This is a genomic window from Amaricoccus tamworthensis (assembly GCF_049800875.1).
Lineage (GTDB): Bacteria > Pseudomonadota > Alphaproteobacteria > Rhodobacterales > Rhodobacteraceae > Amaricoccus > Amaricoccus tamworthensis.
Genome location: NZ_JBNAFV010000016.1, coordinates 1 through 112,126, shown reverse-complemented (window position 1 = coordinate 112,126; position 112,126 = coordinate 1). Strand labels below are relative to the sequence as shown.

The 112,126-nt window shown below is 62.6% G+C and carries 94 protein-coding genes, 1 tRNA gene and 1 pseudogene; 45 read left to right on the top strand and 51 right to left on the bottom strand.

Going from position 1 to position 112,126, the window contains the following annotated elements; genetic code table 11:
- Window positions 1-16 precede the first annotated feature (16 nt).
- The 4 genes from tnpC (ACP15P_RS19245) to ACP15P_RS19230 all read right to left on the bottom strand — a co-directional run bounded on the left by tnpC (ACP15P_RS19245) (window position 17) and on the right by ACP15P_RS19230 (window position 3,513).
- Complete coding sequence (tnpC, locus tag ACP15P_RS19245) at window positions 17-1,531, bottom strand: IS66 family transposase (RefSeq protein WP_424928841.1); 1,515 nt, start codon at window positions 1,529-1,531, stop codon at window positions 17-19.
- A 52-nt stretch (window positions 1,532-1,583) separates the two neighbouring features.
- The gene (gene tnpB / locus ACP15P_RS19240) at window positions 1,584-1,937 is read right to left on the bottom strand and encodes an IS66 family insertion sequence element accessory protein TnpB (protein ID WP_424928840.1); all 354 of its coding nucleotides are present in this window, start codon (window positions 1,935-1,937) and stop codon (window positions 1,584-1,586) included.
- On the bottom strand, window positions 1,934-2,317 hold the full coding sequence (gene tnpA, locus ACP15P_RS19235; protein WP_424928839.1) for an IS66-like element accessory protein TnpA: 384 nt from the start codon (window positions 2,315-2,317) through the stop codon (window positions 1,934-1,936). Before tnpA (ACP15P_RS19235) ends, tnpB (ACP15P_RS19240) begins: the two co-directional genes overlap by 4 nt.
- Window positions 2,318-2,385: 68 nt before the next feature.
- Window positions 2,386-3,513 (bottom strand): S1C family serine protease, encoded by a 1,128-nt coding sequence (locus tag ACP15P_RS19230; RefSeq protein ID WP_424930105.1) that lies wholly within the window; start codon window positions 3,511-3,513, stop codon window positions 2,386-2,388.
- A gap of 189 nt (window positions 3,514-3,702) precedes the next feature.
- Here ACP15P_RS19230 and ACP15P_RS19225 point away from each other — a divergent pair, with 189 nt between their 5' ends.
- Entirely contained in the window at window positions 3,703-3,939 is a 237-nt protein-coding gene (locus ACP15P_RS19225) for a hypothetical protein (RefSeq protein WP_424930104.1), read from the top strand.
- A 60-nt stretch (window positions 3,940-3,999) separates the two neighbouring features.
- On the opposite strand, the gene ACP15P_RS19220 is transcribed toward ACP15P_RS19225, so the two are convergent.
- Window positions 4,000-5,181: an MFS transporter gene (locus ACP15P_RS19220; protein ID WP_424930103.1), complete on the bottom strand. Its 1,182-nt coding sequence runs from the start codon at window positions 5,179-5,181 to the stop codon at window positions 4,000-4,002.
- Between the two features lie 221 nt (window positions 5,182-5,402).
- Here ACP15P_RS19220 and ACP15P_RS19215 point away from each other — a divergent pair, with 221 nt between their 5' ends.
- The 4 genes from ACP15P_RS19215 to ACP15P_RS19200 all read left to right on the top strand — a co-directional run bounded on the left by ACP15P_RS19215 (window position 5,403) and on the right by ACP15P_RS19200 (window position 7,840).
- Window positions 5,403-6,452, top strand: a complete 1,050-nt coding sequence (locus ACP15P_RS19215; protein ID WP_424930102.1) for a Gfo/Idh/MocA family protein — start codon at window positions 5,403-5,405, stop codon at window positions 6,450-6,452.
- 183 nt (window positions 6,453-6,635) lie between these two features.
- Complete coding sequence (locus tag ACP15P_RS19210) at window positions 6,636-6,848, top strand: DUF1127 domain-containing protein (protein ID WP_424930101.1); 213 nt, start codon at window positions 6,636-6,638, stop codon at window positions 6,846-6,848.
- Between the two features lie 296 nt (window positions 6,849-7,144).
- Window positions 7,145-7,414, top strand: a complete 270-nt coding sequence (locus ACP15P_RS19205; protein ID WP_424930100.1) for a YrhK family protein — start codon at window positions 7,145-7,147, stop codon at window positions 7,412-7,414.
- Window positions 7,415-7,627: 213 nt separating this feature from the next.
- On the top strand, window positions 7,628-7,840 hold the full coding sequence (locus tag ACP15P_RS19200) for a DUF1127 domain-containing protein (RefSeq protein ID WP_424930099.1): 213 nt from the start codon (window positions 7,628-7,630) through the stop codon (window positions 7,838-7,840).
- Window positions 7,841-7,945: 105 nt separating this feature from the next.
- Here ACP15P_RS19200 and ACP15P_RS19195 read toward each other — a convergent pair whose 3' ends face one another.
- On the bottom strand, window positions 7,946-12,211 hold the full coding sequence (locus ACP15P_RS19195; RefSeq protein ID WP_424930098.1) for a hypothetical protein: 4,266 nt from the start codon (window positions 12,209-12,211) through the stop codon (window positions 7,946-7,948).
- Window positions 12,212-12,489: 278 nt separating this feature from the next.
- On the opposite strand from ACP15P_RS19195, the gene ACP15P_RS19190 reads away from it, so the two are divergent.
- From ACP15P_RS19190 to ACP15P_RS19180, 3 genes are all read left to right on the top strand, one after another.
- Window positions 12,490-13,272, top strand: a complete 783-nt coding sequence (locus ACP15P_RS19190; protein WP_424930097.1) for a hypothetical protein — start codon at window positions 12,490-12,492, stop codon at window positions 13,270-13,272.
- A gap of 128 nt (window positions 13,273-13,400) precedes the next feature.
- Window positions 13,401-13,580 (top strand): hypothetical protein, encoded by a 180-nt coding sequence (locus ACP15P_RS19185; RefSeq protein WP_424930096.1) that lies wholly within the window; start codon window positions 13,401-13,403, stop codon window positions 13,578-13,580.
- Window positions 13,577-13,870, top strand: coding sequence for a type II toxin-antitoxin system RelE/ParE family toxin (locus ACP15P_RS19180; RefSeq protein ID WP_424930095.1), 294 nt, complete (start codon window positions 13,577-13,579; stop codon window positions 13,868-13,870). Before ACP15P_RS19185 ends, ACP15P_RS19180 begins: the two co-directional genes overlap by 4 nt.
- Before the next feature lie 27 nt (window positions 13,871-13,897).
- Here ACP15P_RS19180 and ACP15P_RS19175 read toward each other — a convergent pair whose 3' ends face one another.
- The 3 genes from ACP15P_RS19175 to ACP15P_RS19165 form a co-directional block, all read right to left on the bottom strand.
- A complete protein-coding gene (locus tag ACP15P_RS19175; protein ID WP_424930094.1) occupies window positions 13,898-14,389 on the bottom strand; it encodes an Hcp family type VI secretion system effector in 492 nt (163 codons plus the stop codon).
- An 80-nt stretch (window positions 14,390-14,469) separates the two neighbouring features.
- Window positions 14,470-15,783 (bottom strand): glycosyltransferase family 4 protein, encoded by a 1,314-nt coding sequence (locus tag ACP15P_RS19170; RefSeq protein ID WP_424930093.1) that lies wholly within the window; start codon window positions 15,781-15,783, stop codon window positions 14,470-14,472.
- The gene (locus ACP15P_RS19165) at window positions 15,764-17,083 is read right to left on the bottom strand and encodes a nucleotide sugar dehydrogenase (protein WP_424930092.1); all 1,320 of its coding nucleotides are present in this window, start codon (window positions 17,081-17,083) and stop codon (window positions 15,764-15,766) included. Before ACP15P_RS19165 ends, ACP15P_RS19170 begins: the two co-directional genes overlap by 20 nt.
- Window positions 17,084-17,246: 163 nt before the next feature.
- Between ACP15P_RS19165 and ACP15P_RS19160 the strand changes: the two genes are divergently transcribed.
- On the top strand, window positions 17,247-18,680 hold the full coding sequence (locus ACP15P_RS19160; protein WP_424930091.1) for a mannose-1-phosphate guanylyltransferase/mannose-6-phosphate isomerase: 1,434 nt from the start codon (window positions 17,247-17,249) through the stop codon (window positions 18,678-18,680).
- Between the two features lie 218 nt (window positions 18,681-18,898).
- On the opposite strand, the gene ACP15P_RS19155 is transcribed toward ACP15P_RS19160, so the two are convergent.
- Window positions 18,899-20,104: a calcium-binding protein gene (locus tag ACP15P_RS19155; RefSeq protein WP_424930090.1), complete on the bottom strand. Its 1,206-nt coding sequence runs from the start codon at window positions 20,102-20,104 to the stop codon at window positions 18,899-18,901.
- Between the two features lie 260 nt (window positions 20,105-20,364).
- The gene (locus tag ACP15P_RS19150; protein ID WP_424930089.1) at window positions 20,365-22,074 is read right to left on the bottom strand and encodes a tetratricopeptide repeat protein; all 1,710 of its coding nucleotides are present in this window, start codon (window positions 22,072-22,074) and stop codon (window positions 20,365-20,367) included.
- Between the two features lie 354 nt (window positions 22,075-22,428).
- Between ACP15P_RS19150 and ACP15P_RS19145 the strand changes: the two genes are divergently transcribed.
- The 4 genes from ACP15P_RS19145 to ACP15P_RS19130 all read left to right on the top strand — a co-directional run bounded on the left by ACP15P_RS19145 (window position 22,429) and on the right by ACP15P_RS19130 (window position 25,482).
- Window positions 22,429-23,250 (top strand): hypothetical protein, encoded by an 822-nt coding sequence (locus ACP15P_RS19145; RefSeq protein WP_424930088.1) that lies wholly within the window; start codon window positions 22,429-22,431, stop codon window positions 23,248-23,250.
- Window positions 23,251-23,263: 13 nt separating this feature from the next.
- Window positions 23,264-23,869 carry a hypothetical protein gene (locus ACP15P_RS19140; RefSeq protein WP_424930087.1) on the top strand — a complete coding sequence of 202 codons (606 nt, stop codon included), beginning with the start codon at window positions 23,264-23,266 and terminating at the stop codon, window positions 23,867-23,869.
- A gap of 120 nt (window positions 23,870-23,989) precedes the next feature.
- On the top strand, window positions 23,990-24,844 hold the full coding sequence (locus tag ACP15P_RS19135; RefSeq protein WP_424930086.1) for a class I SAM-dependent methyltransferase: 855 nt from the start codon (window positions 23,990-23,992) through the stop codon (window positions 24,842-24,844).
- Between the two features lie 29 nt (window positions 24,845-24,873).
- Window positions 24,874-25,482 carry a DNA-3-methyladenine glycosylase I gene (locus tag ACP15P_RS19130; RefSeq protein WP_424930085.1) on the top strand — a complete coding sequence of 203 codons (609 nt, stop codon included), beginning with the start codon at window positions 24,874-24,876 and terminating at the stop codon, window positions 25,480-25,482.
- A 240-nt stretch (window positions 25,483-25,722) separates the two neighbouring features.
- Here ACP15P_RS19130 and ACP15P_RS19125 read toward each other — a convergent pair whose 3' ends face one another.
- From ACP15P_RS19125 to ACP15P_RS19115, 3 genes are all read right to left on the bottom strand, one after another.
- On the bottom strand, window positions 25,723-28,158 hold the full coding sequence (locus ACP15P_RS19125; protein WP_424930084.1) for a tetratricopeptide repeat protein: 2,436 nt from the start codon (window positions 28,156-28,158) through the stop codon (window positions 25,723-25,725).
- Between the two features lie 311 nt (window positions 28,159-28,469).
- Complete coding sequence (locus ACP15P_RS19120) at window positions 28,470-29,465, bottom strand: sulfotransferase family protein (RefSeq protein ID WP_424930083.1); 996 nt, start codon at window positions 29,463-29,465, stop codon at window positions 28,470-28,472.
- 363 nt (window positions 29,466-29,828) lie between these two features.
- Window positions 29,829-31,901: a bacterial transcriptional activator domain-containing protein gene (locus ACP15P_RS19115; protein WP_424930082.1), complete on the bottom strand. Its 2,073-nt coding sequence runs from the start codon at window positions 31,899-31,901 to the stop codon at window positions 29,829-29,831.
- Window positions 31,902-32,201: 300 nt separating this feature from the next.
- Here ACP15P_RS19115 and ACP15P_RS19110 point away from each other — a divergent pair, with 300 nt between their 5' ends.
- Complete coding sequence (locus ACP15P_RS19110) at window positions 32,202-32,465, top strand: spike base protein, RCAP_Rcc01079 family (protein ID WP_424930081.1); 264 nt, start codon at window positions 32,202-32,204, stop codon at window positions 32,463-32,465.
- 160 nt (window positions 32,466-32,625) lie between these two features.
- Window positions 32,626-36,729 carry a VPS10 domain-containing protein gene (locus ACP15P_RS19105; protein ID WP_424930080.1) on the top strand — a complete coding sequence of 1,368 codons (4,104 nt, stop codon included), beginning with the start codon at window positions 32,626-32,628 and terminating at the stop codon, window positions 36,727-36,729.
- Window positions 36,730-36,807: 78 nt separating this feature from the next.
- On the opposite strand, the gene ACP15P_RS19100 is transcribed toward ACP15P_RS19105, so the two are convergent.
- A complete protein-coding gene (locus tag ACP15P_RS19100; protein ID WP_424930079.1) occupies window positions 36,808-37,464 on the bottom strand; it encodes an ABC transporter ATP-binding protein in 657 nt (218 codons plus the stop codon).
- Between the two features lie 46 nt (window positions 37,465-37,510).
- Entirely contained in the window at window positions 37,511-38,830 is a 1,320-nt protein-coding gene (locus tag ACP15P_RS19095) for a KpsE/RkpR family capsule polysaccharide export protein (RefSeq protein WP_424930078.1), read from the bottom strand.
- A gap of 148 nt (window positions 38,831-38,978) precedes the next feature.
- Between ACP15P_RS19095 and ACP15P_RS19090 the strand changes: the two genes are divergently transcribed.
- The 3 genes from ACP15P_RS19090 to ACP15P_RS19080 all read left to right on the top strand — a co-directional run bounded on the left by ACP15P_RS19090 (window position 38,979) and on the right by ACP15P_RS19080 (window position 42,592).
- Entirely contained in the window at window positions 38,979-39,782 is an 804-nt protein-coding gene (locus ACP15P_RS19090) for an ABC transporter permease (RefSeq protein WP_424930077.1), read from the top strand.
- Entirely contained in the window at window positions 39,779-40,549 is a 771-nt protein-coding gene (locus ACP15P_RS19085) for a glycosyltransferase family 2 protein (RefSeq protein ID WP_424930076.1), read from the top strand. The genes ACP15P_RS19090 and ACP15P_RS19085 overlap by 4 nt, the downstream gene beginning before the upstream one ends.
- A 636-nt stretch (window positions 40,550-41,185) precedes the next feature.
- On the top strand, window positions 41,186-42,592 hold the full coding sequence (locus ACP15P_RS19080; RefSeq protein WP_424930075.1) for an ATP-binding protein: 1,407 nt from the start codon (window positions 41,186-41,188) through the stop codon (window positions 42,590-42,592).
- On the opposite strand, the gene ACP15P_RS19075 is transcribed toward ACP15P_RS19080, so the two are convergent.
- The 3 genes from ACP15P_RS19075 to ACP15P_RS19065 form a co-directional block, all read right to left on the bottom strand.
- A complete protein-coding gene (locus ACP15P_RS19075; RefSeq protein ID WP_424930074.1) occupies window positions 42,533-43,651 on the bottom strand; it encodes an NAD(P)/FAD-dependent oxidoreductase in 1,119 nt (372 codons plus the stop codon). The genes ACP15P_RS19080 and ACP15P_RS19075 overlap by 60 nt on opposite strands.
- Window positions 43,652-43,730: 79 nt before the next feature.
- A complete protein-coding gene (locus tag ACP15P_RS19070; RefSeq protein ID WP_424930073.1) occupies window positions 43,731-44,600 on the bottom strand; it encodes a hypothetical protein in 870 nt (289 codons plus the stop codon).
- 284 nt (window positions 44,601-44,884) lie between these two features.
- On the bottom strand, window positions 44,885-46,183 hold the full coding sequence (locus ACP15P_RS19065; protein ID WP_424930072.1) for an NAD(P)H-dependent oxidoreductase: 1,299 nt from the start codon (window positions 46,181-46,183) through the stop codon (window positions 44,885-44,887).
- A 96-nt stretch (window positions 46,184-46,279) separates the two neighbouring features.
- Here ACP15P_RS19065 and rfbC point away from each other — a divergent pair, with 96 nt between their 5' ends.
- The 3 genes from rfbC (at window position 46,280) to ACP15P_RS19050 (ending at window position 50,741) form a co-directional block, all read left to right on the top strand.
- Window positions 46,280-46,828, top strand: coding sequence for a dTDP-4-dehydrorhamnose 3,5-epimerase (gene rfbC / locus ACP15P_RS19060; protein ID WP_424930071.1), 549 nt, complete (start codon window positions 46,280-46,282; stop codon window positions 46,826-46,828).
- A 288-nt stretch (window positions 46,829-47,116) separates the two neighbouring features.
- Window positions 47,117-50,038, top strand: coding sequence for a CRTAC1 family protein (locus ACP15P_RS19055; protein ID WP_424930070.1), 2,922 nt, complete (start codon window positions 47,117-47,119; stop codon window positions 50,036-50,038).
- Window positions 50,039-50,258: 220 nt separating this feature from the next.
- Window positions 50,259-50,741, top strand: a complete 483-nt coding sequence (locus tag ACP15P_RS19050) for a hypothetical protein (protein ID WP_424930069.1) — start codon at window positions 50,259-50,261, stop codon at window positions 50,739-50,741.
- 65 nt (window positions 50,742-50,806) lie between these two features.
- Here the strand turns inward: ACP15P_RS19050 and ACP15P_RS19045 are convergent, their stop codons facing one another.
- The 3 genes from ACP15P_RS19045 to ACP15P_RS19035 form a co-directional block, all read right to left on the bottom strand.
- A complete protein-coding gene (locus ACP15P_RS19045; protein ID WP_424930068.1) occupies window positions 50,807-51,844 on the bottom strand; it encodes an NAD-dependent epimerase/dehydratase family protein in 1,038 nt (345 codons plus the stop codon).
- Window positions 51,845-51,972: 128 nt separating this feature from the next.
- Complete coding sequence (gene rfbF, locus ACP15P_RS19040; RefSeq protein ID WP_424930067.1) at window positions 51,973-52,746, bottom strand: glucose-1-phosphate cytidylyltransferase; 774 nt, start codon at window positions 52,744-52,746, stop codon at window positions 51,973-51,975.
- Between the two features lie 92 nt (window positions 52,747-52,838).
- On the bottom strand, window positions 52,839-53,984 hold the full coding sequence (locus tag ACP15P_RS19035) for a glycosyltransferase family protein (protein WP_424930066.1): 1,146 nt from the start codon (window positions 53,982-53,984) through the stop codon (window positions 52,839-52,841).
- Between the two features lie 403 nt (window positions 53,985-54,387).
- Between ACP15P_RS19035 and ACP15P_RS19030 the strand changes: the two genes are divergently transcribed.
- Both ACP15P_RS19030 and ACP15P_RS19025 read left to right on the top strand, forming a co-directional pair.
- Window positions 54,388-55,878, top strand: a complete 1,491-nt coding sequence (locus ACP15P_RS19030) for an O-antigen ligase family protein (RefSeq protein ID WP_424930065.1) — start codon at window positions 54,388-54,390, stop codon at window positions 55,876-55,878.
- 132 nt (window positions 55,879-56,010) lie between these two features.
- Window positions 56,011-57,822 carry an ABC transporter ATP-binding protein gene (locus tag ACP15P_RS19025; RefSeq protein ID WP_424930064.1) on the top strand — a complete coding sequence of 604 codons (1,812 nt, stop codon included), beginning with the start codon at window positions 56,011-56,013 and terminating at the stop codon, window positions 57,820-57,822.
- A gap of 41 nt (window positions 57,823-57,863) precedes the next feature.
- Here ACP15P_RS19025 and ACP15P_RS19020 read toward each other — a convergent pair whose 3' ends face one another.
- Together ACP15P_RS19020 and ACP15P_RS19015 are read right to left on the bottom strand one after the other, a co-directional pair.
- Window positions 57,864-58,358 carry a BLUF domain-containing protein gene (locus tag ACP15P_RS19020; protein ID WP_424930063.1) on the bottom strand — a complete coding sequence of 165 codons (495 nt, stop codon included), beginning with the start codon at window positions 58,356-58,358 and terminating at the stop codon, window positions 57,864-57,866.
- Window positions 58,359-58,575: 217 nt separating this feature from the next.
- On the bottom strand, window positions 58,576-59,967 hold the full coding sequence (locus tag ACP15P_RS19015; protein ID WP_424930062.1) for a calcium-binding protein: 1,392 nt from the start codon (window positions 59,965-59,967) through the stop codon (window positions 58,576-58,578).
- A 444-nt stretch (window positions 59,968-60,411) separates the two neighbouring features.
- Here ACP15P_RS19015 and ACP15P_RS19010 point away from each other — a divergent pair, with 444 nt between their 5' ends.
- The 5 genes from ACP15P_RS19010 (at window position 60,412) to ACP15P_RS18990 (ending at window position 65,326) form a co-directional block, all read left to right on the top strand.
- Window positions 60,412-60,999, top strand: coding sequence for a polysaccharide biosynthesis/export family protein (locus ACP15P_RS19010; RefSeq protein WP_424930061.1), 588 nt, complete (start codon window positions 60,412-60,414; stop codon window positions 60,997-60,999).
- A gap of 11 nt (window positions 61,000-61,010) precedes the next feature.
- Complete coding sequence (locus tag ACP15P_RS19005; RefSeq protein ID WP_424930060.1) at window positions 61,011-62,456, top strand: hypothetical protein; 1,446 nt, start codon at window positions 61,011-61,013, stop codon at window positions 62,454-62,456.
- Between the two features lie 351 nt (window positions 62,457-62,807).
- Window positions 62,808-63,596, top strand: a complete 789-nt coding sequence (locus ACP15P_RS19000) for a WecB/TagA/CpsF family glycosyltransferase (protein WP_424930059.1) — start codon at window positions 62,808-62,810, stop codon at window positions 63,594-63,596.
- Window positions 63,593-64,510: a sulfotransferase domain-containing protein gene (locus ACP15P_RS18995; RefSeq protein ID WP_424930058.1), complete on the top strand. Its 918-nt coding sequence runs from the start codon at window positions 63,593-63,595 to the stop codon at window positions 64,508-64,510. Before ACP15P_RS19000 ends, ACP15P_RS18995 begins: the two co-directional genes overlap by 4 nt.
- Window positions 64,511-64,549: 39 nt before the next feature.
- Complete coding sequence (locus ACP15P_RS18990; RefSeq protein WP_424930057.1) at window positions 64,550-65,326, top strand: sulfotransferase family 2 domain-containing protein; 777 nt, start codon at window positions 64,550-64,552, stop codon at window positions 65,324-65,326.
- A gap of 6 nt (window positions 65,327-65,332) precedes the next feature.
- Here ACP15P_RS18990 and ACP15P_RS18985 read toward each other — a convergent pair whose 3' ends face one another.
- The 3 genes from ACP15P_RS18985 to ACP15P_RS18975 form a co-directional block, all read right to left on the bottom strand.
- Window positions 65,333-66,052 (bottom strand): anti-sigma factor, encoded by a 720-nt coding sequence (locus ACP15P_RS18985; protein WP_424930056.1) that lies wholly within the window; start codon window positions 66,050-66,052, stop codon window positions 65,333-65,335.
- A complete protein-coding gene (locus ACP15P_RS18980) occupies window positions 66,049-66,579 on the bottom strand; it encodes a sigma-70 family RNA polymerase sigma factor (RefSeq protein WP_424930055.1) in 531 nt (176 codons plus the stop codon). The genes ACP15P_RS18985 and ACP15P_RS18980 overlap by 4 nt, the downstream gene beginning before the upstream one ends.
- Window positions 66,580-66,771: 192 nt before the next feature.
- Complete coding sequence (locus tag ACP15P_RS18975) at window positions 66,772-67,572, bottom strand: DUF4394 domain-containing protein (RefSeq protein WP_424930054.1); 801 nt, start codon at window positions 67,570-67,572, stop codon at window positions 66,772-66,774.
- A gap of 325 nt (window positions 67,573-67,897) precedes the next feature.
- On the opposite strand from ACP15P_RS18975, the gene xrtD reads away from it, so the two are divergent.
- The 3 genes from xrtD (at window position 67,898) to ACP15P_RS18960 (ending at window position 71,586) form a co-directional block, all read left to right on the top strand.
- The gene (gene xrtD, locus ACP15P_RS18970) at window positions 67,898-69,502 is read left to right on the top strand and encodes a VPLPA-CTERM-specific exosortase XrtD (RefSeq protein ID WP_424930053.1); all 1,605 of its coding nucleotides are present in this window, start codon (window positions 67,898-67,900) and stop codon (window positions 69,500-69,502) included.
- Between the two features lie 10 nt (window positions 69,503-69,512).
- The gene (locus ACP15P_RS18965) at window positions 69,513-70,466 is read left to right on the top strand and encodes a glycosyltransferase family 2 protein (RefSeq protein WP_424930052.1); all 954 of its coding nucleotides are present in this window, start codon (window positions 69,513-69,515) and stop codon (window positions 70,464-70,466) included.
- Between the two features lie 166 nt (window positions 70,467-70,632).
- On the top strand, window positions 70,633-71,586 hold the full coding sequence (locus ACP15P_RS18960; RefSeq protein ID WP_424930051.1) for a UDP-glucuronic acid decarboxylase family protein: 954 nt from the start codon (window positions 70,633-70,635) through the stop codon (window positions 71,584-71,586).
- A 33-nt stretch (window positions 71,587-71,619) separates the two neighbouring features.
- Here ACP15P_RS18960 and ACP15P_RS18955 read toward each other — a convergent pair whose 3' ends face one another.
- Complete coding sequence (locus ACP15P_RS18955; RefSeq protein ID WP_424930050.1) at window positions 71,620-72,204, bottom strand: TetR/AcrR family transcriptional regulator; 585 nt, start codon at window positions 72,202-72,204, stop codon at window positions 71,620-71,622.
- A 74-nt stretch (window positions 72,205-72,278) separates the two neighbouring features.
- Here ACP15P_RS18955 and ACP15P_RS18950 point away from each other — a divergent pair, with 74 nt between their 5' ends.
- On the top strand, window positions 72,279-72,908 hold the full coding sequence (locus tag ACP15P_RS18950) for an NAD(P)-dependent oxidoreductase (RefSeq protein ID WP_424930049.1): 630 nt from the start codon (window positions 72,279-72,281) through the stop codon (window positions 72,906-72,908).
- Window positions 72,909-72,997: 89 nt separating this feature from the next.
- Here the strand turns inward: ACP15P_RS18950 and ACP15P_RS18945 are convergent, their stop codons facing one another.
- From ACP15P_RS18945 to ACP15P_RS18905, 9 genes are all read right to left on the bottom strand, one after another.
- On the bottom strand, window positions 72,998-73,438 hold the full coding sequence (locus ACP15P_RS18945) for a hypothetical protein (protein ID WP_424930048.1): 441 nt from the start codon (window positions 73,436-73,438) through the stop codon (window positions 72,998-73,000).
- Between the two features lie 241 nt (window positions 73,439-73,679).
- Window positions 73,680-74,591 carry a sulfotransferase family protein gene (locus ACP15P_RS18940; RefSeq protein ID WP_424930047.1) on the bottom strand — a complete coding sequence of 304 codons (912 nt, stop codon included), beginning with the start codon at window positions 74,589-74,591 and terminating at the stop codon, window positions 73,680-73,682.
- An 88-nt stretch (window positions 74,592-74,679) separates the two neighbouring features.
- On the bottom strand, window positions 74,680-75,399 hold the full coding sequence (locus ACP15P_RS18935) for a sulfotransferase family 2 domain-containing protein (RefSeq protein WP_424930046.1): 720 nt from the start codon (window positions 75,397-75,399) through the stop codon (window positions 74,680-74,682).
- A gap of 102 nt (window positions 75,400-75,501) precedes the next feature.
- Complete coding sequence (locus ACP15P_RS18930; protein ID WP_424930045.1) at window positions 75,502-77,064, bottom strand: GMC oxidoreductase; 1,563 nt, start codon at window positions 77,062-77,064, stop codon at window positions 75,502-75,504.
- Window positions 77,065-77,184: 120 nt separating this feature from the next.
- Window positions 77,185-77,352 carry a hypothetical protein gene (locus ACP15P_RS18925; protein WP_424930044.1) on the bottom strand — a complete coding sequence of 56 codons (168 nt, stop codon included), beginning with the start codon at window positions 77,350-77,352 and terminating at the stop codon, window positions 77,185-77,187.
- Between the two features lie 64 nt (window positions 77,353-77,416).
- The gene (locus ACP15P_RS18920) at window positions 77,417-78,970 is read right to left on the bottom strand and encodes a GMC oxidoreductase (RefSeq protein WP_424930043.1); all 1,554 of its coding nucleotides are present in this window, start codon (window positions 78,968-78,970) and stop codon (window positions 77,417-77,419) included.
- Between the two features lie 76 nt (window positions 78,971-79,046).
- A complete protein-coding gene (locus ACP15P_RS18915) occupies window positions 79,047-79,889 on the bottom strand; it encodes a CpsD/CapB family tyrosine-protein kinase (protein ID WP_424930042.1) in 843 nt (280 codons plus the stop codon).
- Between the two features lie 41 nt (window positions 79,890-79,930).
- Window positions 79,931-81,535, bottom strand: coding sequence for a GumC family protein (locus ACP15P_RS18910; RefSeq protein ID WP_424930041.1), 1,605 nt, complete (start codon window positions 81,533-81,535; stop codon window positions 79,931-79,933).
- Between the two features lie 76 nt (window positions 81,536-81,611).
- On the bottom strand, window positions 81,612-82,457 hold the full coding sequence (locus ACP15P_RS18905; protein ID WP_424930040.1) for an ExeA family protein: 846 nt from the start codon (window positions 82,455-82,457) through the stop codon (window positions 81,612-81,614).
- A gap of 338 nt (window positions 82,458-82,795) precedes the next feature.
- On the opposite strand from ACP15P_RS18905, the gene ACP15P_RS18900 reads away from it, so the two are divergent.
- Complete coding sequence (locus ACP15P_RS18900) at window positions 82,796-83,719, top strand: helix-turn-helix domain-containing protein (protein WP_424930039.1); 924 nt, start codon at window positions 82,796-82,798, stop codon at window positions 83,717-83,719.
- A 13-nt stretch (window positions 83,720-83,732) separates the two neighbouring features.
- Here the strand turns inward: ACP15P_RS18900 and ACP15P_RS18895 are convergent, their stop codons facing one another.
- Complete coding sequence (locus ACP15P_RS18895) at window positions 83,733-84,554, bottom strand: MauE/DoxX family redox-associated membrane protein (RefSeq protein ID WP_424930038.1); 822 nt, start codon at window positions 84,552-84,554, stop codon at window positions 83,733-83,735.
- A 325-nt stretch (window positions 84,555-84,879) separates the two neighbouring features.
- On the opposite strand from ACP15P_RS18895, the gene adh reads away from it, so the two are divergent.
- From adh to ACP15P_RS18880, 3 genes are all read left to right on the top strand, one after another.
- Window positions 84,880-86,400 (top strand): aldehyde dehydrogenase, encoded by a 1,521-nt coding sequence (gene adh / locus ACP15P_RS18890; protein WP_424930037.1) that lies wholly within the window; start codon window positions 84,880-84,882, stop codon window positions 86,398-86,400.
- A gap of 12 nt (window positions 86,401-86,412) precedes the next feature.
- The gene (gene adhP, locus ACP15P_RS18885; RefSeq protein WP_424930036.1) at window positions 86,413-87,447 is read left to right on the top strand and encodes an alcohol dehydrogenase AdhP; all 1,035 of its coding nucleotides are present in this window, start codon (window positions 86,413-86,415) and stop codon (window positions 87,445-87,447) included.
- Window positions 87,448-87,560: 113 nt separating this feature from the next.
- Window positions 87,561-88,625: a hypothetical protein gene (locus ACP15P_RS18880; protein ID WP_424930035.1), complete on the top strand. Its 1,065-nt coding sequence runs from the start codon at window positions 87,561-87,563 to the stop codon at window positions 88,623-88,625.
- Window positions 88,626-88,757: 132 nt separating this feature from the next.
- Here the strand turns inward: ACP15P_RS18880 and ACP15P_RS18875 are convergent, their stop codons facing one another.
- On the bottom strand, window positions 88,758-88,910 hold the full coding sequence (locus tag ACP15P_RS18875) for a hypothetical protein (protein WP_424930034.1): 153 nt from the start codon (window positions 88,908-88,910) through the stop codon (window positions 88,758-88,760).
- Window positions 88,911-89,199: 289 nt separating this feature from the next.
- Window positions 89,200-90,132, bottom strand: a complete 933-nt coding sequence (locus ACP15P_RS18870) for a glycosyltransferase family 2 protein (protein WP_424930033.1) — start codon at window positions 90,130-90,132, stop codon at window positions 89,200-89,202.
- Between the two features lie 569 nt (window positions 90,133-90,701).
- Between ACP15P_RS18870 and ACP15P_RS18865 the strand changes: the two genes are divergently transcribed.
- Both ACP15P_RS18865 and ACP15P_RS18860 read left to right on the top strand, forming a co-directional pair.
- On the top strand, window positions 90,702-91,430 hold the full coding sequence (locus ACP15P_RS18865) for a sugar transferase (RefSeq protein ID WP_424930032.1): 729 nt from the start codon (window positions 90,702-90,704) through the stop codon (window positions 91,428-91,430).
- Window positions 91,431-91,634: 204 nt separating this feature from the next.
- Complete coding sequence (locus ACP15P_RS18860; protein ID WP_424930031.1) at window positions 91,635-92,030, top strand: VPLPA-CTERM sorting domain-containing protein; 396 nt, start codon at window positions 91,635-91,637, stop codon at window positions 92,028-92,030.
- Window positions 92,031-92,070: 40 nt separating this feature from the next.
- Here ACP15P_RS18860 and ACP15P_RS18855 read toward each other — a convergent pair whose 3' ends face one another.
- Complete coding sequence (locus ACP15P_RS18855; protein WP_424930030.1) at window positions 92,071-92,949, bottom strand: alpha/beta hydrolase fold domain-containing protein; 879 nt, start codon at window positions 92,947-92,949, stop codon at window positions 92,071-92,073.
- A gap of 211 nt (window positions 92,950-93,160) precedes the next feature.
- Between ACP15P_RS18855 and ACP15P_RS18850 the strand changes: the two genes are divergently transcribed.
- Window positions 93,161-93,562, top strand: coding sequence for a VPLPA-CTERM sorting domain-containing protein (locus tag ACP15P_RS18850; RefSeq protein WP_424930029.1), 402 nt, complete (start codon window positions 93,161-93,163; stop codon window positions 93,560-93,562).
- A gap of 81 nt (window positions 93,563-93,643) precedes the next feature.
- Here ACP15P_RS18850 and ACP15P_RS18845 read toward each other — a convergent pair.
- The 4 genes and pseudogenes from ACP15P_RS18845 to ACP15P_RS18830 form a co-directional block, all read right to left on the bottom strand.
- Window positions 93,644-95,142, bottom strand: a pseudogene (locus ACP15P_RS18845) (phosphomannomutase/phosphoglucomutase).
- A 224-nt stretch (window positions 95,143-95,366) separates the two neighbouring features.
- Window positions 95,367-96,650, bottom strand: coding sequence for a right-handed parallel beta-helix repeat-containing protein (locus ACP15P_RS18840; RefSeq protein WP_424930028.1), 1,284 nt, complete (start codon window positions 96,648-96,650; stop codon window positions 95,367-95,369).
- Window positions 96,651-97,409: 759 nt separating this feature from the next.
- Entirely contained in the window at window positions 97,410-98,402 is a 993-nt protein-coding gene (locus tag ACP15P_RS18835) for a ParB/RepB/Spo0J family partition protein (protein ID WP_424930027.1), read from the bottom strand.
- Window positions 98,402-99,814 carry an AAA family ATPase gene (locus ACP15P_RS18830; RefSeq protein ID WP_424930026.1) on the bottom strand — a complete coding sequence of 471 codons (1,413 nt, stop codon included), beginning with the start codon at window positions 99,812-99,814 and terminating at the stop codon, window positions 98,402-98,404. The genes ACP15P_RS18835 and ACP15P_RS18830 overlap by 1 nt, the downstream gene beginning before the upstream one ends.
- Window positions 99,815-100,235: 421 nt before the next feature.
- Between ACP15P_RS18830 and ACP15P_RS18825 the strand changes: the two genes are divergently transcribed.
- Both ACP15P_RS18825 and ACP15P_RS18820 read left to right on the top strand, forming a co-directional pair.
- On the top strand, window positions 100,236-101,261 hold the full coding sequence (locus ACP15P_RS18825; RefSeq protein WP_424930025.1) for a replication initiator protein A: 1,026 nt from the start codon (window positions 100,236-100,238) through the stop codon (window positions 101,259-101,261).
- Window positions 101,262-101,419: 158 nt separating this feature from the next.
- Window positions 101,420-102,097 (top strand): outer membrane protein, encoded by a 678-nt coding sequence (locus tag ACP15P_RS18820; RefSeq protein ID WP_424930024.1) that lies wholly within the window; start codon window positions 101,420-101,422, stop codon window positions 102,095-102,097.
- A gap of 19 nt (window positions 102,098-102,116) precedes the next feature.
- On the opposite strand, the gene ACP15P_RS18815 is transcribed toward ACP15P_RS18820, so the two are convergent.
- Window positions 102,117-103,010, bottom strand: coding sequence for a hypothetical protein (locus ACP15P_RS18815; RefSeq protein ID WP_424930023.1), 894 nt, complete (start codon window positions 103,008-103,010; stop codon window positions 102,117-102,119).
- A 341-nt stretch (window positions 103,011-103,351) separates the two neighbouring features.
- Here ACP15P_RS18815 and ACP15P_RS18810 point away from each other — a divergent pair, with 341 nt between their 5' ends.
- Window positions 103,352-104,731, top strand: coding sequence for an APC family permease (locus tag ACP15P_RS18810; RefSeq protein ID WP_424930022.1), 1,380 nt, complete (start codon window positions 103,352-103,354; stop codon window positions 104,729-104,731).
- 139 nt (window positions 104,732-104,870) lie between these two features.
- Here ACP15P_RS18810 and ACP15P_RS18805 read toward each other — a convergent pair.
- Window positions 104,871-104,960: transfer RNA gene (locus tag ACP15P_RS18805), tRNA-Ser, on the bottom strand.
- 599 nt (window positions 104,961-105,559) lie between these two features.
- On the opposite strand from ACP15P_RS18805, the gene ACP15P_RS18800 reads away from it, so the two are divergent.
- Complete coding sequence (locus ACP15P_RS18800) at window positions 105,560-106,801, top strand: right-handed parallel beta-helix repeat-containing protein (RefSeq protein WP_424930021.1); 1,242 nt, start codon at window positions 105,560-105,562, stop codon at window positions 106,799-106,801.
- A 94-nt stretch (window positions 106,802-106,895) separates the two neighbouring features.
- Here ACP15P_RS18800 and ACP15P_RS18795 read toward each other — a convergent pair whose 3' ends face one another.
- Entirely contained in the window at window positions 106,896-107,270 is a 375-nt protein-coding gene (locus ACP15P_RS18795) for a DnaJ family domain-containing protein (protein WP_424930020.1), read from the bottom strand.
- A gap of 86 nt (window positions 107,271-107,356) precedes the next feature.
- On the opposite strand from ACP15P_RS18795, the gene ACP15P_RS18790 reads away from it, so the two are divergent.
- Together ACP15P_RS18790 and ACP15P_RS18785 are read left to right on the top strand one after the other, a co-directional pair.
- Window positions 107,357-108,652: a UDP-N-acetylglucosamine 1-carboxyvinyltransferase gene (locus tag ACP15P_RS18790; protein ID WP_424930019.1), complete on the top strand. Its 1,296-nt coding sequence runs from the start codon at window positions 107,357-107,359 to the stop codon at window positions 108,650-108,652.
- A 513-nt stretch (window positions 108,653-109,165) separates the two neighbouring features.
- A complete protein-coding gene (locus ACP15P_RS18785; RefSeq protein ID WP_424930018.1) occupies window positions 109,166-109,600 on the top strand; it encodes a type II toxin-antitoxin system death-on-curing family toxin in 435 nt (144 codons plus the stop codon).
- Window positions 109,601-109,716: 116 nt separating this feature from the next.
- Here ACP15P_RS18785 and tnpC (ACP15P_RS18780) read toward each other — a convergent pair whose 3' ends face one another.
- The 3 genes from tnpC (ACP15P_RS18780) to tnpA (ACP15P_RS18770) are packed head-to-tail and all read right to left on the bottom strand — an operon-like array spanning window position 109,717 to window position 112,017.
- Entirely contained in the window at window positions 109,717-111,231 is a 1,515-nt protein-coding gene (gene tnpC, locus ACP15P_RS18780; protein ID WP_424928841.1) for an IS66 family transposase, read from the bottom strand.
- Between the two features lie 52 nt (window positions 111,232-111,283).
- A complete protein-coding gene (gene tnpB / locus ACP15P_RS18775) occupies window positions 111,284-111,637 on the bottom strand; it encodes an IS66 family insertion sequence element accessory protein TnpB (RefSeq protein WP_424928840.1) in 354 nt (117 codons plus the stop codon).
- Complete coding sequence (gene tnpA, locus ACP15P_RS18770) at window positions 111,634-112,017, bottom strand: IS66-like element accessory protein TnpA (RefSeq protein WP_424928839.1); 384 nt, start codon at window positions 112,015-112,017, stop codon at window positions 111,634-111,636. The genes tnpB (ACP15P_RS18775) and tnpA (ACP15P_RS18770) overlap by 4 nt, the downstream gene beginning before the upstream one ends.
- Window positions 112,018-112,126: the final 109 nt, after the last annotated feature.

Genomic DNA, 112,126 nt, shown 5'->3' with positions numbered 1-112,126 from the left:
GTAAGCGAAGTCCTGATCACACCTTCGGTTGATGGTTCCACGGCAGCAGTGCTTTGATGTTGGCCTGTCGGTGGCCGTTCACAATTGCGGTGAGGGTTTCGGTCAGCCAGGCGTGGGGATCGACGGCGTTGAGTTTGCAGGTCTCGATAAGGGACGCCATGATTGCCCAGTTTTGTGCTCCGGCATCATGACCCGCGAAGAGTGCGTTTTTCCTGTTTAGAGCGATGGGGCGGATTGTTCGCTCCACGGGGTTCGAGTCCATCTCGATGCGCCCGTCGGTCAGAAACAGGCAGAGGCCGTCCCAGTATTTGGCGATGTATTTCAGGGCTTCTCCAAGGGGCGATTTGGCTGACACCCGCGCACGGTTTGCCGTGAGCCATGTCCCGAATGCCTCAAGGGCGGGTTTGGAGCGCTCCTGTCTTGCAGCCAACCGCCTGGCGGGGCTTTCGCCGCGGACCTCTTTCTCGATCCTGTAGAGGGCGGTAATCTGTCGCAAACCCTCATCGGCGATCGGTGTGGTTCCAGTCCGGGCAACCTCGTGGAGCTTCCGCCTCGCATGCGCCCAGCAGTAGGCCAGCTGAATACCCTGTGACGGCCGCCTGATCAGCCGGTTGTAGCCGGCATACCCGTCAACCTGCAGAATGCCGCGGAAGTCCTGCAGTATCTGATCCGCATACTGGCCGGATCGTCCGGGCGCGTAAGTGAACGTGACACCGGGCGGATCATCTCCACCCCACGCCCGGTCGTCGCGGGCCAGCGCCCAGAAGTATCCGGTTTTCGTCTTTCCCCGGCCAGGATCAAGAACAGGGGCTCTGGTCTCATCCATGAACAGCTTCGGCGATTTTTTCAGGTCGGAGATCAGGGCATCAAAAACGGGTCGCAGCTCGAATGCCGCGCGACCAACCCAGTCAGCCAGTGTGGAGCGGTCAAGTTCAATCCCCTGACGTCCGTAGATCTGCGCCTGCCGGTACAGGGGCAGATGATCCGCGTATTTGCTGACGATCACATGGGCAATGGTGGCTTCGGTTGGCATGCCGCCCGGGATCAGGTGTGCCGGTGCGGCGGCCTGGACGATACCGTCCTCACAGGAACGGCAGGCATATTTCGGGCGTCGGGTCACAATCAGCCGGAACCGTGCCGGCACAATGTCCAGACGTTCACTCACGTCTTCGCCAATAACATGGCGTTCGGTACCGCAACGACAGATCGTGCTGTCCGGCTCGACCACCTCCTCAATGCGCGGCAGGTGTTTGGGCAGCGCCCCCCGGTTGGTTGCGCGCGGCTTTGAGGTCCGGGTTTGCGCACCCGCTGGATCAGCCTCACGTTCGGCTTCCACCTCAGCAATACCGGTCTCAAGATCTTCGAGGGCCAGTTCAAACTGGTCAGGATCGGATTTTTCGGATCTTCGTCCGAACAGGGCCTGTCTGAGGGATGCAACCAGAGTTTCCAGACGGTCATTCCGTTCACTCTGCGCCACGATCATGGCCTTGAGCGCATCCACGTCATCCGGAAGATCAGCCGTCGAAATCATGATCCCGGACTACCAAAACCAGTGCCCGGGGACCAGGGTAAAGGATGGTTTTTTACTCTGCCGCAGTCGGTGGACGGGCCGACAGGGCCTTCACTTTCCGCCAGTCCAGACCGCAGAACAGGGCCTCAAACTGCGCGTGGCTAAGTGACATCAGACCGTTTCGAACCGCAGGCCACGTGAAAGTCGTCTCCTCCAGCCGCTTGTACGTCATAACCAGTCCCGTCCCATCCCAGTAGAGCAGCTTCAGACGGTCCGCACGTTTCGAGCGGAACACAAAAACGGTTCCGGTGAACGGCTCCTTATGCAGTTCATTTTTTACCAGAGCCGCCAGTCCATTGTGGCCCTTGCGGAAATCCACCGGCTTCGTCGCCACAACAATCCGAACCCGTTGTGATGGGAAGATCATCCGGACCCGGACAGGGCACGAACAATCCCCGCTATCCGCTCGGGAGATGTATCAGCCCCCAGACGAACCGTGACATCGCCACAGAGGATCTCAACCGCATCACTGGACGCGGCGGGAGCCGGCGCGGTCACAGGCTCAACCACCAACGACGCAAACTCAAACTCCGCTCCGGCCAGATCCGGAACCGCCAGCCTGCCTTCCTTCGCCAGCCGACGCCACGCCGACAAATGATTTGGCAGCAGTTCGTGCCGCCGCGCCACTTCATTGACGGTAACACCCGGCACCAGTGTTTCGGCGACCACACGGCCCTTATAGGCATCAGACCAGCGCCGTTTCCCGGAAGGACCGACCATGACATCCATACGGCCAGTATCCTCCATATGGAGCGATATATCTCCTACCAACCCAGCCTCCAATTCCAATCTATACTCGGAAACGGACTCGCAGATCAGGAAGCCTTCAGGAAGGTGGGATCAAAACACCGCTTACACCCCGCCGTCCCCAGCACCACCTTAACCTTCACCTCACGCCCCTCCCGCAGGAGCCTGAGCGGCACCTCATCGCCTGCCTCATGGGCGTCCAACGCGGCCTGAAGGTCGGCCCCGTCCGCAATGGCCCGACCGTCCAGACCCTGGATCACGTCGCCGGGCAGGATCGCGCCGCCCGGACCCTGCGTGGCCGGGCGCAGGCCCGCGCGTTCCGCGGGGCTGCCCGGATCAACCCCCAGAACGGGAACACCCTCGATGCCGTTCCTGCGCGCCAGGGCCGTGACCCGCGGATCATACCGCACCCCCAGCACCGGCGGGTGGTAGACCCCGTGCGCGATCAGCTGCGGCACCACCCGCGCGACCGTGTCCACCGGCACGGCAAAGCCGATCCCGGCACTTGAGCCGGAGGGGCTGAAAATCGCCGTGTTCACGCCAATCAGCCGCCCTGACGAGTCAATCAGCGGCCCGCCGGAATTGCCCGGATTGATCGCGGCATCGGTCTGAATGAGCCCCTCGATGCGCCCGCCCTCCCGGGTCGGGATCTCCCGCTCCAGAGCCGAGACAATGCCCGTGGTCAGCGTCCAGTCGAGCCCGAACGGATTGCCGATGGCCAGCACGCTTTGTCCCACCCGAAGATCCACGCTGCGTCCGGGGCGCAGGGGCGGGGGTGCGTCCTCGCCAATATCGATTTTCAGAACGGCCAGATCATGCATCGGCGCCGTGCCCGCCAGACGTGCGGGAAACACCCGCCCGTCCGACAGCCGCACCTCCGCCGCCGCGGCCCCGCGGATCACATGGGCGTTGGTGACGATATGGCCCTGATCATCCCAGAAAAACCCCGAGCCGCTCCCCTGGGGCACCATCCGCACCTCCCGCCGCCAAGGGTCGGAGACCCGCGCCTCCGTGGTGATCGACACCACCGAATCCCGCGAGGCCTCAAAAAGCGCTATCAGCGTCCTCTCCGGTGCCAGCAGCTCCGGCAGCGTCTCCGCCCGGCCCGGACCGGCCCCGGCCAGCAGAAGACCACAGACAAACACCGCCATCACGGGCGCAAAACGGAAACGGGCCACCGGATCACCTTTTCCCACAGCAAAATCACCTGCCGAAAAAATGGGATCATTTCCGCCGCCCGGCAAGTCCAGGGGGTGCCCGGCCATGCTCGAACGATCCATCAATTCCTGTGATGTGTATCAGCAAATAAATTCGTTTCAGTTATGTCGCGCGCATCCCTATGTGGAGTGCTCAACATCGAACTCCATAAAGAAATGGAAACTGAAATGACCACTGCAGACTTTACCCTCCCCGCCGCCGGGCGCGAAGCCGGCGTTCTTGGAACTACCGCAATGTGGGTCGCCGTGCTGATCCTGGCCCTGACCGTTGGCTACAACGCCTCCATCACCGCCCTGGCACCGGCCCAGGCCCTCTCCGTTGAGAGCACCGGCACGACCACCGCCCCGCAGATCGAGGACTGGCACGGCAACGTCCGCCGCTCCGGCCCCGACTACCGCTACTGATTGTCCGACCGGTTGTCCGCGTGGCCCTCTCCTGGGCCGGACGCGGACCCCGGCCGGGTCTCAAAGCCCCGCTTTGCGCCGGCGTGCGGCCAGCCACAGATGCACCGCAACGGCACAGAGATAACAGCCCGCCACCGCCAGGATCATGCCGCCAAACCCGCCGGCGGCCAGCATTATCAGCAGAAACGGCGTGCCCAGCGTGTTCCCCAGATTACCCATTTGCGCCACCGCCCCGTTGGCGAGCGCCTGATCCCCGGTCTCCCGGTTCAGCTCCGGCACGGCCGCGAAACTCGCCCCCTGCACCAGCCCCAGCGCCCCGAACAGGGCCACGCCGGTCACCGCCACCGGCAGGCCCGTCGCAGGCAGCAGAATTAGCACCGCCGAGAGCCCAAATCCCGCCAGAATGATCCAGGTCGCCGGCATCACCCGCAACAGCGCCGACACCCCAAACAGCGACACCACAATACTGGCCAGCGGCATCACCCCCACGGTCAGCGCCCGCGCGCTTTCCGGGATCATCTCCGGCAGGATCGTGAGCAGCGACACAAACGTCATGGTGTAGAAAAACCAGCCAAGTGCGGGGGCCGACATCGCGGGCGAGGCATAGGCCCGCAGATGCTGCCGCCACACGCCCGCCAGTGTCAGCGGGGCAGGGGCGGGGCCCGACCGGACCGGTTCGCGAAACCCCAGCGCCACCAGACCCGCCACCCCGGCCATCCAGGCCGCGTGCACCTGAAACAGCGCGGCGGGACCATGGACCTCCACAAAGGGCAGGCCGATCCAGGCCACCACGGCAAAGGCCACGCCAAAAAACGTCCCCCACAGGGTCATTGCCACGCCCCGGTATCCCTCCGGCGCAACCCGCGCCATCATGGTGGGGGCGGCGACCACGATCACCAGATGGGCGCAGCCCTCGATCACCCGGCTCACCAGCATCGCGGAAAACCCCGGCAGGGTGGACTGCCAGAGCGACACCACAGCCCCGAGCAGAAGCGCCGCCACAAGCGGCCGCCGGAACCCCACCCGTACCAGGATCACCCCCGCCGTCATGCCAAAAACAATGCCAAGACTGCTCAGAAGCGACACCAGCAGGCCAAGTTCGGGCCCGACCCCGGGATAAAGCGCGCGGATATCGGCAAAAATCACGCTGATCTTGGCAAACTGCGCCGCCGCCCCCAGCCCGGCGAGCCAGAGCAGCAGGATCTGAAACAGGGCATGCAGGGGGCGGTCCGTGCGGGTCATGGACAGGCTCTGTGGCGTTTGACGAATGACCTGATAACTCCCTCATTTCGCAATGCGTTGAAATCCCTGATTTCAGGCCGCGTTGGGGGATGCGGGTCTTTCGCATAACGCTCCAGCGCGGAGCGGTCCGAAATGCGGGGCCGACCCACTCCCCCGGGCTGGTCTCCAGGCCGGATTTGTCGGATACGGAAGGCTGACACGGGGGTAGGGAGCGACGGGACATGGATAAACCGGTGGAAAACGCACGGATGGGGGTCGCGCTGGTCGGGGCGGGCATGATCGCAAAAACCCATGTTGCGGCCCTGTCCGCGGCTGGGGATGTGGCGCGGCTGCACGCGGTCGTCTCCCGCAGGCCGGAGCGCGCGCATTACCTTAAGGAATACTGCCACGGTGTGGAGCCCGTCTTTACCGATGACCTCACCGGGATCGTGAATGATCCCGCCATCCAGATGGTGATCGTCGCCACGCCGCCCAGCGTGCGGAACGAGCTCATCAGCGCCCTTGCGGTGGCGGGCAAGCACGTGCTGCTCGAAAAACCCGTGGGCCGCACCACGGAGGAGGCCGTGGAGGTCGTCGAAATTTGCGAGCGGGCGGGCGTGACCCTGGGGGTTCTGTTTCAGCACCGGGTCCGCGCCCCGGCGGTGGCCGCAAAACGGATCGTGGAGAGCGGGGAGCTTGGCAGGCTCGGTCTTGTCGAGATCGCGGTGCCGCTCTGGCGCGACCAGTCCTATTATGACGAGCCGGGCCGGGGCACCTATGCCCGCGATGGCGGCGGCGTGATGATCACCAACGGCATCCACTCCCTCGACCTCGCGCTCAGCCTCACCGGCCCGGTGACCCGCGTTCAGGCCATGACCGCCACCACGCCGCTGCACCGCATGGAGGCGGAGGATTTCGCCCTTGCGGGCCTGACTTTCGCCAATGGCGCGTCCGGATCCTTCGTGGCCAGCACCGCCATGTATCCCCACCGCACCGAGGTCATCACCCTGCATTTCGAAAAGGGCTCACTGCGGATGGATAAGGATACGCTTGTCCTCAGCCGTCGCGACGGCACCAGTGAGGAGGTCGCCCGCACCGCCCCTGGTCCGGAAGAGGGTATTCTCTCGAGCCGTTATGACTGGCACCAGGCCGTGATCGAGGATTTCATCGATGCCGTCCGGACGGGGCGCAAACCCCTGGTCACCGGGCGCGAGGCCCTGGTGTCCCACCGGCTGATCGGAGCCATTGAAACCTCCTCCCGCACGGGCCGCCCGGTGGACCTCCCGGCCTGACCGGGGCCTTTTCAGACCTGCATTCCCTGCATGGCGGGTTTTCGATCCCGTCAGTTGTGCCGCGCTGCAACATGACTATCTTCAGGGTCATGAATGACGGGGACGCAAACGGCGTTTTCGGAGTTTCAGGATGTAAGGCGGCACGGAACGGGTTCGTGCCGAAAGGTCGAAAGGACCGTAGTAATGGCATATGTAGCAGCACCGGATAACAGCGTATCCCTCTCCGGAACCTTTGGTGGTTTTCTCGCAAACCTGCGCAAAAGCGTAACCGACGCGATGACGTTCCACCGCACCCTCACCGAGCTCCAGGCCCTCAGCGCCCGTGAGCTGGACGATCTTGGTCTGACCGGCAGCGACCTGCGCCGCGTCGCCCATGACAGCGTCTACGGCGCCTGAGCGCGCTTCGGGCCGGGGCTTCCCCCCGGCTGACGGTTTAAAGGAATTCGACCGGGCCCCGTGCCCGGTCTTTTGTTTTTGGGGCGGAAAAACGCGCCCCGCGGCCCCGTCATTTCACTGTTTCGCTGAAGATGTTTTCGATTCAGCTTCCCCCCAAAACGCCCTAGTCATGGGCCACGGCGACAGGCAAACCCGTTGGAGCGGGGCGGTCCTGCCCGGGGCCTTCGGGCCTTCGCCGCGGAAATAACGACCGCAGGGGGCAAAGCCGCCCTGTCCAGGTCCGGCAGGAGAATGACATGACGCTGTTTCACCCCGACAACCGCAACCGCAGCCCCGAGCACAAGCGGATCTACGCGTTTTACGAGATCCTCTACACGATCAACGATTTCGGCGCGGCGGTGCTGTTCGTGGTCGGTTCGGTCCTGTTTTTTAACGAGGACACGACCCGGGCCGGGACCTGGCTCTTCCTGGTCGGGTCGATCATGTTTGGCCTGCGCCCGGCGATCAAACTGGCGCGGGAACTGAAATACCTCAAAATGGGCGATTACGAAAAACTGGCCGACTGACCGGCCGGCCGCTCACGTGAACGTGTTCGGCCAGGCCCCTCCAAAGACCTGCATTTTTCGCATGGCGGGTCTTCGATCCCGTCAGTTGTGCCGCGCTGCAACATGACTATCTTCCTGGTCATGGAAGGCGGGAACGCAAGGGGCGTTTCCGGAATACCAGGATGTAATCGGCGCGGAACGGGTTCGTGCCGGAAGGTCGAAAGGACCGTAGTAATGGCATATGTAGCAGCACCGGATAACAGCGTATCACTCTCCGGAATCTTTGGTGGTTTCATCGCAAACCTGCGCAGGAGCGTTGCCGACGCGATGACCTATAACGCGACCCTCAATGAGCTCCAGGCCCTGAGCGCCCGTGAGCTGGACGATCTGGGACTGACCGGCAGCGATCTGCGCCGCGTCGCCCGTGAAAGCGTCTACGGCGCCTGAGGCGCGCGCACCCCGGACAGGGTTTTCGGACCCGCACATGAGAATTCGACCGGGCCCCGCGCCCGGTCTTTTGTTTTTGGGGCGGGCACTTCAGGCCCGCCGCGCCTATTTCCGGTGCAGGGAAACGAGCTGGGGCATGTCCCAGACATCGTCATCGAGGCTGAGCGGCTTTGCCGCCGGTTTGGCCTCCTCTGATGTGTCCTGCGCCGCGGTTTCAGCGGGCTTTTCCGGCTCCGCCGCAGCGGCGGCCGGGGCCGCGCCGGTCTCCGCCTGGTCGTCGGGGGTGTCCGCGGAGGTGTCAGTGATCGCGGCGGTGGCCGCGTCCTTTTTCCCCTTTGAACCGATCGCGTCGGCCACCTGCTGGGCGAGTTTCGCGCCGTCGCCCTGGTGTTCCAGGGTCTGCATCAGCACGGACTGCGCGGCGGAGAGCCGGGGCAGGGTGCTTTCCAGCAGCGACAGCCGGTTGGCGAACAGTTCCGTATGCTCGGCCGCGGCACGGGCCGCGATCATCTGGGTGGCGATGGCCTGGGCCTGGGCGCGGGCCTCGTCGGCCTCCGGATCCCAGGGGTTCTCCTCCAGCTTGCCAAGCCGCTGCTCGACCGGGGTGAGCTTGGCCAGAACCGCGTCGATATCCGCGCGGCTGTCGGCATAGAACTTCTGCAGCTGTTCGGTCAGGTCGTCGTAGCGGCTGGTGTCCTGGGCCATCAGGCGCAGTTTTTCCAGACGCTCGCTGACCACCTCGTCGCGGGCATTGAACGCCTCGACCTGGGCCGTCAGACCGGTCTCCATCTGGCCGAGTTTCTCCTCGAGCGGGGCCAGGCGTGCAAAAACCGTCTCCACGCTCGCGTCCTTCTCGGCACTGATCCGCGCCAGTTCCCCGTTGATTTCCGCGAACGGATCGACCTCCGGGTTCTCAAGTGCCGCCAGCCGCTCGCCGGTACGCTGTTCGGCGGCCACATGGGCCTCCTTGAGCGCCTTGAGTCGGTCGCCGAACCATTTCAGCACCGCCTTGGGATCGCGGGCGACCATTTCCTGCTCCAGCGCGCCGAGTTTTTCCTCCAGCGGCGCCAGGCGTGCGAACACCGTCTCCACGGTGGCGTCCTTCTGGGCGTAAAGCCTTGTGAGCTGTTCGGAGATCTCCGCAAACGGGCTCTCGCCTGGGTTCTCCAGGTCGTCGAGACGGGCGTTGATGCCGGTCTCCGCCGTCTCATGGGCGCGGCGCATGGCGTCAAAACGGATCTCATGGGCGGTGCGGACCTGGTCAAGGGCCATGGCCTGGGTCTCACGCAGGGATTCGATCCCGGCCTCATTGGCCTCACGGACCGATCTGAGCCCCGTCTCCCCGGCCTCGCGCACCGAGCGGATGCCCGCCTCATGGGTCTCGCGCATTTCCGTCAGGCGCTCGTCCACGCGCTCAAGTCCCGCGGTCTGTTCGCGGCGCACGGCCTCAAGCCCGGCCTCACCGGCCTCGCGCACCGAGCGGATGCCCGCCTCATGGGTCTCGCGCATTTCCGTCAGGCGCTCATCCACACGCTCCAGTCCCGCCGCCTGTTCGCGGCGCACGGACTCGAGTCCGGCCTCATGGGCCTCGCGCACCGCCAGCAGCCGCTCGCCAAACTGGTCGAGCGCCGCACGGGGATCGCGCCCGTCGAGTTCCATGCGCAGATCGGAGAGTTTCTCCTCCAAGGGCGCGAGGCGCGCAAACACGGCCTCCACGGTGGCGTCCTTCTGGGCATAAAGCCGGGTAAGCTGTTCGGAGATTTCCGCAAACGGGCTGTCGCCTGGATTTTCCAGCGCCTCAAGCCGGGCCTTGATGTCGCCGGCCACGGCGGCATTGGTCTCGCGCATCGCCTCAAACCGCGCGTCCTGGGCCTCGCGTACGGTCTCAAGCCCGGTCTCATACGTCTCCTTCATGGCCAGAAGCCGTCCGGCGAAATGGTCGAGCATCGCCTTGGGATCGCGGGAGATCATCTCCTCCTCAAGCGTATCGAGCTTGGCCTCCAGCGGCGCGAGCCGCGCAAACACGGCCTCCACGGTGGTGTCCTTCTGGGCGTAAAGCCGCGTGAGCTGTTCGGAGATTTCCGCAAACGGGCTGTCGGCGGGGTTTTCCAGCGCACCGAGCCGTTCCTTCACGTCCCGCGCCGTCTGGGCATGGGTTTCGCGAATGGCCTCGATGCGGGTGTCCTGGGCCTGACGCATGGAGGCAAGACCCGCCTCCTGGGAGCGTTTGAGCGCCTCGAGCGCCGTGTCCTGGTTCTCCCGGACCGCCGCAAGACCGGCCTCCCAGGCCTCCTTCATGGTATCAAGCCGCTCGGAGAAATGATCGAGCGCCGCTTCCGGATCGCGGGCGCGCATGCCCCGCTCCAGATCGGCCAGTTTCTTCTCCAGCGGGCCAAGGCGCTCCAGAATGGTGCCGGTGGTGGCGTCCTTCTGGGCATAGAGCCGGGTCAGCTGGGCCGAGATTTCCGAGAACGGGCTCTCGCCAGGATTTTCCAGCGCCTCAAGCCGCGACTTGATGTCGCCGGCGACGGCCGCATTGGTTTCGCGCATGGCGTCGAGGCGGCTGTCGGAGGCGGATTTGACCGCCTCAAACCCGGCCTCCTGGGCCTTGCGGATGGCGATGAACCCGGCCTCATAGGCCTCCTTCATGGCATCAAGCCGCCCGGCGAAATGATCCAGCGCCACCTGCGGGTCGCGCGAATGCAGGTCCTGCTCCAGTTCCACCAGCTTCTTCTCGAGCGGGGCCAGGCGCGTGAACACCGCCTCCATGGTGGTGTCCTTCTGGGAATAAAGCCGGGTGAGCTGTTCTGAGATTTCCGCAAACGGGCTCTCGCCAGGGGTTTCCAGGGCCGCAATGCGCCCGCGCAGTTCCTCGGCGGCGGCCGCATGGGCCTCCTTCATGGCCGCAAAGCGCTCGTTGAACCGCTCGAGCATCTTCTGCGGGTCGCGGGTCGCCATGTCCTGCTCAAGCCGCGCCAGGCGGTCGGCGGTGTTTTTCGCGTGCTCCTCCCGCTGGGCATGGATGCGCTCAAGCCGTTCACCCAGATCCGAAATGGATCCGGTCTCCCGGCGCAGGGCGCCCAGTTCGCTGCGGGTCTCGCCATGGGCTTCCGCAAGCCGCGAGATCGAGCCGCGCAGCCGGTCCTCGGCGGCGGTGCCGGCAACCGACAGCGCCTCAATACGCGTATTAAGATCATTGAGGTTGGCCTGCGGATCCATGTCCGTCAGCGCGACCTCAATTTCCTGGAGTTTCGTCTCCAGCGGAATGAGCCGCGACAGCACGGTCTCCACGGCGGTGTCCTTCTGGGCATAGAGCCGGGTGAGCTGGCTGGAGATCTCCGCAAACGGGCTCTCGCCGGGTTTTTCCAGCCCGTCGAGACGCTCGCGAATGCGCGCCTCCGCCGCGGCATGGGATTCCTTCAGCGCGTCGAGACGGCGCGACATCTGGTCGAGCGCGGCCTCGGGACCACGGGCGGCCACGGTCTGCTCCAGCGCCTCAATGCGCTCCAGCATGGCCACGGACATCGCATCCTTGCGGGTGTGGATCTGCTCCAGACGGCCCGCGATTTCCGCGGCCGATCCGGTCTCGGATTTCAGCCCGGCCAGACGCGCCTGCAGATCGCCATTGGCTTTCTGCAGCTCCGCCATCTGCTCCTCCATCCGCGACAGGGTCTCCCGGGCGGGGGCGCGGCCCTCAAGCTCGCTCAGGCGGTTCTCGAACGGGGCAAGCCGCGTCAGAACCGCGGCCAGACCGTCATCCTTCTGGGCATAAAGGCGGGTAAGCTGTTCGGATATCTCCGAGAAGGGGTTCTCGCCCCCGGCGGATTCCAGCGCGCGGATGCGGGCCTCGAGGGCGGCGGCCTCGGCCGACTGGGACGAGCGGACCCGGTCGATCCGGTCCACCAGCGCGTCCAGCATCTCCCGCGATTCCACCAGTTCGCCGATTTCCTCAAGACTGCGCAGCCGTCCGCGCAGCTGTTCCAGACCGGCAAGCGCGGCCTCAAAGGTGGTGTTCTTGTCACGGATCACGGCCACCAGCTGACCGGCCATGGTGCGCAGCTTCTCATCCGGGGCCCGGGCCTCCTCGGCCATGGCCTCCATCTTCGCCACCAGCTCCTCATGGGCCTTCTCAAGCGCGGCGAGACGGGCCATGCCCTTGCCCTCCTGGGCCGGGGCCTGGGCTGCGGGCAGGCTGGCGGGCATGGGAACGGGTGCCTGGGGGGCGGTGTGCTGATGGGGGGTCTGCACGACCGCGGTGCCGGATTTCAGGGCGGCCATCCTGCTGCGGCGGGCCCAGGCCCATGCCGGCAAAAACAGGGCCGCACCACCGAGCATGACACCCGCTGCCGCACCAAAATCAAGCATATCCATCTCGTGACGCCCCGGTCATTAACCATAAACTCTCGGGCCCCATACCTGGGCGGAAATGGTTAGGGTGCAGTTAATATCTAAAGGTATTCCTTAATTGAAGAAATCCCGCCCGGCCCCCCTGGCGGCGACCCGTCCGGAGCCCGGATTTCCCGCCCCCGCGGCTGCGTCATTTCCGTCACGGGCGTTTACCAAACCGCCGGAAAACATTGAATCCAAATTGACATAAAACAACCGCAGGTATAAACAAATGCTCAGGGGTAAGAGGGGTTTTGCCTGACATGACTAGTATTCGTGCTTATGTGCGCGGCGCCGTTGCGGCTGCCGTACTGTTTTCCGCTTCGACCGCAGGTGCGGTTGGTGTTTCACTTGACCTTCAGAAATTCGAACGGTCCGACCTGGTAAGTGCCCAGGGCGCCATGAGGAATTTTGTGCAGGGTCACAGCATTTCGAATCTCCACTACGAGAATTTCGAATCGAACAACGCCTGGAACGGCTCGTTCGGAACCACCAATCCGAAGAACACCGGCGTCGGTAATTTCAAGGCCTACGGGGCCACCGGTTCGGGTCACTCCGTCGTGGGTGACGGCGCCAGCCTGGCCGTGCGCAATGACGCCGCCATGCCGTGGGGCCGCTATCACGCCAACACGCCCAACCAGTCGATCGTTGGCGGCAACTGGCTCGACAGCAATGACAACCAGGGCATCAAATGGCGCATTAAGGACAAGGGCGAGTTCAACGCCATTTCCTTCTTCGTGGTTGATGCGGCCGATGTTGGCGGCAAGTTCTCCATCAAGGTGGGCGACAAAAAGTTCTCCAACCTGGCCGGTAACACGCGTCTGTCCAACGGTAATATCCACTATGTGACCATCATGCTGGACGAGGCCGTGGACGACCTGACCATCAAAATGGGCCACAACCGCAACAATGACGGCTTCGGCATCGATGGTGTCATGGTGGCCAAGGTGGCTCCCGTGCCGCTGCCGCCCGCCGCAGCCCTGCTGTTCACCGGCGTCGCAGCCCTCGCGGGCATCCGCTACCGCCGCAAATCCGCCAAAGCCTGATCCCCACCGGATCAGCCGGGCCCTGCGCCCGGGGGTAAGCAAAAACAAAGCCCTGACGGAAACCCTCCGTCAGGGCTTTTTTCAGGCGCTGATTGCAAAATCGGACTTTTTGGGACTAGACTGCCGTTATGAACATGCGCCCGCGAACAGATGAACTCGAGAAATGGCTGACCATCGATCCCGATGAGCGTCCCGGACCTGGTCATGAGGCGCATGTGCGGGAACAGATTGCCATTGGCAAAGCCCAGATCGCGGCGGGGAAGGGGATTACGGCGGAAGATATCCGCAAGGAATTCGGCCTTGAATGAGGCTGATATATTCCCCGCTCAGTCGCGATAATCTCCGCGATATCGAACGCTGGCTTGTTTACCGCAACGCATCCGCTGCGGTGCGGGTGATTGATCACATTCTGACCGTTGCGGAGATGCTGACCGAGCACCCGTTCCTGGGGCGCGTTTACCAGGATGACACCCGCCGTTTGGCCGTGCCACGGTATCCCTACTGCATCTACTATGCCGTTGATGAGGCCAAGGGGATCGTGAGCATCGAAACCATCCTTCACACCAGCCGCATGCCCCCGGTGTTCCGGGAGAGCTGATCCATCCGGCTGAAACCAGTCGCCCCCCTAAACCCCCGCCATAATGTCATACTCAATCTCATGCTCCTCCCCGGGGCCGCGGCCGTCGCGGGGGCGGCTGTAGAGCATGCCGATCCGTTCAAAGGACAGGGACACCGTCTCATCCGCGTCCCGTTCCCCGTCCGGGCCGGTGCGGCCGGTATCCATGTCAAAGCCCGTCACCACCACATTGCGCAGCGTCACGGTCAGATGCTCATGGGCGGCCCCGCCGGTTTCCCGGCGCAGGGTCACCACCATTTCCGGAAACGATTTGCCCTCCAGACAGGCCAGCGCCAGATAGACGCTCGCCGCATCCGTGCGCTTGTGGCAGGTCAGCCTGTCCACCATGGGCCGCGACCGCGTTCTGCCCCGCCCGGTCTGCGCCGGCGTTGTCTGGGCCACGGCCCAGGTCATGCGGTAAATGTCGATGTCGCCCTCATGCCCGCGGTCGAGCGCCTCGCCCCCGATACCGGGAATTTTCAGCCATCCGGTCAGTGCCATGCCATGTCCTCCCCTGCCGGACCCCTCCGGTCCAGGGCACAGTGTAGCACGGAGGCGGGTATGCGGGGAGGGTGGAGCCCTCAGTCGGACCCGGAACCGGTGGCCGCGGAGACCTGACGGGGGGAGGGCGCGCGCACGGCCCGGCCCATCTTGGTGAAAATACGCTCATAGGCCGCGAGCAGGGGCGGGATCGAATGCTCCCAGGACAGATGGTCGAGGATGCGCCGGTGGCCCAGCTCGCCCATGCGCTCCCGCGCCTCCGGATCATCGAGCAGTTCGACGATTTTCTCAGCGAAATCAACGGGATCGTTCTTTTTCGCGTAGAGCGAGGCCTCGCCCGCCGAAATCCGCCCCTCGCGCAGGTCAAACTGCACCACCGGCTTCTTCAGCGCCATGTATTCAAGGATCTTGTTCATGGTCGACAGATCGTTCATCGGCGTGGCCCGGTCAGGATTCACGCAGATATCGGCCGTGTTGAGCATGTCGAGCAGCACGTCATTGGGCGCGCGCCCGGTGAAGGTGAAGAACCGCTCAAGGCCGCGTTCGCGGACCAGATCCTCGATCTCCGAGCGCTGCGGCCCGTCGCCCACAATGCCAAAATGCACGTCCCCACGCCCCATCGGGCCCGTCAGATGTTCGGCCGCCTCCACCAGAAGGTCGAGCCCCTCCTGCTGGCCGATCACGCCCACATAGCCGATCAGGTGTTTCGCGCCCTTGCGCAGCTCCGGTTTCGGCTCCTGGATGCGCATGTTGTCGATCTTCGGCCCGGAGCGGACCACAAACACGTCGCCCGGCGCCTTGCCGCCGCGGCTGCGCGCGATGTCGGCATAGGAATCATTCGTTGCGATGGACACGGAGGCGGTGCGGAAATTCAGCCACTCGAACAGAACCATCGCCCGCCACAATGGCCCGCGCTTGCCGAATTTGGTCTCGTAAAGCTCGGGACAGATGTCGTGATGGTCAAACAGATAGCGCACGCCAAAGGGCCGCAGGGTCCAGGCGATGAGGAAAATCAGGTCCGGCGGGTTGCAGCCATGCAGAACGTCCACGCCCCGCTCCCGGCGGACCCGGTGCGCCAGACGCAGCTCGCTCCACAGCGCGCTGCCATATTCACGGATGTACTGCATGAGGCCGGTCTCGCCCTCCTCGCGCAGTTTGTGGCGGTAGACATGCACCCCGTCGATCAGCTCGTAGGGCGCCTCATAGCCCTTGCCCGTGGGACAGATCACCGAAACCGAATAGCCCGCGGCCACCAGGGTGGTGGCCTCCGACCAGACCCGGCGGTCAAAGGGCACGGGCAGGTTTTCCACGACGATCAGAACCCGCCGTCCGGCGCCGGGTCCGTTTGCGTCCAGGCCGTCCCGACCTGTTTCGCTACCAGTTGATGCCATCATACCGGTCCCCCAGGGCCTCCGCGAGCGCGGGGATGCGTACAAGGTCGATCAGTGTCTGTCCAGGGCGCATCAGGTCGGGCAGGCGCTCGAATTCCCGCGCGCCATTGCCCACCACGATCAGATCCCCATGGGCCACCACCGCCTCCAGATCATCGGAAAGAATATCCGCAATATGCGGGATGACCTGCTCGATATAGGCCCTGTTCGCCCCGACCAGACGGGCCAGATGCACGTTGCGGTCATAAATCGCCAGATCGACCCCCTTGCCGATCAGCCGCTCCACCAGGGCCACCTGCGGGCTTTCGCGCAGATCGTCGGTGTCGGATTTGAAACTGATGCCCAGAAACGCCACCCTGCGGCAGCCCGCCTCCAAAACCCGCTCCAGGGCCCGGTCAACCTGTTCCATGTTGGTGGGGATCAGCGAATTGAGCAGAGGCAGCCCCAGATCGAGCTGCTGTCCCGCATGGGTCAGCGCGCGTACGTCCTTGGGCAGGCAGGAGCCGCCAAAGGCAAATCCTGGTTTGAGGTAGTTCGTGGAAATGTTCAGCTTGGTATCCTGGCAGAAAATATCCATCACCTCCCAGCTGTCCACATCAACCGCCTTGGCGATATTTCCGATCTCGTTGGCGAAGGCGACCTTGACCGCATGCCAGGCGTTGTCGGCGTATTTCACCATCTCCGCCACGTCCGGGGCCGTGACGATCTTCGGGCCGGGCAGATCGGCATAAATTCCCATCAGCGTTTCGCCCACATCCGCCTCATCACATCCCACCACGGTCTTGGGCGGGTTGTCGTAATCATAAATCGCCGTCGCCTCGCGCAGAAACTCCGGGTTGTTGGCCACCTGCAGACGGCCATCCCCCGCTTTCAGCCCGGAGGCGCCCTCGAGGGCGGGAATGATCAGCCCGCGCAGGGTGCCCGGCGTGACCGTGGAGCGGATCACAACCAGATGCGGCGTGGATTTTGCGGCAATGGCCGCCCCGATCTCCACGCAGACCCGCTCGATGGCCGAGGTGTCCAGGCTGCCGTTGCGCCGCGACGGCGTGCCCACACAGACAAAACTCACATCCGAGGCGGCAATAGCCTCTCCGGCGTCGGATGTCGCGCGCAGACGTCCCGCGGCAACCCCGGCGGCGACCATGTCGCCAACGCCGTCCTCAACAATTGGACTCAATCCCTGATTTACAGGATCGACCTTTTCGGGAAGAAGATCAACTCCGGTGACCTCATGCCCGTCGCGGGCGAGACACGCGGCCGAAACGATACCAACATAACCAAGCCCAAATACGGAAATTTTCACTTCAGGTACTCTACTCACTCATCAGGGCCATGACGGCCGTCGGTTCGGATCGGTTATTCAGTTCGTTGTGGCATGACCCGTCCCACGAGCATAGTGTATATCCCGTTGAAGAACCAGGGGGCAGACCCCGGTTCGCCGTATTTTGTATAAGGAGTGGTAAACGATGTCACAGACGATTACCCCGGTTATCCTGTGTGGGGGGTCCGGAACCCGCCTTTGGCCGCTTTCGAGGGCGAGTTATCCCAAGCAGTTTAGCCGAATTTTGGGGGAAATGAGTCTGTTTCAGGCCTCCGTCGCCCGATTCCCCGAGCCGGAATTCGCCGCCCCCGTCATCGTTACGGGCTCGGATTTCCGCTTTATCGCCACCGAGCAGCTCGCCGGCATCGGCCGCGCGCCTGGTGCGGTGCTGATCGAGCCGGAGGGCCGCAACACCGCGCCCGCGGTTCTCGCCGCCGCCATGCATGTGGCCAAGACCGATCCGGAGGGCTTTCTGCTCATCTGCGCCTCCGATCACGCCATGTCCGATGCGGAAGGCTTCCAGCAGGCCGTCCGGGCCGGGGTTCAGGCCGCCGATGGTGGCGATCTGGTGACCTTCGGCATCAAGCCGGACCGTCCCGAGACCGGCTACGGCTATCTCGAGCTGGAAAACGCCCCGGACATGGAGGCCGCCCCCGCGCCGCACAAACTGGCACGCTTCGTGGAAAAACCCGATGCGGCCACGGCGGAGACCATGCTGGCCGGCGGACGTCATCTGTGGAACAGCGGCATTTTCCTCTTCTCCATCCCCGTGATCATCGAGGCGTTCGAGCGGCTCCAGCCCGAACTGACCGCCGCGGTGCGCGTGGCCGTGGACCAGGCCGAGACCGACCTGTCCTTCCTGCGCCTCGATCCCAAAGCCTGGGAGCGCAGCCCGGACATCTCCATCGACTACGCCATTATGGAGAAATCCGAAAACCTCTCCGTGGTGCCCTATGCCGGCCACTGGTCCGATCTCGGCTCCTGGGACAGCATCGCGCTGGAAATGGGTCAGGACGAAAACGGCGTGGCCCTTTATGGTGACGCCCATGCCATCGACTGCGAGGACACGCTTCTGCGCGCCGAGAGCGACGACCAGACGCTTGTGGGGATCGGACTGAAAAACATCGCCGCCATCGCCATGCATGACGCCGTGCTCGTCACCGACATGACCGACGGCCAGCGGGTCAAGGAGGCCGTGCAGGTCCTCAAGTCCAAAGGCTCCGCCAAAGCCACCGACTTTCCGCGCTTCCACCGCCCCTGGGGCTGGTACGAGACGCTCTCTCTGGGTCCGCGTTTCCAGGTCAAGCGCATCATGGTCCATCCCGGCGGGCAGCTGTCGCTGCAGTCCCATGTCCACCGCTCCGAGCACTGGGTGGTTGTTGAGGGGGCCGCGCGCGTCACCGTGGGCGAGGAGGTCAAGCTCCTGTCGGAAAACCAGTCCGTCTACATCCCGCTCGGCGCCGTCCACCGCCTGGAAAACCCCGGCAAGGTCGACCTTCACCTCATCGAGGTCCAGTCCGGTCCATATCTCGGCGAGGACGACATCATCCGCTACGAGGACGTCTACGCGCGGACGTGAGGGGGCAGGGGCGGTCGCCTGTGAAAGCGCCGCCCAACATTTCCGCCCTTCCCCTGAGGGCATCGCGGACCTCGGGTGGCGCAATAGCGCCTCCCGTCGTGCCGGAGGCACGCCGGTATTCATTGGCACGCCTCTGGCGTGACGGGGAGGTCGGCGCTGGCACGGCGGGGTTTCACCCCTCTGTTCCGTGCCGGGGCCAGGCTCCAGCCGCCCACGCCTCAGAGATAAAAATCGGTCCGGTTCCAGTCGCCGGCGGTGGTGGCGCCGTCATGGATGGTCATGTTGATCTCAACATCCGAGTCGATCCGGCCGTAAAGCCGCGTGTCGCCGCCGACCTCCTGAACCCAGAGCGCCCCGTCGCCCTTGAAATAGCCGTCCCAGAAACTCTGCTCACCATAAAAGGTGAAGGCGTCGTCATCCCCGCCAGCAATCGCGTCAATGCTGCGCAGGTCGATCCGGTCCCCGGTATGCCAGCCGCCCGCGCCCTCAAAATCCATGACCGTGCTGCCGCTGGTCTCGGACGCCGTGTCGAAATCGAACACGTCCTCGCCGCTGCCGCCCCACATCTCATCGGCGCCCTCACCGCCGCGCACGGTGTCGTCGCCGGCCCCGCCATGGACCAGGTCGTCGCCGTCACCGCCGCCAACGAAATCATCGCCGCTCTCACCACGTACGGTATCATTGCCGCGCCCGCCGCGCAGATGGTCATCGCCGGAATAGCCGTAGACCGTGTCGTTGCCATCCCCCCCGTTGACCGTGTCATTCCCGCTCCAGCCATCGAGGTTGTCGTCCCCGGCGCCGCCATAAACGAGATCGTCGCCGCCCCAGGCCTGCACGGTGTCATCGCCGTCGCCCACGCGGATCTCATTGGCGCCGTCGGTTCCCTCGATGTCGTCATCCCCGTCGCCGGTCATGACATTCTCGAAATTGATGAAGCTCTCGGGCGACCAGTTGGTGACACCGGTGGCGAGGCTGATCTCATAGTTGCCGTTCCAGTGCGTGGCGTCGAGCGTGTCATTGCCCGCGCCCCCGTCGAGCGTCTCGTTCGCACCGTTGCCCGCATGGATCACGTCATCGCCCGACCCGCCCCGGTAGAGACCCGCGCCGCTGGAGACGATCACGTCATTGCCGCCGCCGCCATGGACGTTGTTGGTGCCGAGATCCGCCTCGATCGTGTCATTGCCGCCCCCCCCGCGGACGTAATCATCGCCCCGGCCACCCCGGATGAAGTCGTGACCGCTGCCCCCGAACATGCGGTCATTGTCATTGCCGCCATACATCTCATCCCGGCCCGAGCCGCCATACATCGTGTCCTGACCGGCCCGGCCGCGCATGAGGTCATTGCCGCCCCGCCCGCTGATCCGGTCATCGTTACCGGTGCCGTTCAGGGTGTTGTTGCCACTGTTGCCATTGATCACCGCCATCGAAACTCTCCTTACCCCTTACAAACCGCGCCATGTAAAAACCGGCCGTGCACGGGCACGCCAGGAGCGCATTTTCTGAAATGGACCGCGGCAGACCCCCGTCAGCGCGGTTACACCCTGTTAACCACGGTCCCGCCCCCGCCGTCCGTGAGGTATTTCATGGACAAATCCCGTTTGCCCCCGGGGCCGGGCGGAGCAAACGCCCGCAAACGCTCCCCCGGCACGGAACAGCGGGACGCCAGGCCCCGGCAATGGCCCCCTCAACCGCGTCCCTCCAGCGCCTTGCGCAGTTCCTCCTCCGCCACCGCAATGAGCCTCTCATCCACCGGCCGCAGAATACCCGCCTCCCGCATCGCCCCCAGCCGCGCCACCACCTCCCGCCAGTGCGCCACCGCGTTCTCGGAATCAGCCAGCGCCAGCTTTGCGTGTGAAACCACCACATCCCGCGCCCAGTCCGCATTCGAGGGGTCGTCCCGCGCCAGCCGCTCCCGGATCTCCATGGCTTCCGTGTACGCTTCGAGCGCGCCCGCGAGGTTCCCCTGGTCGCTGCGCACGTCGCCGATTTTGTTGAGGCTGACGGAGAGGTCACGGGCGTTCGCGGCACTGGAGGGATCGACCCGGGCCAGCCGCTCCGCGATCTCCATGCCTTGCGTGTAGGCCTCGAGCGCGCCGGCCAGGTTCCCCTGGGCGCTGCGCACGTCGCCGATCCTGTCGAGGCTGACGGAGAAGTTACGGGCGTTCGCGGCACTGGAGGGATCGGCCTCCACCCGCTGCTTCGCAACATCAAGTGCCGCCTGAAAGGCGGCCACAGCCTCTGCCGTATCGCCCGCCACGATCAGAAGATCACCTTGGACCAGGGAAGCCAGCATCCGCTCCCGACTCCTTTCCGGCCACAGGGCGGCGGCCTCGCCGTAATGCGCCGCGGCCCCCGGCCGGTCGAGACGGGCGGCGGCGGCGCTGGCCAGCGTTTCCGCGATCCGCGCCCGTGTCCCGTCCTCTTCGCGTCGCCGCCTTTCCTCCTTCTCCCGCCGTGCATCCTCCCGCGCCCGGCGCGCCGCAATCCCCGCCTCATAAATCCGCCTGACCTCGCGGAGTTCCGTTTCCGCCTCCGCCAGCTCGACCATGTCCTCCCGCTCCAGCGCCGCCTGCGCCGCCTCCAGATGCGGCAGAATGTCCGGCACCTCGTTCGACAGCCCCTTCAGGTCGTCAATCTCGGTGCGCATGGTGAAAAAGTTTTTGTTGATCTCAAACAGGGCGGCCTCAAGCTGGTCGTCGGGAATCTCCCGATCGAGGATCGTTCGCGCAAACCCCAGCGACTGCGCCCGGGTCGGATCGGGACGGTTGGCCTTGCGCTCAAGTCGTTCGATCGCGTCCGCCATATCATTCAACAGCTTAAGTGTAGTTTCCGCGTGCTCGACCAGGATCCCGAGGGCCAGACCCATTTTCCAGATGATGTAGGGCTCCAGCGCCTCATAATACTCCCGGTTCTCCACCACCGCCCTGAGACTCACCTCCAGGACGCGGCGGGCATACCGGTGTGACACCGACCCGGTGGCCTCCGCCCCAAACAGCTCCGGCTCATGCCCCGCCAGCTCTCCCATCAGCCTGTCGACCGCCACGCCTGGGAACCCCTTCGACACAAAATCCTCCGCGAGGCGCTCCCGGTCCATCACGCAGCTCCCAAGATGTTTCGCCAGCGCCGCATCGGCCGCGGTCAGGTCCTCCCCCGCCGACCATTCATCCCCCTCGATCCGCAAAAACTCCGCGAACCCCTCGCGCACCGCTTTCCTGGTTTTGGCGCGTACCCGCTTACATTCCGGTCCGAACTTTTGATTTTTTTCCGCGACGAATTCGGTCAGTCCCGCCACCCCGACGGCGGTCTCAACCACGCCCGGGGGCAGGGGCATTCCCAGGGCCAGCGCGCCCAGCCCGACGCAGGCGGTGACAGCCTTCTCCAGTCCGTTTGCCATGACCCCGGGGTCACCCCAAAATTGATTTTTCCAATGGGTCGAGCATGGCGGGGTGGCCGGTGCCGCGCAACCCGTCCGTACAGGCCGTTTCCCCAGCAATCTGCGCCAAAAACAGACAAACCCCGTGCAATCTGTGCCATTTGACTCACAATCTGTGCCACTTTCCTGCAGTTCTGTGCCAAATCACGCACCGGTTGGGTCACAAACCGGCGTAAAGCGCCTCAAAAACTCCCCGGGTTTTCGTCAAAATTAAGCCGCTTTGGTAACACCCGCTTAACCAGTTTATTCCAGGTTAAGATTTGTGACTTGCCGGACGGGCCCGAGGCCCCGGCCGGTTCCTGGAGGATGACGGACATGGATACACGGGCTCCCGACAGTGCTTCGGCCGTACTTGCCGATCTTGTTGCGGCAGGGCTTGTCAGCCACGAAATGGTTGTGGACGCTGATAAAATTTCCGACGAGGCCGTGGCGCTGCGCGGGCTGTGCGCGCTGGTCTCGGGGTCGGTTTACCGTGTGGATGCCTGGCATTACGCCTTCCCGGTGACGGCTGCCGACATGGATGGCCGCCTCGGCGACCTGCCCCCCGGCGACTGGACCGACGCGCTTCAGGAGGCGCTGACCGCAAGCCTCGGCCAGGACGCCGTCTGGCTCAACGCCACCGATGTCCTGCCCGATTCAGCCGGGATTTTATCCCGCCCGCTCGCCTTTCTGCGCGCCCATGACGGGGCGGTGAACAGCGCCCTGACCGGGGCGGGTGCGGAGTTGCAAGCTATTGTAAACGCTCGATATGCCACCGAATGCGCCCATCTGACGGCCGGTGCCGGGGAGAGCGGTGACCTCGCCGCGCGGCTCGATGCGATCGAGGCCACCCAGGCCGAAATTCTCGCCCGTCTCGACCGGCCCGCGGGCCCCATGGCCGACAGCACCACCGTTGAGAAACTGACCAAAACCCTGGGCGCCCTTCTGCACCGCATCGACGCCCAGTCCGAGCTTCTGCATGAGCATATCGCCCAGGAGGACCGCGTCTCGGCCCAGCTTGCCGAGCTGAGCGAACTGGCCACCGCGCCGGCGGATTTCCAGGAAAGTCTCGGGCTGACCTTCGCCGAATTTCTTGCGCGCATGGAGCGCCAGTCCGAGCAGGACCGCGCCGCCATGCAGGTTCCACGGTTCAGCTGAAAGGAGACGTCCCATGACCCTCACGACATCCGATGACACCGACATGGACACGTCGGTCGGGGACATCCGGCGGACCCTGGCACAGCGTATTGCCCACCGAAACCGCCAGCGCGCCGAGCGCATGGCCCGCATGCATTCCGGCCCCCGCGGCCCCGTGCCGTTCGGCATCCGCAGCGCCGATGCGGGCGTTACCTCCGCACCCCGGAAAAATGATGAAATTCAGGAGGATAAGCCGGTCACGCGCACGCTCATCCACCGTGAGTTCGGACCCTCCGCCACCCATGCGGGCCGGGCCGAGGCCAATGCCGCCCTCAACGAGTTCATTGACGCCCTTCAGGGCGGGTTGAGCGGCAGCGGCGCGCCCCTGGACCGGACGGAGGAGCCGGAGAAGGCATGCGCTCCCGTCACGCCGCTCTGTGACCTGGGCCAGCTGACCGGCGCGGGTCCGGGGCTGATCTGGGCCCTGCAGCGCAAGGGTATTTCCAGCCTCGCCGACATGGCCGATCTCGATCCGGCGGACCTGACCGACCGGCTGGGCATTCTGGGTCGCATGATCCCCGCGGAAAACTGGATCCGCACCGCCCGGCAGGCCACGGGCCGGACTCTCCGGGCGGTCTGAAAAACGCATCCCCCCCACCCGGCAATGCCCGGGCTGAACCGGTCCCTTCGGGGGCCGGTTTTTTCTTGTGACGCCCCTGCGATCGGATACGCTTCCGGGAAACCGTCCGGGGGCATTGTGATGACTGGCATCAAAAACACCGCGCAGCAGCAGTTCTGGAGCGGCGATCCCGGCCAGGCCTGGGTGGCGCATCAGGCACGGCTCGATGAACTGCACACCCCGGTGGCGGAGCTTCTGCTGCGTGAGGCGGCCCCGGAGCCCGGTGCGCATGTGCTTGATATTGGCTGCGGGGCGGGGGCGACCTGTCTGCTGGCCGGGGCGCGGGTGAGCCCTGGCGGCCGCGTTCTGGGTCTTGATCTTTCGGAGCCGCTTCTGGCGCTGGCGCGCCGGCGCATTGCGGCGGCAGGGCTCGACACCGTGACGGTTGAGGCCGGTGACGCCCAGGTCCGCGCACCGCGGGGGGAGGGGTTTGACCTCGCCATTTCCCGGTTCGGAGTGATGTTTTTCGAGGATCCCGTGGCCGCGTTTCGCAATATCGCGGGGCTTTTGCGTCCAGGGGCGCGGCTGGTCTTTGCGGCCTGGGGCCCGTCGGAACACAATCCCTGGTTCGACCTGCCCATGCGGGTTGCGGTGGACCGGCTGGGGCCGGCGGAGCCGGGTGATCCCGATGGTCCGGGCCCGTTGGCCTTTAGGGACCGGGCCCGCGTGGAGGGGCTTCTGGAGGCGGCGGGGCTGTGCCATATCCGCTCCCGCGCCGTCGATACCGAACTGCCCCTCTCCGGCGGGCTGGAGGCCGCGGCGGAACTCACCCAACATGTGGGGCCGGTGAAACGGCACATGCGCGACAGGGCGGGCGATGCGGCGGACATGGCCGCGATCCTCGAGGGCGTACGCGGGTTTTTTGCGCCCTTCGTGACGGAGGCGGGGCTGCGCGTGCCCGCGCGGATCAATCTTTTTGAGGCGCGCACCGGCTGAGATGTCCGGTTCGGTCAGGGGGCAGAAAGATGACGGAGCTTTTCACGGGACCCGATGGCCGGCCGCGCTGCCGCTGGAGCGGGGGCGCGCCGGAGTTTCCTGACTATCATGACCGGGAATGGGGATTTCCGGTAGGCGATGACAGGCGCCTGTTTGAGAAACTCTGTCTGGAGAGTTTTCAGTCGGGTTTGAGCTGGCGCACCATTCTGGCCAAACGGGAGAATTTTCGCGCGGCTTTTGCCGGGTTTGACTGGCGGCACGTCGCGGAGTTTGGCGATGCCGAGGTGGAGGCGCTGCTGGCCAATGAGGGCATCATCCGTCACCGCGGCAAGATCACCGCCACCATCAACAATGCCCGGCGCATGTGTGAACTTGTCGAGGCCGAGGGCTCGCTGGCCGCGTTTGTCTGGCGGTTTGAGCCCGCGGCGGCGGATTTGGCCGCGCCCCAGAGTGTTTCGACCTCCCCGGCCTCCGTGGCGCTGTCGAAGGAGTTCAAAAAGCGCGGCTGGAAGTTCCTCGGCCCCACCACGGTGTTTGCCTTCATGCAGGCCATGGGCCTGATCAACGACCATGCCGAGGGCTGCGCCCTGCGCGCCGAGGCGGAGGAGGCCAGGCGCGGGTTCGTGCGGCCGGGGTGAGGGGGCCGTTTGGGTATGGGTTGGCCGGGTTCCGCCACCATCCCCGGCGTGTCGGCACGACGCGCCATGCCCGACTTCCCCCCAGGGAGGGCATCTCCGACGTCGGCCTCCGCTCAATGGTTTCGCGAGTTTGAGCGACATGCTCTGAACAACCGGATCGGAGCCCTCCCAAAGTCGGGCATGGCGCGTCGTGCCTCGGGGCCGTGGCAGCAGGCTGAAGCCCCCGGCTTTGGGGGGCGGTCAGTTCCCGGCAGGGGCCGTTTCCAGGGTGGTGATCTCCGCCACGCGGTCCTGCAGGAGGGCGGCGTCGGCTTCGGGAAGCGGATCGCCGGCCTCGGCCGCGGCCTGGGCGCGGGCAAAGCTTTTGCGCGCGTCGGGCCAGCGTTCCAGGGCAAACTCCACCTCACCGAGATGAAACTGCACCAGCGCGTTGCCGGGCAGGGCGGCGGCGGCGGGTTTGAGGTGGTCAATCGCCTCCTGGGTCTCGCCGCGCAGATGCAGGATCCAGCCCCAGGTGTCCTGGAACCAGGGAACATGGGAGCCCTCGAGCACCGCCGCGATCTCGTAAGCGCGCTCAAGATTGGCCGTTTCGCCCCCCGATCCGGCCAGAAGGCTCGCCAGGTTGTTGGCCAGTATCAGGGAGCCGGGGTTTTCCGCGTGGAGTTTCTCATAGATTTCCGTGGCGCCTGAAATGTCGCCCCGGGCCTCCAGAAGACCCGCGCGCATCAGCAGAAGCTCCGACGGATCGGACGCCGCATCAATGCCCGCGTTCAGAACCTCCTCCGCCTCCTCCATGCGGCCCTCAGCGGTCAGGAACTGGAAGAACTGTCCCGTGATCTCGGCGTTTTCGGGCATGCGGGCGGTCAGGTCGCGATAGAGGGTTTCGGCCTCCCCAGGGGTGCCGGCGGCGGCGTGGACCTGGGCCAGCAGGACGGTAGCCTGGATGTCATTCGGGTTTTCCGCAATGACGCCCGACAGGTAATCCGTGGCGGCCCCGGGCGTTCCGCTCGCCATATAGGTCCGGACCAGTTCGAGCATGGCGCCCGCCCCGTCATCGCCCGCCGCAAGGCTCTCAAGCAGGGCGATCCGTTCGCCGGTCCGGCCCTGGGCGGCCAGGCTTTCGGTCTCAAGCACCCCGGCCATGCCCACGGCGCCGGTTTCGCGCAGGCGGTTGACCACCTGTCCCAGCCGGGTCCAGTCCTGGCGTTCCAGGTGAATGCGGCCGAGCATGGCCAGAAGATCGGGATTTCCAGGCGCCCGGCGCAGCGCGTCGGACAGGGCGGCCTCGGCCGGTCCGGTGCGGCCCTCACCCATGAGGAAGGTGGCATAGCGCAGGGTCTCGTCCGGGCCGTGATCGGAGGCCTCAACGGCCAGGGCCAGACGCTCGCCCATCAGTTCGCGGGCGCCCTCACGCTCATGGGCCTGGGCCATGATGGTCAGGATTTCGGGATCGCGCGGAGCCCGGGTCAGGGCGGTGCGCATGTCGCGGATGGCCTCGGCCGGGCGGTTTTCCGCGATCAGGCTGCGGGCGCGCATCTTGAGGGCCGCCACATGGTTCGGGTCCCCCTCAAGCACCTGGGCCACCAGGGCCGCGGCTTCCGCCTCCTGACCGGTGGCCGCGTACATCTCCGCCAGGGCGGCCTGCAGGTCGCGGATCTCGGCGGAGGGCTCGGCCCCGTCGATGATGCCCTCCAGGGCGGCAATGGCCTCGTCCGCCCGACCTTCGGTGAAATCGAGCCGGGCGCGGGCGCGCTGGTAGGGGGTGGGTTTGGCTTCCGTGGCGATCAGGCGGTCAAGCTCCGCGCCCGCGGCTTCCGGGCCGTTCATCTCGTAGAGAAACTGCACGACGGTCAGTTTCGGGCCTGGGCTGTCGGGGGTGGCGGCGGCAATGTCGCGCAGAACGGCTTCCGCACCGGCGGTGTTGCCCTGTTGCAGATGCCACTGCACCAGAGCCTGGCGCACGCCCTCATTGGCGGGGAAAAGCCGGGCCATTGTTTCCAGCTGGGCCCCGGTTTCACCGGTCCTTTCGAGATCCTCGAGAATGGACAGCCGGGCCAGATGCAGCCCCTCATCCTCCGGGTTCAGCGCGAGGGAGGCGTCCACATGAGCAAGTGCCGTTTCGGGATCATCCGCGTTCAGGCTGTCGGCAATCAGGATCATGCCGGCCAGAATGTTGCCCGGCGCGTCCTCGAGCACGCTTTCGGCCTCGGCAACCGCCGCCGCCCGGTCGGTGTCGTTGCGGTAGTCCACCGTGGCCTGAACCGCGCGGACCATGGGATCATCCGGGGCAATGGCCGCGGCGCGGGCGGCATGTACCGAGGCGGTCTCAACATCCTGGACCTGGAGGCTGATTTCGGCCAGGGCCCGGTGGGCGGCAAGGTTTTGCGGATCAAGCTCGACCACCCGCAGGTAATGGCCGATCGCGCCTTTCAGGTCGTTGCGCGCCCGCAGGATCGCGGCGTATTCCGCAAGGGCGGGGGCATGGGCGTCATTGAGCCGGAAGACGTTGCGAAACTCGATAAAGGCCCGGTCCGGATCACCCTCCGCCAGAAGTTCCATGCCACGCTGGTAGTGGTTTTCCGCGCGTTCCTCGGCGGTGTCACAGCCGCTCAGCCCGAGGCTGAGGGCAAGGCCGAGGGCCAGGGTCACGGAAGCGGGTCGGGTCGGAAACGGCATTGGATACTCTTTCTCGCGGCCATGAGGGCCGGTCCGGCATCTGTTTCGGGCCACACCCGGGTTCGGGCGTGCCTTTCCAGGCAGTTATCGCACAAAAACCCAACAATATGTAAATAACGCTTCCGTACGGGCCGCGGGAGCGGGCCAAAAAACAACTGCGCAGCCGGGGGGACCGACCGCGCAGAAAAGGGCGCCGAATGGGGGTAAAAGCGCCTTGAGCCGTTTCGGTCAGCGGGATCGGCCTTTTCGCATCACCCGACGATCGAACGCAAAACGTGAAGGTTGATGTTCCGGCCGGTGGCCGAAACGCCTTAATCCGTGATTTCCCAGTCCGCTGCGGAATAGAACCGGTCCGCCATGGTGGCGGTGGCCCGGCGGATGTCGGTCAGCTCATCGGGGCTGAGCCGTTTCCGGTAGCGCGTGATGCTGTCCCTGCTGCTCCGTCTGGTGGCCCTCTTGTTGTGATAGAGGGACAGACGGCCAAGGGTGCCGCTGTTCTCGGTATACTGCTTCAGGTCGTTTTCCACCGCCGGGCTGAAATCGAGACCGAGACTGTCAAAGACCGCGCGGAACTCCTGTTCGGGATCGCGGGAGAGGTCCTCGTGGCGCACGAAAATCCAGTCGGGATGCTCGCGGGAGAGCAGGCTGATGTGGTAGTGCAGCATGTTCCACAGAAGACAGCCCGAGGCCACGCCATCCAGCGGGGTTTCGCAGGCCTGGTGAACGCGGTCCCGGAAGGGGGCGAGACGTTCCTCCATCAGCTGCGGCTGGTCGCGGAAGACCTCGAAGGGCACGTGATGCCAGCCGGCGGCCCGCAGGCTGGCCACGAAGGCGGCCGGGTGCCGGATGACCACCACCACCTTCGCGTCGAAGCGCGAGGCGATCCAGTCGGAGGAGAACACCGCCAGGGGGTCTTTCAGAACCACGCGGGCGTTCCGCTGGCGCATGGTCTGGAAATAGGTCAGGTCGCGGGCCATGCGGGCAAAATCCCTGGGCGTACGGATCCGGCGCATTTCCGCACCGTGGCTGTATTTCCAGGAGAGCGTGTCCCGCAGGGGATCGAGGTAGTACTCCTCGTTATCCGCCGTGACATAGGTGAAGGCGTGGTGAAACCGCGCACGGCACTGACCCGGGGGGCAGTTCTTGTTGAAGGGTTCGTAGATGTAGCCGGAATCCCTGTCGAGGGAGAGCACGTTGCCAACCCAGGTTGAACCTGACCTTGGCGCGCCGGTTACGAGTATGGGCCTTTTGGAATCCGCCCGGATATCCAGCCCAGACGGATCTCTCCGCTGTTCCAAGTCCAACATTTTTTCAGCCTCAATTTTTTCTTATTTTTTTGGTTATTAACCAAACCCTAGCACAGCCCTGGCGCGCAAACGCAATCGAATTCCGATGCGGCTCTCCGGTGGGCGAAAATCCGCCTATGCCTTTGGCAAGGGCCTCCGGACCGGAAACTTCCAAACACCGGGGCGCATCAAAAACCGGGTCCAATCCTCTGGTATGTCCCGATTTCTTCGGGACTGTCACATATGTGGGCACGGCGGGTGCGGGGCTTTTCGCGGCCGCGCGGCCTGGGCGGCAAAATCCGGCTCTGCCTTGATTTTACTCAACTGCAAATTGTTCTGCCTCCTGCGGTGCAGGCTTTTGGAAAACCCCTCTTTCGCCGTTTCTCACCGGCCTCCGGAAAGCTCATCCGTGACCAGGGTTCCGTCACCGGACCGGCGCAAAACGTGTGCCACGGGTTCCGTGCGCTGCGGCGTGCCGTCGGGGTGTCTGGTCAGAATCCGTTCTCCCGCCTCCGTGTAGTCATCCTGTCGCTCGCCACGGTAACGCGTCCAGCCTGCGGAGGTTCCGTCGGGGTCCCATTTAAATTCGTCGCGCCAGTCCATACCGGCGAAAAGCTGCGGATCGGCATGAACCTCCGCATGGGAGGGGGCCATGTGATCAATGGAGGTGATGCGTGGCGTGCCATCGGGGGCGGTCGCGTAGGTCCGTTTCTGATGGGCTGGGAAATACCAGCTCAAAATGGCGGGCGCGCTGTCATGGGTGCCGTTATGGGCAAAGACGCCGATATCCACGCGGGAGGTGGTGATCCGCACCTCATCGGAGATCTGGAACGGGTCGTGCCAGTCGATGGTGATGCGGGCCTTTTGCCCGTCCTCCAGGGGCTCAATCGTAATTTTTTCCGGATCGCCCTGCAGGATGCTCCAGGAAAACTCCAGCGGATTTCCGTTGATGTCGCGGCTGTCGCCCGCGTCCAGGATCATGGTGCGGCGGCCGGTTTTCGAGCGCCAGATGCGGGCAATGGAGGCGGGGGTGTCGAAAAGCCTCTCGCTCAGGCCCTGGCCGAAGAAATCGATGCCCTCAACACCCAGCTCCTCCGTTTCCACGCGGAAACGCACCTCGGCGGGAATGGTGTCCGGGGTGATGGCATTGGCAAGACTGACCATGCGCGCGAGGTTGATCTGATGACCGGCAAACACCGCCGGATGCGCCGCGCCGCTAAAGTAGCTCCCGCGGGAGCGCACGTTCTGCAGGGAGCGGCGGAACACCATCTGCACCGTGGGCACGATCATGTTTTCCGCGATCAGCCGTTCCTTGGTCTCCGGGGTAAAGGCGGCCAGGATCATGGCCACGGCTTCCATGAAGGGTTTGTCCGAGTATGAGGAGCCGTGGGAGATCAGAATATGTGGCGAGTTGGCCGGGAACAGGTCGCCGTTCTTCTCCGTGAAATCCTTGTGGGAGGGATAGATGTAGAGATGGTTGGCCGAGGCCTCCTGCCAGATCCGCATGGGACCGGTGCCATCGGGGCTCGTCATGGCGTAGCGCGGCTGGCTGCGCCAGAACGGGCCGTTCGTAAAGGCGGTGGAGGAGTTGCCGAGGGTTGGGCGGTCGAAGAGGTATTCCCCGGCCAGCCCGTAATCGGTGCCGGCTTTTTTCGCGGCGTCGCCATAGACCACATGGGTGAGCTGCGGATGTGCCTCCGGGCGCAGGGCCGAGTGTCCCCGGTCCCGGTTGTCGTAGAGGTCGCCATGGTTGCCGGCGGCCCGGTCCTGGCGGGCATGTTCGCGCAGAATTTCGTAGGCGGCCGATTTCGGCGTGGAGGGAAGGACCGGGCCGAAGGGCGCGTCGGGGAAGCTGAAGCGGGGCTCAAGTCGCTCGCTCGCCGGGTTCCAGGTCGTGTTCGCGGCGGTCACCGGGGCGCGGGTTTCCGTGAGGGGGGCGGGTTCAGCGGAGTGCGGGGGCTCCGATGGCGGGGTCCGCAAAAGGGCCGCATAGTCCGCGCCGAGCTCCGGATCCCCGGCGAGAGGCGACAGCAGGGGGTCATCGGCCACATCGCGCATGTCGAGACCGCCCGTGGTGACGGCCTCTTTGAGCTGTTCAAGCGCTTCCGTCCTGTCCCCAGTCAGCATGGCGAGTGCGGCGCGGCTGGTGCGCAGGCCGCCATCCCTGGGGTAGCGGGCAATCCAGGCGTCAAGGATGCGGGCCGCAGCCTCCGGATCCCCGGCCTGGATCTCCTCCACGGCCGAGCGGGTGGCGGCGATAATCCGCGGCATGGCAAAGAGCCGCGCGGCCACCTGCGGATCGGGTTCCGTCAGCGCGGTCTGGGCTGGCGCGACGGCGCGTGGTTCCGGCCGGGGAGGCTGCTCCGTGTCCTGGGCCTGGGCTGCCAGGGCGAGAGCGAGCAGAATGGCCGTGGCCGGCGGGATCAGCCAGGATTTCCCCGCTGCCGGGATGCGCACCGTTATTTCCTTTCTCGTGGGCCGGACCGGCACAATACCGGGAATTGGCGCGGAGGAAAGCGGGAGTGTTGCGCGGTGTGGCGGGGCCGCGTCCGCTGCTCTGCGAAGCTTCCATTTTTGGGCCATTTGCGGTAAAAAGAAGGGTGTTGGGATCGCGTCCGCAGGGCGTGATCCATCCGGGCCGCCCAGGCAGTATCAGATCGCGAGCTGGCATCCTGCGGCATGGTTTGGGCCCGGACTTCCCCGTAAACCCCTCTTCAGTACAGCCGTGATGTCATGCCGCCCGTCCAGGGGACATCCATGAACGACATCTTCGACAGCCATACGCGCAGCCTGACCTCCCCACCTGAAAACGGCACGGCGGTGATCCCGGACAGTTCCACGGATCTCGTTCATGTCACCCGCGCGATTTACGTGGGCGGTGGGGGCGATCTGGCGCTGCGTCTGCTGGACGGGACGGATCTGGTCTTTGCCAATGTTGCCGCCGGATCGCTTTTGCCGATCCGGGCGGCACGGGTGCTGGCGACGGGGACCACGGCCACACGGATTGTGGGGCTGTGGTAAGGGGCCGCCCGCATGAATGACCGCTGTTTTCAGTGAGGTGACACTGAAAATGGCCGCGGCGCATGTCCGCAATACGCGCACATGTGCCACAGGGGGGAGCTTTCACGAATACGCATATGCCTGCCAATCCCTTTTCTTTCGAAAATCAGGAAATCAGATAGTGAATGCAGCGATAAATTTCAGCAAAGAAGGCGTAAGTTTCAGTTTTACGGGCGAGGGGGTCGCCATTGATCCCGAAACCGGTCTTGTCTCCATTTCTTCGGCGGCACTGGCCGGGGGGGTCGATATTGAGGTGAGCGCATCGGGGGACAGCGGTCCGGTCTCGGGCCGGTTCAGTCTGGTGATGCCGGACATCACGCCGGCTCCGGTTCTGGTGACGGCGTTTGAGGATCAGACGCTTGTTCTGGGCGGAAAACCGGTCGTGATTGCCGCGGCCGGGTCATTTTCCGGTGAAAATCTGGCATTTGAAATTTCCGGACGCGGGGCGGTGATTGACTCCGTCACCGGTCTGGTCACCATAGCGGCCGATGAGCTTATTGATGGTGAAACGGTTACCGTGACGGCTTCCAACCCAGGCGGCAGCGCCACCGGCAGTTTTGAGCTGTCCGTCTCGGCGGCGGCCCCGGCCGCAGTGAAGGAGCCGGTCCTGTCGGGCACGGGTGTCATTGGACAGGCCCTGACCGTTTCGGGCGACGTGTGGAGCGGGGCGCCCGCGCCGGAGGTGTCCATCCGCTGGTTCCGCGATGGCGTGGAAATTTCCGGGGTGGGGGGCCGTGAATACACGCCTGTTTCCGACGATGACGGTCGCGCCATCCTGGCGGAGGTGACCGCGCGCAATGCGGGCGGTGAGGCCGTGGTGCGCACCTCCTCCGTGACCGCGGTGCATGCCGCTCCGGAGGTGACGGGAGAGCTTGCGGACATTTCCGCGACGCGCCTGAGCGGCCCGGTTCTGGTTGATGCGGCGGCGGTTTTCTCAGGTGAGGACCTGAGCTGGTCGGTGAAGGGGGCAGGGGCCTCCATCGATGCGGAGACCGGGACCGTCAGCGTGCCGACCGGATCGGTCGTGGACGGTCTTGCGGTGCGCGTGACCGCGGAAAACTCCGGTGGCGCGGCCACGGCGGAGTTTCTGGTTACCGTATCCGAGAAGCTGGTGCTGCCCGTTCTTCTGACGGCGCCGGTCCTGGTGGGCACGGCAAAGGTCGGCCAGGCCATGAGTGTCTCCGAGGGGACCTGGAGCGGGACGCCCATGCCGGCTTTCGGCTTTCAGTGGCTGTGTGACGGGGAGCCGGTTGAGGGTGCGACCGGACGCGAGTTCACCCCGGAAGCCGATTTGGACCTGAGGGAGCTGTCCTGTCAGGTCACCGCGACCAACACCGCTGGCGCGGCCCTTGAGGAGACCGCATCCCTGACGGTGACCCATGTGGCGCCCGAACTGGTGGGTGAGCTGTTCGAGGAGGTCGTCGACCAGGGCTCCGGCCCGCTTGAGGTTGAGACGGCGCCCGTGTTTTTCGGGGAGAACCTCAGCTATGAGGTGGCCGGCGCCGGAGCGCGGATTGACGCGGAAACCGGTCTGCTCACCATCTCAACGGCTGCGCCGCTGGATGGGGAAAACATCACCGTTACGGCGAAAAATTCCGGCGGCGAGGTCTCCGGCAGCTTTATGGTGACGGTCGAGGAATTGGAAGTGGTCACCCCGGAACCCCCGGCCGAGGACCAGTGGAAACTTCTTGAGAGTGTCTGGGCCCCGGCCGGTCAGGAGGAAACCTTCCGGCCCATGGTCTGGATCGACCCGGAACTGCAGGTTCATGAGGCGCAGTGGACGACCAGCGGTCAGGTGCCCGCCCTCGAAAACCATTGGGAGACCCTGGCCCCCACCGGTGAGCCCAATCAATACGTCACCGCGATGCTCAATCAGGGGACGGGTGACTGGGATCTCTTTGCCGATGGCACCAAACGGCAGGGCCAGTTCCGGATCCGGTACCGCGACCAGGCCGACGGGGAATGGTCCGAGGAGGCCCAGGCGCGTACGGTGCAGCAGCCCGTACCCGAGCCGCCGAAGCCGGAAGAGGAGGGGGCCTGGAAGCCGTTCTTCTTCGCCTCAAAAGACGCCTATGACGACCAAAAGACCTACCGTTACGGCAAGTCCGGCTACCAGCTTCAGTTCATGCACTGTGGCGACCGCAGCCCGGTCAATCCCGACAAGGCCTGTTTCGGTCAGGACGTGTCCGGTCTCTGGACGACCAAAAACGCCTCCGACGAGTATCCCGTCTGGGGTCTGCCGCGGCATGCGGGCATCGGCAACCGGTATTCGGTCAGCGTCAAATTCGACCCGACCATCGAGGACCGGCTGATTTTCCTGGTCTCGGACCAGTCCCGGGGCAATTCGGGCGGCGGTATTTACGTGTCCGATGACTTTGGTGAAAGCTTCCGCAAGGCGCTTGAGATCACCGCGGTGCCTGGCGGTTCCTCCTCGGCCTATGGCGGGTATTACCGGGCCTGGCGTGAGCTGATCGCCTTCGATCCGGCCAATCATGACCGCTGGTACGTGTTCAATCCGGAGGACATTTCCTCGAACGGTGCGGGTGGTGAGGTCTGGCAGTCCACCGACCGGGGTGAGACCTGGACGAAGATCAGTACCGATCCCGAAAGCAAGGGCATGGGCCGGTGCTGGAAAATCGCCTTCTCCGGCAGCGACATTCTGGCCGCCTGTGACGAAGGTTTGTGGCGCTCGACCAATGATGGCAAAACCTGGACCAAACAAAGCCCCAGCGGGCTGCCGGACGGCCGTGCCACCTCCATGGACATCAACCCCGACAACGGCAATGACATCCATGTGGTCGTGCTCAACAAGGGGCTTTACCGCAGCACCGACGGCGGCCGGTCCTTCAAGGCGGTCAAAACCGGAAACTACAACCAGATCTTCATTTCCACGGCGGACCGGGACGTGCAGTATCTGGTGGCGACCAACCAGCTGGAGAACAAAAACATTGTCAGCCAGAAGGCGCAGGTGTCCACAAATGGCGGCAACAGCTGGTCGAATATCGAGCTGAGCACCAACACCTATGGCTGGGAATTCCCCAACTGGCAGAACAAGTTCAACAACAAGGTCAGCAACAATATCGAGCTGCAGAGCGGAATTCTGCCCCATCCGGGCAAACCGCTGGAGGCGATTGCCACGACGAAGTGCATGTTCTTCCGCACGACGGACGGCAAAAACTTCCTCAACCGCAGTGATGGCGTCGACAACCTTGGCTCGGGCCATGCCAATGTGGGCAACATCCTGTTTGATCCAAACAATCCGGACCGGATGGTGTTCAACATTTATGATTACGGCGCCTATGTGACCGAAAACGGCGGTCTGTGGTTTGAGCGGCGCAGTGCGGGCAACACGGGTCTGGCCAGCCATATTTCCGGCCAGTATTCGGGATCCTTCAGTCCGGACAACCCCAACCACCTGATCACCACCTATGGCCAGTATTCGGCCGACAGTGCCGTGGCTTTTACCAAGGATTTCGGGAAAAACTGGACCCGCCCCCCGGTCATTATCAATGACAAGGATGGTGGCAAGCCGCACATGACCTTTGCCTCCTTCTCGCTGGTACCTGGCGAGGGCAACTGGATGTATACCGACCATCACGTCTCCAGTGATACCGGCGCCACATGGTCGACCTGGGCCAGCCGCGGAACGGGCTTCCCCTCCGGGTATGACGCCAAGGTCGTGGCCTGCTCGCATCAGGATGGAAAGGTTCTCTATGCGGTAAACGCCAGTCAGGACAGGGTCTACCGGACCTCGAACCGGGGCGGCAGCTGGTCCCTCTACACCACTTTCGGCACCTCGCTGAAGAGCCAGCGCCAGCCGCAGTCCTTCGCGCTCAGCCCGGTGGATGACAGTGTGATCTACTGGTGGCGGCGCGATTCCGGTCTGATGCGGTTTGACGGAAAAACCACCACCGCCCTCGGCACGGACCTGAAGGGTCTGAATATGGTCAAGGTCCGCATCGATCCGCGCAATCCGGATCTGATCTATCTTCTGGCCGGTGCCAACGGACGGCCCATGGTCTTCCGGTCGGTGGATGCGGGCCGGACGTTTGAGGACATCAGTGGCAATCTGCCGCTTCTGAATTCGCACAAGGGGCTGGAGGTCTGCCCGCATCACGGCATCGTCTTCGTGATTGGCACGACCGGCACGCGCTTTATCGCACCGCCCAATCCCACGGCGGATGCAAAGGCGCGCGTGGAACACTGGACCGGGCTTTTCGGCTGATTTTCACGGGTCCCTGACGGGACAGCCAGGGAAGGGCCGCCTGCCGGGCGGCCCTTTTTTCTGTGACGGGGCGGGGGCTCACCCGCCCATGTTCGAGCGGTGGAAATCCACCGCCTGGCCGATATCGCTGAACCAGCGGGCCTCACCGTTCTCGATCACCAGGCCACTGGTGCAGTAGGCCCGGATGGTGTTGACCGAGTGGGACACCATCAGAACGCCGGCATTGCTCAGCCGGTTTTTGAACATGTGCAGGGACTTCTTCTTGAAGGCGGTGTCGCCCACGGCGGTGATTTCATCCACGAGGTAGAAGTCAAACGAAATGCCCATGGACATGCCAAAAGCCAGACGCGCCTTCATGCCCGAGGAATAGGAGCGCAGGGGCATGTTCATGAACTCCCCCAGTTCCGCGAAATTCTCCACGTAGGAGACCAGTTCATCCGTGTCGACGCCGTAGATCCGGGCCACGAAGCGCACGTTCTGCGCCCCGGTCAGGTCCTTGTGAAAGCTGCCCTTGAAGCCCATGGGCCAGGAAATCGAGCCATGGCGCAGAATTTCACCCTCATTGGCCTTCACGGTGCCCGCGATCATGCCCAGAAGGGTGGATTTTCCCGCGCCGTTGCGGCCCAGAATGCCGACCCTGGCACCGGCGGGAATGGTCAGGTTCAGCCTGTCCACGATCGTTTTGCGGCCCCGCTGGGTGTGATAGTATTTTGAGACGTTGCGAAACTCGATCATGGGACGGGATGTCCAGGCAGTGGCACCGGTGCGGGCATGGCCCCGCTCACCGGTTGTCCCGCACGTTGTAGAAGATCAGCAGGAAAATGCTCCAGCCCATCAGCAGAAACAGCCCCGTGAGGCCGGAGAGGACAAAGCGGCGCGGATAGAGCGAGCTTTCGGCCAGGGTGGGCTCCACATGGGCGGCAAGATAGCGCGACTGGCGCCGCGCCTCGGCCCGGGCGGCGGCAAGACCGGCAAGGGTTTGGGTGAAGGCCGCATTGGCAAATTCCAGATTGACCCGCAGTTCCTCATAGCGTCCCACCACATCGGGCAGCGAACCTGGCAGGCCCGTGAGGTCCAGTGAGCTGCGTTCCTCCTCGATCTGTTCCGTAATTGCCGTGATGCGCCGGTTGGCCTGGATCACGCGCTGGTCGGATTCGGCCGCATAGGAGAGGATCACGTCCCGGTCCACGAGCGCCGCGGCCAGCTGTTCCTGCAGGGCGCTGAGCAGCCCAACCTGCCCGGCCACGTCCGCCGTAGGGTCGACGATGTTGTACTGGCGCCGGAAATCCGTGAGGTCCTGACGGTACTGGCGCAGGGTCTCCTCGGCCTCGGCCAGTTCCTCCCGGGCAAAGCGCACGGCATCCTCCCGGGCCTGCTGGGCCAGGCGGTTCACGAGATCGCTGGAATGCTCGAGCACGGTACTGGCGATCAGTCTGGCATCCTCCGGCGTGAAGGCCCGGGCCTGGACCTGAACGATGCCGGCGGCGGAGTTCAGGCTGACATCGAGCATGCGTTCCCAGTGGGCCTGCAGCGCCTCAATGGAGGGATCGTCGCCAAGGGTGAAAAACGGATCGTTCTCCGCGCGGTTGTAGATGGCGCGCAGATCGATTTCCGCGTCAATTTCCCGGACGATTTCAGGACTGCGGATGAACTCGAACAGAATGTCCGCATCCGAAGCCGTGCCACCGCCGATCTGTGTGAGCGCCCCCAGAAGGCCGGCCGAGGCCGCACTGGATTCCTCCGAGCGGATCGAGAAGGCCATGTCCGAGTGATACTGGTCCGCGGCCCGGGTGAAGAGATACCACACCGCGACCAGGAAGGGTGCCAGCACGACCAACACAAAACTGGCCATCGCCACCCGGTGCCGGGGGCGGGGGGCGGCCTGGGCGGGCGTTTCCGCCGCGGCCTCCTGCTGGTGTGCGGTTTTGCGGCGCCGTTTGCGCCGGCGCCGGCGCCGCGGTTTGCTTTTTGCACTCGTTTGGGGGCTGTTCTCCGCATCCCCGGCCTCAGCCGTATGTTCGGCGTCAACCGGTTCCGTTGTCGCGTCGGCCGCCCCGTCCTGGGCCGCGGGTGCCGGACGGGAATCCGAAGGTGGCGTCATCAGCCCTCTCTGTGCCAGGAGCCCGGATCCCGCATGAACCCAGGCCCGTCGGCAAACTTGTCATTTCACTTAACGCGGGTTTACAACCGGGCGGAAATGAAAGCAAACCCCGGCAGCGGCCCGGGATGAAACGGGGAATTTTGGATCAATGCGGACGGCATCGCCTTCCCCACCCCTCAGGGGCCATCCGCGCTTCCAGCGCCTGCGGGTGATCACGGCCCTGATGCTGCGGGAAATGACCTCGACCTATGGCCGTTCGGTCGGCGGCTATTTCTGGGCCATCGCCCAGCCTCTGGGAGGCATTGTGCTTCTGGCAGTGGCTTTCAGTCTCGCACTGCGCAGCCCGCCGCTCGGGACGAGTTTCATCCTGTTCTACTCCACCGGCATGCTGCCCTTCAGCACCTTCAACGTGATGTCCAACGGTGTGTCCTCGGTGATCACTTCCAACCGTGGGCTGCTGAGTTACCCCGTGGTCACGGCTGTTGATGCGGTCCTGGCCCGGTTTCTGCTCGATCTGATCACCCAGGGCATTATTTCGCTGATTTTGCTGTGGGGGATTGTTCAGGGCCTGGGCCTGCATATCAATCTGGATCTGCTGGTGGTGGTGCGGGGCATATTTTTTGCCGCCGTGCTGGGCGCCGGGATCGGGACCCTGAACTGCGTTCTGTTCGGTTTTTTCCCGACCTGGAAAAACATCTGGGCCATGCTGACCCGGCCGCTGTTTCTGGTCTCGGCCATTCTCTACATCTATGAGGACGCGCCCCAGGCTTTTCAGCAGGTCATGTGGTTCAACCCCCTGGTGCATCTGACCGGCAGCACCAGATCGGGCGTGTTTGGCGCCTATGACCCGCAATACATTTCCTTCACCTATGTGCTGGGAATTGCCCTGGGAAGTTTTGTGATCGGCACCTGGCTTCTGCGCCGGCACGAGAGCTTCCTGATCGAGCAATGAGCACACCCAGGGTTTCGGTGGTAACACCGGTCTACAACGCGGTGCGGACGCTTGAGGCGACCGTGGCCTCGGTTCAGGCACAGACCATGTCCGACTGGGAAATGTTCCTTATCGATGACGGCTCGGACGATGGCTCAGCGGAGCTGGCCCGTGCGCTGGCTGACAGGGATCCGCGCGTTCACCTGCTGGGCTGGAAGGACAACCGCGGGGCGGCCGAGGCGCGCAATGCGGGGATCCGGGCGTCCCGGGGGCGGTACATCGCGTTTCTCGATGCGGATGATCTCTGGCGGGCTGAGAAACTGGCGGTGCAGCTCGACCATATGGAGACCACCGGTGCCGGGTTCGTGTTTTCCGCCTACCGGCGCATGGATGCAAAGGGCAATCCGCTGGGCCGGGTCCAGGTTCCGGAACAGGTCACACATGCCATGCTTTTACGCGAGAACATGATCGGCTGTCTGACGGCCGTTTATGATACGGCTCATTTCGGGCGGGTTGAGATGCCGCTTCTGCGCCGGCGCCAGGATTACGGGCTCTGGCTCCGGCTTTTGGAAACCGGAGCCGAGGCGCATGGGATCACCGAGGTTCTGGCCGATTACCGGGTGGGCGGCGGCTCCCTGTCCTCAAGCCGGACGGCCGCCCTGGCCGCCAACTGGACGCTCTACCGTGAGGTCGCGGGACTGGGCCGGTTTCGCGCCGCCACGCATGTGGGCGGCAACGCGGCCCGCGTGATCCTCCGCCGCCTGAGGGCGCGGTGGCGCACGGGGTAAAAGAGGCGGAACCCAATTTTCAACATAATGATGATTATATGTAGAAAGCGTACAGCCTAAATTTCGACAAAAGTTTGGTGTGGCGGAACGCTTTAGATAGAGAGGCCGGCCACCGCTAAAGCGCGAATCTTCATCTTCGTATGCCAGAAACGGTCGTCTTTGCCACAGTAAAGCAAAAATCCACTTGAAGACGTTCGGATAAAACCGATGCTTAAAGTACATGATAAGTGCAATGCTTGTTTATGTGGCAGACGGGCTGACCGTTCTAGGGTCAGCCGCGTCGATTGCCAGTTTGGTGATCGCTCTCCGGACCTCGGCCAAGGATAGAGAGCCACCAAAGTAACTGGAAACCATCTGTGTGGTTGGTTTCTCGACTTCAACATATGCAGGCTGGGGGACTTTTGTCACCCGGCCTGCATGCTTTTTTGGACAAAATTCGTTAATAACTCGACGAAACGCGCCTCAAACCGAGATTCAGTCTGAGCAACAACACATAATACGCATCTCAAGTATCGTTCACACTGTTCCCGGTTGGCCACGGAGGTGGAACGGGATTTCCGTACGGTCAGGTTATGTCTGTATATGCCTGCATGAGTGTGGTTGTTTACGGGGATACCAAAGCGGGCGTGGTTCTGAATGATCCCCGGGCTCTTTTCAAATCCGTCCGGCTGCTGGTCGGAAATTCAGAAGATTCAGGAAGCCGATCTCAGCCGGCCGGCGGAGATACTGGCGCGCACGGTTCTTGTCCTGCTGATGTCCGTGGCGCTCTGGTTTGTCACACACGATCCGGTCCCGCTGATCTGGGGCGTAAGTTACGTAAGCCTCGATACGGTTTACCGCTGGATCCTGAAAACCCGGAAAGCCCCGGCGGGTTACGGGAGCTATGCCCTGGTTCTGGCGGGCAATATGCTGCCACTGGCCGTGTATGTCGCGCTGCCGCTTTACTATTTTTCCCTGGGGCAGCCGGTTTTTCAGTTCGCGGCCGCAGCCGGTATTTCGGGACTGGCGCTTTACAACATCACACGCCATGGCGGGTTGCGGCTTATCCTGTTTCTGCAGGCGGGCGTGGTGGTGCTGATCCTGATTGCAATGGGGCTGATCCTGGCGCTTGAGACACCCTTCTCATGGAGCCGGGCCGTCGTCGCGATGCTCAGCAGTCTGGCGACGGCAGGGTATTATTTCATGTGTGTTTTTAATGAGTTCAACACCCGCAGGGCGCTGCGGGAAAGTGAGGAGCGCTATTTTCAGGCCCAGAAGATGGAGGCGATTGGGCGGCTTACCGGCGGGGTGGCCCATGACTTCAACAACCTGCTTACGGTGATGATCGGCAATCTGGAGCTTTACGGGGAGCTTGAGGACCCTGCTGAGCGGAAACGTGCCCTGGATGAAACCCGCGCGGCGGCGGCCTCCGCGGCCAGGGTAACCTCGGAACTGCTGGCGTTTTCGCGCAGGTCGAACCTGCAGAAGGAAGCCGTGCGGCCCGACGCCTTTATCGACAGTTTCGCGGGGTTCGTGGAGCGCCTGGTGCCCGACAGCATCGCGTTTACCTGGAGCGTTTCACCGGAACTGCCTGGCCTGCTGATTGACCGGGCAAAGCTGGAAAGCGCCCTGCTGAACCTCGTTATCAACGCCATCAATGCCATGCCCGAGGGGGGGCGGCTCGACATTTCCGTCACGGAGACGGTTTTCGCCAAACCCTGGAAAAGGACCGATGAGGTCCGCCTTCGCGCGGGACGGTACTGCCGCATCACCGTCAGTGATACGGGCCATGGCATTCCGGCAGACCTCCTGCCCCGGATCACGGAGCCCTTTGTCACCACGAAGAAGGTTGGCGAGGGCTCCGGCCTGGGGCTGTCCATGGCCTGGGGATTTATCACGCAGTCCCAGGGCGCCCTGAGCATTTATTCAAGGGTCGACGGACCCGACCAGGGAACCCGTCTCGAGATCCTGCTGCCCTTTCCGTCCACCCCGGGGGGAACAGCTTCACGCGGCCTGGCGCAGGCCGAGGCGCGACCCCAGCGCATCGGCGATGGCGAGGGATGAGGTCAGCCCAGGACTTTCGATGCCAAACAGGTTCACCAGGCCCGGTAATCCGTGGGTTTCCGGCCCCTCGATGGTGAAATCCGTGAACGCGCCGCCCTCGGGGAACAGTTTTGGCCGCATCCCGGTATAGGTGGGCGTAAGGGAGCCGTCCTTCAGTTCCGGCCAGTAGCGGCGCACCGCGTCATAAAAACTGTCGGCCCGGGCGGGGGTGAGGCTGTAATCGATGACCTCCACCCATTCGGTGTCCGGCCCAAACCGGGCCTGCCCCTGCAGGTCGAGGGTCAGATGCACGCCAAGCCCGTCCCGTTCCGGCACAGGATAGATCAGATGCGAAAACGGCACCCGGCCGCCTACAGAAAAATAGTTGCCCTTGCAGTAGTGAACGGTGCGGCGGTGTTCCGGGGCCAGCCCCTCGATTGCGTCGGAGACCTCACCGGCATAGAGCCCGGCCGCATTGATCAGGATGCCGGTGGCAAGCCGCATCTCCTCCCCGTCGCTTTTAGTGACAACCTCGAATCCGTCGGCCAGGGGCACCGCGCGCCGGAAGCCCGTGTGGAAGGCGATCATGCCACCATGATCCTCGATCTCCCCCTGCAGGCTGAGCATCAGTCCGTGGCTGTCGACAATGCCCGTGGAGGGCGAGAGATACCCCGCCACCCCGCGCAGGGCGGGCTCCATTTCCCCCAGCCGGGCCTGGTCGAGAAACTCCAGATCCACCACGCCATTGGCGGCGGCCTTTTCGCGCACGCCCTCGAGCTGTTCGATCTGGCTTTCATCGGTTGCGACAATGATCTTGCCAAGGCGGCTGTGGGGGACATGGCGGCTGCGGCAGTACTCATAGAGCATTTCCTTGCCGCGCACGCAGAGTGCCGCCTTGGCGGAGCCTTTTGGATAGTAGATCCCGGCATGGATCACCTCGGAATTGCGTGAGCTTGTGTGGCTGCCAATCAGCCCCTCGCGCTCAAGCACCACGACCTCATGGCCCGCCAGGGCAAGCTGCCGCGCCGCCGCCAGCCCGACCACGCCCGCACCGACCACAACCGCATCAACCCTGTCCATTGCACGCTCCCGTATCTGTCCGCGTTCTGTATCCCCTGGGCTGTGACGGAAGGAAATGGGAAAAGCCTTAAAATGCGGCTCAGTGCGCCGCGACAAGCCTGCGTTTGACGGCACCGGCAAAGGCGCGCAGCCTGCTGCGCTGGTAGCGCGAGGCCAGGGTCCGGGGATCGAGCTCGTCCAGCGAATAGCCGAACCGTTCCGCAAGCGCGAGGATTTCGGGGTATTTGCCGATTGCCTTCCAGTCGATCCTCTCGGACGATTTCGCGCTGTAGCGGTCGACCTTTTTATCCTGCATCTTCCTCAGGTCGCTCCGTACCGACAGACCGGTAAAATGCAGCAGTCGCGCCATTTCGCCGGGATCCGTGGTCAGACCCCGCAGACGAAAGCGGGCGAAACGATCGGGTGCGACGGTCTCCTCAAGCTCCAGCCCGTACCGGTGAACCTCATACCAGAAGAACAGGCACTTCTCGAAAGGAGGCATGTCCGGCCAGGCGGCGGCGTATTTTGTCAGGGTGAAACCGGGATCCGACGGGGTCAGGGCCACGCTCTCCTCAATATCGCTTCGGCGGCCTGGCACGTACCAGCCATGGGTGGTGAGCGAAGCCGCCACCCGCACGGGCTCGCGCACCAGATGAACGATGCGCAGGGCCTCCCCAAAGCGCTCCTTCAGCAACGGGTAAAGCGCAAAGGCGGGAAAACCGGTTTCCACATACGGCCGGCCCCCGGCCAGGGTGCGGGAAACCGACGTGAAATGATCCTCGATGCGGGGATCGACCGGAAGGGCGCGCAGGGCCTCCGGATCGCGCAGGGTTTTGCGCGGTGCGTAAAGGTATCCCACCGGCTCATGCTCAATGCGGGCCCCGTCCGGGCAGTTCGCAACCAGGGCCTGGGCGAGCCACTGGGTCCCGGACCGGGCCGTGGTTACAAAAAAAGTGGCTGTAGGTTCCATGTGACACTCCCCCTCAAACCGGTTACCGGAACCATGACCGACGACCGGATGCGAAACGGGGAGGCCCGCGACCGGACTAAATTCCACGGGAAATATCCGTGGAACCGGCATGGCGTACTGACTGCTGGCTTACAATCCCAACACTATCACATTGTTCCGCAGGTTCCATGACGGTTGAGCGGAAATTCGTATGATTTCCTTCAACGGCCTGAAAACCCCGGATAAAAAAGGGCGGAGCTCAATGCCCCGCCCCGCTGATTTGCCGGTGTCACATGGCCGTGCCGTCAGGAAAACATTTTTGCCTGTTCAATGCGCAGACGGTCGATCAGGCGGCCTTCGGGAAGTTCCACGTCATCATAGGTCAGCGCCTGGTCCTTGGGCACCGCGCGTTTGAGTTTCGCGCCAACCGCCACACCGATGGGCAGGAGATTTTCCGATGCCGTGATGGCCGCGGTTTCCGCCTCGCCGTAAACCGTGTACCCGCCCAGCTCGTCAATCTCCTCGCCCGCGCTGAGATCCTTCTTGGCCATCGAGATGACCTCGACCAGGGGGCCGGCAATGGGTGCGATGGCCGCGTCCCCAAACAGGGCCGCGCGGGCGATGGTGGCGGGCACCTCGAAATGGCAGAGGTGATAGGGGGTGTAGAAACAGTAGAGCGGCCCCTCGCCCAGCTTGTAGAGGTTGAGATAATGCTTCTGGCGCGGATGCTCGATGGTGCCCAGAACAAAGACACCTGGCCCAGGAGCCGCGCCAACCACGTAATCGACGATACCGGGGCCGGCCATCAGCTCCTCGGGGTCATAAAGTTTGGCGGCTTCGGTAATGGGCGTGCCGCCATCAACCGTGAAGCCATGCATACCGCGTTTGGCCACGGTCATGCCGGTGGCGTTGGCGACGATGGCCTGCTCGAAACTGATCTTGGTGCCATCGGCAAAGGAAGTCACCATGGAGGGTTTCTGGCCCCACTGTTTGGCGAAACCGGCCTGGGTCGTGGGGGTGCGGTAGGGATCCTGCAGACCCTTGATGTTGCCGCAAAGGACGGGACGCACGCCGATACCCTTCACGAACCGGTAGAGGTTCTGCTCCACGCCGGGCTGGTCGCCGTCCACATTGGTGTAGACCACGCCCGCCGCATCGGCTTTTGCCTTCAGGAGCGGCCCGACCGTGCCGTCAAGCTCGGCATTCATCAGAACGATGTGCTTGCCATGGTCAATGGCGGCCAGAACCAGCGGCAGCGCGTCATCCACCGCACCGGTCACTTCCAGGAACACGTCCACATGGGGGGAGGTCGCCACCAGCATGGGATCCGTGGTCACGGCCGCATGGCCCGCCTCAATGGCCTTTGACAGGGCCGCCTCACTGTCACAGATCACGGCGTCATCCTGTCCCGCGTCGGCATAGGCCTTTACGGCCTTTTCCGGGGTGCGGTTGGCAATGGCGGTGACCTGCATCTGTCCGGCAAAGGCGGTGTTGATCTGAAGCAGCACGCCGGCCGCCATGAAACCGGCTCCGATCATGCCGACCCGGATGGGGGGCTTGCCCTCTTCCGCATGTTTTGCGAGTGCGGAGTCGACTATGATCATGATATTTTATCCTTTCATCTGACAGAACCTGCAGGCCATATCACGCCCAAACGGGGCCCGGGGCTCGAATCGCTTACCTGATACAGGAGTAAGAGTATGAAATTCAGTAAAACAAGCCTTGCGGATGCGGTGCTTATCGATCTCTCGAAGTTTGAGGATTCCCGTGGCTTTTTTGCCCGCACCTTCTGCGCGGAAACCTTTGGCCGCGAAGGGCTGGTCACGGAATACCCCCAGGCAAACCACTCCTTCAACGTCTCAAAAGGCACGCTGCGCGGCATGCATTACCAGAAGGCCCCCCATGGCGAGGTCAAGCTTGTCCGGGTGGTTCAGGGCGCGATCGTGGACGTGATCATCGACCTGCGGCCAAACTCCCCCACATATCTCAAATGGGAGGGGTTTGAGCTGACCGCGGAAAACGCGCGCACGCTCTACGTGCCGGTGGGATTCGCCCACGGATTCCAGACGCTGGAGGACAACACCCACGTCACCTACCAGGTCTCCCACCCCTACACGCCCGGCGTCGAGGGCGGTCTGCGCTGGAACGATCCCGCCTTCAACATTGAATGGCCCCTGCCCGTCTCGACCATCTCCGACAAGGACGCCTCCTGGCCGGATGCGGATATCGACAGGGGTATTGAAATCTAACACGTCCTGCGACGTATCGATAACAGAACTGTCGTTTTTCAGGCTGTCAGGGCGCAACAGATCAGGTTGCGCCCTTTTTATTTTATTTGATATTTATTAAAATCGCCAAAGTTGTTTAATCAATTCGTAAAATAAACTGGCATTACATTTTAGTAACCATTTTCGAAAATTTGTCGGAAATATGATGGATAAGGCCCTGCCGCTGCTGTAATATTTGCCCCAGGGGTGCCTCCGGGATGTTTTTACCCGGATGGCAGGTATTACAGAGTTACTACAGGGGTTGGGGATTTGAGTATCAGCTTTTCCGACGTCAGCCACAGGCTGGCGTTTTCCGCGGATGCGGGTCTCGATCATGACGATCATGATCACGATGAGGACATCTATCACGGCACGACCTGGGGCATCGCCCTGGCGGATGTGGATCTTGACGGGTTTCTGGACCTTTTCGTCAACCACCACCTGGTGAACCCGTCCGAAATCGGCTACGGGATCGGCACCCAGAACGCCCGCTATGTCACGCTCGACCTGACAGGCGATGAGCATGGCGCGGTTTTCTTCGACATCGACCAGGACGGCGATCTGGATCTGCTTGAATCCGTTGGCGGCCGCCAGGGCGGTCCGGTGGATGCCTCGAACAGCGAATTCTGGAACAAGGTGCATCTCAACACAAACGGGACAATTTCCGCCACCAACCTGGCGGAGCAGCTTGGTCTCGACTACGGCCCGGCCCGGGGAAGGATCATGGTTCCCGTGGAGATGGACGGCGAGGTATCCGTCTTCCTGGGCAGCATCGCGCGGGATGATGGCAGTTATCCCAGCGTTCTGATGGAGCCGAATGGCAGCGGCGGATATGGGATCTCGTCAGCCATTGACACCCGAAGCGGCGACAACTTTGCCATTGGCGCCCGTCTGAACGGTGACGCCCGGACCGACATGGTCATCGTCAACGGCACCTCGGTCCGTATTGAGGAAAGCACGGGCAGCGGTTTCCAGGCGGCACCGGTTTCCATGGGTGGCAGTTCCTGGGTAAGTGACCTGCTGGTTGCGGATTTTGACGGCGATCTGACGCCCGAGGTTTTCGTGGGCCAGCCCGGGCCGCTGGCCAACAAACTGCTTGTCCGGAACGCCGATGGCTCATGGGACAACAAGGCCTCCGCGGCGGGCCTCACCGCCATCACGACCAGTACAATCGGCGCGACGGTTGGGGATTTCGACAATGATGGCGACCAGGACATTGCCGCTCTGGAAAGAACCGACGGCCTTGAGATCGTCATGTGGGTCAATAACGGCTCCGGTCAGTTCACGGCCCAGAAAATCACGGATACCGGCATTCCAGGCGAGGGTCAGAGCATCGTCTCGGGCGATGTCAACAATGACGGGGTTCTGGATCTGGTGATCTCGACCGGTGAGGGCGCGCTGTCGGAGGAAAATGCCGGCCAGTACGTCCTGCTGGAAGGAAATGCCAACGCGAACAACTGGCTGAGCCTGGCACTCGCCGGCAGCGTGTCGGAACGGGACGGTCTTGGCGCGCGGGTGATTGTCCGCACGCCCGATGGCCGGGAGCAGATGCTTGAGCAGGACAGCGGCGCACACCGCTGGGCCCAGGATGACACGCGCCTGCATTTCGGTCTGGGCAGCCATGGCTCCGCTGACGTACGGATCATCTGGGCCGACGGCCATGAACAGTCCATCGGCGCCGTCGCCGCCAATCAGCGCCTGACGCTTGCCGAGGACAGGACGGGCTCCGGGAACCCTGTCGACCCGGTTGATCCTGTTGATCCGGTCGACCCCGTGGACCCGGTGAACCCGCAGTATCCCGGCCTTCTGACCATCGAGCGCGACGGCAGCCTTGTGACCGTCACCGCCACCAGCCGTGAGGGCGGGGCCACGTTTGAGGGCACCCTGACCGCGGACGGTCACACCATCTCCAACCTGCAGAGTTCCAAATTCGAGAGCAATGACCGGGTTGCGCTGACGGCGGGCGGCATCGACTTCACCATGAAGGTCTACAACGCCCCCGGAAACATGGACGTGTTCACCTTCGACGTGGATCCGTCCGCGACTCTGGATGTGAGCGGCGCGTTCGACGTGGATTTCGTGGGCGGACCCGCCGACCCGGTGGATCCCGTCGACCCTGTCGACCCTGTTGATCCGGTCGACCCCGTGGACCCGGTGGACCCGCAGTATCCCGGCCTTTTGACCATCGAGCGCGACGGCAGTCTCGTGACCGTCACCGCCACCAGCCGTGAGGGCGGGGCCACGTTCGAGGGCACCCTCACCGCGAACGGGCATGCCATCACCAACCTGCAGAGCTCGAAATTCGAGAGCAATGACAGCGTCACGCTGACGGCGGGCGGCATCGACTTCACCATGAAGGTCTACAACGCGCCCGGGAACATGGACGTGTTCACCTTTGAGGTGGACCCCTCCGCGACCCTGGATGTGAGCGGCGCGTTCGATGTGGAGTTCGTGAACGGCCCAACCGACCCTGTCGATCCGGTAGACCCGGTTGATCCTGTCGACCCGGTGGACCCCGTTGATCCGGTCGATCCGCAGTATCCCGGTCTTCTGACCATTGAACGGGAGGGCAGCCTCGTCACGGTCACGGCCACAAGCCGCGATCAGGGTGCCACCTTTGTGGGCACACTCTCCGCGGACGGGCATGCCATCAGCAACCTGCAGAGCTCGAAATTCGAGAGCAATGACAGCGTCACGCTGACGGAAAACGGCATCGATTTCACCATGAAGGTCTACAACGCGCCCGGGAACATGGACGTGTTCACCTTTGAGGTGGATCCGTCCGCAACCCTCGATGTCAGCGGCGCGTTCGACGTGGATTTCGTGGACGGACCCGCCGACCCGGTGGATCCGGTGGACCCTGTCGACCCGGTTGATCCCGTTGATCCGGTGGACCCTCAGTATCCGGGTCTTCTGACCGTGGAGCGCGACGGCAGCCTTGTGACCGTCACCGCCACCAGCCGCGACAGGGGCGCGACCTTTGAGGGGGATGTCCAGGCGGATGGTTTTGAGTTTACCGGTCTTGAGACCTCAAAATTCGAAAGCAACGACAGTGCGACACTGACGGCCGAGGGCATCGACTTCGCCATGAAGGTCTACAACGCACCGGGCAATCTGGATGTGTTTACCTTTGAGATCGATCCGGAGGCGGATCTTGTGTTCACCGGCGAATTCGACGTTCTGTTCGTCTAAAACCGGTCTCCGGGAGCCACCAACGGCTCCCGGAACAAAACGGATTCCGCGCATTCGTAATAAAGTTTGAATTATATTTTTGTTTTTTTACGTCTTCATGAATTGTTCATTTGTATGTACGGATTGTTAATCGAAGACGGTGGGTAAGAACTACATCCCTGTTGTTAACCTGTAGCGTGGCGGCAGAACCGTTACGGACTGAATTTCTGTTGGAACAATCATGAAGCACGACACCTCTCTCGTCGAACGGATGACCTGTGACCATTTCATCGAAACACAGCGCCAGCACCTGGCCAACCTCGCCCATGATGTTGATCCCGCACAGTTCAAAAACATCCTTGCGGCGGCAATGTACGTGATCTCACACGTGCCCGGATCCGCCTTTTACTGTCACGAGCGGGACGACTCCCCCCGCATCCGCCGTAACGGGGTCTCGGCCTGGCTGGAAAGCCGCGAAAACTCCGTTCTGTTCATCATCCACCGGGATGATCTCGAGTGGGAGGACGACTTTATGGAACACGAGGTTCCCGCCGACAGCATCGACGCCCGTGACCCCGGTCAGGTCATGATCTGCCGCAGCCCGGTTCAGGCCGCGGGAATTTTTGAAAGAATGTCCCGTGAGCCCATGCCCGACCCCGTCGCCCTTCGTGGAAAGGCGGCCGTGGAATTCAGGGTCGGACGGGTTGTCGGTTCCGCAGTCTGAGAACCGCACACAAAAAAAAGCGGGGACCGGTTTGCCGCCGGTCCCCGCTTTTTTGGCTCTCCGCCTTAAACCGCGGGCGTCTCGCGCCAGAACAGTTTGTTGTCGATCTGGCCGCTGTCCTGAAGATAGGCCAGCTCGCGCAGGCGGGTGTAGGGCGGCGTCTCGAACATCTCCTTCGTCAGGCCGATGCGGTCGAACACGGTCTTAAGCTGACGCGCGCCGCGCTCGGCCGTCCAGGAGGTTTTGAACTCCGGCATGTGCTCGCGGATCTTGGCGAAGGAAACACGGTAGGACCGGGTATCCCCGCCGCTCTCGCCAATGGTCAGCTCACAGCCCGGGAAGGTTTTGGCCACGATCTCGGCGATCTCGCGAATGCGGTAGTTTTCACTGTCCGCGCCCACGTTAAACGCCTCGCCCGCGACCGCGTCCCGTGGCGCCTTCAGCGCGCAGAGCATGGCCTCGCAGATGTCTTCGATATGGGTGATCGGCCGCCAAGGCGAGCCGTCGGAGGTCATGCGGATTTCCCCGATGGTATGGGCGAAACCGCAGAGGTTGTTGAGCACGAGGTCAAACCGCTGACGGGGGCTTGCGCCATAGGCGGTGGCGTTCCGCATGAAGACGGGCGTAAAATTGTCGTCCATCATGTCCCGCACGCTTTCCTCGACGAGGATCTTGCAGCGGGCATAGGCCGTCTGCGGCGCAAGCTCACTGGTCTCGGTGCGCATCTCGTCACCACCCGCGCCATAGGTCGAGCAGGAGGAGGCCTGGATAAACCGCTTCACACCGGCATCACGGGCCATGCGGGCAAGATTGGTCGAGCCCCGGTGGTTGACGTCCATGGTCAGGTCGGGATCGTTTTCCCCGATCGGATCGTTGGACAGCTCGGCCAGATGCACCACCGCGTCAAAGCCCTCAAGATCGGAGGGCTGAATTTGCCGCTGATCCTTCGAGACCACCTGCGGATGCGTTTTGTGGTCATCAAACAGCCAGCCGCGGCGGTAGTAGCCGGTATCGATGCCCAGAACCTCATGCCCGGCCTCAAGCAGTTTCGGCCCCATGATCGCGCCGATATATCCGTCAGCACCGGTGAGAAATACGCGCATTGTCAGTTTTCCTGTTACCTGTGAACTCTATACTTTTGTCGTGTCCGGCTGTCCCGTTAACGGAGCCCTACGCCCCTGGGGTGCCCGGTTTCCGTGATCCGCATAACACTTCGCCGAAAAAAGACCCGTTACCAGATCTTCCACGGCGCCTTGCCGCCATCCCACATTTTCTGCAGCACGTGCTTGTCACGCAGGGTGTCCATGTTCTGCCAGAAACCGGGATAGTGATAGACGGCCAGCTGATCGTCGGCCACGAGCCCCTTGAGCGGCTCCTCCTCCCAGACGGTGGTGTCGTCGATCACGTAGTCGATTACGCCCGGCTCACAGACGAAGTAACCGCCATTGATGAGGTGACCGTCGGACATGCTTTTCTCGCGGAAGCCCTGAATGCGGGTCTTGTCCGGGGAGAGGTCGAGCGCGCCGAAGCGTCCTGGCTGCTGCACCGCCGTCACGGTGGCCAGTTTGCCCTGTTCGCGGTGATATTCGATGGTTTTGGTGATATCGAGATCGGTGACGCCGTCGCCATAGGTCAGGCAAAAGGTCTCATCCCCGATATAGTCGCGCACACGGGCAAGCCGTCCGCCGGTCATGGTCTCAAGTCCGGTATCGGCGAGCGTCACCTTCCAGGGCTCGGAGGCCGAACGGCGCACCTCGATCGAGTTGTCGCTCAGATCGATGGTCATGTCATTGGAGTGATGGAAGAAATCCAGAAAGTATTTCTTGATCATGTGGCCCTTGTAGCCACAGCAGATGATGAAGTCGTTTATTCCGTGAGCCGAATAGATCTTCATGATGTGCCAGAGCATCGGCATGCCGCCGATCTCGACAAGCGGCTTGGGAAGGGTAACCGTTTCCTCGCTGATACGGGTGCCATATCCACCGGCAAAAATAACTGCTTTCACAAAAACACCTCTTCATACATGGCCGACATATCAGGCAGCGATCCGCCCCGGATCGCTCCATAAGATTAAATGCCCGTTACCCTATACGCGTTTCACGACGCATCAGCCACATCTATCTCACCTGCGAGCCGCGCCATTTCCGCGACCCGTGCCCGATGTGCCGCGGTTGTTTCCAGACCAAGGGTTTCAAGGATCCGTTCCCAGCGGAAAGCCCAGTCATGGCGGCGCAAACTGTTGAGAACGTTGTTGCGGCGGGCGGCCTCCGCGCGTTCCGTGTCGGCATCAAGAGCCTCCAGAACCGCGGCGAGATCCCCGCCCTCCGGGTCGATCTCGACCACCGCGTCGGGCCAGTCGAACAGGGCGTCGAACTCCTCGCAGCCCGCCCGCGATCCAATCATGATCGCCCCGCCGGCCGCGCCCTCGAAATACCGGGTGGAAATGGCCCGCTCATTTCCAATCACGTCGTTTTTGATCGGGCTGACGGTCACGGGATCCCAGGCCACATAATATTTGCAGCGCCGCGTCATGTCGGCATTGGCCGCCCGGATCTCGCCCCAGTCACGGGCCGTGATGTTGCCCCAGATGTCGTGGATATAGAAAATATCCCGGTCCCGAACCAGTTTCAGCGCCGCCTCATGCACCTCCGGGCGCCGCCGTCCCATGCTCAGAATATCGACCACACGGGGCGCATTGGCGGGATGGGGACAGGAAGCCAGGGCATCCGCCCCCGTGGCCAGAAAGGAGACCGGGGCGGTGACGTATTTCTTCAGCTCGGGGATCGAGGAGGCGTTGAGAACGAACACATGATCGAACTCATTGAGAATGGCGAGATCGGCCTTGCGGCGCGCAAACTGGGAAGACCAGGTTTCCAGCACGAAGGCCACCGCCAGTTTTGAGCGCGCCCGCCAGTTTTTCACCTGCTCCATGTCCCCGAGATTTTTCGAGAACTGGCACATGAAAAAGCAGACGTCGTAATCCTGATCGATGGTGACGGGCTGCATGACCCCGGGAAATTTGCCCCGGACCGCCCGGCGGGCCTGATCGGCAAGCTCGCCCCCCGCATTGCGCAGAAACTCCATGGCGGAATAATTCAGGCCAAGATCCCTCCGCAGAGGTGGTGGAGCCACAATGGTCGCGTCCTCGATCCCGGCAATGACATTCAGGAACTCATAAGGCACACCGTTCCACGGTCGCGTGACCGCATTGTGGTTCGAGACAAGCAAAACCTTTCTGTCCATACGGCACTCCTGAAGGACGGGATTTCCTGCACCCGCTCATAAACGCTTTGAACGGCGCATTACAGGGAGCAATGCGCGGCCAGGCCCTGTCGTGGCGATGTGTTGCATGTGCGTTGAATTTGAGGTCGCAGCAGGCAACGGTGCAGCCCTGAAGCCACGATTTTGCGCATGACGGCCCCTCCTCACCGCCCCGTGGGCAGGCACGCCCTCACAAAGGCATGACCATTTCGCGCCAGGATTGCCGTGGGTCTTTAAGAAAGGGTAAAGGGTACGCGGGGCATCACGACCCCGGAAACCGCGTGAAATATTGATGCAACTTTCATAAGAACCCTGTATCGGGGGAAATCACCGCACTCCGCGCATGTGTGCTTCGGTTCCAGGGTAAAGGTTGAATGCGGCAGGAATGACTGAACGATCGGCAACATTTTCAACCCGGGTGCCGGATGGGCGAAGGCAGCCCCTGGAGCGCCGGTCGAGGCATGCCCCCGCCACACCTGATGAGACCGAAGAGGATAAAATCGGCGCCAAAAAATGGCTTTTTGTCCTGTTTATCGTCTGTCTGCTGATCCCTGGGTCCTTTTTCCTCGGCGGCGCGCGTCTGACCCCGTACCGCGCGCTTCTGCTCGCTGCCTTCGTTCCACTGTGCTGGCAGTTCATCCGGGGCACGGCCGGGCGCATGACCACCGTCGACACGCTGATCCTGCTTTACGTGCTCTCACTGGCCATGTCGGTTCTCTATCATGAGGGCTTCGGGCGGATTGATGCCGTCATCATCGCGGCTGTGGAGGCCATCTGCGGCTATCTGTTCGGCAGGGTGCTGGTGCGCGGACAGCTGGATTACCGGACATTCTTTCAGTGCTTTTTCTACGGTCTTTTGTTTATGGCACCGTTTGCGCTGGTCGAGATGGTCACAAAACTCAACCTGGTCAGCAAAATCACCGGCATGGCCCTGATGCCCTTCGGTCAGTCGGAACACCCGCCCCGCCTTGGCTTTCACCGCGCCCAGGTCTCGTTTGAGCACCCGATCCTGTACGGTCTTTTCTGCTCCCTTGGCTTTGCCAACGCCTTCTACATCTTCCGGGACCAGATCCCGAAACGGATCTTCTGGATGGGGACCTGTTTCTTCACCACCTTTTCCTCCCTGTCCTCGGCCCCTATTCTGGCCATGCTGATCCAGTCCATCATGATGGGCTGGGACCGCATCGTGCCAAAACTGAAAAGCAAATGGATGGTGCTGGCGGGCTGCGGCCTCAGCGTGTTCATGGTCCTTGAACTGATCACGCCAAACGGGGCGGTGGACTTCCTCGTCTCCAACCTGACGCTCGTGCCCGCCACGGCCGATTACCGCCTGATGACGTTTGAATACGCCCTCAACTCCCTGTGGGACAATCCGGTTTTCGGAGCCGGCAAGGGCGGGGATATTGATCTGCCCTGGTGGCATACCGGCAGCATCGACAATTTCTGGCTCTCCACCGCGGTCGCGTATGGCATCCCAACGCTGCTCTTCCTGATCGCCGCCATTTTGACCCATCTTGGCATGGTCATGTGGGCCAAAGGCCTTGATGACACGGTTGCGGATTACCGTTCCGGACATTTCATCGCCGTCGCCGGACTGATTTTCACCCTGACAACGGTGCATCTGTGGGGCGCGGCCAATGTCATGGTCATGGCCTATCTTGGGGCCGGGGCCTGGATCTACGTGCCGCGCAGGGAAAACGTGCCCCTGCGTCGGCAGCAGCCGGAGCCTGAGAAGGCGCCCGAAGTCCGGGAGCCCTCATCTCCCGTCCGCGGAGGACCGCCACCCGCGTCATCCCCCCTTCCCGGACCTGCGGCAAAAACGGTACGACCCCGGATCCGTGGCGCCACCGGGCGCTATGGCGGGGGCCGACATTGACAGCTTCCGCAGCCGCGGAGTATCCCGGACCGGGCATGTTTTCGCAGGTGCGAAGGGTTTGCTTGTGAGATGGGACGCCTCCCAGGTCCCGGATGTGTAAAACGTTGAAACAACGGCAGTAAGCGAAATAAAATGCTCCAGATCTATAAAATGCTGATCGCTCTCTTTACCTCGTCCGAGCGGCGTATTTTCTTTCTGCTGATGGGGCTTATCGTGTTCTCGGCCCTGATGGAGACCGTCGGGGTGGCCTCGATCCTGCCATTTCTCGCGATCCTGTCGGATCCGTCGGCGATCGATACGAACCCGTATCTCTCAATGGCCTACACGACCCTGGGCTTCGAAAACCACCAGAGCTTTCTGCTGACCATCGGTATCTGTGTGTTCACGGTGGTCGTGCTCAATCTTGGGGTCAAGATTTTGACGCTCTACGCCATGGCCCGTTTCAGTTTCATGCGCTGTGCGGCCCTTAGCACCCGGCTTCTGAGCGGGTATCTCCACCAGCCCTACACCTGGTTTCTTAACCGAAACAGCGCCGACCTTGGCAAATCCCTGCTGTCGGAGATTGACCGCATGGCCCAGACCGTCATGCTTCCGGCCATGCGGCTGCTGGCCAATCTGGTCGTGGTTGTTTTCCTGATCGGACTGGTCGTGGTGGTCAATCCGACGGTCGCCATGGCCGCGGCGGGACTGATCATGGGCAGTTATGTGCTGATTTTTGTCGGTCTGCGCAAATACATCTCCCGGCGCGGCAAGGAACGCCTGATCGCCAATGGCGAGCGCTTTCAGATCGCCCAGGAAGCCCTTGGCGGGGCCAAGGAGGTCAAGCTGATGGGGCTTGAGGAGCCCTATATCATGCGGTTCCGCAAGCCCGCCTACCGTATGGCCGGCGCCATCGCGAGCGACGTGGTTCTGGGCGAAAGCCCCCGCTACATCCTTGAAGGCATCGCCTTTGGCGGCATGCTGCTTCTGATCATCTTCATGCTGATTTCCGGCGATGGCGGGCTGCAGCAGCTTCTGCCGCTTCTGGGTGTCTACGCCTTTGCGGGTCTGCGCCTGTTCCCCGCCCTGCAGCAGGTCTTCCGTCAGGCCTCGGGCCTGCGCTTCAACCGCCCCACGCTCGAGAGCCTCTACAAAGACTATATCGAGGGCCGCCAGAATCTCGATGAGCGTCATGCGGGCCCGCCTCCCCCGGCCCTGCCCCTGCGCCAGGAACTCGAGCTTCGGGACGTGCATTACGCCTACCCGCAGGCGGATCGCGCGGCGCTGAACGGCATGTCCATGCTGATAAAGGCCAATACCACCGTGGGTATTGTCGGCGGCACGGGTGCGGGCAAGACCACCGCCGTAGACCTGATACTCGGCCTTCTGTCGCCCCAGTCCGGCGAGTTCAGCGTCGACGGTGTGCCGGTTACCAAAGAGAACCGCAGGTCCTGGCAGAGATCGATCGGCTACGTGCCACAGCAGATTTTCCTCACCGATGAAAGCGTGCGCGGCAATATCGCCTTTGGCGTGCCCGCCGACCAGATCGACGAGGAGGCCATGCTGAAAGCCGCCAAAATCGCGGAACTGCATGATTTTGTCATGGAAAGCATGCCCCAGGGCTATGACACCATGGTCGGGGAGCGCGGCGTGCGCCTGTCCGGCGGCCAGAGACAGCGCATTGGCATCGCACGCGCACTTTATCACGATCCCGACGTTCTGATCCTTGACGAGGCCACCTCAGCCCTCGACAACCTGACGGAGCGGGCGGTAATGGACGCGGTTCACAACCTCGGGCAGGCAAAAACCATCATCATGATTGCCCACCGCCTGACCACGGTGCGGGACTGTAACGTGATCCTCATGCTTCAGAACGGCCAGGTCATCGGTTCGGGCACCTATGATGAGCTGATTGAGCGCAACGAGGAATTCCGGGCGTTGGCCAGCGGCGACAAACACGGCTGACCGGGCCGAAAAACAGGCGGTACCATCCCCGCCCAACCACATTACATCTGGCGGGCAATCCGCCCGTCATGCTCCTGACGACCGGCATCGGGTGAGACCATCGCCGGCCGGTGCACATTCACGCAGGAACGCTCGGGCCAGCAGATGTGCACCATGAATTCCAGCAGGTCATCCGCGGGGAACTCCTCGACGGAAAACCCGTGCCGGTAGTCAAATTCCCGCAAAACATCCGGATTGAGCCCGGTGCCGGTGCGAAATCCCATGCTCTGTCCCGCGAACAGCCGGCAGAGCGCGCGCTCGCGCGAGCGCAGCACCAGATCCACATGCCGCGGATCCCGCGCAATCCGTGCGAAAGCCGCCTCGACCACGGCCTGCGGCCCCTCGAGCACCTGCACGAACCAGCCATCGTGAAAAACAAGTCCCCCGGAAATGTCCTCTGACGCGTTGCGCTCCCGCGCCGCCTTTAAAATCCCCATGACATCCGCAAGCTCAACACCGGCCGCGACACGGCTGACATAGATTATCCGCTCCAACATGACAGTTTACCCCACCAAAACCCCGGTCATTCCATCAGAAAGAATTCCTTCCCCTGCATTGAGACTAGGTGACCGGGAATAAATAACCGTAAATATTCCTGCCCCGAATTCGCCCTCACGCCCCTGGCCCAAAGACCAAAAGAAAACGGCGCCTCCCGGGAAGGAGACGCCGCCTGGGCGTATTTTCATTTGGAGCGAAATGCTGCCTGACGAAAAATCAGGTGAAGAAGAAGTCGTCGTCGGTCAGGGCCGATTTCTTTATGTCCTCGAGAACGATGACAACATCCCCGAACATGACCTTCGCGTCACCGTCATTGCTTCTGATTTTGAGGTCGGAGAACTCATTGGCACCGCTGCTGATTTCGATGAGGTCATCACCATCCTCAAAATCAACGATAAGATCGGTACCCTCGTCCTTTTTGCCAAACTCGAAGACGTCATCGCCCGAGCCACCTTCCAGCGTGTCGTCACCGGCACCGCCGGACAGGGTATCCTTGCTGTTTCCGCCATAAAGACGGTCCCTGCCCTTGCCGCCGTCAAGCTCGTCCTTGCCGCCTTCACCGTAGAGGTCGTCGCGGTTGTCTCCACCCTTCAGGGTGTCCTTCCCGTCGCCGCCATACATCTCGTCATTGCCGTCGCCGCCGCGCAGCAGATCCTCGCCCGCATAGGCGAAAAACCGGTTGTTCTCATCACCACCGCGAATGTCGTCATCGCCGGCGTTGGAGCCGCTGATGTTTTCGACGCTGACCAGCGTGTCGGTGTAGGTGGCCCCCGTCATCTCAATGGTGGCGGTTTCCTTTCTGAGGTCGATGTCCACGCTTTCAACGCCGGCATGATTGTAGCGAACCTGGTCAATCCCGCCTCCACCATCGACAATGTCATTGCCCTCACCGGTCACAAAACGGTCCTTGCCAACGGCTCCCTGGAACTGGTCATCCGCATCGGTGCCCCGAAGCTCGTTGACCACGTAAAACCTGTCCGTATCACCAAACGCGTCCGTGGCCTTGCCGGTCATGAACCCGTCCTTGTAGCGCGTGACCTCGACGGAAACCCCGGTGTCCCCGTTTTCGACAAACTCGACCTGAACATTCCGGCCCTTGCCATAGAATTTGTCATTGCCGGCGCCGCCGGTGAACCGCACGAAACTTTCCGCATCCAGAGCGGCCTTTAGTCTGTCGTCATGGGCGCTGCCAATAATGGTCAGACCTCCGGCGCCACTCACGGCCGTAAGCCCGGTGACCCTGTCCTCGCCATCATCGCCCTTGTCGATGGTGCCGGATTCGGCCTTCAGGTTGGCGTCAATTCCCTCCGAATTTTCAGAATAGTCGATCCGGTAGGCTGAGCCACCATCAGACAGGTCAATCTCATCATCCCCTTTGCTGCCGACAATCACGTCCCCGCGACCAAAGCTGAGACCCGGAATGATCAGGTCATCGCCATTGCCCCCGTCGAGCGTGTCATTCCCGTTGCCGCCATCCAGACGATCAGCACCGCCATTCCCGAGAAGCACATCACTTCCATCGCGGCCCCTGAGACTGTCGCGTTTGTTGGTGCCCTCAAGAGTATCATTCTTTGAGGTCCCCGCCTCTACTACCCCGTTAAAACTCACGTTTTCCCTCCAAAACATTCCATGGGGCCTCCGGCCCGTGATCTATGGATAACTGCCCCCATGCCCATATTTCGGGCATATCCGTCAAATACTGCATCACCCCGCGGAAAAACTGAACCGTGCAGTTAACAAACGGTTAACCAGCCGTGCCGGTTGTGCAACTATTCGCCACTTCGCGGGAGACACCGGCATATTCACTGCAAAAGCCGGGAATTGGAAATGGCGGCAATGACCGCTCGGGCCGGAATTCCGGAAAGGACCGGACAAAAGATCGTGATACCCGTCCCGAAGCGGGGCGGGCGGGACAATTTTGTCGCCGTCTGTTGCAGAATAACCATGATCGCACGGGCAAACACCCTGCGGGAACCGCGTTCCAGGTCTTTTAACTTTCCTCATACCCTTCTTGGGTGTTTAAAGGCCCAAACGACCATATGAGGCGGTTCGATGCGACATATTCTGTACACACTTCTTTTTACGGTGCTGCTGGCACCCCTGGCTCTGGCCCAGAGTGCCGGATACCGGATCCAGTCCGGCGACATTCTGGCCATTACCGTTCTTGAGGACGACACCCTGAACCGGCAGACACTGGTTCTGCCCGATGGCCGCGTTTCCGTGCCGCTGGCCGGTTCCGTCCAGGCTGCGGGCAACACCGTTGAGTCCGTGGAGCGCAGCATTGCCGACAAACTGGCATCCAACTTCGCCGTGCGTCCCAGCGTTTTTGTCTCCGTTGTTTCCGTGGACGAGGAGGACGAGACGTTCCCGGTCTACATCCTGGGTGAGGTCAACGCGCCTGGCGTTCAGGAAATCGAGGGTGGAACCACCCTGCTTCAGGCCATTTCACTCGCCGGCGGCCCCGCCCGCTTCGCGGCGACAAAGCGCATCCAGCTGCGCCGGACCGACAGCGCGACGGGTCAGGAAAAACTGTACCTCTTCAACTACCATGCGGTTGAGCGCGGCGGTTCGATCCAGTCGATGATCACCCTGCGCGAAGGCGACGTGATCATCGTTCCCGAACGCCGCCTGTTTGAGTGAGGAACCCTTTCATGGGACGTGCCTCCACCCTGGCGATTCTGACCCTGACGGGCAGCACCGCGGCCTGGGCCGCGGCTGCCCAGACGGCAGCGCCCGTAACCCAGATCACACCCGTTGAGGCCGCCAACGCCCAGGAGCTTGCCCAAGCCAGGGCGGCCCAGGCCGAACGGCAGGCCGCCGCCGCGCAGGCCCGGGCGGCCCGGCAGGCCGCGCTTGCCCAGCAGCCCGGCTCCTCGATACTGACGGCCACGGTGTCCCAGAGCATCGAGGCCGACAGCAACTACAATCTTGACGAGGACAGCCCAGGCACCACCTACCTCGGGGACACCCGCTTCGGCCTGATCCTTGAGCAGAACACCCAAAGCCACGACCTCATTCTGGGCTTTGACACCGCGCTGCGCGCGCTTGACGAGGCTGACGAGGAATTTGAGTTCACGCTGGGCTCACCGACCGGCGCACTGCTGGACTACGATTTCACGGGGCCAAGAGCAAATTTTGACACGCTGCTCTCCTACCGTCAGCGCCGCACGGATTTCATCGATTTCGATTCTTTCGACCAGATTGGGTCAGAGGATGATCCGGCGGTCATCCGTAACGAGGATGATACGCGCGAGCACCGCCTGGACGGAGAACTCGGCGTGGAGTTGGCTACGGATTCGCCGAGCACGTACGGGCTGCGCTGGGTTGGCACCGATATCAGCTATTCTGATGACGATGACGACGACAACCTTACACCCCGCCGCACAAACCAGTTCACCGGCACCTGGACACTGCAGGTAACGCCCGTGTTCTCCAGTATTCTTGCCGCGGAACACTACCGTTACGAGGCTGACAACGATGGGGAAACGGAAATCACCATTTCCGAAATTGACGCCGGCATCGTCTATGAGCCCGATGAAAACCTGCGTCTGCGTGGCGGGGTCGGCTATGCGGACAGGCAGCGTGACGAAGTCAACGACGACAACGACCAGGACGATCAGGGTCCGACCGTGCGCGGCGATATCCGCTATCTGACCGATGATCTCACCCTCATAGGCGATGCCCGTTACACCACGGCAGCCCCGGATCCCCGGCTGAGCTTCAACCTCAACGCCAATTACGATCTGGCGCGGGGGGTTCTGAGGGGCCGTGTGTTCAACCGCTATACCGGGGCGACCACCGACGGTAACGAGATCCGTGTCTCCGGCATCAGCATCGGTCTTGAGCAGGACTTCAACACGGTCTCCGGCTATGGCATCGATTTTGCCGTGACCAACCGTGACGACGTGGATGACGAGGATGACCCGGACACCCTGACCACCTCCGTGACCGCCAGGTACATCCATAACCTCACGGAAACGGTTACCGCCGAACTCGGCTACCGCTACCGGGCCGAAACCGAGGATGATCCCGACTTTGACGCGGACAGTCACCGGGTATTCTTCACAATCGGAAAGACCTTCCAGACGGGTCTGTAACACCGGATCAGCCACCCGCCCCGGACACTGCTTCCGGGAGCGGGTGGATTTCCTCCCGGCGTTTGGCCAGGGGCAAATTTACCGGAAGAACACCTTTTACTCCGATTACCCCTGTATGTAATGTACATGACATATCGCACCGGAATCCCGGTATAATGGGACGCGACGGGATTACGGGTTGTACCCTGGAAACGGGGATTGATTTGAGGGTGGTGGAGACGCGGACATGCAGACCCAGGCTGGTGTATTCTTATCGGAACGCGCGGGATGCGTCCGCCAGCCGGCACGGCTCCGGTTCAGCCGTTTTTCCGCCAACCAAAGCCCCGGCCGGATCAACCGGGAACGGGGTTCATGCTGATGCGCAGTACTGAACTGCCCTGGCTTCACCTGGGAGAACACCTGAGAATCAACCTGCCCACCAGGGCCTCGGTTCTCGACCTGATTTCCGAACGCCTCCCGGCAAACCAGGGGTTTTCCATCGCCACTCTGAACCTCGACCATGCCGTCCTTCTGGAGGAGCCCGGGGATTTCCGAACGGCCTATGCCCGGCACAGCCACATCACCGCCGATGGTCATCCCATTGCCTGGATGGCCCGCAGACTGAACCCCGATGTCGAACGGGTAACCGGATCGGACCTGATCATACCCTGCGTCGAAATTGCGGCAAAACAGGGCACGCCGATCGGATTTATCGGCGCAACCATGGAGGTTCTCGATGCGGCGGATGCGGAACTGCATGCGAAATTTCCCGAACTGAAAACCGCCATCAAAATAGCCCCGTCCTATCCGTTCGACCCGAAAGGGCAGGAGGCGGATGAGGTCATCCAAAAGGTCATCGAAAGCGGAGCGGGTCTGTGTCTGCTGGCCCTGGGCGCCCCGCGTCAGGAAATTCTCGCCAGCCGTCTCTCCTCCGCCGCACCGCATATGGGCGTCATAAGCGTCGGAGCGGGAATTGACTTTATTGCCGGCACGGCCAAACGCGCACCAGGGATTTTCCAGCGCACCGGTATGGAATGGTTCTGGCGGTTTTGCCAGGAACCCCGGCGCCTTGGTCCCCGCTACTGGCGCTGCGGCAAACTCCTGCCCCATCTGATTGTCCGTGCCCGCAACCACACACGGCAGGAATGTCCTGATCCATGACCACACCACCCGTACGAAAACCGGTTAAAACACCCGCCGGTTTCAATCCTCCTGCGGAGCCGCCGAAAGAGGTGGGGCCGCTGCAGCGTGCGCAGACCTTTTGGAAGAAGAACCGGGGACTGACGGGAAATCCAAAGTTCTGGAACATCGCCCGGCGCATGCTGGCCATGCGGGCACGAACCACGTTTGGCAAAAGCAAAGTTCTGCAGAAACCGGACCTGATTTTCGTGGCCACCCATCACAAGGCGATGACCACCTATTTCCATGCGGTCCAGAAATCCCTGGCCTTTGCCCTCAACATTCCCTTTGAGCGGTTGCAGGGAGGCGTTTTGCCTTCGAACAGGGCCCGAATGTTTCTGTCCATGCAGGGCAAACAGGATCTGTCGAAACTGCCGAAATACCGGGGCGTCCATGTCATGCGGGATCCGCGCGACATGATCGTGTCAGGATACCACTATCACAAATGGACCCATGAGGAATGGGTGCACCGTCTCGATGACAATGGCCGGAGCTACCAGGACAAGCTCAACAGCCTCAGCAAAACCGAAGGGCTGTTTCTCGAGATAGACCATTTCATCTTTTACTACCGCGAGACCCTGGAAAACTGGAACATGGAGGACCCCGACATGCTCGAGGTCTCCTACGAATCCCTGATGCAGCCAGGCAAGGACGGGATCTACGGCGACATTTTCCGGCATCTCGGGTTTGTGGACGAGGAACTTGAGCTGGCCGTGGATCTGATGCGCCTTTTCGAAGCCTCAAGCCGCAGCGGAAAATCCAGCGGCGCCATCTCGCAGAAATCCCATGTGCGCAGTGGCAAATCCGGCCAGTGGGAGGCGGAGCTTGAACCGGAACATCTGGCCTATATTGAACAGGAACTCGGCCCGGTCCTGCGCAGGTTCGGATACACCTGACCCCTCCCCTCGGGGACAAACACGCACCAGGAAGATCGCATGCCCTTTGTAAAAACCGGTGGGAAAATCCTCTATTACGCCCATGTGCCCAAATGTGGCGGCACCTCCGTGGAAGACTACCTGATCGAACGGTTTGGCCCGATGGCCATGCTGGACCGGCATTTCAACTCCCGTGAACCCGGAACACGCTGGACGAAGACCTCCCCCCAGCACGTGGATGCCGAAAGCCTGGAGCACATCCTGCCCCCCGCATTCATGGACGCGGTCTTCACCGTGGTGCGCCACCCGGTGGCCCGTGCCGAGAGCGCGTTTCACTTTCAGGTCAATGTGGAAAAATCCATTCCGCCCGATACCGGCTTTTCCGACTGGCTGCAGGGACAGATCGACATGCAGGCCGCCGACCGGTTCGTGCTCGACAACCACATGCGCCCCCAGTCCGATTTCGTGCCCGAGGGTGCCGCGGTGTTCCATCTGGAAAACGGCCTCGATGCCCTGATCCCCTGGCTTGACGATTTTGCCGGCAATGCCGAAGGGCCCCGCTCCATCGGTCATTCCAACAAACGCAAAAGCGGCGGGGAAAAAAGCACCACCCCGCCCCGGGCAAAACCCTCCGATGCGGACATGGCCGTGCTGCGTGAGTTTTACGCTGCGGATTTCGAACGGTTCGGCTATATGCCGGAGACCCGAAAACCAAAGGAAGCCCGCCCCGTTCTGTCGGAGGAGTTCATCAGGCTCCGCGACCGGGATCTGGCCCGCCGCTCCAGCACCGTCTTCAAACTGCAGCGCAAATTCCAGCGCTGGCTCAACCGTCCCTGACCCGGCTTAAAGGGGCTGCTGCGCCAGGCCCTTGCCATGAATGGGTCCGGTCGGCAGTCCGGTTGGTGAACCACCGGCCTGCTCGAAAGTGATTTCATAAAGCTGGTTGGCCGAGGGTGCGGGCAGGTTTTCGACTTCCAACCGCGTTGATGTCGGACGGGCCAGAACGCCCAGGGACACGGGCGGGCCGTCGGCATCCGGCTTGGTCCAGACCTGCATGATGCGGCCCTCGGGAACCGTGGTCGGACCCAGCAGGGTGATCAGGGTGGTGTTGTCGAGCGTCCCCTCAACAACCGCAACCGGCTCCCCCGCATCATTGATCAGCACGGCAATGACCGCTGGATCCTTTTGTGAAAACAGCGTCCAGGCAAGCGCGATGGCCAGAACCACGGAGGCCGCAAGGCTGCCGATGGTGGCCCAGGACATGGCCCGGGGCGCGTTGTCAGGGCGCGGGAATGGCACCACGTCGGGATCGCTGACAATGGCGGGCTCCGGCTCCACGGTTTCCAGCCGTCCGGAAATCCGCGCCCACATGTCGTCGGGCAGCGCCTCGGGACAGGCGGTGTCGTCGAGTTCGCCGAACCGTTTCCGCGCCTGATCGAGCATCCGGGCCACGGTAATATCCTCCGCCGCCATGCGCTCGATCCTGGCGCATTCCGCCTCATCGGCCAGACCGATGACAACCTCGTCAATCCGTTCCTCAAGGGGGCGCTCATTTCCAGTCATGACAGGCACTCCCGCAACTGTGCCAGCCCCCGGCGTAGCCAGGACTTCACCGATCCGAGCGGCGCGCCAACCCGGCCCGAAATCTCCCCGTGCGTATAGCCCAGAACATAGGCCATCAGCACCGCGGCCCGCTTTTTGGCATCCAGACGTTCCAGACAGCGCTGCAGGTCACCGCCCTCGCCGAGGCGTTCCCATGTCTCCGACAGAATGTCGCTGTCCTGGCGCATCTCAAGCACGTCGCTTTCCGTGGCAATCTCCCGGGTGTCCTGGCGCAGCATGGTCAGACAGCGGTTGCGCAGAATGGTGTAGATCCAGGCTTTTGCGGCCCCGCGGTTCCTGTCGTACTGATGTGCCTTGCGCCAGATCGTAACAAAACTCTCCTGCACGGCATCCTCAGCCAGGTCCCGGCGCCGCAGCATGCGCAGCGCAACCCCCAGCATCCGGCCACCCTCGGCGTCCATAACCGTCCGAAGCGAGGCCCGGTCACCTCCTGCGCAGTTTTCAAGCAGTTGCGCGTAATCCGTCACCCGTCCCTCCCCTCTGGGAACCGGCATCATATTGAAAACGGAACGCGGGGCAAAGCCCTCTTCCGTATTCGGCACAAACGGCCGGTGAGGCCAAAAAACAGCATTACCCCGTTCACTGAACACACATGACATGACCCCACCGGCCAGGAACGGCCCGCCAGGGCGGGCCGCTCCCGTTCCTGTTTCCAGCCGTTATTTTGCGGTCAGAAACGTGATGTCGCGCAAAGGCGCCTCCGCACCGGTCAGCTCCCAACTGTCCTGAACCTCACCGGTTTCAAGCGACACCGTGTGCAGCATGCCACCGGTGGCCAGCCAGGCCGTGTTGGTGCCCGCCTCATCCGTGGCGATGTCAAAAGCGTAACTTTCCGCCGCCCCGACACCCAGTTTGCCAATGGCCGCCAGTGTGCCGTCATTGGGCGAGGTCTGCTGGATCACGGCATTGATCGTGGCGTCGATGTCATACATCGCCGTGGCATCGGGCTGGCCAAACGAATTGATATAGGCCGCGGCCACAATATCGGGCGCCTCACCGGCATGCATGTCGGCGCCCTCAAAGGCAAGGCTGCCATCCACCGTGACCGCGCCGCTCTCGATATCAACGCGGTGATTGGTCGTGCCGGTCATGAAGCGCAGCTTGTTGGCTTTGGGGTTGAAATCCACGATCACCGGCTGGCCATCCATCACGGGCAGTTCCATGTCCATGGTCGAGATTTTTGTCACGGCCCCGCTGGCGGGATCAATTTCCACGATGTCGAACCCGTCGGTTACTCCAATCAGCTGACCCGTGGCCGGACGCAGATCAATGCCAAGAAGCCTGTCGACACCCTCAACCTCCATGGAGGCGGTTACCGCCGCCGAGCCGCTGTCGATCATGTGCAGCGTCCTGTCGCCGCTCAGACCAACCGCCATGTGTCCCGCATGCCCGTCCGCCTGGGCCAGAGCCGATGTGGACAGAAGGGTCGCCGTGGTCAGAAACATTGAAACAGTACGCATACCAAAATCCTTTTACCGTTGCGGAGCGCGGTCTTTCCGCACTCCCTGCACCCTCAAAGACGCGCGAAGGAGACCGTTTGGATGCACCCTAACGGAAATAAAATTTTCCCTGACCCGCAAAAGTTTGATATCGTTGCCTTTAACAGGGAAAAACAGGTGCGCGGATCAAACCGGATCCGGCCTTTCGGGAACGGCTTGCAGGATCCGGATGCCCTGGCCGGTCACGATAATTTGGCCGCACCTGGTATTTGCACGCGGATTATTTAAACTTACGCAACCTCCCTGTGTAAGGAACGGGACGGTTCGTCAGGTACTGAGGTCAGACATGTCATTCACGGCCGAAACGCGGCACCGGCATCCCGTATTTTTGGGAACCCCGCTCGACACTTACGGCTTTGGCCTGTTCCTGCTGTGCTGTCTCGGCGCCCTGCCCGTCTTCTGGTCCGGCCTTGTGCATCTGGGCGAGGCCTGGTCGCGGCCCGAATACAGCCACGGTCCGGTCATTCCGGTTCTGTCCTTCTACATGTATCTGCGCGAGCTTAAGGCCGTACCGCCCCCCACCGGGCCGGTCACCGACCGCTGGCCAGGGCTTGCGCTTATCGCCCTGGGGCTTCTGGCCGCCATTGCCGGCAACCTCGTGGGTATTCCGGACATTGTCACCTACGGGCTCATTGTCTGGATCGGCGGGCTTGTTCTGGTGGGATTTGGCTGGTCGCGCGGCATTCTGTTCTGGCCCGCGGTGCTGCACCTGGTGTTCATGCTGCCTCTGCCCAACATGATCTACTGGAACGTCACCATCGCGCTGCAGTTCCTCTCCTCCGAAATCGGCGTCTGGCTTTTGCGGGTGCTGCAGGTGCCGGTCTATCTGGAAGGCAATGTCATTGATCTCGGCACCTACAAGCTTCAGGTGGCCGAGGCCTGTTCGGGACTGCGCTACATGTTCCCGATCATGAGCTTTACCTATGTCTTTGCCGTGCTCTACCGCGGACCGGTCTGGCACAAGCTGGTGCTGCTGTTCTCGGCGGTGCCGATCGCGGTTCTGATGAACTCCTTCCGCATCGGGGTGATCGGCTTTCTGGTGGACCGCAAGGGCATCGAGCAGGCCGAGGGCTTTCTGCACGTTTTCGAGGGCTGGGTGATTTTCCTCACCTGCATCGCCATCCTTTTCGCCATGGCGGTTCTGATGCAGCGCCTGTCCGGGGACAAACGCCATCTGGGCGATGCGCTCGACATGGATTTCTCCAACCTTGGTGAACAGTTCCGCCGGGTTTTCACCATTCCCGCCTCAGGCGCGCTGATCGCCATGACGCTCCTGACCTGCGCCATATCCGCGGCCTGGGTTCTCGCCCCCGCCCGCGCCTCCGTCACACCCGAACGCGACAGCTTCGTGCTCTTTCCCATGAACACCGGTGAATGGCGGGGGGAGCGCACCCTGCTCGACCCGGAGGTCGAGGCATTCCTCGGCGCGGATGACTTTCTGTCGTCAAACTTCGTAAGCCCGGCTGCCGCCGCACCGGTGGATTTCTTCGTCGCCTATTACCACAAGGAAACCGACGGCTCCTACATTCACTCCCCCGCCGCCTGTCTGCCCGCCGGCGGCTGGGAGGTGTTCCGCATCGACCCCACACGGGTCGACCTGCCGGGTACGGATTTTGGCGGCCTGACACTCAACCGCGCCATCATCCAGAAGGGCCTGAGCAAACAGCTCGTCTATTTCTGGTTCGAGGGCCGGGGCCGCAGCACCGCCAATGACATGGTCACCAAATTCCACACCGTTTCCGACAGCCTGCTGCGCGGCCGCCGCGACATCAGCGTCGTGCGCCTGATTACGCCGATCGGTGAGGAGGAAACCGAGGCCCAGGCCGATGAGCGGTTGAAAAACTTCCTGACAGCCCATATCGACTATCTGCCCAGGTTCGTTCCCGAATAAACGGATACCAATGTCAGACAGCCCCGTTCAGGATCCCGTGGTCTCCGTTCTGGTGATCTCCTACAACACCCGTGAGATGACCCTTGAGTGTCTGCGCAGCCTGGAGCGCGAGACCACCATCCCCCATGAGGTTCTGGTGGTGGACAACAACAGCCAGGACGGCTCCGCCGAGGCGATCTCGGAGGAATTTCCCCACATCAACCTGATGGCCCGCAAGGACAATCTGGGCTTTGCCGGCGGCAACAACATGGCGGCAAAGCAGGCGCGCGGGGAGTATATCCTGCTGCTCAATCCCGACACGGTCGTGCTCGACCACGCGGTGGACAACCTGGTGGCATTCGCCCGTGAAACGCCCGGAGCCGGCATCTGGGGCGGACGCACGCTCTTTGGGGACAAAAGCCTCAATCCCGCCTCCTGCTGGCAGCGCATGACGCTGTGGAACGTGTTCTGCCGCACCGCCGGCCTGACATCCCTCTTCCCCAACTCCGCAATCTTCAATGCGGAACGCTATGGCGGCTGGCAGCGCGACAGCGTGCGGGAGGTCGACATCGTCCAGGGCAGCTTCTTTCTGATGCGCCGCGGGGACTGGGACCGACTGGGCGGCTTCAACGAGGATTTCTTCATGTATGGCGAGGAGGCGGATCTGTGCCTGCGCGCCATTAAAACCGGAGCCCGGCCGCAAATCACGCCGGACGCCACCATCATTCACTATGGCGGCGCCTCCGAAAAAGTCCTCTCCGACCGGATGGTCAAAACTCTGGCGGGCAAAATGGGCCTGATCAACCGCCACTTCCCGGCCTGGCAGAAACCTCTGGGCCGGTTCGTCTTCTCCATGATGCCGCTGACCCGCCTCATCGCCACAAAGGCCGGCGCCACCCTGACCGGACGCCCCTCGCTAAAGGAAAGCGCCGCCACCTGGGGCGCCATCTGGCAACGCCGCAGGGACTGGCAGTCGGGCTGGTGAAAAGACGCGCCCGCGCCTCCCTGAGGCCAAAATCTGAAAGTCCGGTTTGTCGAACCCGGGAAAAGCCTTTACCACAATCAGGGGTGAGGGTCGTCCATCGTTACGGGCCGGGCCCTACGGGGGACACCAGGGTGATGATTTGCACGGCTTTTCCACCAAACGGATAATGGTCACCGGTGGAGCCGGGTTTCTTGGCAGTCACCTGTGCGGGCGCCTCGTTGTGGCAGGCCATGACGTGCTCTGCATCGACAGTTTTCATACCGGGTGCCGGTCGGGGATCGCGCATCTGCTCGGGCGCCCGAACTTTGAACTGATTGAGCATGACATAACGATGCCCCTCGAGGTGGAGGTCGATGAGATATACAATCTCGCCTGCCCCGCCTCACCGGTCCACTACCGGCAGGACCCCGTGCGCACGACCAGAACCTCGGTCCTTGGGGCCATCACCGTTCTGGAACTGGCGAGACGGACGGGCGCAAAAATCCTCCAGGCCTCCACATCCGAGGTTTACGGCGACCCGCAGCAGCACCCGCAAACGGAAGACTACTGGGGACACGTCAATCCCATAGGGCCACGCTCCTGTTACGATGAGGGCAAACGCTGCGCCGAAACCCTGTTTTTCGACTATCATCGTCAGCATGACCTGCGCATCAGGGTCATGCGGATTTTCAACACCTACGGCCCCAAAATGCAGGCGAATGACGGCCGGGTGATTTCCAATTTCATCGTTCAGGCGCTTCTGGGCAATGACATCACCATTTACGGCGACGGCAGTCAGACCCGGTCCTTCTGTTACGTGGATGACCTGATTGACGGCATGATCCGGATGATGAACGCGCCTGACGACGTGACCGGACCGGTAAATGTTGGAAATCCCGATGAGGTTACCATTCGCGATCTGGCCAAACTGGTGATCGAACTGACGGGATCGAGGTCACGGACCGTGTTTCGCCCCCTCCCGGAGAACGACCCGTTGCAGCGCCGCCCGGACATAAGGCGCGCCCGCACCGAACTTGGCTGGGAGCCAACCGTGACACTGGAGGAGGGGCTGGAGAGAACGGTTTCCTGGTTCGAGCCCCTGACCGCAAAACGGCCGGTTCACGCCCCCCAGGAGCGATAAACCCGCGCATGGGGAAAGCTGCGCATTCCGTCCTCACCCCCCGACCAGAGCCCGTCGCGCCGTCTCCTGGGTGACCGCGATGTAACGCTCCTGGGGCCAGCCGCAGTCCAGGCGGAGCTGCTCCCAGACCCGGACGGACAGAAGGCTCCAGAGCAGGTCGGTGGCCTCCACCGGGCTCAGGCCCTCCCGCAGGTCCCCATCCGCCTCCAGCGCCGCAACGGCGGCGGCACAGCCCTCCCGCATGGCCGCCATACGCCCCTCCCAGGCGGCGCGCGCCTCGGCGTCATGGTCCCGCATCGCCATCAGGGCCCGGGCCACTCCATGAATTTGCGGAATGTAATCCCCCCAGGCCGCGATCCAGGCCTGAAGCCGCTTGACCCCGCTTGGGGCCATGCGGCTTTCCGCCAGCCGCGCCTCCACGTCATGCACCTCGTCGAGATGACGCGTCACCGCGATGAGCAGATCCGCCCGGTTGGGAAAATGCAGGTAGAGCGCCTGGCGGCTGATTTTGGCGGCTTTGGCAATATCGCTCATGCGCACGGGGCCCTCCCCTTTTTCGAGCAGGGTCCAGGCGGATTTGAGGATGCGGTTCCGGGTGGATTCATTTTTTCTTGACATGATGTCAAGTTAAGGGGTAATCCACAATCCGTCAACTTGACATGGTGTAAAGTAATCTGAAAAGGAGCCTCAAAATGAAAGTCATCGTCTTCGGAGCCACCGGAACCGTCGGCGCCCCCGCCGTCACGCGGATGCTGGAGGACGGGCATGAGGTCACGGCCTTTGCCCGCAACCCGGAAAAACTGAAAATCGATGCGGCCCGCCTCTCCCGCGTGGCGGGCGACGCCATGTCCCGTGAGGACGTGTCCCGCGCCCTGCCCGGTCATGACGCGGTGGTGATCACGCTCGGCGCGGGCATGTCGCGCAAAAGCCGGATCCGCTCGGAGGGGACCCTGAACGTTATGGAAGCCATGCGGGAACACGGGATCCGTCGCCTGATCTGCCAGTCGACCCTGGGGGCGCATGAGAGCTGGAGCAACCTCAACTTCTTCTGGAAGCGCATCATGTTCGGCCTGATCCTGCGGCCGGTATTCCTTGACCATGAACGGCAGGAGGTCATGGTGCGCGCCAGCGGCCTCGACTGGACCATTGTACGCCCCGGCGCCTTCGTCGACGGTCCTGCCAAAGGCGGATTCCGGGAGGACATCAAACCCGGCGACCGGGCCCTGACGCTGAAAATCCCGCGTGCCGACGTGGCCGGCTTCCTCGCGGGTCAGCTGAGCGATCTTCGCTACCTTCACCGGGCCGTGGGCATCTCAAACTGATGCCGGCAAAGACAAAAAAGCCCCGGTCCGAGTTCGGAACCGGGGCTTTTTCATGTCAGGACCGGCGGAGGAAATCCGCCCGACCCGGATTATTTGACCGCGGGAACGCCCTGACGGTCATGCCGGGAGCGGTTCTTGTTGTATTTGAAGGCCGCAATCTCGTTGAGCGTCAGACCTTCGGCCTCTTCCGCAGTCAGACCTGCGGAGGCGATCAGCTGGCTGTCAGCGGGGCTGCCGGGATTAACCGCGCGGGAGGCGACCTCCATGTCGCCCGTGGAGGTGATTTCCTGACGGTTTCTGGCGTTCTTGCCGTTGTTGTAGCTGGCAATGGCCTGGGCCTCGAGCGCCGGGGAACCGTTGCGGTCGATGGACAGGGGCTGGCGGTCCTGGGCGGAGCGGCCGGAGTTGTAGCTTTCAATGGCGATCTGGTTAAGGGTCAGACCCTCTTTCGACTGCGGTCCGGCAAAGGCCGGTGCGGTGGCGGAAAGGGCGGCGATGGTGGCGAATGCGATTGCGAACTTGCTGGTCATAACGGTTTTTCCCTCAGGGCAGTGTTTCGGTTGACCACCCGGGACCGTGTAAATCCGGTCCCGGATGGGGAAGCCTGCGCGGCTCTCATGGAAACAATACTCATCAAATGCCCAAACTGTTTCGCCTGATCACGGAGCGGTGTTCAGTCATCACCCCTGTGTGAGAGGGTGAAACCATTTGGCCAAAAATCGCGTAGCCGGCCAAAAATACAGAAAAATCAGACCACTGGGGTCAAACGGGCTAAAACCAGCCGATCCTGCGGCCCAGAATGGCCTCCACCTCGGCCACATCATCGCGGTACAGATCCTCAAGACGGGCCCGCATGACGTCACTGATCTTGGGCTTTTCCGTCTGTACCGAGCCGCGGATGGCCCCCGAGAGCCGGTCCCGCAGGGAGAGTGGCACAAGGGTCCGGAACGCCCCTTTCAGGGCACTGTTGCCAAGCACGGCCTTCATCAGCGGGGATTTGACCCGACCGCTGACATTGATTTTGGGCGGCGGACCTTCGGCAAAGCGGATACCCATGAAATCGGCGAGCCCGTTCTGGGCCACGGGATCGGGTCCGAAAAACTCTTCGAAAATCTCCACGCGAACCCGGTCCTTCCCGAACAGGTCCAGGTAGCGCCGCAGATGTCCGGCATAAAAACCACCTGAGCGGTAATCCCACATGGGCGAATACGCGGCTTCCCGGCGTTCGGTACTCTTGTCGAACGCCTCCTCAAAGGGCAGGGTCTCCTGCCCCGAGGACCACAGATGCACGTACTGGGAAAACACCTTGCCCACCGGATTGCGCAAAAAGATGACAATCCGGGCCTCCGGTGCGAAATCCCGGATGCGCGCGGGCACCTGCGGGTTTTGCAGATAGCTAGGCGAGACATCGACGATATTGGCCATATCGGCGGGCAGATGCGAAAACTCCGCCAGGTAATCGGCCTCATCCCGCAAAACCAGTTTCGCGACCCCCTCATCGCCGGGTGCGGCCAGACGCTGGACGATCTCGGGCGCGGAAAAGTAATGCAGTTCCTTGCGGGTATTGGAGGTGCCGATGCCATCGGCCAGCTGCAGCATGCGGTAGAGGCTCGTGGTGCCGCATTTTGAGCCGCCGACCACAAAGATGTTTGGCCGGGGCGCGGATGTTTGGGCATCGGTCATGTTCGGGGCATCCAGCTTGTCCACACTCAGGCGCCGGAGCTGATTTTCCGCCCCGGCGCCATGGGCAATTCAGACCACAACGGTCCGCTCAGGGCAATTCCCATCCGGCCGTATCAAAGCCAAAAGCCTCGAAATCCCGGGCATAAAATTCCCGCAAAAGCTCCTGATCCGCCGCTGCCATGGTCCGGGCCCGGGAGCGCACGGAAGCATTGTGCATGGGCAGTTTCAGATCAGGCATGCCAATGCGTCTGGCGACTTCCGCAAAATCATCGTTCAGCCGCTCGAAATGGCCCACGAAGTCCACCAGGATCCGCCCCTCCCCGTCGCAGAGGATATCCGCCTGGGCATTGGACCCAGGATCGGCCACGAATTTCGGATGCCGGATAAAGGCGGAAAAATCCTCCGCCTCCCGGTACGCCTGCACCCCAGGCCAGCCGCGCGGATCGCCCCGGTTGAAAAACGGCATGCCGTAGAGAAAATTCCGCACGCCCGGGCCCTCGCGCCGGTCCGACATCTGGCCCAGATAGCTGTAGAACGACAGGGCCCGGTCAAAGGGATGCCGGACAAAGGCAAAGGTGAAATACCTCTCCCAGGTCTCCGGACCCGTAAACGCCCGGATCTCCGCCGCGTCACTGTGCTTCGAGACGCCTTTGGCCCGGCTGTACCAGAGGTTTTTGACGTTACCCCAGGTGGTGCCGCCAAGCGCCAGGCCCCGCCCCATACGGGGCAGGAGGGCGAGGGTCACCGCCTCGCCCGCGGTTTTGTGGATATGCACGAAAACAAACCGGTGTTCGTGTGAGATAATCATGTTCCGGTCCCGTCTCCGTCATTTCCGATGCCCAGGGGCGTGGGGACCTTCCGCCAGAGGAAGGCCGTGGTATTCACCGGCCCCCGAACGGGGCCGGGACATTCATGCCGGCTCCAGCCGTTCCGCCGGATCATCAACCTTCAGGGCGTGTTCGGAAAGGTTTCGCCCAAGATGATCCCCAAGACGCAGCGCCAGAATCACGATGGTCCAGGTCGGGTTGGCATGTCCACCGGTCGCGAACACGCTCGAGCCGCCAATATAGAGGTTTTCCATGCCGTGTACCCGGCAGTTGCGGTCCACCACGCCCTCTTTCGGACTGTCGCTCATGCGGGTGGTGCACATGTGATGGCTCAGCGCCACCTCGTGACCCTCATCCCACAGGCCCGGCACCCGCGCGGGCTCCGCCAGCAGCCAGTCAGCGACCTGCAGCCGTCCGATACCCTCGGAGGCCAGATACTGCCCCATGACCACGGCGGTTTCACGCATGGTGTGGATGTCAAGCGGCGCAAGACGCCAGTCGAGCGCAATCCGCTGATGTCCGAACCTGTCCCTGCGGTCGGAAAGCAGCACGCGGCTGTCGGGGTTGAGCGCCTGCTCGATGATGATCCCAAGACCGCCATGATGCCAGGCCTCCGACCGGCGCACCTCAAAATACGCCGAAAGACCGCCGACCCCGCAGTCGAAGCGCCGGCCCAGCACCTTGCGTGCCAGCTCCTCCATGAAATCCGCGGAACAGGCCAGGCTGCGCAGGGCCTCGGTCCCGGGATCCAGCCCCTCACTGAGCAGCAGGATGTTGGAGTTGAGCACCTCCAGCCGGTCCATCATCTCCGGCGTCGGGGCATACCCCTGGGATTTCGGAGCCCCGTTCTCAAAGAGCACCTCCCCGATCCGGTAGGTGGGATGCTCGGAGAAATACCGGCCCACCTGGTCATGGGCGTTGCCGATACCGGCAGGCATCTGACTGCGGGCATTGAGCAGAAAGCGGGGATTTTCCAGCCCCCCCATGCACAGGCAGAAAGCCCGGGCCCGGACGGTGAATCCGGTGTCATCCGGATCGTAGGAGCGGAAAACCGCGGTTTCCACCGTGGTCAGGGCCTCATTGAGCCGCAAATCCACCAGATTGGCATTGACCACCAGGGTGATGCGCCCGGAGGCCGCCATTCCGTCCCGGTATTTGGTGTTAAACCGGGTGGGCGGGCTGCGCCGAAACCGGATGGAGCGCAGATCATCCTCGGCCCCTTCGACGATTTCATCGTGGAACACGTCCCGGGGTGGCAGATCCAGGATCTCATCCGTCTTCGCCCGCCACGGGTCCAGTTCCGCCGCCGTAACCGGCCAGCCACTCAGGGCGTGCCAGGGGTGCGGACGGAAATCGTGGGGATCAAGGCTCCGGCTGCGCCCGTCCCAGTGGTTGGAGGTCCCGCCAAAAAAGCGCAGACGCGGCACGTCCAGATCGAAATAGTCCATCCCGACGATATCGCCCTCATAGAGCTCCTGGGATTCGGAGGTAAACTCCAGATCCCCGGCCTCCATCAGCGCCACGTCAAGATTTTGAGCCGCAAGGCTCTCGGCCAGCGTTATCCCCGCCGGTCCCGCACCCACCACACATACATCGAAGACCCGGCTGAACAGCGTCCGGTCAACGACACCCGCATCGACAATCATTAAAGGATCACCCCAACAGAAAAGAAACTCCCGTCCGGAACGTCACCATCCGGGACGGGATGCGGACCGGGTCATTTTCCGGTCCACCGGCGCCGCGCCCCCCCGGCACGGCATTGAACATCAGCTTTCGTAGCGGCTCAGCACCTCAACATCGCTGTCGGTCAAAATCCAGCCATTGACCATGTGAAAACCCTTTTCCGGGACCGGTGAGGCCCAGGCCGCCGGAGCAAACCGGGATGCCAGCAGCCCGGAGAGCAGCAACCGGAAAAATCCGCGTCGTGTTTTCATGATGTAGTCCACCTTTCGCATGTAAATGTTCAAACAAATTTTCGCGGGCCACGCAGCCCTGGGCTCATGTCCGTCCCGCCGGAGACAGCCCGCGTCCCACATTCATGGACTGCTGCTGCAGCGCCTCTCCCAGATGATCTCCCAGGCGCAGCGCAAGCTGCACGATGGAATAGGTCGGGTTGGCATGCCCGGCGGTGGCAAACACGCTCGAGCCCCCAATAAAGAGGTTTTCCACCCCGTGCACCTGGCAGTTGCGGTCAACCACCCCCTGTTTGGGATCGTCGCTCATGCGGGTGGTGCACATGTGGTGATGCCCGCCAGGCATTTCCTCATCCGCGCCCGGCGGCGCAATGTCCCGGTTCAGAAGCCAGTCGCGCAGGCGCACGCGGCCAAGCCCCTCGGCGGCGACACGCTGGCCGATCCATTCCCCGGCCACACGCATGGTATGGAAATCCTCATCGGCAAGCTGCCAGTCCACTGCGATGCGCCGCATGCCCAGAGCATCGGTCTCATCGAGCAGCGTCACCCGGCTGTCGGGATTGAGGAACTGTTCGGTATTGACCTGCACGTGACCGACCGGATTGTCCGCCAGAAAGGCGCGCGCATCGAAATACTCGTCCGCACCGCCCACGTCGCAGTCGATATTGCGCCCCAGCACGGCCCGGGCCAGACGCTCGCCAAAGGATGTGGCACACAGGGCCGTACGGCTGACCTCCCGCAGAAGATGCAGCTTTTCGGTCACCACGCGCACGGAGAAATTGAGCATCTCCCGGTCATCCTGGAAATCCATCGGCATGGAATAGTTTTCCGTCTCGGGCACCGTATCCTCAAACAGGATGTCCCCAATGACGAAATGCGGATGCTCCATGAAATAACGGCCAACAAGGTCATTTTCATTCCCGATCCCCGCCGGCACCTGGCGGTTGACGTTGAGCATGAAACGGGGATTTTCCAGACCGCCCATGCACAGACAGAAGGCCTGGGCCGAAATCCGGTATTCCCGCTCCCCGGGATCGTGGGAGCGGAACACCGCATGACGAACGGATTTGAGCCCCTCGTTCAGTTCCAGGTCCACGAGGTTCGCGTTGATGACCACATGGATGTTCGGAGCCGCCTTCAGCTCATCGAGATACTTTTCGAGAAATTTCACCGGGCTGTGACGGTAGGTCAGACGCTCCACCGTCTCCCCGCCCAGTTTCACGGTCGTGTCCGGGACCGCGGAGCGCGGGCCGATCTCGAGAATGGCATCCGCCTCCTCGGCATAGGCGTCGAGTTCCGCCTTCTCAAGCGGCCAGCCGCTCAGGGGATGATAGGGGCGGGAATGGAAATCCATCGCATCCAGTTCCCGGCAGCGCCCGCCCCAGTGGTTGGACGACCCGCCCAGATAGCGGAGCCGCGCCGTATAGGGCTCGTAATAGTCGAGACCAATGTTTTTACCGTCATAGAGGTCCTGGGATTCAACGGTCAGTTCCAGACCGCCCCCCTCCATGAGAAGAACATCCATGCCCTGGGATGCAAGCCGACGCGCCAGGGTAATACCGGCAGGTCCGCCTCCGGCAATACATACATCAAAAACCCGTTCGGACAGCGGGGCCTCGCTCAGTCCGGAATAAAGCATTGTTTCACCACCTGCACATGATCAGGGGCCGGCCGGTCCGGGACGACCGCCGCACAAAAACATCCTCCCGGCAGGATCAGTAGTATCCGTACGAATCAGAAGTATACCTGCACTGGTTAAGAACAACCCCAAGCAGATTGGTGTTCTCGGAAAGCTCCCGTTCGCAGGTATCAACCTCATCAAGACTTGTCTTTTCCGCACCCGCCACCAGAAGCATGCAGTCCATATGCGGCAAAAACGCCATGGCGTCGTCACTCATCATCATGGGCGGCAGGTCGTAAATAATTACATCGGGCTGGAAGGCGGAACGCAACCGCGCCACGCCTTCCGTGGTGGCCGCATTCAGCAGAAGCTCCGAGGAGTTCCTGATCGGTGCGGCATTGGTGCCAATCGCCAGGTTTGAGCCGTGGCGCACAAAATTCTCAACAATGGGGCGCGTGCCCTGAAGCATGCTGGCCATGGACTGGGGCCGTTCGATGCCGAGGGTTTTACCCACCATGGGACGGCGCAGGTCGAGATCCACCAGAACCGTGCGCAGATCCGGCTGATGCGCCAGGCTGAACGCAAGGTTGAGGCTGGTCATGGTCTTGCCGCAACTCGCCGTGGGCGAGGTGATGCCCAGGGACACCCAGTCATTCTGGCGCATGGTCCGCAGAATACGGGTGCGCAGCATGTCAAAGGCCGTGTGGCTCGGGTCGGTATCGGCAAAGGTGATAACGCGGTTTTTCATCATCAGCTTTGGATCCGGTTCGAACTCCGGCAGCGCGTCCCAGGCCGGATTGGCCTCCTGCTGGTCGTTGGTGGCGCGCGCCGTCGTGCTGGAGGCCTCAAACACGCCCACGGGACGGCGTCCGGCACGGGCCGGAGCGTCGCCGCGTTTTCCCTTGGCCTTCTGGATGGCTGCCTGAATGCGTTCCATACTCTCTTCCTTAAACGGCCGGCAGTGCCGGTCTGTACCGGTTACTGCTGCGCGGGTTCCGCAATTTCCGGGGCCGACCCGGGCCGGACGATCTCCTGGATCTGGTCCACCAGAAGATCAAGCGGCATGTAATAGGTGTTCACCAGGAACAGTCCCAGCGGGATCACCACCAGCACGAACAAAAGCGACCCCACGATCAGCCCCCGGCGCAGCCGCGCCTCGGCCGCGGTGCGGATATAGGGAATGGTGGCGATGGGCTGGATGCCCAGTGTCGATGTCAGGTCCACCGGACGGCGGATGCTGCGGTTGAGAAGTTCCATCAGCACGATCAGACCCAGGCCCGCGCCAATACCTCCGGCCATGCCGGCCATGGCAATCAGCTTGCGGTTGGGGCTTTCGGGACCGGTGGGCTCGACCGGGTTCTCGATCACCGTGAACCGCTCGCCCTGGGCATCAAGCTCGATACGCAGACCGGCCTGGGCCTGGGCAAGGCCCGAGGTGGCGCTGTCATGCTGGGCGCGCAGACCGGCCATCTCACGCTCCAGACGCTCAAGGGTCATCTCGTTGGACGGGGTCTGCTGAATGGAGCTCTGCAGATCCACCAGCGTCTGTTCGATCAGGGCCTTTTCCTGGGCGATGAATTCCAGACGGGCGTCGATCGGGGCCAGTTCAAGCTCAAGTTCGGAACTGGGGCCGGCGGCAAGATCCCCGCCTCCCTCAACCACACGCGTGGCGCGCTGCTCCTCAACAAGCCGCTCAAGGGCGGCAATGCGCGTGTCGAGAATGCGGATGCGCGAACTGGTGGGCGCATAGACTGCAAGCTGCTTGATGCGCTCGCTTTTCAGCGCCTCCAGTTCCGTTTCCTCCGGGCTGCGGGTCACGAGATTACCGGTGGTGCCGGTCCGCTCAAACACCCAGACCGTGGTGGCCCGCTCGTTGCGCAGCGCGCTTTCCTCACGCTCCAGCGCCAGAAGCCGCTCCTGCTCAAGGGACTGCTGCTGGCGACGGGTTTCGAGACTGTCGGGCAGGCTTTCCACATTGTCGGTCTTGAAAGCGGAAATGGCCGCGGAGGTTTCCTCAAGCTCGGCGCTCAGCCGCTCGACCTCGGCCTCGAAGAACCGCACGGTTTCCTCGGCCTTGCTGGTACGGCTGCGCAGGTTTTCCTGCAGAATGAGGCTGACGACCTCATTGGCGCCGCGCGCCGCAAGGGCCGCATCCTCGGCCTCAAAGGAGACACCGATCATGATCGCTTCCGGAGCCGGTCCGTTGCGGGTCACCTCCTGGGGCTCGCCGCCCGAGAACACGATGCGCCGGGCGGTGTTCTGGATGATGTCCTCGGTGGTGGCCTCCGGGTTGTCCGCGGCAATGCCGGTTTTCTGCGCCAGATCGAACAGGCTGGCGCGGGTCATCACCCGGCGCTGCAGGATCTGGATCTGCTGATAGGGATCGATGGCCACGGTGGACTGCACCAGATTGCCGGAAATCTGCTGCGGCTCCACCAGGATCGAGGCCCGCGAGATGTAGACCGGGGGCAGGATAAACGCCACCGTCAGCCCGATCGCGGTCAGAAGGGCTGCCACCAGCATAAAATACGGCGACCGGCGCAAAAATATCGCCCAGTAGAATTTCAGATCCAGCTTGCCCATCGTTTTACTCTGCCATCCGTAACGTTCCTGCCGGTGACCGCGCGCCGGGCCACCCGATATGTTTCCGAAAGCGGCCTCAGACCGCCAGTTTCAGATTGCCATGCATGCGTCGATCCGTCGCGACCTGCTCAATCACGGCGGCATCCACAATGTCCTTACCATCGGTAAACGCGTATACCAGCGCGTAATCGCAAATCTGGTTTACGAGCCGCGGCACCCCCCGCGACGCCTGATACACACATTCGCAGGCGGCGGGAGTAAAAATTTCATGATCGGCCCCGGCCACGCTGAGCCGGTGGTTGATGTAGTCCTGAACCTGTTCGGCGGTCATGCCCGGCAGATGGTATTCCGCGGCAATCCTCTGGGCGAACTGCACAAGGCGTGGCTGGGCGATAAGATCGCGCAGCTCCGGCTGGCCCACCAGAACCATCTGGATAAGCTCATCCTTGTCGGCGTTGATGTTGGAGAACATGCGCAGCTCCTCCAGCGTCTCCACCGCCAGGTTCTGCGCCTCATCAAAGATCAGCATGGTCCGCCGTCCGGCAGCGTATTCCTCGATCAGGAAGTCCTGAAAGAGCGCGAACAGCTCCACATAGGATGCGTTGCTGGAGGTGGGCACGCCCAAAGCCATCAAAACCCAGTGCAAAAGCTCGCCCCGGTTGCCCTGGGCGTTGGAAATCAGCCCTACGGTGAACTCCTCGGGCAGGGAGCGCAGCAGATGACGCAGAAGCGTGGTCTTGCCCGCCCCGATTTCTCCGGTGATCACCGTGAGCGGCGCATGGGTCAGCATGCCGTATTCGAGCATGGCATAGGCGCGGGTATGGTTGTCGGACCAGTAGAGGAAATCGGGATCGGGCAGCAGCGTAAACGGCCGTTCCGTCAGTCCAAAATGATCGTCATAGATTTTCAAGGTACCCGACATTCCCATACCACATTACCCAAACACACATGCCCTGAACACATTTCCGCAACCATTCCGGTATCGTAACAGGTATATGGGGGCCATAGCACCGCTTATTTAGGGAATGAATAACGCACATCACAATTTTCTCCTTCTGTTCCTGCCAGGTCACATGAAAATGACGGGAAAGAGGCCTTTTTGAGCGGTTGGTAAACGTAAAAAGGTTAACGGGCTTCCCGCCCTCCGCACCACGTCCGGCACGCTAAAAAATTGCCAGCCCCGCGGCGGGAGAGTATTGTTCCGCCCGGGAGGAGGGACGGAACATCTCCGGGAACAGGACCAGTCACGTGGAAAAGGTGATGAGCACGGTGCAGTCGCGCTCCGCGGCCGCGCGCTCTCCTCTTGCCGCCTCCTGGTCGCGTTCGGCGGAGCGCCACGGGCTGGATCCCGCCACCGGAACCTCCGGCGAACGGCTTGACGCGGCCGGCCTGAAGGAGCGTCGCGAAAGGCTGGAACACTTCATGCGGGTGGCCGAGCCACGCCTCGACCGGCTGTTTGGCCTGGTGGGGAACGCGGGCTGCGCGGTTCTGCTGACCGATGCGGACGGCATTGTCCTCGACCAGCGCTGTCCCGAAGCGGATGAGGAAACATTCCAGGACTGGGGGCTCTGCCCTGGCTCCGACTGGAGCGAGGCCGCCGAGGGCACCAATGGCATCGGCACCTGTCTAACCGAGCGCCGCCAGGTCACCATCCACCGCGATGAGCATTTCCTGGCCCGCAATATCGGCATGAGTTGCATGGACGCGCCCATTTTTGGCCCCGACGGACGCCTGCTGGCCGCTTTGGACGTCTCCTCGGCCCGCGCCGACCAGACCGAGAGCTACAACCGGCTGACAACGGCCATGGTGGAGGAAACCGCCCGGGCCATCGAGGCCGATTTCTTCCGCGCCTCCTGGCCCAAAGCCCGCATCATCGTGGCGGGAGAGGGCGGCGCGGGCGGCGGTGCGCTTCTGGCCGTGGATGCCGATGACATCGTGGTCGGCGCCACCCGCGACGCGCGCAGGGCCTTCGGGCTTGAGCCCGACGGCGCCCTGAAACCCCGCCCGGCCCCGGACCTGTTCGGCCGCGGTGACGGCCCGTCCGGCTTCGAGAAGGGCGAACGCGCCGCCGTGATACGGGCTCTGGCGCGGGCAAACGGCAATGTCTCGGAGGCCGCCCGCGCCCTGGGCGTGGGCCGCGCCACCCTCTACCGCCGCATGAAGCGCCTGGGACTGGGAAACTGAGCGAACAGGGCCGTCAGGCCGTCACGAACCACAGACCAAGCATCCACAGGCCCATACCGGCCATAATCAGGTTTTCACTGAGCGAGATCGCGCCCAGCGGCACATTCGACCCACCCCCGACACAGGCGCATTTCAGATCGCGCCCGTCGATATAGGCCGCCTTGATGACACTGACCGCCCCAATGGTGCCAATGAAAACACCCACCGGCGCCACCAGCCAGATCAGCGGGCTGCCGGACCCGATCAGAACCATCATGCCAATACCCGCATAAAGCTCCAGAAAGGGATAGGCGTAGCCATAGGGCACGTAACGCCGGGCCAGCAGGTCATAGCCAAGGAACCCGTTCACGAACCCCTCCACATCCTGCAGCTTCTGGATCGCCAGGGCCACCATCGAGATGGCGAAGAACCATTTGAGGAAAGCCGCGACGGGGAAACCGTCATAAAGGTTCAGGACAACCGCCAGGGCCATCAGCGCGGTCGCGCCGAAAATCGCCACCACCGGCGTATAGGTCGTCTCATCCCCGTCCAGGACCTTCAGACCGAAATGCTTTTTCAGCCCGGAATAGCCGCCGATCCGCTCACCGTCGATAAAGGTCTGGGGTGTCGTCTCCACCCCATGCGCCTCCAGAAAAGCGTCCACCTCCTCCCGGCTTGTCAGCAGGTTGTCGTCGATTTCATGGCCCCGGCGCTTCAGCAGGGATCTCGATTTCAGCCCGAAGGGACAGAGATGCCCGGGCATGTCCATGCGGTAGAGCGCCGCCGTTTTGCCCGTCTCCCGGCTTTTTGCGCGGGCGGTATCGGGGCCGTCGATGGCAATATCGGTAGAGGTCATGGTTCTGCCTTCCTGTCACGGGCCGCCATGCCGGCGGGCCGGCGGCCATGCATCCGTGTCGGGTCCGGCCCATCGGCATGAAAGGAAAACGGGCCAAACCCTCCTGACGGAACAACACGCCGCTCCGGGAACCGGTTCCAGGGCATGTAACCCGTCCAGGTCCCCGAACCGGCGGTACTTCGCGAAAAACCGCCCCGACCTGTCCCGGTTCTGAAACACATCCCCGCCCCAAACCGCGCCACCCCGGCTGACAGCCCACCGTCCCGGCCGCCAGGGTCATTCCAGACCCGAACACGGGAGTCGGGCGCATAACGGAGGAAAACCCATGAATGAGATGACCCAGGTCGACACGCGTTTCACGTCACCCTTCAAAACCCGCTACGACAATTACATCGGCGGCACATTCACGCCCCCCGTCAGCGGAGTGTATTTCGACAACATCACGCCCATCACCGGCGCCATCGTCTGTGAGGTGGCCCGCTCGGGTGCGGCGGATGTGGACCTGGCACTGGATGCGGCCCATGGGGCGAAAACCGCCTGGGGGGCCACGCCGGCGGCGGAGCGGGCGAACATCCTGCTCAAAATCGCCGATGCGATCGACGCCAGTCTCGAACGCCTCGCCACGGCGGAGACCTGGGACAACGGCAAGCCCATCCGCGAGACCATGGCCGCCGACATCCCCCTCTCGGCCGATCATTTCCGCTATTTCGCGGGTATTCTGCGTGGTCAGGAAGGCACGATGAGCGAGATCGACGCGGATACCGTAGCCTATCACTACCATGAGCCGCTCGGCGTCGTGGGCCAGATCATCCCGTGGAACTTCTCGATCCTGATGGCCGCCTGGAAACTCGCCCCGGCGCTGGCCGCGGGCAATTGCATCGTCCTCAAACCCGCCGAACAGACCCCCGCCGCCATCATGGTTCTGGCGGAAATCATCGGCGACCTGCTGCCGCCGGGTGTCCTGAACATCGTCAACGGCTACGGGGCCGAGGTGGGTGCGCCGCTGGCACAGTCGCCCCGCATCGCCAAGATCGCCTTCACCGGCTCGACGCAAACGGGCCGCATGATCATGAAATACGCCACCGAGAACCTGATTCCGGTGACGCTGGAGCTGGGCGGGAAATCCCCCAACATCTTCTTCTCCGACGTGATGGCCCAGGATGACGCGTTTCTCGACAAGGCCGTGGAGGGCTTCGTGCTCTTTGCCTTCAATCAGGGTGAGGTCTGCACCTGTCCCTCCCGCGCGCTGATCCAGGAGGACATCTACGAGGCCTTTATCGAGCGCTGCATCGCGCGGGTAAAAGCCATCAAACAGGGTGACCCGCGCGATCCCGCCACCATGGTGGGCGCCCAGGCCAGTGCCGAGCAGCAGGAGAAAATCCTCTCCTATCTGACCATCGGCGTCGAGGAGGGCGCGGAGGTGCTCACCGGCGGGGCCGCCGCCCAAATGACCGGGGATCTGGAAAACGGCTTCTACATCCAGCCCACCATCCTGAAGGGCCACAACAAAATGCGCGTCTTTCAGGAGGAGATCTTCGGCCCGGTCGTCTCCGTGACCACTTTTAAGGATGCCGGGGAGGCCATGGCGCTGGCCAATGACACCATGTACGGGCTCGGCGCCGGGGTCTGGTCACGGGACATGAACACCTGCTACCGTTTTGGCCGTGGCATCGAGGCGGGCCGGGTATGGGTCAACAACTATCACGCCTATCCGGCACACGCGGCCTTTGGCGGCTACAAACAGTCCGGCATCGGACGCGAAAACCACCGCATGATGCTCGACCACTATCAGCAGACCAAAAACATGCTGGTAAGCTACAACCCCAACAAGCTCGGATTCTTCTAGGGAGTCGCAACAATGCCAAAGACGATGAAAGCCGCCGTTGTCCGCGAACTCGGCGCGCCCCTGCGGATTGAGGAGGCGCCGGTTCCGGAGGTCGAGCCTGGCATGATCCAGGTCGCCATCCAGGCCTCCGGTGTCTGCCACACCGACCTGCATGCCGCGGACGGGGACTGGCCGGTCAAACCGGAACCGCCCTTCATCCCCGGTCATGAGGGGGTGGGTTATGTCTCGGCCGTGGGCCGGGGCGTGACCCATGTGAAGGAGGGCGACCGGGTCGGCGTGCCCTGGCTCTATACCGCCTGCGGTCACTGCCGGCACTGTCTCGGCGGCTGGGAAACCCTCTGCAAAAGCCAGAAAAACACCGGCTATTCGGTCAATGGCGGTTTCGCGGAATACGTGCTTGCCGACCCGGGCTATGTCGGACACCTGCCCGCGAATGTCGATTTCAACAGTATCGCACCGGTGCTCTGCGCCGGTGTGACCGTCTACAAGGGCCTGAAGGTGACCGACACCAGGCCCGGCGACACGGTGGCAATCTCGGGCATCGGCGGGCTGGGCCACATGGCGGTTCAGTACGCCGTGGCCATGGGTCTGAACGTGGTGGCCGTCGATGTCGATGACGCCAAGCTCGACCTGGCCCGGCGCCTTGGCGCGAAAGTGACCGTGAACGCCCGGACCGATGAGGATCCCGCGGCCACGGTGGTGCGGGAAACCGGCGGCGGGGTTCAGGCGGCCCTCGTCACCGCGGTCAGCGAAAAGGCCTTTGAACAGGCCGTCGGCATGGTCGACCGCGGCGGCACGATTTCCCTCAACGGCCTGCCGCCCGGGGACTTCCCGCTCAACATCTTTGGCATGGTGCTGAACGGGGTGACGGTGCGCGGATCAATCGTGGGCACCCGTCTCGACCTGCGGGAATCACTGGAATTCGCCGGGGACGGCAAGGTGAAAGCCACCATCGACACCGCCCCGCTTGAGGAGATCAACACGATCTTTCAGCGGATGAAAAAGGGTGAAATCGAGGGCCGGATGGTCCTCGACCTCGCCTCCTGATCCGGCATCCGCACCTGCCCGCCCCTCCCCCGGGGCATGAAGCCACCGCTTGCCCCGGCGCTCGCGTTAAGGTTGAATACACGGCTCCATGTCCGGCTCAGGGAGGGGCATCCATGCCGATCTACGAATTTGCCAGCGAAGGGATACGCCCCCTCGACAGAACCAGCTTTGAACGGGTCCAGATGCGGGAACGCCACGACCTGCAGCGGCTTTTGCGCGAAAACATTGCCGTCATCTCCCCCGACACCCTCGTCATCGCCGAGGAGTTCGGGGACTGGGAGGGCGCCCGGCGGCGGATCGACCTGCTCGGGATCGACCGCAACGCCAATCCTGTGGTGATTGAGCTCAAACGCACCGAGGATGGCGGCCACATGGAGCTTCAGGCCATCCGCTACGCGGCCATGATCTCGACCATGACCTTTGACCAGGCCGTGGACGCCTTCTCCCGCCATCTCGCCGCCTCGGGGAGCGATGGCTCCCAGGCCCGCGCCGAACTGCTGGAGTTTCTCGGCTGGGATGAGCCGGATGAGGACGCCTTTGCCCAGGACGTGCGGATCGTTCTGGCCTCCGCGGAATTTTCCCGTGAGCTGACCGGCTCCGTTCTGTGGCTTCTGGAACGGGCCATCGACATAAGCTGCGTGCGCCTGCAGCCCTATGAGCTGGACGGGCGGGTGCTGGTGGACGTGCAGCAGGTCATCCCCCTGCCCGAGGCCGCTGAATACCAGGTTCAGGTCCGCGAGAAGGCCCGCCGCGAGCGCGCCGCCCGTGCGGGTGGCGCCGATTACACCCGCTATGACCTTACCCTGGGCGACAGCCGCTTCACCGCCGAGCCCAAGCGCCGCGTCATCCACCGCACCTTCCGGTATCTGGTGGAAACCGGCGTGGCACCGGAGGAGGTCGCGGCCCATTGCGGCCCGCGCTCAAACCGGGCGCTCATCGCGGTGGAGGGTGAGGTCGGCCGGGAGGAGTTCCTGCGCCTTGCCGGTGAAATGCGCGCGGCCGAAGGCCGCCGCTTCGACCCCATCCGCTATTTCTGCGACGACGCGGATCTCATGCGGCTGAACGGTAAAACCTACGCCTTTCTCAACCAGTGGGGCGGCAGCGACTGGCTCGACGCCATGACCGCCCTGGGCAAAGCCTTTCCCGACAGGAAAATCTCCTTCAGCCCCGCCGGTTAGCCCCGCGCGGCCCTGTTTGGATCTCTGCCGCAGGGAACCGGGCCTCCCTCCCCTGCAACCGGTATATGGCCAACCCGGACAGTTTGGCCGTAGGATCATATTCCTGACGTAACAGGCCCGCGCGGGCTGTTATCACGTGAAAGGGGGAAGAGAATGCCGAGAAAACGGATCGATGACGATATCACCATACACACGGCCGATATTATCCATCAGGGCAGGTCTCTGACCTTTTGCTTTACCTGCAACGGCAATCAGGTTGAACGGCAGCCGGATGGGAAACTTCATTTCCAGTGGCCCTGCTGGCAGTGCCACGGGCGCGGCATGGTCGACCCTGATGAGGAAAACCCTTTCTGATGGCCCGCAGGATCGAAAAGCTTCAGCAGGCGTCGGTGTCTTCTCCCGTTCTCCGTCGCTTTCGCTGATGCCAAAAAGAGACGGGCTGCGGCCCTGATGCAGGTGACAGTCCGGCTCCAGGCATCCATCCGTGAGGCCCACCGGCTTGTGGAAACAGGTCAGGCCAGGGGCAAAATCGTGGTGGAGGGGTTTTAGGACAAAAGGGTCCCGGACCGGGGCACTATCCCCGACCGCCGGTCTGGTGCCAGCCACCGCTCATGCGCGACCCGTCAGCCCCGAAAGCCAGCTGCAGCATCTTCCAGGCCCGGTACCAGCGGATGCGCACCACCCCGCGCAAACACAGCAGCCGGTCGCCAAAACCGCTGAGATACCCCGTCCTGGCAATGGTGGGGATCTCCGCCAGGGGCGACGCCGCAAGCGCAGCGGCCCGCAAAAGCCACTTCAGACGGGGCACGATCCCTGCCGGCACCACCTCGAAGTCATGGGCGATATGCCGGTCCCATTTGCGGGTCAGATCGGCGAAATTCTCCCGCGCGGGCGTGTGAATTCCAATTTCCGGCACGTACTCGATGCGGTATCCCATCGCCGTGGCCCGCTGCCCCCAGTCCATGTCCTCGGCCACGTTTATGCCCGCGAAGGGCCCCACCTTTTCAAAGACCTCCCGCCGCACGGCCATGTTGCAGGTCGCCGCATAGTTGTCCCGCTCGATGAAGAGCTTCATACGGTAGCCGTAAACACTCTCAAAGGCCTCCACCATGGTCAGGTCTTCCGGATTGACCGGCGCAATGCGCACCTGCCCGCCCAGGGCATCCGCGGCATCCTTTCGCCGGAAATACGCCGCGATTGCGGAAAACCAGCCTGGATCGGCGGTACAGTCACTGTCGATAAAGGCAAGAATTCCGCCACGGGCAAGCCCGGCGCCATGGCTGCGCGCGGGCCCGGGCCCTGGGGTTGTTTCAACCTCAAGACGAACACCCCCGAAATCCGCGCAAACCGCGGCGGGAGGTTCCGGCGAGCCGTTATCCACCACGATCACCTCGAACGGCACGCCATCCCCGCGCTGCGCCTCCAGCGAGGCCAGACAGGCGCGCAGGTTTTCGGGCTGGTTGAGATGGGGAATGACCACACTGATCACCGGTTCGTCCGAGCCCATGTCCCACGCATCCTTTTTGCAAAGCGGGTCCCGCACCGTGCCTGAACCAGCCCCCGCAGATAAACCAGGGTTCCGGCCCGTTTCAAACCGAAACATGCGCCCACGCTGATTCCCGTAGCGCGGCAAACTCCGGCCACACCCGGCCGGTTCCCGCATTCGAAAGAAAAATACGCCAAAAATCACGGCCCGGCGGCTCCAAATCCCGGCTCCCAAAGCGGGAAAATCCCTGAAATCATGGGGTTGCCCCCAGGTCCCCCCCGGCGCTCCCAAACACGGAACGCCCGCAAAACAGCCGATTTGCCACACCTGCATAATTTCCTGGCAGAGAGGAGCCATCCCTGACGGTTTTAGCCAAAATTTCCTTGAATTTAAGGATAAATAATGGCTTAATAAAACGCGATGAGAGGGGTAACTCATCCAACAAACTGATGGCGTCGCCACAAAGGCTTCCCGGAGGCGTTCAGAAAGGCACAGGGGCTTTCCGGCCCGCTGGACCCGTAGACCGTCGCTGAGACGCCCGTGTCGCATATCCCGTTTGTTGTGTGCAGGGACGATTTTAGGTAGATTAAATGACACATATCGCGGAATTGGATACCGGTCTCGCCGTACCAGGATATGGACACCGGAAGTATGCCGGAACACCCGCTGAATTCAGATCCCTCATCCTCAGGGACGCACGCCGACGGCAGCGCAGACTGTCCTGGCGGGTCAAATCCATGATGGACCGCCTCGGGGCCCTCATACTCCTCATCACGTTTTCCCCGATCCTTCTGATGACAGCCTTTGGCATCCGGGCCAGTTCCCCGGGCCCGATCTTCTTCCGCCAGCCCCGCTACGGCCTCGGCGGCGAGGTGGTCGTGGTCACGAAATTCCGCACCATGCGGGTTGAGGGAACCGACATGTCCGGCCGCCGTCAGGCAACGCGCGACGATGACCGGGTCACCCGGATCGGCCGTTTCCTGCGCCGGACCTGCCTTGATGAACTGCCCCAGCTCTGGGACGTGCTCTGCGGCCGCATGTCGCTGGTGGGTCCACGCCCGCACGCGCTGGTGCTTGAGGTCGAGGGCAAGGACATTGAGGAGCTGATCCCCCATTACCACGAGCGCCACAGGGTCCGCCCAGGCGTAACGGGGCTTGCCCAGGTCAATGGCAACCGCGGACCGGTCGAGAATGTTGCAATGGCCCATGAGCGGGTCCGGTTCGATCTGGAATACATCCGCAGCCACTCGCTGCTTATGGACATCCGCATCCTGTTCCGGACACTGGCCGTGCCCTTCCAGAAGGACGGCTCCTTCTAGGACCGGGCCTCACATACAGTCACGACAGGGCCTTTCCGGCGGCATTCGGGAAGGCCTTTTTCTTTGGGGCCGCCCTCCCCGCCTGGTCAACACCGCATTAACCACAAAATCCTAACATGATTGCCGCTGCCAGTCGCGGGCCTGTACCATCAGCACCGCGCGGCACCCCGCCGGAAAGAGAACGGGCCAGTCATGAGCGGACGCATGAAAACACTCAGCATGGCTCTTGCCATCACCGCCGGAGCCCTCCTGCTGGAGGCCCCGTCAGAGGCCATGGCCGCGCCCCTGAAAGGGCATGGCGCCACCTGGGAGACCTCGCCCTCAAAAGGCCGGAAAAGCGTGTCGCTGGGCAAAACCACATCCCGGACGAAACAGGGCTGGACCGGCGAAAACGGCTATCTTGGTCTCAATGACATGCTGATCGACCCGCAGGGACGCCCTGACAGCGGCCGGCAGGGCCATCGCGGGAAAAAACGCGGCCCAACCCCGGCTACAGTGCTGCCGGTCCCCCTGCCCGCCTCCCTGCCCCTGCTCGTGGGCGGCCTGGCCCTGATCGGCACCATCAGGCACCGCCGGAAGACCCGGGGCCACGACGTTTGACCAATGACCTGAAACACCCCACGCATTGAAAACCGTGATTTCAGGCGGTCCTGAGTGAATCAGGGGTTTCGCTTAACGCTTTGGAGCACCTGTCCCGAGGCGCCCCGAAGGCCCGTTTCAGAAACCCGACAGCGGGTTCGACCTCCGCATCGAAACCATCGCCCCCATGCCCCGCGCCCTCCACCAGGCGCAGCTCCACGGTCCGCACGCCTGGACGCCCCCGCATCACATCAAACAGCCGCCGCGTCTGAAGGGGGGATACAACGGTATCGGCTGTCCCATGAACCAGCAGTGCGGGCGGCAAAGGCGTATCACCTGGCAGGCTCCGCAAAAAACACAGCGGGCTGGCCGCATCGGCGCGGGAGGGGCTGTCCTCCACCCTCACGCCAATCAGAATATCCTCCGGGGCCGCTCCGCCGGTCGGGACCGAATTCCGGGTCACACCATCGGCCAGGCGATCCTCCGTCAGCCGCCCGAGATCCGACGGCGCATACCAGGACACCAGGGCGGCCAGCCGGGTCTTCGCATTCCCGGCCAGATCAAAAGCCGCCCAAAGCGCAAGATGCGCCCCCGAGGACTGCCCCCATACCGCGACACGGCTGCCATCATAGCCATGAACCCCAGCACGGGCGCGCAAAAACGCAAAAGCCCGGTGCAGATCATCGCGCTGAACCGGCCAGCGTGCTTCGGTGCTCCAGGTGTGGTTGATGGAGGCCACGGCAAGGCCCGCCTCCACCAGTTTCGCGGCACGGTCGTGACGGGTGATCTGGCTTTTGTCATTCCGGCACCAGCGCCCGCCATGGATGAACACAACCAGAGGCGGATTTTTCACATCATCGGGCAGATACAGATCCAGCCTGTTACGCTCCCGGTCGCCATATTCGATATCCATCCCGACCTGCATCCCCACACCCTCCATACCGCTTCCACGGACCTGAAAAACAGCCCGCAGGAGTCGCAAAAACACGGCTTAACTGCCGCCATACGATTAACCAATCAAGTTTATTACAATTGATCGAAAAGGCTGCGGAACGGTACAACATCACCAGTTTGTTACCGGCCGGGACCGGTGACGGCTGAAGGGGAAAGGCCTCTGAGGGGGGGCCGAATACAGTTTAAAGGGGACAAAAATGATCAACCGCACTCAGGGTCTTATCGCCGCCGCAATCGTTGCCGGTGCCATGACGCTTTCGCCGCTTTCCGCATCCGCCGGGATCATGAAAGGCTTCGACATGAAGCGTGGCGGCGGGTCTTCGCAGCAGATCAAAAAGATCGATTTTGGCGGCAGCAAATTCGATTTCGGTGGCAAATTCGACGAGCATAAAGACAGGTTCGAAAAACTCGGTGACCGTCTGGGCGGCCTGCTCGACCACAAAAAAGGCGACAGGAAATTCGGTGGCCAGGGCGGCTGGGGCGGCAAAAATTTCGACGCCGAGGACTGCGCCCCGGTTCCGCTTCCCGCAAGCCTGCCGCTGCTCATCGGTGGCCTTGGCCTGCTGGGCGCCGCTAAGCGCCGCCGCAAAAACAAATAAGGCCGGATCTTTCCACCTGACGAAAAACCCGGAGGTGCATTACACCTCCGGGTTTTTTTCATGACCGAAACACGAACGGCGTCAGATCTTCTGGTCGTATTCCCCCATGGAGGGTTCGGTCTGGATGATGGCGTCGAGATCCTCAAAAATCGCCCGCATCTGCGCCTCGCTTTCGGGGCTCTCACAGACCACCACCAGGTTGGGCGTGTTCGATGACGCCCGCACAAGGCCCCAGCCCCCGTTCTCCAGCTCCACCCGCGCGCCGTTGACCGTGACGATGCCGGTGATGGCCTGACCACCCAGGGAGCCCCCCTCAGCCGCACGGGCCTCGAGCTTCTCCACGATGCGGGCAAGAACATCATATTTCTCGGTATCGGGACAGAAGGGCGACATGGTCGGCGTCGACCAGGTCCGGCCAAGATCGCGGCGCAGGTCCGACAGTGATTTCTCCGGATTCCTGTCCATCAGCTTTGCGACCTCCACGGCCACCCGCATGCCGCAGTCATAGCCCCGCCCCACGGGTTCGGCCAGGAAGTAATGCCCGGATTTCTCGAAACCGGCCAGCGCGCCCAGTTCCTTCACCCGGCGCTTCATGTGGCTGTGGCCGGTCTTCCAGTAATCGGTTTTCGCACCATGCTCCTGAAGCACCGGATCGGTTTTGTAGAGACCGGTGGATTTCACATCCGCCACGAACTGCGCGTCGGGGTAAATCTTCGCGAGATCGCGGGCCATGATCACGCCCATCTTATCGGCGAAAATCTCCTCACCCTCGTCATCGACCACGCCGCAGCGGTCCCCGTCACCGTCGAAACCAAGTGCCAGATCCGCGCCGCTTTCCTTCACCGCGGCCGCCATGTCATGGAGCATCTCCATGGCCTCGGGGTTGGGGTTGTAGTTGGGGAAGGTGTAGTCGGGTGTGATGTGCAGCGGCACAACCTCCGCGCCAATGCGCCGCAGAATCTCAGGCGCAAAGGCCCCCGCCGTACCGTTGCCGGTCGCACAGACGAGTTTCAGCGGCCGGGAGAGGCGGAAATCCCCCACCAGATCGTCGATATAGGCCTCCCGCACACCCGTGACGGTCTCCCAGTTGCGCCACCCGGCCGGGTCTGGCCCTTGCCTTCCAGCACGATGTCGCGCAGCCGGGCCATGTCTTCCGGCCCATGGGTGAGCGGCCGCTCGAAGCCCATCTTCACCCCGGTCCAGCCGTTGGGGTTGTGGGAGGCCGTGACCATCGCCACGGCCGGAACATCGAGATGGAACTGGGAGAAATAGGCCATGGGCGAGAGCGCGGGACCAATGTCGCGCACGCTGATTCCCGCCTGAACAAGCCCCAGGATCAGGGCCTGTTTGATGGCCAGCGAATAGTCACGGTAATCGTTGCCCACCGCGATCTCGGGCTTCAGCCCCTTTTCCCACATCTGGGTGCCAATCCCCATGCCAAGGGCGGTCATGCCCGGCAGGTTGATCTCCTCGGGAAACTTCCAGCGCGCGTCATATTCCCGGAAGCCGGTGGGCGCGATCATCGGCTCGGAGAGGAACTCCCAGGTGTTTGGCGTGACGATGGTATGGGGTCTGACCATGTTTTCTCTTCCCAGGGATCTGAACTGTCTTAAATGGCGGATACCCTGGAAATGTGGCCGCTCCCGACCTGGGGTCAAGGGAAAACCGGGGATTTGCCCCACCCCGGCCCCACAATCCCGTGCGGTGTGACACCGCGACGTCCGGTGGACCTAAACGGGCATGAAAAAACCCGGATGTCCGCTGCGGAACATCCGGGCTCACGGAGAGAGGGAAAGGAAGGCCCTTACAGAAGCGCGTCCACATCCCCGAGATTAACCAGACGCAGGGCCATGGTGCCGTCATCCTGGGAAATGCGCAGAACCAGCGTGTCATCGCCCTCGACCTTCGTGCGCACGTCGGAAGACCGGGCGATGATCTCCTCGACATCCGCACGGCTGTCGATGGTCACGTCCCGGCCACCATCACTGACCGCAAGCGCATTGCCGTCATTGCCGTTCACGAACGTACCGGCATCGAAATCCCTCAGCACGATTGTGTCCCCGCCATCGAGATCCATGTTGCGGGCCACCACCTTGGTCCAGCCGTTGATGCTGTCCCCGTCGGCGGTCACCGTTTTGCCCGACCCGGCCTTCGTCACGGTGGTGTCGGTGTCCTTTGTCACCACCGAAGTGGTTCCACCGCCTCCGGTACCGGACCCCGTGCCGCCGTCGGTGACCTTGCTGCCAGGCTTGACGATGGTGTTGCCAAACACCTTCCAGCCGCTGCCGGACCCGCTGTAAATCTCATGGGCCGTATTGCCCGTAATTTCCACATCCGAGGAACCGCGGGAAACGTTGATCTCGGGTACATAACGGTCGCTGCTGGAGTTCACGGCCTGGTCCTGGACCACCACGTTGTCGGTGATGTCGAGCCCACGCACGTTGGAAACCACCTGGATGCCGTATTTGTGGCCGCTGGTTATGGTGTTGTCGTCGATCGTAATGTTTCTGTGCGTTGTGCCCGACCCGATATAGATCGCCTGGGTGAAGGTGTCATTGCTGTCGAGCACGTTGTTGCGGATGGTGATGTTGGAGGACGCCCCGTGGGTGGGGTGGATCTGGATCATGTCGTGATGGGCACCGCCACCGGTGGCCATGTTTTTAACCTGGTTGCCAACGATCAACGCGCCGTCCACCCCGGTCATGGCGATGGCGTCATTGTTCATCTTGGTGAAATCGTTGTTGCGGATGGTGATATCATCGGCCCGGTTGACGGCAATGCCCTTTTTGTTGCCGGCAAAGGAGGAGTCCTGGATGGTGATGTTCCTGGAGTCATTGATCGCCACCGCGTTGCCGCTGCCGGTGAATTTCAGGTCATCCACCTTGATGTTGGCGGAGTTGCGCAGGGTCAGGCCGCTCAGCGAGGCCGGGTTGCTGCCCTGTTCCGAGGTCAGGGTGATTGACTTGCTGATGCCGTTGATCGTCACGGAGCCGTAGTTGCCGGCCTTGAGCTGAATGGTGTCGCCATTGCTGGCGCTTCTGATCGCGGAGTTGAGCTGCGATGCGTTTGATACCTTGACTGTTGCCATTCCTGGAAGGGGTCCTTGCCTCTTACGTCACCCCGAACGGCGGTTCCTTTTTTGAACCGTCCGGGATCTGCCCAGACAGCGTAAAACCGGACCGCGGACACACCTTTCCTGGATGCCACCCACGACCCGTAACCGGACCCCGGAGAGGCATTGCGCCCTGCCGCCGTTTTCAGCTGCCAACCGTCCCCCGTCCGACGAAACAACCGGCCCGAACGGAGGTATGAAATTCCGACCGCCCGGGCCCTGAAAGCCTTTGTGGCAAGGGGCTCAGCCGGTCTGACAGGGAACTGGATCGCCCGAACTGGTTAAACGGCGATTAAGCGCAAAGAGGCATTTGCGGCGGGTTTGAGATAAGCGGATTTCCACTCAACACGTTAACGAAATGCTGCCCGGAGTCGCCCCATGTTCCGCGCGCGGAACGTCCGTAGACAAAGGGCGCTTCTGGCAAAAACGCCACATTGCCAGGTATTTCACCGCATCACGGGTGACCCACGCGAAAAACCGGGTAATCTGGTGTCAGGAGATGTGAGGCGGGAAACCCGCACCGCAATTCCCTACCGACGCAGGCGACGGCGCTTTCGCACCATTTCAAGCCCAAAAGCGCCCCACATACCCGCACCCGGATACGTCCAATAACTCACGATTTTATGAATACGTTCATGCCGTCCAATGCGGCCCGGCCCCGCTACGGCTTTGCCTGCATGCAAAAACGTCCCGCATGGCAAATGTTCCGCGCGCGGAACATTTCGGACAAACCGCTCAGTCGAGGTTTTTAAGCGCCCGCATCACCCGGTCACGCAGCTCCGGCGTCACCCCCCTGCCGCGCAGTTTCAGGGTCAGGGTCTTTCCACTGAGCGACTGCTCCAGGGCAATGCCGGGTTCGATCTCCACCGTCTCCGCCGCCGTTTTTTTGGGGCGTGGTTTGGCGGGTGCGGTTCCGGGCGCAAGCGCCTGACGCAAAGCCTCCAGCTCCTCCTCCGGCGACCCGGGATCCGCTGCCGCGATCTTTTCCGCAATCCGCCCGGCCTCTCCCGCCCGCACCGCGTCCACAAGCTGCAGGCCCAGACGTTCCGGCAGATGGGTCGGAAAGCGCAGCACCCCGTCGAGGGCATGATAAAGTTCCAGGAAGGCCCGGATGCGCGACCGTTTGGCCCGGCTGGCGGAGGCAAAGAGCGCGAGCAGCGCCGCCTTCTCGGTCGGGAAAATACCGCGCTGCGTGGCCAGCGCCGCCACCCGGGCGCGCTCATACTGGCTCAGCCCCACCCGGACCTCGTTTTCCTCAACCATGTTCACATAGGCATCGGCCACCGTGTCGGGTTTGCGGATGATGGCCTGAACCGTTGAGAACCGGCTCTCACCGGTTTCCGCCACGAGCGCCTTAAGCGCATGAAGCCGCCGCCAGCCTGAAATGAGCCCATAGGGCAGGGCGGTGCCCTCCAGGGGCGTAACCTCGATGGGCGTGCGCTGGCCGTGCAGGCGCAGGCTCTCCCGCAGCGCGGCCATCTCCTCGTCCTCAACCGGAATGCGGTCCCGGCTCAGGTGATCGGCGGAAATTTTGTCAAGCGGCAGATCGAGGATCATTCGCCCGCTATCCCGGGCCGACTGCAACGCGCCGGCCATCTCCTCCAGCGCCGCGGTGCCCGCCGCATCCGCCACGGTGGTGGCAATGGGTGCCTGGGGGCCGGAGCGCGCCGCTGGCGCGGGGGTGCTTCCCTGGCCGGTCACACCAGGCATGAGACGTCGCCGGGCCATCACACGGCCTCCTGGCGCCTGACGGGCCGGGTGGTGGCACCGGCCAGCTCATCGCGCCGCCAGGACCCCAGCAGCAGCCGCTTGAAGCCCGCATAGGTCTCATCGAATGTCCGCCGTCCCCGCGCATAGGTGTCGCGGTTGAAGTCCCGGTAATCCGCCTCATAGATGCCGTTGACCTGTTCCCCGGCCTGACCGACCAGGGCGGTGTAGTCCTGACGCCAGGGCGAGAGGGTGCGGCCGAGGTATCCCTGCATGAGAGCCGCCAGCTCGGCCTGCTGGGCGCCGTCATAGCGCGTGATGACCGCACGTACCGCATCCCACTCAAAGCGCGTCTCCGGGCGTCCCAGAGCCCGTGCGGCCAGGTTCTCCCCCTCCTCGATGGAATGGAAGGTGGAGTGCAGCATGTCGAAAAACCGCCCCGTGGAGTCAAACTCCAGGAAGGACGCGCCAAGCGGCACCAGCAGAATGTCCGCAGCGGCCAGTCCGTTGATGGTCAGGTAGCCAAGAGCCGGGGGTGTGTCGAGGATGACCACGTCATACTCGTTGAGCACCCCGTCCCGTTCCAGCGCCCCTGACAGGGCCTCCCAGAGCTTCCAGCCGCGCAGTTTCGTCCGCCATACCGGGATCTGAAACTCCGCCCAGTAGAGGTTGAGCTGTGCGCCGATCAGATCAATGTTCGGCCAGTGGGTTTTGCGGATCAGATCCTGGGCGGTTTTGTTGAGCGCCGTGTCCAGCACGTCATCAAGGGGCAGGGGGGTGTCACCGCGCTCCACCCGGCGCCGGTTCTCGGCCTGAAGCCCCAGCGCGTAATCCCGCGCGATCAGCGGAAACACCGTCTCCCACTCATCGGCGATTTTGCCGCCAAAGATCGAGGTCATGGACCCCTGGCTGTCGAGATCGATAATCAGCACCCGGTAGCCGTCGAGCGCGGCCGACATGGCCAGATGTGCCGCGGTTGAGGTCTTGCCCACCCCGCCCTTGAAATTGGCCACGGCCGTGATCTTGGCGGGCAGCCCTTTGGGACGGTAGGGCAGGTATTCCTTGGACCGGGAGCCTTCCGCGGCGAAATGCGCGCGCAGGGCCAGCACCTCGTCGAGGCTGAACCATTTGGCGCCACCTTCCGTTTCCGAGCGTCCCTGGGGCAGGTCGGGATTGGCCCGCAGCACCCGGCGGAAATGGGCCTGGGCCACGGGGATCAGATATTTGGTGATCTCCCAGGTCGAGAAGAGCCGCAGGGTTTTACCGCCCTCCTCCTGGTGCCCCCAGGTCTGCAGGTCATCCCGCCCCTGCACGCAGCGCGCGGCCAGACCGGCAAAACCCCCGGTGCTGACGGGCTCGTCCATTTCGGTCAGGGCGGCATCGGGCGAGATGTTGAAATAGGGGGGAGGGCTGCTGTCACCTGTCTGTGCCATGGTCTGGATATCCTTGTCAGGGCAGGGGGCCGAAAGGCTTTGGTTCCGCATGTATCGCGTTTCTACTTATGTACCATAAATCGCGATACATCAAAGGAAAACCGATATTCATCTGATTTTTCCCAGCAAAAACAATGGATTTTCTTTGTCGGAATACGTGTGATCCGGAGGGGCCATAAAATTTTATGGTGTTATTGAGTGTTAGATAGTGTGTTACGGGATTTTGCCGGTTCCGCAAACCCGTGGAATTGATTGGAAATTTCTCCGTGATTTCAGTGCGGGTGAATCCGGAACCACGTTAATGCGATTCCAAAACCACGAGGAACCGAATCCGAAGCCCCGAAAAGAACGGTTGTGCGAATCCTGGGCCTGACACAGTCTTGCGTTACTGAAACCACGATAGAAAACGGAAAACCGTTTCATGGGGCAGAGCATGACGACCGGGACCGGTGTGGCAGCACCGGTGGCGGCACCAGGTGAACTTTTCATCTGCGACTATCCCTGGGCCGCGCCCAAGGATGACATGGCATCAATGGAGCATCCGCTCTTTACCCTGGCCACGCGGCCGGACCGCAGGATCCTGCGCTATACCCACGGGGAGGCGCAGATCGAGGTCACTCCCTCGGTCAAGGGCCTGGCCACGATCCATGACAAGGACGTTTTGATCTTCTGTGTGAGCCAGCTCATGGCCGCGCTTAATGCCGGGCTTCCCACCTCGCCGGTTCTGCATCTGCGCGCCCATGACCTGCTGGTCGCCACCAACCGCGACACCTCCGGCGACGGCTACCGGCGTCTGCGCGAGGCGCTGGACCGGCTCTCGGGCACGCGCATCGTCACCAATATCGAAACCGGGGGCATCGAGAGCACCCGCGGCTTCGGCCTGATCGATGCCTGGGAGATCCTGCGCAAGGCCCGCGGTGGACGCATGGTGCTGGTCACCATCACGCTCTCGGACTGGATCTACCGCTCGGTGGTGTCGAAATCCGTGCTGACCCTGCACCGGGACTATTTCCGCCTGCGCAAGCCCCTGGAGCGGCGGATCTACGAGATCGCCCGCAAGCATTGCGGCCGCCAGTCCGAGTGGCATGTGGGGCTCGAGACGCTGCTGAAGAAAACCGGCTCCACCTCGCCCCGCCGGGTCTTCCGCAGGATGATCCGCGACATTGGTGCGGCCGACAGCCTGCCCGACTATACCGTCGCGCTGGAGGAGGGTGATCTGGTGCGGGTGCGCGCGCGCAGACCGCGCACCGGCAGGGACGGCCCCGTCCTCGACACCGATATCCATGAGCGCGTGCGCGCCGTGGCCCCAGGGCTCGACCCCTACCGGCTCGAGGCCGACTGGCGTCATCACTGGGAGACTTCCGGCAGACCCGCCCTGCGCAGCCCCAACGCCGCTTTCGTGGCCTTCGCAAAAGCCAGGTCCAAACGGTCCACTGCCGCAGATTGAACTGCCCATGTGACGCCGCGTTCCGGCTCCGATGCTGAAAGCGTCCAGGCCGGGGGCCTGCCCCATCCCGGCCCGCTGCGCTCATGCGTAACAGTTGTACGGTAATCGCGGGCGGTGTAATTTTTGTTCGGACATGTAACCGGGAGGGATGGAGAATCATGAAACGGATTTTGTGGGCCGCAGCCGTGGCGGTCATCGCGCTGGCGGGGGTTGCGGGAACGGCATCCGCGCAGGCGTTTTCGCCGGGAGAGATTTATCTCAAGGGATTTGGAGGCGCGACCTGGCCGTCGAATTTCGACACCACCCTCGAGGAGGACGGGGAGCGGATCGCCCTCCCGGACTTCGATTACGACACCGGCTATACCCTGGGCGCCGCGGTCGGCGCGGCTTTCACGCCGAACATCTCGATGGAGATCGAATACGCCTACCGCAGCGCGGACGTCACCATCACGGACCGTGCCGGTGATGACGACAGCGTCACGGCGAATGGCGACACCTCCGCCGACGCTGTCATGCTCAACGCGCTCTACGTGTTCGACGGCCTCGGCGCGACCGGGGCGGTCCGGCCCTATCTTGGCGCCGGCATCGGCGCGGCCAAAGTGGATGTGGACGCGGGCGGGCAGAACTTCGACAGCGGGACGCGGTTTGCCTATCAGGTGATTGGCGGCATCGGATATGAGGTGAACCCCGCTGTCAGCCTCTACGCCGAGGGACGCTGGTTCGGGACCGGCCCGGGTAGATATGACGGTCCCGCCACCGAGAATTTCGACGGTGAGTTCGAGACCTTCGACCTACTCGTTGGTCTGCGCTATGTCTTCGGGCCGACAATGCGGTGAAGCTGGCGGACGGGCGCCATCACCGGAAACCTCCGGCAGACCCGCCCCGCGCCGCCCTGGCCGCAAAAAGCCCCAGCACTCTTTCGGCCCCCGCGCGCTGGTCCGCGGGCACGCCCTCAAGCCCGCCGCGGCGCGAGATCATCGTGTTCACCCGTGTGAAGACATAGTGGATGACCAGCGCCCAGGGATCGATGTCGAGTTTGCGGGCGACAAAGGCGATGGTGGGATTGTCCGGCGTGAGGCCAGCCATGAAACGGTAGGCGTTCTGCCCCGAATTGGTCAGGACATTGGCAAACCGGAAATCGATGAAATCGAAGGCGAAGGATCCCCTGGGGTCGTACCACTCCCAGTCGAGCAGTCCGAAATCCTCCTCCCGGCGCACGAAATTGAACATGTGCAGATCCCCGTGCATGGAGGTCATGGGCAGACGCGCCCCCACAAGCGCCGGGGCCTCTGCGGGCAGATGGCCGCCGGTATGGGGGGCCGCGCGGATCATCGCGTCCACGCTTCGCCACTCGTGCCAGTCCCGCGCCCGGTCGAGCCGGTCGAGCAGCATCCGGTTGATCTCCCCGTAATCCCCCAGGCGCACCGCCCCGTGCCGGCGCATGGCCATGCCAAAGGGCGGCAGCCGTCGTGGCGGCAGGGCAAGATCCGACCAGAACCCGTGCCCCGCGGCCTCCCGCGCCCGGCAGGCCTCCCGCTCAACGGCCCGGCGGTGCCGGGCGCCGATCACCAGCTTGAGCACAAGGCCGGGCAGAAACACCAGCTGACGCCGCCAGGTGCCCATGGGGATGAGCATGACGGGGCGTTCGCGGCTGATGGCGGAATGGGTGGGCGGATAGCGTTCGGGCTGCAGGGCGTCTCTCCTGGGGGATCCTGACAGGAGGGCAGGTCCGCGGTCTGTTGTGTTCAAATCCCGTTCTGTCACATAACTGTCACATCAGAATGAACACCAAACCCCGGGGCCGGGTTCCCTTAACGGTGCCGGACGATCGCGGGTGTTCGGGATACGCCTGCAACTCAACCCAAGGGTTATGTCCGGGAGAAACAGTGAGGGCCCGGGTCCGGATCGTGAATGGCCCTGTCATGGCGGTGGTGCCGTGCTGTCTTTGCGTGCCGGACTGCCTGTTTTTTATGCGGAAAGGTCGGCCTGGCCGGGCGGCGGATGGATTTTTTTCGAAATCCGTCTGCTGGCCTCCTATGGTGGGAGGTCCGGTAACACCAACCGTTACGAACTCATCCAAGGGGGACCAAATGGATTCGGAAGACAAATTCAAAAAGGTTATTGGAGACTGGGACGTGCTCGCCCTGGCTTTCGGTGCGATGATCGGGTGGGGCTGGGTGGTTCTCGCCGGGACCTGGATCACAAATGCCGGCAGCTATGGCGCGCTGGTTGGCTTTGCGGTCGGCGGTGTCGCAGTGGTACTGATTGGCCTGACCTACGCCGAACTCGCCTCGGCCATGCCAAAGACGGGTGGCGAGCACGTCTACTCGCATCGCGCCATGGGGGGGCTGGGGTCGTTCGTCTGCACATGGGCGATCATTTTCGGATATGTATCCGTGGTCGCCTTCGAGGCCGTGGCCCTGCCCACGGTGGTGGCCGAGCTCATCCCCGCCTATAAACAGGTGTATCTCTACTCCTTTGGCGGATCGGAGGTCTACCTGACCTGGGCGATGCTGGGCTCCGGGGCCGCGGCGCTCATGACCTGGGTCAACATCCGCGGCATCCAGACCTGCGCACTGGTCCAGAAGGTGGTGATCCTCGTGATTCTGCTGGGCGGCATCGCGTTTTTCGCCGGCGCCTTCACCAATGGCAGCAGCGCGAATGCCGAACCGCTCTTTGTGGGCGGGGTCGGGGGCATCTTCTCCGTACTTGTGATGGTGCCCTTCCTGTTCGTGGGCTTTGACGTGATCCCGCAGGCGGCCGAGGAGATCAACCTGCCGCCAAAACGGATTGGCAGCCTGCTGATCGTCTCGGTCCTGCTGGCGGTGGTCTTCTACATGCTGGTCGCCATCTCCACCGGACGCGCGCTCGACGCGGCCCAGCTGGATGCGGCCAATATCGCCGCGGCGGATGCGGCCACAGCGGTTCTCGGCTCCCAATGGGGCGGGACGCTGGTGATCCTCGCGGGCATTGGCGGCATCATCACCAGCTGGAACGCCTTTTTGATCGGAGGCAGCCGTGCGATCTACGCGCTGGCCGAGGCGCGGATGCTGCCCGCCTTCCTCGCGAAACTGCATCCCGAATACCGCACACCGGTCAACGCCATCCTGCTGATCGGCACGATCTCTGTTTTTGCTCCCCTGCTGGGACGCGGAGCGCTGGTCTGGTTCGTGGATGCCGGCGGGCTGGGCATCGTGGTGGCCTATGCGATGGTGGCGGTGTCCTTCATCCTTCTGCGCAAAAACGAGCCTGACATGCCGCGGCCCTATCGCGCCGGTAAGGGACCCTGGGTCGGCTATGCCGCGCTGGTGCTCTCGGTTGGCCTCGCGCTGCTCTATCTGCCCTGGTCGCCTGCCGCGCTGATCTGGCCGGTGGAATGGGCAATCGCACTGGCCTGGACGGTGCTTGGCGCGGGCTTCTATATCTATGCCCGGCTGGTCTACGGCGAGGAGGTCATGCCGGCCCATTGACGCCGTGGACGGAACCCGGTGCGCGTCGCGCGCCGGGCTTTTCCGGGGGGACATGAACACCCCGGGACCACATGAATTCGGACGCGGTCGAAAAACTCCCTGGCGGGAGTTTCGGCTGGTTTCCTGCTGAAATTGGGAATGGCGGAGAGACAGGGATTCGAACCCTGGAGACGGTTCCCCGCCTACACACTTTCCAGGCGTGCGCCTTCGACCACTCGGCCACCTCTCCGGTGCGCCGCTACAAATCACTAATCCAGGCGTCTTGCAAGCCCTGGAATCAGGCCCCGGGCAAACTCCTGGCGAATCTCTCCACGACCGCCGCGCGGCCCGGCCCTGATTTTACAACCCGTTTCGCCGCACCGCGGACCAGGCCGGTCCGCGTCTCCCGCAATGTCGACAGGCGAAGCTCTGGTGTGCGGTTCCACATGCGGTTGAAATGAGCGCAATTGATCGTAAAAGTTGTAATATTTCCGCGTCAGGCGGGAATTTTACCAACCGGTTCAGCATGATTTCGCTTATGGCGGAAAACCGCTGCCCCCCGCCCTTGAGCCGAAATAAAGCGCACGGCTAAGAACGCCGGGATACCAGCGGGCTGCTCCCGGGACCAACTCTTTCGTATGGATTTGGTTCCCGTGTTGCGGCTCCTGGAAGCTGCAAATCTCTGGGATTGATGTCAGGCGCGACCGCCACGGCCGGTTTGCGTCAACGGTGAGGCCTGTCCGCAGGACGGGAAGACCCGGCCATGATCATGCGTGTCCCAGGGGGGTGGCGACCCGCCGTACCGGAGAATCCGGGGCGGTTAAAAAAACGACAGGAGACCAGACGACCATGGCAAGAAAAACGGTATCGAACGCGTCGCAGCTGAATTCAGCGATCAAAAGCGCGGGCAACGGTGACATTATTGTCCTCAAATCCGGCAACTACGGTTCGATCTCACTCAACAGCGTGAAGAAAAACATTACGCTGACCTCGGAAAACGGCGGCAACCCGGCCACCCTCAGCTCGCTGACCATCAACAAATCCAGCAACATTGACGTTGACGGCCTCAAGTTCACCGGCGGCGGCACCGGCCTTACCGTGCGCAGCTCGAACAATATCGACATTGAGGATTCGACCTTCATCGGCAACAAGAAGGGCATCGCGGTCAACAACTCGAATTCCGTCAATATCCGCGACAACGACTTCACCAAGATGAACAATGACGGCATTGCCCTGTCCGGCGTGAACGGCGCGCAGATCACCGGCAACCAGATCCGCGACATGAAAACGTCCGGATCGCAGCACCATGACGGCATTCAGATTCACCCCACCAACGGCGCCTCCTCGAATATCGTGATCCGCGGCAATGTCATCGACACCAATGACACCAACACCCAGGCGATCTACATGGGTGGTGGCACCACCCACAGAAACATCGATATCGAGAACAACACCATTACCGCGGGCCACAAATACGGCATCAAGATCGCGGCAAAAGTCGCCGGTCTCGACATCAAAAACAATGTGGTGATCCAGGATCCGGCCCTGAAGTCCAGCAAGGGCGGACACACTCCGGAGATTGACATCTCGAAGAGTTCCTCCGGCGTGACCATCACCGGCAACACCGCCCATGACATCAGCGCCAGCGGCAATGTCAGCAACAACAAGATCGTGAGCATCGGCACCAACGCCACCGCGTCCGGTTCCTGGTCGAACTCGAACTCCAGTTCCGACAGCAGTTCCTCCAGCAGCTCGAACTCCTCCTCCAGCAGCAGCTCGAACAACGGCAGCACGATCACCGTTGACGGGGATACGGTCAAAGGCTGGACCAAAAAGGTCATCAAGAATTTCGATTTCGACGATGGCGACGCGCTCCGGTTCCAGGACTATGACAACGGCACCCTGAAGCCCGGTGCCAACGGTCAGTCCGCCACCATCGACAGTGCCGCCGAACTGCGTCAGATGATCAACTCCTCCTCGGACGTGACCTCCAAAAAGAGCGGCAACGCCCTTGTCGTGGTCATCGACCAGGACGACGGCACCCACGCCGTCCGTCTGCCGAACATCGACGACATCGAGTACTTCCTCTAAGGCAGGACCGATGGCGCGGTGCCAGGCCGCGCCCTTCGTACAGCAGGCCCGGGATCTGAACATGGTCCCGGGCCGCATTGTTTCATGGCCCGCCTCACCCGTAGCGCACGAGGCTTTCCAGCTCCATCGCGAGGCGCATCTGCAGGTCGGCGAGGTTTTTCATCTCCGATTTGCGCGCCTCCTCATCGGTGAGGGTGGCGAGCCGGCGTTTGGACGCCTCGATCCCCTCGCGCAGTACCGTGACGGGAAACTTCACCGGCCCGTCCGCGGTCAGATGGGCCATCAGCGGGTCCGGCGCCTCGCGCAGGTCGGGCAGGGGTTTGCCCGCACCGGGCAGGTTCTCGAACGCGCCCGCCTCCTCCGCCTCGCGCAGGCGTTCCTCGATCAGTGATCTCAGGGGATGGTCCATGGTCTCGTGGTCCCGCGCCGCCGGTCTCTCCGTTCCCGCCATCCTGGCACGGGACGGCATGATCGGGAAGGTCCCGGCTTTATGTCCCTTCTCCGGCGCTGTAGGGTCCGCGCTGACAAAATCTGCAAGGCACGGATACGCGCAACATGACCGATCTCATCATCAATGGCGGTGTGCCGCTCAACGGCACCATCAAACCGTCCGGCAACAAGAACGCCGTTCTGCCCATGCTCTGCGCGAGCCTGCTGACCGAGGAGCCGGTCACGCTCACCAACGTGCCCGCCATCACGGACGTGACCAAGATCCTTGACTATTTCCGCTCCCTTGGCTCAAAGGTCGATTACAGCCCGGAAGATGGCACCCTGACGGTTCAGCACCCCCATGAGCCCGCCCGGGAGGCCGCGCGCAACCTGCCGCTCGGCATCCGCTCCGCCGTGCTGCTGCTCGCGCCCGTGCTCTTTCGCGCCGGGCATCTCGGCTTTGACGTGGACGCCAAGGGCTGCGCGCTCGGCATCCGCGAGATCGACCCCCATATCAACTGCCTCGCGACCTTTGGGGCCTCCGTCTCCCAGGACACGGGCATTGACCTGACCCTGCCAGGCCGGCCGGAGGCCCAGGCGATCTGGGCCGAATACGCCTCCGTGACCGCGACCGAGACCTTCGCCATGATCGCCGCCATCGCCAAAGGCCGCTCCGTCCTGACCAATGCCGCCTCCGAGCCGCATGTCCAGGCGCTCTGCCGCATGCTGGCCGATATGGGCGCGACAATAGAAGGGGAGGGCACCTCGCGCCTGACCATCGAGGGCAGCGACCATCTCGGCGGCACCACCCAGGCCGTGCCGGATGACCACCACGAGGTCGCGACCTTTCTCGCCTTCGGGGGCGTTACCGGCGGGCGCATCACCGTCAAGACCGACATCGTCCCGGAAATGCCGCTCATCCTCGACCAGTTCGGCAAGCTGGGCCTGCAGTTCGAACAGGCCCCCGGCGAGGTCACCGTTACCGGCTGGACCCGCGAGGTCACCCCGCCGCTCACCGCCCAGATGACCGCCAAGATCGAGGCCGCCCCCTGGCCCTATTTCCCCGCGGATCTGCTGCCCCAGGCCATCGGCGTCGCCGTGGGCTGTAAGGGCGACGTGCTCTTCTGGAACAAGGTCTATGAGGGCGCGCTTGGCTGGAGCAGCGAGCTCGCCAAATTCGGCGTCCGCGCCCACCTCTCGGACCCCCACCGGTTACTTATCTTCGGCGGCAACCGCCTGCGCCCGGCCGAGGTCGAGGCCCCCTACATCATCCGCGTCGTCGTGGCGCTCGCCATCGCCGCCATGCAGATCGAGGGCCGCTCCCGCATCCTCAAGGCCGACCCCCTCCGCCGCGCTCACCCCAACCTCATCGAGAACCTGACGGCTTTGGGCGCCGACATCCGGTGGGAAGAGGGTAAATAACCCCCACGACAGCCGTGCCAGCGCCGGACCGGGGGACGGCGCACCAACGGCTGAGCGGCGCAATTTTATGGCGTCATGTACCTCTTTCCTTTGGATTGACTCCAAAGGAAAGAGGAGCGTTGGCTTGAATTGGCTACATTTTGACTGGCAGTTGGGCATTTGTCGGATGATCGTTTTTTGTGGTTCGCTGGACAGGTCTTGCTGAGGTTTGAAATGTCAGAGGAACCTTTTATCAAGGGTGTTAGTTTACTCTCTTGCGAAAGCGTGAGTTTACTTTTGCCTTGGAAATGATATTTATAGCGCGTCTTGAGGAGTCGACACGGTGGCCCATTGCGTAGAAAAAGCCTGTTTGAACTGCAATTGCAGTTACGCTGCTTATGCGTCTGTTGATCGTGTCCCTGCTAATGCCAACTTCAAACCAGTTGCACGTCCCAAGCGTATTATTCGTCGTGACCCGACTGAGGCAGCTAAGCGTTTGACGGTTCGTTTCGAGGAATCTCTAAAAATTCTTGCGTGAAATTCACTGTGAAATTAGAGGAAGATGATGAGATCATCTTCCTTGACCTTGCGCAGGTTGAAGATATTCACGCTCGTTGCTTGCAGCCTCAAAATCTCAAGGGTTACCTCAAGCGCGATGATCTGGAAAGTGCTCTCAAGCGTCCGGTAAACCACCATTATTTTTCAAATGAATGTGATCTGATTCGTCTAGCCGCTATCTTATGGCATGGTATTTCCGAAGCTCATGGTTTCATTGACGGGAATAAGAGAACTGGCCTCCTATCTGCATTTGTGTTTTTAGAGACGAACGGAATAGAGTTAGATCCGAGTGTTATGTCAGAAGATCCTGGTGTCTTCACTGACGCTTGTTTCAGGCAGAATCGTTTTAATATTGCGGTACTTGATCACTATCTACGGACGCACTGTCGGTGGATATCTTACGACGAATAGGATTGTTGTGTGAGTTGGCCCTGAACTGGCCCGCATTTCGACCGGACGCCTTGGCCGGACCACGGAGGCGTAAAGATTGACCAATTCCCCTCACCCCGCCGTAAGCGAAGTCCTGATCACACCTTCGGTTGATGGTTCCACGGCAGCAGTGCTTTGATGTTGGCCTGTCGGTGGCCGTTCACAATTGCGGTGAGGGTTTCGGTCAGCCAGGCGTGGGGATCGACGGCGTTGAGTTTGCAGGTCTCGATAAGGGACGCCATGATTGCCCAGTTTTGTGCTCCGGCATCATGACCCGCGAAGAGTGCGTTTTTCCTGTTTAGAGCGATGGGGCGGATTGTTCGCTCCACGGGGTTCGAGTCCATCTCGATGCGCCCGTCGGTCAGAAACAGGCAGAGGCCGTCCCAGTATTTGGCGATGTATTTCAGGGCTTCTCCAAGGGGCGATTTGGCTGACACCCGCGCACGGTTTGCCGTGAGCCATGTCCCGAATGCCTCAAGGGCGGGTTTGGAGCGCTCCTGTCTTGCAGCCAACCGCCTGGCGGGGCTTTCGCCGCGGACCTCTTTCTCGATCCTGTAGAGGGCGGTAATCTGTCGCAAACCCTCATCGGCGATCGGTGTGGTTCCAGTCCGGGCAACCTCGTGGAGCTTCCGCCTCGCATGCGCCCAGCAGTAGGCCAGCTGAATACCCTGTGACGGCCGCCTGATCAGCCGGTTGTAGCCGGCATACCCGTCAACCTGCAGAATGCCGCGGAAGTCCTGCAGTATCTGATCCGCATACTGGCCGGATCGTCCGGGCGCGTAAGTGAACGTGACACCGGGCGGATCATCTCCACCCCACGCCCGGTCGTCGCGGGCCAGCGCCCAGAAGTATCCGGTTTTCGTCTTTCCCCGGCCAGGATCAAGAACAGGGGCTCTGGTCTCATCCATGAACAGCTTCGGCGATTTTTTCAGGTCGGAGATCAGGGCATCAAAAACGGGTCGCAGCTCGAATGCCGCGCGACCAACCCAGTCAGCCAGTGTGGAGCGGTCAAGTTCAATCCCCTGACGTCCGTAGATCTGCGCCTGCCGGTACAGGGGCAGATGATCCGCGTATTTGCTGACGATCACATGGGCAATGGTGGCTTCGGTTGGCATGCCGCCCGGGATCAGGTGTGCCGGTGCGGCGGCCTGGACGATACCGTCCTCACAGGAACGGCAGGCATATTTCGGGCGTCGGGTCACAATCAGCCGGAACCGTGCCGGCACAATGTCCAGACGTTCACTCACGTCTTCGCCAATAACATGGCGTTCGGTACCGCAACGACAGATCGTGCTGTCCGGCTCGACCACCTCCTCAATGCGCGGCAGGTGTTTGGGCAGCGCCCCCCGGTTGGTTGCGCGCGGCTTTGAGGTCCGGGTTTGCGCACCCGCTGGATCAGCCTCACGTTCGGCTTCCACCTCAGCAATACCGGTCTCAAGATCTTCGAGGGCCAGTTCAAACTGGTCAGGATCGGATTTTTCGGATCTTCGTCCGAACAGGGCCTGTCTGAGGGATGCAACCAGAGTTTCCAGACGGTCATTCCGTTCACTCTGCGCCACGATCATGGCCTTGAGCGCATCCACGTCATCCGGAAGATCAGCCGTCGAAATCATGATCCCGGACTACCAAAACCAGTGCCCGGGGACCAGGGTAAAGGATGGTTTTTTACTCTGCCGCAGTCGGTGGACGGGCCGACAGGGCCTTCACTTTCCGCCAGTCCAGACCGCAGAACAGGGCCTCAAACTGCGCGTGGCTAAGTGACATCAGACCGTTTCGAACCGCAGGCCACGTGAAAGTCGTCTCCTCCAGCCGCTTGTACGTCATAACCAGTCCCGTCCCATCCCAGTAGAGCAGCTTCAGACGGTCCGCACGTTTCGAGCGGAACACAAAAACGGTTCCGGTGAACGGCTCCTTATGCAGTTCATTTTTTACCAGAGCCGCCAGTCCATTGTGGCCCTTGCGGAAATCCACCGGCTTCGTCGCCACAACAATCCGAACCCGTTGTGATGGGAAGATCATCCGGACCCGGACAGGGCACGAACAATCCCCGCTATCCGCTCGGGAGATGTATCAGCCCCCAGACGAACCGTGACATCGCCACAGAGGATCTCAACCGCATCACTGGACGCGGCGGGAGCCGGCGCGGTCACAGGCTCAACCACCAACGACGCAAACTCAAACTCCGCTCCGGCCAGATCCGGAACCGCCAGCCTGCCTTCCTTCGCCAGCCGACGCCACGCCGACAAATGATTTGGCAGCAGTTCGTGCCGCCGCGCCACTTCATTGACGGTAACACCCGGCACCAGTGTTTCGGCGACCACACGGCCCTTATAGGCATCAGACCAGCGCCGTTTCCCGGAAGGACCGACCATGACATCCATACGGCCAGTATCCTCCATATGGAGCGATATATCTCCTACCAACCCAGCCTCCAATTCCAATCTATACTCGGAAACGGACTCGCAGATCAGGAAGCCTTCAGGAAGGTGGGATCAAAACACCGCTTAC

Excerpts from the sequence above, each read along its gene's own strand:
- ACP15P_RS18955 (WP_424930050.1), bottom strand. The coding sequence starts at position 72,204 with ATGTCAAGAAAAAATGAATCCACCCGGAACCGCATCCTCAAATCCGCC.
- ACP15P_RS18855 (WP_424930030.1), bottom strand. The coding sequence starts at position 92,949 with ATGGAGGGTGTGGGGATGCAGGTCGGGATGGATATCGAATATGGCGAC.
- ACP15P_RS18810 (WP_424930022.1), top strand. The coding sequence starts at position 103,352 with ATGGATTCGGAAGACAAATTCAAAAAGGTTATTGGAGACTGGGACGTG.
- adhP (WP_424930036.1), top strand. The coding sequence starts at position 86,413 with ATGCCAAAGACGATGAAAGCCGCCGTTGTCCGCGAACTCGGCGCGCCC.
- ACP15P_RS18905 (WP_424930040.1), bottom strand. The coding sequence starts at position 82,457 with ATGTCGGGTACCTTGAAAATCTATGACGATCATTTTGGACTGACGGAA.
- ACP15P_RS19030 (WP_424930065.1), top strand. The coding sequence starts at position 54,388 with ATGACTGAACGATCGGCAACATTTTCAACCCGGGTGCCGGATGGGCGA.
- adh (WP_424930037.1), top strand. The coding sequence starts at position 84,880 with ATGAATGAGATGACCCAGGTCGACACGCGTTTCACGTCACCCTTCAAA.
- ACP15P_RS19145 (WP_424930088.1), top strand. The coding sequence starts at position 22,429 with ATGGATACACGGGCTCCCGACAGTGCTTCGGCCGTACTTGCCGATCTT.
- xrtD (WP_424930053.1), top strand. The coding sequence starts at position 67,898 with ATGTCATTCACGGCCGAAACGCGGCACCGGCATCCCGTATTTTTGGGA.
- ACP15P_RS19170 (WP_424930093.1), bottom strand. The coding sequence starts at position 15,783 with ATGATGGCATCAACTGGTAGCGAAACAGGTCGGGACGGCCTGGACGCA.
- ACP15P_RS18995 (WP_424930058.1), top strand. The coding sequence starts at position 63,593 with ATGACCACACCACCCGTACGAAAACCGGTTAAAACACCCGCCGGTTTC.
- ACP15P_RS19090 (WP_424930077.1), top strand. The coding sequence starts at position 38,979 with ATGCGGACGGCATCGCCTTCCCCACCCCTCAGGGGCCATCCGCGCTTC.
- ACP15P_RS19010 (WP_424930061.1), top strand. The coding sequence starts at position 60,412 with ATGCGACATATTCTGTACACACTTCTTTTTACGGTGCTGCTGGCACCC.
- ACP15P_RS18975 (WP_424930054.1), bottom strand. The coding sequence starts at position 67,572 with ATGCGTACTGTTTCAATGTTTCTGACCACGGCGACCCTTCTGTCCACA.
- ACP15P_RS19065 (WP_424930072.1), bottom strand. The coding sequence starts at position 46,183 with ATGATCATAGTCGACTCCGCACTCGCAAAACATGCGGAAGAGGGCAAG.
- ACP15P_RS18990 (WP_424930057.1), top strand. The coding sequence starts at position 64,550 with ATGCCCTTTGTAAAAACCGGTGGGAAAATCCTCTATTACGCCCATGTG.
- ACP15P_RS18800 (WP_424930021.1), top strand. The coding sequence starts at position 105,560 with ATGGCAAGAAAAACGGTATCGAACGCGTCGCAGCTGAATTCAGCGATC.
- ACP15P_RS19100 (WP_424930079.1), bottom strand. The coding sequence starts at position 37,464 with ATGATCGAGTTTCGCAACGTCTCAAAATACTATCACACCCAGCGGGGC.
- ACP15P_RS19110 (WP_424930081.1), top strand. The coding sequence starts at position 32,202 with ATGAACGACATCTTCGACAGCCATACGCGCAGCCTGACCTCCCCACCT.
- tnpB (WP_424928840.1), bottom strand. The coding sequence starts at position 1,937 with ATGATCTTCCCATCACAACGGGTTCGGATTGTTGTGGCGACGAAGCCG.
- ACP15P_RS19140 (WP_424930087.1), top strand. The coding sequence starts at position 23,264 with ATGACCCTCACGACATCCGATGACACCGACATGGACACGTCGGTCGGG.
- ACP15P_RS18945 (WP_424930048.1), bottom strand. The coding sequence starts at position 73,438 with ATGACCAGCAAGTTCGCAATCGCATTCGCCACCATCGCCGCCCTTTCC.
- ACP15P_RS19200 (WP_424930099.1), top strand. The coding sequence starts at position 7,628 with ATGGCATATGTAGCAGCACCGGATAACAGCGTATCACTCTCCGGAATC.
- ACP15P_RS18920 (WP_424930043.1), bottom strand. The coding sequence starts at position 78,970 with ATGCTTTATTCCGGACTGAGCGAGGCCCCGCTGTCCGAACGGGTTTTT.
- ACP15P_RS19155 (WP_424930090.1), bottom strand. The coding sequence starts at position 20,104 with ATGGCGGTGATCAATGGCAACAGTGGCAACAACACCCTGAACGGCACC.
- rfbC (WP_424930071.1), top strand. The coding sequence starts at position 46,280 with ATGAAATTCAGTAAAACAAGCCTTGCGGATGCGGTGCTTATCGATCTC.
- ACP15P_RS18985 (WP_424930056.1), bottom strand. The coding sequence starts at position 66,052 with ATGACTGGAAATGAGCGCCCCCTTGAGGAACGGATTGACGAGGTTGTC.
- ACP15P_RS18895 (WP_424930038.1), bottom strand. The coding sequence starts at position 84,554 with ATGACCTCTACCGATATTGCCATCGACGGCCCCGATACCGCCCGCGCA.
- ACP15P_RS19215 (WP_424930102.1), top strand. The coding sequence starts at position 5,403 with ATGGATAAACCGGTGGAAAACGCACGGATGGGGGTCGCGCTGGTCGGG.
- ACP15P_RS18820 (WP_424930024.1), top strand. The coding sequence starts at position 101,420 with ATGAAACGGATTTTGTGGGCCGCAGCCGTGGCGGTCATCGCGCTGGCG.
- ACP15P_RS19180 (WP_424930095.1), top strand. The coding sequence starts at position 13,577 with ATGAGGCTGATATATTCCCCGCTCAGTCGCGATAATCTCCGCGATATC.
- tnpC (WP_424928841.1), bottom strand. The coding sequence starts at position 111,231 with ATGATTTCGACGGCTGATCTTCCGGATGACGTGGATGCGCTCAAGGCC.
- ACP15P_RS18860 (WP_424930031.1), top strand. The coding sequence starts at position 91,635 with ATGAAAACACTCAGCATGGCTCTTGCCATCACCGCCGGAGCCCTCCTG.
- ACP15P_RS19225 (WP_424930104.1), top strand. The coding sequence starts at position 3,703 with ATGACCACTGCAGACTTTACCCTCCCCGCCGCCGGGCGCGAAGCCGGC.
- ACP15P_RS18925 (WP_424930044.1), bottom strand. The coding sequence starts at position 77,352 with ATGAAAACACGACGCGGATTTTTCCGGTTGCTGCTCTCCGGGCTGCTG.
- ACP15P_RS18900 (WP_424930039.1), top strand. The coding sequence starts at position 82,796 with ATGAGCACGGTGCAGTCGCGCTCCGCGGCCGCGCGCTCTCCTCTTGCC.
- ACP15P_RS19175 (WP_424930094.1), bottom strand. The coding sequence starts at position 14,389 with ATGGCACTGACCGGATGGCTGAAAATTCCCGGTATCGGGGGCGAGGCG.
- ACP15P_RS19035 (WP_424930066.1), bottom strand. The coding sequence starts at position 53,984 with ATGGACAGAAAGGTTTTGCTTGTCTCGAACCACAATGCGGTCACGCGA.
- ACP15P_RS19120 (WP_424930083.1), bottom strand. The coding sequence starts at position 29,465 with ATGTTGGACTTGGAACAGCGGAGAGATCCGTCTGGGCTGGATATCCGG.
- ACP15P_RS18850 (WP_424930029.1), top strand. The coding sequence starts at position 93,161 with ATGATCAACCGCACTCAGGGTCTTATCGCCGCCGCAATCGTTGCCGGT.
- ACP15P_RS18875 (WP_424930034.1), bottom strand. The coding sequence starts at position 88,910 with ATGAAGTTTCCCATCCGGCTGCCGTTCAACCTGATTGCCGTTGCAGGT.
- ACP15P_RS18960 (WP_424930051.1), top strand. The coding sequence starts at position 70,633 with ATGGTCACCGGTGGAGCCGGGTTTCTTGGCAGTCACCTGTGCGGGCGC.
- ACP15P_RS19205 (WP_424930100.1), top strand. The coding sequence starts at position 7,145 with ATGACGCTGTTTCACCCCGACAACCGCAACCGCAGCCCCGAGCACAAG.
- ACP15P_RS18795 (WP_424930020.1), bottom strand. The coding sequence starts at position 107,270 with ATGCCGTCCCGTGCCAGGATGGCGGGAACGGAGAGACCGGCGGCGCGG.
- ACP15P_RS18940 (WP_424930047.1), bottom strand. The coding sequence starts at position 74,591 with ATGACCGATGCCCAAACATCCGCGCCCCGGCCAAACATCTTTGTGGTC.
- ACP15P_RS19080 (WP_424930075.1), top strand. The coding sequence starts at position 41,186 with ATGATCCCCGGGCTCTTTTCAAATCCGTCCGGCTGCTGGTCGGAAATT.
- ACP15P_RS19020 (WP_424930063.1), bottom strand. The coding sequence starts at position 58,358 with ATGTTGGAGCGGATAATCTATGTCAGCCGTGTCGCGGCCGGTGTTGAG.
- ACP15P_RS19005 (WP_424930060.1), top strand. The coding sequence starts at position 61,011 with ATGGGACGTGCCTCCACCCTGGCGATTCTGACCCTGACGGGCAGCACC.
- tnpA (WP_424928839.1), bottom strand. The coding sequence starts at position 2,317 with ATGGAGGATACTGGCCGTATGGATGTCATGGTCGGTCCTTCCGGGAAA.
- ACP15P_RS18870 (WP_424930033.1), bottom strand. The coding sequence starts at position 90,132 with ATGGGCTCGGACGAACCGGTGATCAGTGTGGTCATTCCCCATCTCAAC.
- ACP15P_RS18950 (WP_424930049.1), top strand. The coding sequence starts at position 72,279 with ATGAAAGTCATCGTCTTCGGAGCCACCGGAACCGTCGGCGCCCCCGCC.
- ACP15P_RS19150 (WP_424930089.1), bottom strand. The coding sequence starts at position 22,074 with ATGGCAAACGGACTGGAGAAGGCTGTCACCGCCTGCGTCGGGCTGGGC.
- ACP15P_RS18790 (WP_424930019.1), top strand. The coding sequence starts at position 107,357 with ATGACCGATCTCATCATCAATGGCGGTGTGCCGCTCAACGGCACCATC.
- ACP15P_RS19125 (WP_424930084.1), bottom strand. The coding sequence starts at position 28,158 with ATGCCGTTTCCGACCCGACCCGCTTCCGTGACCCTGGCCCTCGGCCTT.
- ACP15P_RS19135 (WP_424930086.1), top strand. The coding sequence starts at position 23,990 with ATGACTGGCATCAAAAACACCGCGCAGCAGCAGTTCTGGAGCGGCGAT.
- ACP15P_RS18835 (WP_424930027.1), bottom strand. The coding sequence starts at position 98,402 with ATGGCCCGGCGACGTCTCATGCCTGGTGTGACCGGCCAGGGAAGCACC.
- ACP15P_RS19095 (WP_424930078.1), bottom strand. The coding sequence starts at position 38,830 with ATGACGCCACCTTCGGATTCCCGTCCGGCACCCGCGGCCCAGGACGGG.
- tnpB (WP_424928840.1), bottom strand. The coding sequence starts at position 111,637 with ATGATCTTCCCATCACAACGGGTTCGGATTGTTGTGGCGACGAAGCCG.
- ACP15P_RS18915 (WP_424930042.1), bottom strand. The coding sequence starts at position 79,889 with ATGGAACGCATTCAGGCAGCCATCCAGAAGGCCAAGGGAAAACGCGGC.
- ACP15P_RS18830 (WP_424930026.1), bottom strand. The coding sequence starts at position 99,814 with ATGGCACAGACAGGTGACAGCAGCCCTCCCCCCTATTTCAACATCTCG.
- ACP15P_RS19050 (WP_424930069.1), top strand. The coding sequence starts at position 50,259 with ATGAAGCACGACACCTCTCTCGTCGAACGGATGACCTGTGACCATTTC.
- ACP15P_RS19045 (WP_424930068.1), bottom strand. The coding sequence starts at position 51,844 with ATGCGCGTATTTCTCACCGGTGCTGACGGATATATCGGCGCGATCATG.
- ACP15P_RS18865 (WP_424930032.1), top strand. The coding sequence starts at position 90,702 with ATGACACATATCGCGGAATTGGATACCGGTCTCGCCGTACCAGGATAT.
- ACP15P_RS19085 (WP_424930076.1), top strand. The coding sequence starts at position 39,779 with ATGAGCACACCCAGGGTTTCGGTGGTAACACCGGTCTACAACGCGGTG.
- ACP15P_RS19025 (WP_424930064.1), top strand. The coding sequence starts at position 56,011 with ATGCTCCAGATCTATAAAATGCTGATCGCTCTCTTTACCTCGTCCGAG.
- ACP15P_RS19220 (WP_424930103.1), bottom strand. The coding sequence starts at position 5,181 with ATGACCCGCACGGACCGCCCCCTGCATGCCCTGTTTCAGATCCTGCTG.
- ACP15P_RS18825 (WP_424930025.1), top strand. The coding sequence starts at position 100,236 with ATGGGGCAGAGCATGACGACCGGGACCGGTGTGGCAGCACCGGTGGCG.
- ACP15P_RS19130 (WP_424930085.1), top strand. The coding sequence starts at position 24,874 with ATGACGGAGCTTTTCACGGGACCCGATGGCCGGCCGCGCTGCCGCTGG.
- tnpC (WP_424928841.1), bottom strand. The coding sequence starts at position 1,531 with ATGATTTCGACGGCTGATCTTCCGGATGACGTGGATGCGCTCAAGGCC.
- tnpA (WP_424928839.1), bottom strand. The coding sequence starts at position 112,017 with ATGGAGGATACTGGCCGTATGGATGTCATGGTCGGTCCTTCCGGGAAA.
- ACP15P_RS18935 (WP_424930046.1), bottom strand. The coding sequence starts at position 75,399 with ATGATTATCTCACACGAACACCGGTTTGTTTTCGTGCATATCCACAAA.
- ACP15P_RS18840 (WP_424930028.1), bottom strand. The coding sequence starts at position 96,650 with ATGGCAACAGTCAAGGTATCAAACGCATCGCAGCTCAACTCCGCGATC.
- ACP15P_RS18965 (WP_424930052.1), top strand. The coding sequence starts at position 69,513 with ATGTCAGACAGCCCCGTTCAGGATCCCGTGGTCTCCGTTCTGGTGATC.
- ACP15P_RS19195 (WP_424930098.1), bottom strand. The coding sequence starts at position 12,211 with ATGGATATGCTTGATTTTGGTGCGGCAGCGGGTGTCATGCTCGGTGGT.
- ACP15P_RS18880 (WP_424930035.1), top strand. The coding sequence starts at position 87,561 with ATGCCGATCTACGAATTTGCCAGCGAAGGGATACGCCCCCTCGACAGA.
- ACP15P_RS19000 (WP_424930059.1), top strand. The coding sequence starts at position 62,808 with ATGCTGATGCGCAGTACTGAACTGCCCTGGCTTCACCTGGGAGAACAC.
- ACP15P_RS19185 (WP_424930096.1), top strand. The coding sequence starts at position 13,401 with ATGAACATGCGCCCGCGAACAGATGAACTCGAGAAATGGCTGACCATC.
- ACP15P_RS19070 (WP_424930073.1), bottom strand. The coding sequence starts at position 44,600 with ATGGAACCTACAGCCACTTTTTTTGTAACCACGGCCCGGTCCGGGACC.
- ACP15P_RS19160 (WP_424930091.1), top strand. The coding sequence starts at position 17,247 with ATGTCACAGACGATTACCCCGGTTATCCTGTGTGGGGGGTCCGGAACC.
- ACP15P_RS19190 (WP_424930097.1), top strand. The coding sequence starts at position 12,490 with ATGACTAGTATTCGTGCTTATGTGCGCGGCGCCGTTGCGGCTGCCGTA.
- ACP15P_RS19210 (WP_424930101.1), top strand. The coding sequence starts at position 6,636 with ATGGCATATGTAGCAGCACCGGATAACAGCGTATCCCTCTCCGGAACC.
- ACP15P_RS18930 (WP_424930045.1), bottom strand. The coding sequence starts at position 77,064 with ATGATTGTCGATGCGGGTGTCGTTGACCGGACGCTGTTCAGCCGGGTC.
- ACP15P_RS18910 (WP_424930041.1), bottom strand. The coding sequence starts at position 81,535 with ATGGGCAAGCTGGATCTGAAATTCTACTGGGCGATATTTTTGCGCCGG.
- ACP15P_RS19075 (WP_424930074.1), bottom strand. The coding sequence starts at position 43,651 with ATGGACAGGGTTGATGCGGTTGTGGTCGGTGCGGGCGTGGTCGGGCTG.